Below are 115343 nucleotides of genomic sequence, written 5' to 3'. Positions count from 1 at the left end.
CCAGCCAGCGGCGCGCAGCTTGGGATACACCTCCTTGGTGTAGTCCCCGCCCTGACAGGTCAATACTACATCCAGCTCTTTAAGCGCCTCAATGTCGAAGGCGTTCTGCAGGGTGCCGGCGTCGGTGCCAAAGTCGGGGGCAGGCTGACCTGCTTGAGAAGTGGTGAAAAAGACCGGCTTAATGCGGGAGAAATCGCCTTCTTCTACCATACGGCTCATCAATACCGAGCCCACCATGCCGCGCCAACCGACCAGACCTACAGTTTTCATCATTAAATGTCCCTTCCCTTGGAAGTAAGTAAACCAAAATTCCCTGTTTACAATACTGATTGAGCGCTCAGGTGCAAGGAATAAAGGTGAATTGTACGTAAAACCGGCTGTTTTATCCCAGCGAGAGAAACCCGAGCATCAATACTGGCGCGGCCAGACTGAGGATAAAGCCGGATACAATGGCCACCGGAACCACGGCCACGCCGCCCGAGCGTTGCAACACCGGCAGGGTAAAGTCCATGGCGGTGGCTCCGCCGTAGCCTACGGCACAGGAGGGATGGCGGCGCATCAGTGCCGGAATCATCATGATGGCGACCAGCTCTCGAGCCAGATCGTTGATGAAGGCAGCACTGCCCAGTACCGGACCCAGTTGGTCACTGATCAGAATGCCCGACAGCGAATACCAGCCATAACCCGAAGAGAAAGCCAGTCCGTGGCTGAGCGGCATGTCCAGTATCCAGGCGCCGGCCAGGCCACCACCCCAGGAACTGACCAATACCACCAGGGCAATGGCCAGCCCCCAGGGGTTCAGCAATATCTGTTTCAGTCGCATGCCGGAGTTACGCAGCTGCACGCCGATTAACAGCAACAGCAGCATCAGGGCCCATTCGCTCAAGGTATCGACCGCAAACCACTCGGGATCCAGAAAGTAACCCAAGGCCACCCCGGCAAGAATAACCAGACACAGCCAGACCGAATCGAGCAACAGCGCCCATTTGCTGATGGCTGGCGCGCCACGCTCACCGCTTAGCCGGCCCCGTCGCACATCCAGCAACCAGAGACAGGCCAGATTAGCGACGGTGATACAAGCCAGAAAGACGAGGCTGACGGTAAAGATAGTGCCGAGGTGAGCCACCAGGTTATCAACAAAGGCCAGGCTGATCCCCATCAAAAACAGGATCAGATACACCATGCGTGCCACCGACACATTCAATAAATGCAAAATCGACTGCGAGCGACAGGGAATGCAATAACCCAACGCCAGGGGTAATAAAACGATAAGTAAGCCGGAGTACATAAGGTTTATCTTCCAAATTGGTCGCAGAGGCTGGTTTATTAACCGCCATATTCCATTAACAAACAGGATACGTGAGCTTATTTAGAAACAAAAGCCGAAAAATATGCGCTATCGAGCCGTCAGCTTTACCATAATGTCAGGTCTGCTCTTGGCCAGCAAAGGTATGACATTCAAGATACTCAGTAATCAAGTGAGAAATTATTCGCTATTTGTGCATAATATTATACTGTGAATGCATGGTTGTGTTGTACGAAAAACCATCTAATTGCAGTTTGTACAGGTGATTATGTTGTTATTACGATAAACTGATGGTAGTTTTCGAGGAGGTTAACAAGCTGTTAACCGTAAAGAACACTATGTCGTCTTGTCGACTGTGGAACAAGGATCTAATGGATGAGTAAAGCTGCCCTGGAAGTGTCGGGCCTGCATAAACACTACGGCTCTCTCGAAGTATTAAAAGGCATCGATTTAACGGCCTTGAATGGCGATGTCATTTCCATTATCGGCTCTTCCGGATCCGGTAAGTCTACCTTTCTGCGTTGTATCAATCTGCTGGAAACGCCCTCCGCCGGTGACGTGCGCCTGCATGGCGAACTTATCGAAATGCGTACCACCAAGGGCGGCGAACGTGAGCCGGTGAGCATGCGCCAGGTTGAACGCATTCGCTCCCGGCTGGCCATGGTGTTTCAGAGTTTCAATTTATGGTCCCACATGACTATATTAGAAAACATCATCGAAGTGCCGATACACGTATTGAAAGTGCCGAAAAGAGAGGCGATTGAAAAAGCCGAAGCGCTGCTGCACAAAGTGGGGCTGTACGAACGGCGGGAATATTACCCCAATCATTTGTCGGGCGGGCAGCAGCAACGCGCCGCCATCGCCCGGGCACTGGCGGTCGATCCGGAAGTCATGCTGTTTGATGAGCCGACCTCGGCGCTGGACCCCGAGCTGGTGGGGGAAGTGCTGGGTGTTATGCGCAGCCTGGCCGAAGAAGGCCGCACCATGCTGGTGGTAACCCACGAAATGAGCTTTGCCAAAGAAGTGTCCAACAAGCTGATGTTTCTGCATCAGGGCGTGGTTGAAGAGCAGGGGGATCCCAAACAGGTATTTGCCAACCCGAGCTCGGAACGATTCAAACAATTTATCTCGTCGGTTTATTAAATCTGCCGATGAATGGCGATAAACGGATATACACCCGGCGTAATACAAGGAGTAAGTTGATGAAAAAACTGTTGGTTGCTGGCGCTATCATGGCGGCCCTGACGGCTGGAGCCGTGCAGGCAAAGGAATGGAAAACAGTACGATTTGGCATAGAGGGAGCCTATCCTCCCTTTTCCTGGACCGATGAGAGCGGCGAGCTGCAAGGCTTCGACGTTGATATGGCCAATGCGCTGTGCGAGCAGATGGAAGTAAAATGCCAACTGGTTGCACAAGACTGGGATGGCATTATACCCGCCCTGCTGGCGCGTAAATACGACGCCATTATCGCTGCCATGTCGATTACCGAAGAGCGCAAACGCACCGTGGATTTCACCGGTAAATATGCCCTGGTACCCAACAAGTTCGTGGCCAAGAAAGGCACCGAGCTTGATTTAAGTGAAGCCGGGCTCAAGGGCAAGCGTGTGGGCGTGCAAATCGCCACTACGCATGACAAGTATCTGACCGACAACTTTGGCAAAGATGTGAATCTGGTCCGCTACGGCACTGCCGATGAGGCCTATCTGGATCTTAAGTCGGGCCGGGTTGATTATGTCTTTCTGGATGCCACCGCCATTGAAGAAGGCTTGCTGAATAAGGACGGCGGTGACCAGTTTGAATTCGTGGGACCTTCGGTGACCGATGAAAAATGGTTTGGCGAAGGCTTTGGCATTGCGGTGCGCAAGCAGGATCAGGACTTGAAAAACAAGTTGAACAAGGCCATCGAAGCCCTGCGTGACAACGGCAAGTATGAGGCGGTGAACAGCAAGTATTTTGAATACGACGTTTACGGCGGTTAATCTGCATAAGTCGGCTCGCTTGTATCAGGAGCCGACAAGATAGGAAGTCGTTATGCTGGATCTGCAAGGATACGAAAGCTCGTTGCTCGAAGGCGCCGGGCTGACCATACAAGTGGCGCTGTTTTCGCTGTTGCTGGCGGTCACGCTGGGCTTGCTGGGCGCACTTGCCAAACTTTCCTCATTCAAACCGGTTCGCTGGTTGGCCACCGGCTATACCACAGTGATCCGCGGCATTCCCGACCTGGTGCTGATGATGCTGATCTTCTTTGGCGGCCAGGTATTGCTGAATAACTCGCTTTATTCCCTCAATGAAAAACTCAATGACTGGCTGGGTGCCGGCAATCCCGATCACGAGTGGGTGAGTTATGTGCCCGACTACATAGAAATCAGTCCCTTTATTGCCGGCATTATCACCATAGGGTTTATCTTTGGTGCCTATATGACCGAAACCTTTCGTGGTGCGATTCTGGCCGTCGACAAGGGAGAGCTGGAGGCGGCTAGAGCCTATGGCATGAGCAACATGCAGGTGTTGCGCCGCATTCTGTTTCCGCAAATGATGCGCCATGCGCTGCCGGGCCTGGGTAACAACTGGCTGGTACTGCTTAAAACCACCGCCCTGGTGTCGATCATCGGGCTGGACGATATGGTACGTAAGGCCTCACTGGCTGCCGGTGCCACCCAGTTACCCTTTACGTTCTACATGGCGGTAGCGATTATCTTCTTACTGTTTACCACCATTTCGACCTCTCTTTTGAAGTGGGCCGAGCGTCATTACGCAATTGCGGCGAGATAAGCTATGGACTTTACAATAATCGCAAATGAATGGACTGTGTATTGGCAGGGTTTTTACACCACGCTGTGGCTGGTTGCCGTTTCGCTGTTCATCGGCTTGCTGATTGCCGTGCCACTGGGCATTTTCCGCAACAGCAGTAACTGGTTGCTCAAGGGGCCGGCCTGGGCCTACATCTACTTCTTTCGTGGTACGCCGTTACTGATACAGCTGTTTCTTATCTACTATGGTGCCGGACAGTGGAACTGGCTGCGCGAGTCTGCCGCCTGGGAGTTATTCAGTCAGGCGTGGTTTTGTGCCATTCTGGCCTTTACCCTGAATACCAGTGCCTACACCGCCGAAATTATTCGCGGTGCCATCAATGCCATGCCCGAAGGGCAGGTCGAAGCCGCCTATGCCTATGGCATGAGCCGATTAACGACGCTGCGGCGTATTATTCTCCCCAACTCTTTTCGCCGTGCCTTGCCCGCCTACAGCAACGAGGTGATCTTCATGCTGCACGGCTCTGCAGTTGCGGGGGTGATTACCATAGTGGATTTAACCGGTGCCGCCCGTATCGTCAACTCCCGGTATTATTCGCCCTTTGAGGCGTTTTTGGCCGCCGGCTTCCTGTATATGTGTCTGACCTTCTTGCTGGTCTGGGGCTTTCGGCGCCTGGAAAATCGCTGGTCCCGACACCTGCAAGCCAGAGCTTAAAGAGCCGCTGTAAGCGTTACGCCATACGCGGTAAGTTAAATAAAAAAACCAAGCCTCTACAGGCTTGGTTTTTGATTTTCGTACGGCGTGTAACGTATAGCGTTTAACGCTTAGTGTTCAGCTTTTTTCTTCTTGCGAATACTCAGGCCCAGCTCGCGGCCGCGCAGCTTGGCGTAATACATGTTGCCGATAAACATGGTGCTGGCCAGCAGTAGCTCGACTGCGGCCAACCAGCGCTCGCCTTCGTCTACCCAGAGCAGAACGCCCGCATGCAAAAAGTAGGGCATCAGCATATAAACCGCCCAGGCGTGGGTATAAGGGTTACCCTTGAGCATGCCCTTGATGGGGATCAGCAACCAGGGTAGCCACAGGATCAGCATAAAGGTGACGCTAAGGTGGGGGGAGGGCGAGATAAACCCATGCCATAAAATAACCCACAGCATCAACCCGAAATAGCCGGTCAGAGCCAGCATGCGTGCCAATTGTGTCGTCATTACAAGATATCCAGCACTTGCTCGGGCGGGCGACCCAGCGCGGCCTGATTGCCGTTAACCACAATTGGGCGTTCAATCAGTTTGGGATTTTCTACCATGGCGGCAATCAGCACCTGCTCGTCTTGTACTTCGTCCAGGCCCAGCTCTTTATATATGGCTTCTTTGGTGCGCATCAGCTGGCGGGCTGAGCTCATGCCCAGCAGAGTCAGCAAGGTGTTTAGCCGGGCCGCATCGGGTGGGGTGTCGAGATATTTTATAATCTCCGGGGTGAGCCCTTTCTCTTCGAGCAACGCAAGCGTCTCTCGGCTTTTGGAACAGCGGGGATTATGATAGATAGATAGGCTCATTCTAAACTCCTGTGGCGATATGGCCGGTATGGCACCAACGGCAGATGATAGCGCAGGTGATTGTATAAAAGTGAAGGCTGAGGGTACAGCATATGAGAAAGCTTGGACGTGGGTTTTTGATAATGAGTGCGCTGCTATTGCCCCTGACCGGTTGCGGCGACAAGGCCAGCCTGACGCTGGCAGACGGGCAGCAACAGCAATTAAGCGATTATCGAGGTCAGTGGCTGGTGGTCAACTACTTTGCCGAGTGGTGTGCTCCTTGCCTGCGAGAAATACCACTACTGAATGAGCTGCAGCAAAGTGATGGGCCCGCCGTGCTCGCAGTCAGCTTTGACCAGCTGTCTGAAACCGAGTTGCAAAGCCTGGCTGCGCGTTATGAAATGACAATGCCTGTCGTGATGAAGCTTGAAGGTGATTGGCCCTTCGATACCCCTAACGCCTTGCCAACCACCATGGTACTGGATCCCGACGGTAAGCTGGTAGACAGCCATCAGGGAGAGCTTAAACCGCAAGACGTCACCCGCTGGCAAACCGCATATTGGGATAAAACCAGCCAGCAGCCTTAAGCCATCAGCGGTCAGTAATCATCGGACTCATTGTTCGGTGATTTCGTTGGGCCGAATAAATTCAACCCTTCTATGATGATGTGTTGGCTGTGGTATTTTTAATACCAAGAGCGAGATACTGGGGAGAGCCCGGCAAGACGGCGTAGGGTGGTGTACTTTGTTGCATCGCCGAGATCCTGATGGCCATCAGGATCTCGTAGTTAGATTTTTTGTGTTTTTCTTACCGCCTACCGTTTTGTGTTCGCTAGTTCCTCAATGCTTCCCATTCTTTTTGCTGTTGGCGCAGCTGCTCAAGGCGGGCGCCGAGGCGAGCACGCTGCATGCTGTCTTTTGACAGATTGGCGGCAATTTCCATCTGGTCAACCGCCAGGTCGTAACGGCCTTTCAGGGCGGCAACCTCGGCTTGAGCCTGACGAAAGGCCGATTCATCACTGAGCGGTCGATAAGCCTGGGCGATCAGATCCCAGGCCAGCAGGTTTTCCGGATGACGACGCAGGTAATTATCGAGCAGGGTGGCCGCTTGCTGATGGCGACCGGCCTGCAACAGGCTGTCGGCCAGGTTGATCATCACCACCTGATTATCGGGTCTGTGTTGTTGGGCCGCCTGCAAACGAGCGATAGCGGCATCAAATCTGTCTTGTGCATTATCGAGATCGGTCAGAGCATCCAGAATAAAGATATTATTGGCATGCTTGCGGGCCAAACTGTCCAGTAATGGGCGAGCCTGTTTATAGTTATTGGTTTTCAATAGCGCAAGGGCCTGACCATAATGGGCCGCATCGGCTTGCCAGCCACTGCTTTGCGTCGCTTGCTGTGCAAAAAAGCCTTGCAGCTCGGTGGCGCTGCGTTGCTGAAAGCGCACCATGACTCTGGCCTTGGCCAGCTGAAAATCCAGGCTGTCGGGATAACGTTGTTTGGGATAATCCTGGGCCCGGCTGCGGGCCTCGGCAATGCGGCTGCTGGGCAAGGGGTGGGTCAGCAGCATGGGGGGCGGCGTGCTGGCAAATTGATATTTATCGGCCAGCTTTTGGAAGAAACCGGCCATGGACTCGGGATCAAACCCGGCATTATGCAGCAGACGCAAACCAATACGGTCTGCTTCAAACTCGTTATCCCGGGTGTAATTGATGGCCGACTGCATTTTCAGGCCCAGGGTGGTTTGCAAGGCCGCCATGCCCGCTTGCGGATTCACCACGGCCAGTGCCACCGATCCCACCAGACCGGCTATGGTCAGCGGGGTACTGCGCGATTGCGATTCCAGATAGCGGGCAATATGGCGTTGAGTCACGTGGGTGATTTCGTGGGCAATGACCGAGGCCAGCTCGCTTTCATTGTCTGCATATAAAAATAGCCCGGTATGCAGCTGCACCACGCCCCCCAGAAAGGCGCTGGCATTAATGCTGTCGTCGTTGATTAACAAAAATTGAAACGGAAAGCGCACCGAGTCGGCTTGAGACAGTAATTTCAGGCCCAGGTCGGTGACATACTCGTTGAGCACGGGATCATCTATTACCGGCTGGTTGGCGCGGGCGAAGCGGACAAATGCCTGACCAAAGCGGGCTTCTCGCTCTACCGACATGGCGGTAACACCGGCGGTGCCGATATCGGGCAGACCGTTTGCGGCCTCAACAAAGGGTGTCGTCATCAGCAAAGAAAACACCAGTGCCAACTTGGTGGCATTCAACTCCATTTTAATTACCTTGTCTTATGGTGCGCTTGTAGCAGAATACCTGCCCCTATTAGGGGTAACAAGCATTGTTTGGTGGCCATAACAAAGGGATAATGCTTTTCATTTTTGCGGAGGTGCAGTGCAAACACTGGATGCAAGCGCCTGGCGCTGTCCCTTGCCGTTGCTCAAGGTCAAGCTGTGGCTCAAAGCGGCGCAGGGCGGGCAGCAATTACAGTTATTGATTGCCGATGCGGGGTCTCGACAAGACATTCCCGCTTATCTGTTGCGCATGGGTCACTCGGTAACCCGGGTTAGCGAAGAGACCAATATGCTGACACTCATTATTACCAAGGCACCATAAGGAACTATTTGCATGCTGGATGTTATCAAGCACTGGTATCGGCAGCGGTTTACCGACCCCGGTGCCGTTGCACTGTTTTTAAGCCTGCTGTTCGGCTTTGTGGTGGTGTATTTTCTTGGCCACATACTGGCACCGTTTTTTGCCGCCGTGGTGATTGCCTATTTGCTGGACTGGCCGGTCAGCCGCCTGGAGCGGCTGGGCCTGGGCCGGGTACTGTCGGCGGCGGTGGTACAGCTGCTGTTTGCCATTCTGGTGATATTGTCTCTGATCAGCATAGTGCCGACCTTTTTGTCGCAAATGGCCAATCTGGCCCGAGAAATACCCGCCATGATCAGTCGCAGCCAGGAATTGCTGTTAACGCTGCCCGAGGAATATCCCGAGCTGGTCAACGTCACTCTGATACAAAGTGTGCTCGATGATCTGCGCAGTCGTTTACTGGGGTCGGCAGATGCGATTCTCAGCGTTTCGCTAAGCTCCTTGACCAATGCGGCCGTGTTGCTGGTGTATCTGATATTGGTGTCGGTGCTGGTGTTCTTTATGTTGAAGGACAAACGCCAGTTGCTGAACAGCAGCAGTCGCTTTTTACCGCGCAATCGCGAGCTGGTCTCTCGGGTATGGCGAGAAATGAACGTGCAAATTGCCAACTATGTGCGCGGCAAGGTGATTGAAATCCTGATCGTGGGCGGCGTGAGTTACCTCTCTTTTATGCTGCTGGACTTGCGCTATCCCCTGCTGCTGTCGGTGCTGGTGGGGTTCTCGGTACTTATCCCCTATATCGGGGCGGCGGCAGCCACGGTGCCGGTGGCCATGGTGGGGCTGTTTCAATGGGGGTTTGCGCCGCCGTTTTTCTACCTGATGGTGGTGTACGGCATTATTCAGGCGCTGGATGGCAACGTACTGGTCCCCATCCTGTTTTCGGAGGCGGTCAACCTGCATCCCATCGCCATTATCATGGCGGTGCTGGTGTTTGGCGGGTTATGGGGATTCTGGGGAGTCTTTTTTGCCATTCCGCTCGCCACCCTGGTCAAGGCGGTGGTGAACGCCTGGCCTGGCGATGACGACTCACTGGCTAAAACAGAGTAAGCAGTAACATACAATCAATACAAAAAAGAAGGACGCTACAGTGAGAGAACATTTCGGCTCGCGCTTCGGGTTTATTATGGCAGCCGCCGGTGCTGCCGTGGGGCTGGGCAATATCTGGGGTTTTCCTACTCAAGCGGCCAGTAACGGTGGCGGGGCCTTTCTGCTCGCCTATCTGGTATTGGTGATGCTGCTGGGCTTTCCCATGCTGGTGATGGAAGTGGCTATCGGTCGGTTTGGCCAGGCCAACCCGGTGGATTCGGTGCGCAAACTGGGCCGCCATCCGCTGCAAAAATTCATGGCGTCGCTGGTGGGCTATGCCGGCATGCTGGTGCCCAGTCTGGTGCTGTCTTTTTATGCCATAGTGGCCGGCTGGCTACTGGCCTTTCTGGCGGCGGCCATTACCCGCATACTGGGATGGGATCAGGCCACGGCCTGGTTGCAGGACTTTGGTCTGGCTCGCAACATAGTGTGGACGCTGGTGTTTTACCTGCTGACCATTCTGGTGGTGCAGGCGGGGGTGCGCAAGGGGATAGAGCGTTGGTCGGCAAGGCTGATGCCGGCGCTGTTTGTGCTGTTTCTGTTGTTGTTCTTCTATATTCTGACCCAGGACGGCGCCTTTGTCGGGCTCAAGCATTATCTGGTGCCCGACTTCAGCAAGGTATTCGAACCTGGGTTGCTGATCAGTGCCATGGGGCAGGCGTTTTTCTCGCTGACCATCGGCGGCTGCTCCATGCTGATGTATGGCTCTTATCTGAACAAGCAAGAGAATATTCCGCGCACCGCCCTGCAAATCACGCTGCTGGATACCGGGGTCGCCTTTCTGGCCGGGTTGGTTATTCTGCCGGCCATGTTTGTGGCCATGAAAAACGGCGTCACCATTTATGGCGAAGACGGTAGTCTGCTCAGCTCGGATACTCTGGTGTTTGTGGTGTTACCGGCCTTGTTCGATACCATGGGCCCCGTCGGCCTGGTGATGGCACTGGTGTTCTTCGTGTTGATGGGCATAGCAGCACTGACGTCGTCCATTTCGATGCTGGAAGTACCTGTGTCCTACAGTACCGAGCGCTTCAAGATGCCACGACCCTTGATGACCTGGCTGCTGGGCGGTGTGCTGGCGCTGGTGAGCGTGATTATCTGTCTGAACTTTGGCAGCCTGTTTGGCTTCGTCATTCGCCTGTCGACCCAGCAAATACAACCCTTGGTTGGTCTGGGGTTTGTACTGCTGGGGGGCTGGATGTGGGGCCGGGCCAAGCTGTTTGAAGAGCTGGTGCAGGGCTCGCCCGAGCTGGCGACCAGTCTCTTCTGGCGGATCTGGCCCTGGTACGTGCGCATTGTCTGCCCGCTGCTGGTTATTCTGGTGATCACCAGCAGTTGGTGAGTTATCAGCGTCGAGCACCCAGCTAAATAAAAAGCCCCGAACCTGCAGGTTCGGGGCTTTTCTTTGGCTGACAGCTTAAAGCTGATGGCTTACCGCTTTTTTAATACAGCATGCTGTACAGTTTGCGACGAAAGCGCGAGGCGACCGGGTCGGCGCCCATGGTGGTCAGCATATCCAGAAAGTGCTTTCTTGCTTCACCAAAGGCCAGATCTTTCTGCAATACCTCTATCAGTAGCTGCAGTGCTTCTTCCTGGCGGCCGGCTTGAAATAACTGTACCGCCAATTCTTCTTTCAATAGCAAAGACTCGGGGTCGGCGGCCAGTTTTTGCTCCAGTTCACGTAATTCCGGGCTATCGGCGGCTTCTTCAGCCAGCTCCAGGCGCGCCAGAATATGCTGGTACTGGCTGTCTTGATCCGCCATGCCGATGGTGGCCAACAGCTGCTTGGTTTCTTCCAGCTTGTTCAGCGCCAGAGCCGCTTCGGCCAGATAAAGCCGTATGGCGGCACTGTCTTCCAATGCGCGAGCCTGTTGCAGCAGACCATAGGCCGCCTGAGGGTCCATACCCAGCATCTGCTTGGCCTGTTCCAGCATCAGCTCGGCTTCGTTGGGCTGATAAGGCTGTAAAAACTGGCTAATGGCGGCCTCATCTTGTGGGCCTTCCAGCACATCCACCGGTTGACCGTCTTTAAAGGCCACCATGGCGGGCAGGGCACGCAGGCCCAGTTGCGAGGCCAGACTTTGGAGCTGAGGATCTTCTACATTGACCCGGGCTAAATCAATATGCTGATTTTCAGCACCAATCAAACGTTCTAAAATCGGCGCCATTACCTGGCATTCAGGCACCGCTTGCGCATGGAAGTAAATCACCACGGTTTTGCTCATGGATGTTTCAATCAGTGCCTGCTGAAAGTTCTGCACATTAATGTCAACGATCATAAAAGGAGTCTCGCTCAGGGGATGAATTGATGGCGTGGTTAAGCATTATTCATAGCATGCTTATCTAGATTGGGCTGGGGGCCGGTAATTTCAAGTTCGAAAGGTAAATCCCTCGGACTGAGGCAGGCGACCTTGCTGTTCAACGGGCTGTTGATGGCCAGCGTCAGCCGGCTGTGTTGATACTGATATTGATGCAAGCGGTAGCTGGCGCTGTCGAAGTGGGCCTCGTTATTATCAGGCTGCCAGCACACGGCGCTCAAGTTGTTGGCAATACCACCGCCGTGGGCTTTGAGTACCGCTTCTTTAATGGTCCAGAGCCGCAAGAAGGCGTCGGCACTGTTATGCCGGCTTAGCCAGTCCTGCTCGGCGGCAGAGAAATAGCGGCGCGCCAAGCGATGGATTTGGGTGCTGGATAACTGACGGCCTTCTACGTCTATGCCAACAGGTGCCTGATTACTTATTGCCAGGGCCAGTGTGCTGCCACTGTGGCTGATATTGAAGTGCCAGTCGGGTTGCAGTAATTGCGGTTTGCCTCGGGCATTTATCTTGATGGCGATACATTGCGGCGGCAGTGACAAGGTGTCGCCAAGCAGTTGGCGCAACAGGTATCGGCCCAGTAAAAACAGCTTGGCCTGTTGTGGGTGGCGGATATGCTGCAGCCGTTCCTGCTCCGTTATCGACAGTAAACCGGCTGCATCGGAGGGCAAAACGATATGCTGGCTGTCACAAATCAGCAATCGAGTAAAAATAACCTTGTTTTTACTCATATTATTTTTGCAAACTCCCCATGATCTGCTCTACTATCTGGCAGTTGATAGTCATTCCCACTAATAGCTGGTTGCCGTAATCTTATGAAAAAGGTAATTATTCTTAGCAGCTTATTGTTGATGGCTGGTTGCAGCAGCCCCCAACACGAGTCAGGAAAAAAACTGGCTGGCAAAAAGCCGGTTTCTTCCCTTACTTACAGTATCAGTACTGGTCCGATAAAGAAGCAGCCTGCGCAGAATGTTGTGCGTAGCTTACATCAGGCTTATCAACGTTGGCGAGGTGTGCCGTATCGCTTTGGCGGCGTTGATACCGAAGGGATAGACTGCTCGGCCTTCACTCGTAGCCTGTATCAAGAAGTGTATGATATGTCGTTGCCCAGAAGCACCTACGAGCAGATTGAACTGGGCCGAGAAATCACCAAAAACGAGCTACAACCCGGCGATCTGGTCTTTTTCCGCACCGGCCGTACGCAGCACAACGGCGTGTATGTGGGCGATGGCAAGTTTGCCCATGCCTCATCCAGCGTGGGGGTGACGATTTCTCGACTGGACAATGTCTATTGGCGTAGCCGCTACTGGCAAGCTCGCCGTTTACTGGACGAATAGTAATAACCAGGATTGGGGAGCCGAGATTCGACTCCCCAATCCCCAATCCCAGCTTTAATCATTCCCCCTGAAAGCGATTCAAGTCGCTCATGACCTGCAGCAATAATGATAGCTCGGGGCTGGCGTTGGCCTTGGTTCTGTAATCCTCAGCCCCCAACAGCTGCATGTCGCCCCGGCGATTGAACAGGGTAATGTCTTGCTGTTGATAAATGGCATATTCATCCTTGTCCGAGGCGAGTCGCCAGCGATTGGCATCTGCCTTGAACAGGGATTGCCCTGTGCTGTAGCTGCGCACCGGACTTTGCACGCCCAGGGCCTGGCGCATCAGCGTCGGGACCACATCCAGCTGGCTGGTGGGATGATCGAACTGCGCCGGTTGCGACTGAGCAGGCCAGCCGATCACCAGCGGTACTTTAAGCTGTGCCGGTGAGTAGGCATTGCCAAATCCCCAGATATTATTGTCATTGTCGTTAAACTCTATGCCGTGGCCGGAAGTCACTATGATAATGGTCTCTCGAACATTGCCATGACGATTGAAGGACAACAGATTGCCGAGCAGGCGGTCGGTATAAAAAACCGAGTTGCGATAACGGTTGAACAACGCCAGTTGCTGCTCGTTCTGGTAAGACTGGGCAGGGTTCAATTGTGCAAGCGAAGGCTGAAAAGGCCCTTCAACGTCATCGGGCAAGTCCAGAGAATTCAGTGCATCCAGGTAGACAAACGAAAACCAGGGGCGTTGCTCATTCTGCTGGGCCCGCCAGGCGTCAAACTCGGCGACCACCTGACGATCTCCCTTGGCGCCGCCGGTGGCGTTGCTAAAGTCGCGATGACGCAAGCTTGAAAAAATCGCCTTCTTGTACAGCGGCCTATCAAGTCCGCCGCTGGCAAACAAGCCAAAACGATAATCCTGGCGCTGTAATTCATCAATAAGCACAGGTGCCATATTTTCTTGCTCGGCGTCGCGCTGATATCGGCTTGGCAGGCTGTAAAACAGGCTGAACAAGGCCGATTCACTTTGATTACCGGCACTTAAATGATTGTTGAAGCGCAAGTAGCGATGGGCAAACCGGCTGAGGTTGGGCATGGTAATGGCATCGAGCTGATCGGCTCGCAGGCCATCGGCCACCACCAACAGAATGTTGGGTGCCAGTTCGGGAGCGGTGACCGTTAACGGACGCAGCGGATAATTCAGTTTACGCTTGGGCTGCTCGGCAACCTGTTTCGACAGCTGCTTGTATTGATCTTCGTCCAGCCAGCCCTGCTTGATTAAAAAGCTTTTGGCTGTCATCGGATAAGACAGCGGAAAGTTGGCCTTTTGCTCGGTAATGGGCGCATACACCAGTGCATCGGCCCAGATATGCACGCTATGAGTCAGAAAAAAGCACACCAGCAAGGGTAATGACAGGGGCAGGGTTAAAGAGCGTCGACGGCGCTGGCTCCAGCGCCACAACCAGGACGCCAGCCACAATTCAAACAAGAACAGCAGCGGAACCCAGATAAACAGCCAGCCCCAGCCCGAGGCTTCGTCGGTTTGAGCCTGGTCCAGCAGCAAGCGCCATACGGTGGGGTTGAGGTGAAACTTGAACAGGCTGAAAACCTGAGTGTCTACCAGCAACAGCGTTAATGCGCCGGTGGCAATGGCCGCCCCCAGCAGCTGCACGGCCCGCACCTTCGGAAATAAAAACGTCAGCGGAAACAGGGTAAGCAAATAGGTGAAGAAGGTAAGAAAGGCGAAATGACCTACCCAGCTGACCAGCATGTATCCGACACCCAGCAGAGTATCGGGCCAGCCCGTTATCAATAAATAACGGCTCGAGACCGCCATGGCGAGCAGCACATTCGCAAATACCAGCCAATGCCCCCAGCCGATGAGGCGGGACACATTGTCGCGATAGAGATTACCGGTTTCGAGCATAGTTCAGCATGATTCAACTATTTGGTTAACAGCCATACCGGCAACAGGCCAGGCTGGATGTTGATGGGTAAAAAGGCGCTTAGTGGGCCCCTTTTTGCGTGTCCACCGAGGCCGTCAGCACTTTGGCAAACTTGTCGGCAATAACCTGGCGCTGTCCCGGTGCAATTTGATGATTAATGACATGGGTCGCCAGGTTGCCCAGCACCATAAGGCGCAAATCGGCCGGCGCCATATGCTGGTCCATCACGGCTTCAAGCTCGCTCAGTAATTTATCAAACTCTTTTTCGTACTTGGAAATAACAGGCATGGGCGTTCAATCATGTATCTTGATAACAGGACGGCTATAATACCCCACCCCTTCTGGCAACTCTACGGCAATCTGTTATGAGCTTGGATATCGAACACATCATAGTACATTCTCTGTTTCTCGATGAGCAGGGCCAGACCCAGCTGGCCACGCGAGATCAGGAGTTGGCCACCGGACCCGCGGTAGGACACCTGATGAGCGAGCTGCATCATATCTACAACACCAAGGCCGGCAAGATTTTTGGTTACTTCAATGAAGAAGACACCGGCTTTCGCGACCTGGTACGCCGGGTAGAAGACGAAAACCTGAGCTTTACCGCATTTACCCAGCAGGCGTCACAACGACTGCTGGACGAGCTGAAGCGACTGGACATGAGTGAACAGGGCGTGCTGCTGTTTGTACGCTATCAGTGGCTGGGGGCTCACTATCTGTTGATTGCCCTGCTGGATAGTAAAGACAGCGTAACCGTCACCGAAAAACTGGAAGTCAGCCATGCCAGTTACCTGGATCTGGGCAAGATGCAGTTGGCGGCGCGCCTGGACTTGACCGAATTGCAGAGTCGCCCCGACTCCCATCGTTACTTTTCCTTTATCAAAGGCCGGGCCGGGCGCAAGGTGTCCGACTTTTTCCTGAATTTTCTTTCCTGTGTCGAAGGCATGGATCCCAAGGCGCAAAGTCAGGGGCTGCTAAAGGCGGTGGATGAGTTTTGTGAATCTCGTCAGCTGAGCAAAGAGGAAAAACAGGAAAGCAAGGCGCTGGTCAACAAGTACTGCCGCGAGCAGCTTAAAGAGGGCGAAGAGCTGGAGTTGCGCGAATTGTCTGCCGAGCTGGGGACCGATGACGATCTGGATTTTTACCAGTTTGTCAGCGAAGAATACCAACTGGAAGACAAATTTCCGGTTGACCGCTCCGCGCTGAAAGGCCTGACCAAATACGTCGGCTCCGGCGGCGGTCTGACCATCAGCTTCGATCAAAAACTGCTGGGCGAGCGTATTCAGTACGATCCCAGCACCGATACCCTGGTGATCAAGGGGGTACCACCCAACTTGAAATCCCAGCTGCAGGGCAGCTGAGCGCGGGGATTGGGGAATAGGGAACAGAGATTAGGTTTCTCCACCATTCCCCATTCCCGGTTTTACGAGCGAATCAGATGATCAAAAGCGCTTAGCGCGGCGGTGGCGCCGGCGCCCATGGCAATCACGATTTGCTTGTAGGGCACTGTGGTGGCATCGCCGGCGGCAAACACGCCGGGGAGTGAGGTAGCGCCTTTGGCATCGATGATCACTTCACCATGGCGGGTCAGCTCTACCGCCGAGCCCTGCAAGAACTCGGTATTGGGCACCAGACCGATTTGTACGAAGATCCCGGCAACGTCCAGATGGCGCTGCTCGCCACTGATACGGTCGATATAATGCATGCCACTGACTTTCTGGCCATCACCGACCACCTCTGTGGTTTGTGCGTTACTGATAATGTCGATATTCGGCGTCGAGCGTGCTTTACGCTGCAGCACTTCATCGGCGCGCAAGGTGTCGGCAAACTCGAGTACGGTCACATGTTCCACCAAACCGGCCAGGTCGATGGCGGCTTCAATACCCGAGTTACCACCGCCGACCACTGCCACGCGTTTACCTTTGAAGAAGGGGCCGTCACAGTGCGGGCAATAGGCCACGCCCTTGTTGCGATATTCGGTTTCTCCCGGTACGTTCAGCTCGCGCCAGCGGGCACCGGTGGCCAGAATAACCGCACGGCTTTTCAGTGTTGCGCCACTGGCTAACGGCACCTCCAGCAAGTTGTGCTGTGCCGTATCGTCCATGCTTTGCTGAATGCCGGCCGCGCGTTGTGCGCTAATGATATCAACACCATATTCCTTGACGTGCTGCTCCAGGCTGGCCGCCAGCTTGGGGCCTTCGGTATAGGGCACCGAAATAAAGTTTTCGATGCCGACCGTGTCCATCACCTGGCCACCAAAACGCTCGGCGAGCAGGCCGGTGCGAATACCCTTGCGTGCCGCATAAATGGCGGCGGCAGCTCCGGCTGGTCCTCCACCGACCACCAGTACATCGTAGGGGGCTTGTTCATTCAGGCTGGCGGCCTGGCGTTTGGCGGCGCCGGTATCCAGTTTGGTAACGATTTCTTCCAGGCTCATCCGCCCCTGGCCAAAGTGTTCGCCGTTCAAATACACCGCCGGTACCGCCATGATCTGGCGACGATCCACCTCTTCCTGAAACAGGGCTCCGTCAATCATCACGTGGGTGATGTTCGGGTTAAGGGTAGCCATCAGGTTAAGTGCCTGCACCACATCCGGGCAGTTCTGGCAAGACAGCGAAATATAGGTTTCAAAGTGATATTCGCCCTCAAGGTCGCGGATCTGCTGTTGCAGTTCGGCGCTGGCTTTAGAGGGATGGCCACCGGTTTGCAGCAGGGCCAGCACCAAAGAGGTAAATTCATGACCCAGCGGGATGCCGGCAAAGCTGATCCGTGGCGCCTGGCCTGCGGATGCAATACTCATGCTGGGCGTACGCTGTGCCACCGCTTCTTTAAGCGTGATCTGGCTGGAAAGCTGGCTGATTTCATTCGCCAACTCTTTTAATTCGGTTGATTTTGCTGTGTTGTCTGGATTGTGATTCAAGGACACGCCGATCTCTATGGGAGAGACGATGTTCTGCAAATAGGTGTCCAGTTGTTTCTTGAGGTTAGCATCTAACATGGTCGTGTCCTGTGCTTAAGGTGAGAAGTACCCGGCTGGTGGTCTAGGTCAGCCGGGCAAGCGCTAGGGTGTTGGTGGGCGGGTTAGATTTTGCCGACCAGGTCCAATGATGGTGCCAGTGTCGCTTCACCTTCCTGCCACTTGGCCGGGCACACTTCACCCGGATGAGCGGCAACGTACTGGGCCGCCTTCAACTTGCGCAGCAGGTCGGCTGCATTACGGCCAATACCCTCGGCCGTGACTTCTACTGCCTGGATGATGCCCTGTGGGTCGATGATAAAGGTAGCGCGGTCGGCCAGGCCCTGACCTTCACGCATCACGCCAAAGTTATTGGTAATGGTGCCGGTCTGGTCACCCACCATGTAGTACTGAATTTTACCTATGGTGTCTGAACTGTCGTGCCATGCCTTGTGGGTAAAGTGGGTGTCGGTAGACACAGAGAACACTTCTACGCCCATTTTTTGCAGCTCGGCATAATGATCCGCTATATCGCCCAGCTCGGTGGGGCAAACAAAGGTAAAGTCGGCCGGGTAGAAAAACACCACCGACCATTTGCCTTTAAGGTCGGCTTCGGTCACTTCAACAAAGTTACCCTGATGAAAGGCCTGAGCGGTGAAAGGTTTGATTTCGGTATTGATAGCAACAGTCATGTTAGCTCCTTGATATTTGATATGAGTGTCGTGCTGTGAACGATGCTCATACTAGGGGTTGCCATCGGTTAAGTTAATCTGTTGATTTCTATTAAACTGATAGTTTAAAACTATCGATTGATTTTGGCTGTGCGGTCGGCGACGGACCTGTTTGGCTGACATTGTCGGAAAGTGATAAAGCAACAACAATCTTCGTCTCTCTCGGTTTTTCAAGCAGTGTTTTATGCATTATTTTGCGATCGCAAAATAATGTTTTTCAAGGTGGGGTATTTTTCAGGATCTGCATGGTAGCGGTAGTTGAGACGGTTGCGTGGGGTAGGAGAGCTTAAAGTGCCACCATGGATTCAACTCCAACCTAATGTGATTTTACGTAACTTAATTACGAATTATTTTTACATTGCTGGTGTGTCGATATGAATGAATATCGGTTTTATTCAGGTTTTATAAGGGTTGCAGGCATTATGCTTTCGTTCTGGATATTGATTGTTATGTGACCTATGTTGTGATTTTGTGAAAATGTAACTTGATCTTCTATCGTTTATTACGCAGATTGATAGTCGTAACGCAACGCAGAATAAACGGAAACGTCACCTGATAAAGGCCAGATACCAGATGGTTGGCTCAATAAAAAACAGACATGGTTGCGGAGCAAAAAAAGGACCACTGCGCACAGCGGCGAACCAGACTCAGGGTTATCGTTGTGACAGGGAGATAAAGGGCCCAATGAAGGGCCTCAACCCGACAGCATAGAACAGGACGGATACCATGCCATACGCAAGCGAAATTGATGCATTGAACACCTTGATCAAGCAAAACCCGAGCTGGAACGCCATTAAACCGGAATACGTCGCCCGTATGCGCGCCCAGAACAAGTTCAAGACCGGGCTGGATATTGCAAAATACACGGCAAAAATCATGCGTGAAGACATGGCCAACTACGACCGTGACAGCTCGCAATATACTCAGTCACTCGGTTGCTGGCATGGTTTTATCGGCCAACAGAAAATGATTTCCATCAAGAAGCACTTCAACAGCACCAAGCGTCGTTATTTGTATCTTTCCGGCTGGATGGTGGCCGCGCTTCGCTCCGAGTTCGGGCCCTTGCCCGATCAGTCCATGCACGAAAAAACCGCAGTGTCGGGCCTGATTGAAGAACTATACACCTTCTTGCGCCAGGCCGACTCCTGGGAGCTTAATCATCTGTTCCGTGATCTCGAAGCTGCAGAAAAAGCCGGAGACCAGGCCAAGGCACAAGAGATAACGCAAAAAATTGATCAGCACGAAACCCATATAGTGCCGATAGTAGCCGACATAGACGCGGGTTTTGGTAATGCGGAAGCGACCTATTTGCTGGCGAAGAAAATGATTGAGGCCGGTGCCTGCTGTATTCAGCTGGAAAATCAGGTATCCGACGAAAAACAGTGTGGTCATCAGGACGGCAAGGTAACTGTGCCCCACGCCGAGTTTTTATCGAAAATCAACGCGGTGCGGTTGGCCTTTTTAGAACTGGGCGTTGACGACGGCGTGATAGTGGCGCGTACCGACTCTCTGGGGGCCGGTCTTACCAAGCAAATTGCCGTGACCAATGAGCCGGGCGACCTGGGTGATCAGTACAACAGCTTTATTGATGGCGACATTATCGACAGTGCCGACGACATCAATAACGGTGACGTGGTTATCAAGCAGAATGGCAAACTGGTCAAGCCAAAGCGCCTTGCCTCTGGTCTGTTCCAGTTTAAAGAAGGCTCCGGCGAAGATCGTGTGGTAATGGATTGTATTGCCAGTTTGCAACACGGTGCGGATTTGTTGTGGATTGAAACCGAAAAGCCTCATGTGGGGCAAATTGCCGGCATGGTGAATCGTATTCGCGAAGTGGTGCCCAATGCCAAGCTGGTGTACAACAACAGCCCCTCGTTCAACTGGACCCTCAACTTCCGCCAGCAGGTATACGATGCCTGGGCCGCCGAAGGTAAAAACCTGGCCGGCTATGATCGCGACAAGCTGATGAGCGCCGATTATGACCAGTCAGAGCTGGGTAAGCTGGCCGATGAATGGACGGCCAATTTCCAGCGCGACTCGGCCCGTGAAGCGGGTATTTTCCACCACCTGATCACGCTGCCCACCTATCATACCGCGGCTCTGTCGACCGACAACCTGGCCAAGGGATACTTTGGTGATGAAGGCATGCTGGCTTACGTGGCCGGGGTACAGCGTAAAGAAATTCGCGAAGGCATTGCCACCGTCAAGCACCAGGATATGGCCGGTTCCAACATTGGTGACGACCATAAAGAATTCTTTGCCGGTGAGGCGGCACTGAAAGCCGGTGGTAAAGACAACACCATGGGACAGTTTGAGAACGTGTGATGTGAAAATAACAAGATGATGAACACATCATCGGTGATTATCCCTTTTTAGGCAGCCCTGGGGCTGCCTTTTTTATGCTGATTCTTTAAGTTAACTTAGGTAAAGGATGAAGCGTGAAGAGTAAAGTTGGAATGGCCCGAGTGGCGCATTTCCGTCGGTTTATTCATCAGGTGTTATAATTGGCGGCAGAGCAGCGGCCATCAACAGACAAGCTTGGCCCCCGTTTCCTGACTCGCCCCGTCGGCGATGGGAGTGACGCCATGAACAATGCGACAAACAACCCGAGTAATACCACTACCAATATCGTGCATCAGGCAGAATTTACCGACACTCATGCCCTGAACATTCCCACCCTCAGCATCTTGCAGGAAGACGGCACCCTGTTTGCCGGTGCAGCTTCTCCCAGTCTGGATCGCGCCACGGCGCTGAAAATATACGACAGCATGGTGTTTATCCGAATTCTGGATGAACGCATGCTGGCGGCCCAGCGCCAGGGGCGAGTCAGCTTTTATATGCAATGCCTTGGGGAAGAAGCCACTACGGTAGCCAGTGCCGCCGCCCTCGACCCCAAAGACATGATCATGGCGCAATATCGGGAGCAGGGCGCCTTGCATTATCGCGGTTTCAGCCTGACCCAGTTTATGAATCAGTTGCTGTCCAATGATCAGGACCTGGGCAAGGGCCGACAAATGCCGGTGCATTACGGCAGTCACGACTTGCATTTCATGACCATATCATCACCTTTGGGTACGCAAATCCCTCAGGCCAGTGGTTATGCCTATGGGCAAAAACTGCGAGGCCTGCCCAATATTAGCCTCTGCTATTTTGGCGAAGGCGCCGCCTCGGAAGGGGACTTTCATGCCGGGCTGAACATGGCCGCCGTGCTGCGGGCGCCGGTGATTTTTTTCTGTCGTAATAACGGTTATGCCATTTCTACCCCCGCCAATGAGCAGTTTGTGGGCGATGGTATTGCCTGTCGCGGCGTGGGGTATGGCATGCAGGCCATACGAGTGGACGGTGCCGACGCGCTGGCGGTCTATGAAGCCACGCGCCTGGCACGAAAATTGGCGCTGGAGCAGCAAAAACCGGTATTGATAGAAGCTATCGCCTATCGGTTGGGGGCTCATTCTTCTTCTGACGATCCCAGTGGCTATCGTTCTCGTGAAGAGGAGGCGCGCTTTCGCCAGCAAGATCCCATTGCCCGTTATAAATGCTGGCTGAAACGAAAAGGCTGGCTGGATGAAGCGGCGGATCAAATTGCCTGTGATGCGCTGCGACAAGAAGTGCTGGATGCCCTTAAAGTCGCCGAAAAGCGCGCCAAACCTCATATTGATACCTTGATTGGCGATGTGTATGCCGAGCCCACGGCGGCGCTCAAGGCGCAGCTGGAGCAGCTGAAGTCACATATTCGTCAATATCCCGATGCCTATCCGCTCAGCGCGGGGAGGTTTGAATAATGGCAGAAATGAACATGTTGCAGGCCATCAACCAGGCGTTGGATCTGGCCATGGCGCAAGATGACAATGTGGTGTGCCTTGGTGAAGATGTCGGCCATTTTGGCGGCGTGTTTCGCGCCACCAGTCAGCTGCAGGAAAAGTACGGCCAGAATCGCTGCTTCAATACCCCGCTCACCGAGCAGGGGATTATCGGGTTTGCCAATGGTATGGCGGCGCTGGGCTTGAAGCCGGTAGCCGAAATTCAGTTTGCCGATTACATTTATCCCGCCTTCGACCAGATTGTTAATGAAACCGCCAAGTACCGATATCGCTCCGGTAACGAATTTAATGTGGGGGGCCTGGTGATCCGCACTCCCTATGGCGGCGGCATTGCCGGTGGGCATTATCACAGTCAGTCTCCCGAAGCCTATTTTGCCCATACCCCGGGTTTGAAAGTCGTAATACCGCGCAATCCGGCTCAGGCCAAGGGGCTCTTGCTGGGGGCCATTGCCTGCCCGGATCCGGTGTTGTTCATGGAGCCCAAGCGCTTGTATCGCGCCAGCGTCGGTGAAGTTGACGAGGCCTATTACGAGCTACCGCTTGGGGAAGCCGAGATAATTCAAGCGGGCACGGATGTGACTGTGCTGGCCTGGGGCGCGCAAATGGAAGTGGTGGCCAAGGCGGTGGCGCTGGCAGAGCAGGAGGGGGTTTCCTGCGAACTTATCGATTTGCGCAGCATCTTGCCCTGGGATCAAGCCACCGTGATTGACTCTGTACTCAAAACCGGCCGCCTGGTGGTCAGTCACGAGGCGCCGCTGACCGGCGGGTTTGCCGGTGAAATTGCCGCCACCGTTCAACAGCACTGCTTTTTGTATCTCGAAAGCCCTATTGCGCGGGTCTGTGGCCTGGATACGCCATATCCATTGGCGCTGGAAAAAGAATACATGGCCGATCACCTCAAGGTGTTCACTGCCATCGTGGATGCGTGCAACTTTTAGGGGGCTTCATGAAGCAGGACTTTTATCTGCCGGATATAGGCGAGGGAATAGTGGAATGCGAGCTGGTGGAGTGGCTGGTGGCAGAAGGCGACACAGTCGCGGAAGATCAGGCCATTTGCGATGTGATGACCGACAAGGCACTGGTACAGATCCCGGCCGTGCACAATGGCGTAATCAGCCACTTGTATGTGGCCAAGGGAGACATGGCCCGGGTTCATGCGCCACTGTTTGCCATGGAGCTGAGCGACTCCGTAGAACTGCCTGCGTCCACATCCTGCTCACGTTCAACCGAACCGGAAGCCAGGCTTGAGCCTGATTCAGACAAGGATAAGCCCGACACCGCTATTCATGCCTCCTCTGCCCCCCAGGCTGTCAAAGAAAAAGCCGACCCTGCTGATGAACGACCGGCCATCGATACCGAAAAAGCCGTGGCCAGCCCGGCAGTGCGGCGTCTGGCGCGGGAGCAAGACGTGAAATTGAGCGAAGTGCCGGGCTCCGGCGAGAAAGGGCGAGTCTACAAAGAAGACATCACCGCCTATCTGGCGCAGTTGAATCAATCCCAAAGCAAGCAATCCGGAATCAAGCAACCCCGAACCAAGCAACCAGAGTCACATACCGAGTCGTTAACGGGCATTGCCGCTGCCATGGCAAAACAGATGACGGCGTCATTGCAGGTGCCGCAGTTTACCCTGTGCGACGAGCTTGCCCTGGATGAGCTGCTCGGCATTAAACACCAGCTGGCCCCCTTGTTTGCCAAACAGGACATCAAGCTGACGCTGCTGCCATTTTTTATCAAGGCCTTGTCGCTGGCGCTGAGTGAATTTCCCAAGCTGAACAGTCAGCTCAGTGCCGATGGCACTCAAGTGACGTATCAGCCACATCATCATATTGGCGTGGCGGTGAATACCGACGCCGGCCTGCTGGTGCCGGTGCTGCGTCATTGTCAGCAACAATCGCTGCTGGACATAGCATTCGAGCTGGAGCGGCTGACCCAGGCGGCGCGAGCGGGGCAGCTGAAACCGAGCGAGCTGCAAGGGGCCACTATTACCCTGTCCAACATAGGCGCTCTGGGGGGGCTGGTGTCCAGCCCCATCGTCAGCCCGCCTCAGGTCGCCATTGCCGCTTTGGGGCGTTGGCAGACGCTGCCACGTTTCAACGAGCAGGGAGAGTTGCAGGCCAGTGCGCTGATGATGCTGTGCTGGTCTGCGGATCACCGGTTGATTGATGGTGCTACTCTGGCGCATTTCAACCGCTGCTGGTGCCAGTATCTTGAGCAACCGGCGCGCATGTTGGCCCATCTGAAATAAGGGGCGAGCCAACGATGGGCAAGCATCAGCTGCATAACTTCTATATTCCCGAACAGCAGTCCATTTATCTGCTGAATGCCAACGATGCCAAAAAACTCAAAGACTGGATTGCCTTGTGTATCGGCAAGCTGGAAGAGTTGGGCTATCGCAATATCCAGCTGGTGGGACAGGGGGCCTACGGCTTTACCTTTGCTGGTATTGCCGAGCCGGATGAGGAATATGCCTTCAAGTTTTCGCGCATTACCCTGCCGTTGCACATTCGCGAGCGACTGGCCGACGAGGCCTATATGCTGGCGCAGATTGATCACCCCAGAGTGCCTGCCTATATCACCTATCAGCGCATCAAGAAGCAGGGCATTCTGATGATGAGCCGTGCCAAAGGCGTGGATCTGGAGCAATACAGTTTACGTCAGGGGTCTTTGCCGCCCCGTCAGTTGATCGACATTGCCGCCCAGTTGGCCGATATTCTGCAAGCCTTGCGCCACCATCAAAAACTGGGGCAGCCCGCCGCTGTGGTGCATGGTGACATCAAGCCGTCCAATATTGTATTCGATGCCGATACCGGTCATATCAAGCTGGTGGACTGGGGCTCGTCGGTGTTTGCCCAAACCGACAGCAAGGGGCAGTTTATTGCCACCAATGTGATGCAGCTGATGGCGGCCGATTTGCAACACAGTAATGCCCGACTGGGGGACATTTATTTTATTGGCCCCGAGCAGCGAGACGGGGCGCTGTCCAGCCCCCGTTTTGACGAGCAGGGCGTGGCGGCCACCCTGTATGCGCTGGCGTCGGGTCAGAGTTGTCGCTTTGGCTGTGGTGTGATCCCCGCCAGCAGCCTGGGGCTGCCCAGAGAGTTTGCGCTGTTGCTGGACGGCTTGCTGTCGCCGGATGCCGAGACCCGTCGCCTGGCGGGCGATTATCTGATACCCACCATGGCGCGCCTGAAACGACTGGTGCTGCCCGAGCTGCCCTTGCTTGACACCCGCCCCAGATTACCGGTGTGGATCAGCCCGCAGCTTCATGCCATGGACACCGTGGTCTATTCGTCGCGTACCTCTTTTTTGCGCGAGCACAGCGAGCGGGCTAGCCTGTATGATATTAACGACGCTCAGCTTGAGCGTTATTATAAAAACTATCTGACCGGCATGGGGGATGGCGAAAAAGCCTTTGTGGCGGCGGTCAGTCGTCTGGGGCGCTATCCGGTGGTGGGCGGACTGGTGGTGCACTGGCAAGCCGATGGCATCTTTATCGATTCCAGCTTGAATCTATATGATGACTCGCTGGAATCAGCCTTTGTGCAGGCCGTGAATACGGTGGTGAAACTGGCCCAGGCCATCGGCAAGGTCGGCTTGTTCAAGGCCTGTTTGTTCAACGCGCGCAATACCATTCACCTGAGTCGTAGCGGATCTCTCGATCCCTTTTATCCGCTTGCGAATACCGAAATCCCCTATCGACTCGCCGACATCCCCAGTAGCCACGAAGCCAGTCGCCAGCATTCCTATTTTGAAGATGGCCGAGATCCGGACGAACAGTTGACCCTGCCGCCCAGCATCATGGCGGTGCTGGCGCGGCTGAACGATATTCACCACACCGGCTGCATTATCTTCGAGGTCACGCCGCGCCACATGAAGCTGCACAGCTATTATCGGCTGCTGGATGCGAGTGCCGAACAAGACTTTGCCGCCTTGTTACGGCAAATAGTGTCACTTATTCCCGAGATTACCGATCAGGGAGTAGGGGGCTTCATGAAGCTACCCCACAAAAATACCCGGGTGTTCGAGCATGTCGCACGCCAGCCCGACTGTTTTTATCCGGCCAACCCCAAGGCATGGGTAAAGAGCTAAAAAGCGGTGAGCCGATAGCTGCAGGTTACCGAGTATTTCAAACCCTAAAAGCCGAAAGTGGAAGAGCCTTTTTGCCACGGAATCCACAGAACCCGCGGAAAAATCAAGATAGGACCGAACCAGCACGAGGAGCGAGTTTTGATTTGATAAGACTTTTGACCCAAGGTCCTCCCTTTACTCTTCACCTGTTACAGCCCTTTTCGCTCTTCGTCCGTGGTTTCTGTGGATTCCGTGGCGATAAATATTTTTAATTTTTAACAGCAAACTCGACACACTAAGTATATTCGTTATGCGAGATTGCTTGGCGTTTGTTCACTTCAGCGATGGCAAAGGCCATCAAGTCGGGATAGAAATCCAGAAACGCCTGTTCCATGTCAGCATAGTGTTCCTGCAACAGCGGGGCGCAGTGCACCAAGGGAGTGGGGCGGCGAAAACGGTGGTCGATGCGGGCAATGGCCAGACTGACCCCCTCCAGAGTCCGATAGCTGGCCAGCAGCTGATAGTGCTGCATGCGATCGACCAAGGTTTTCATGGCAATGGGCCAGTGCTCGTCGGGGAGCAGTTGGGTGTGGGCGTAGCGAATAAAATCGTTCAGTGGCCAATCATGATAACGGGACCAGTGCTTCGCCAGAAAATGGTCGAACATCATGTCCATGATAATGCCGCCAAAGCGACGAAACGGGCTGGGCAAGGTGCGCACCGCCCCCGCATGCAGGGGGTGAGCGTCGGTAAAGCTGTCTATGCGCCTGTGCAACCAAACGCCCTCTTGCAGCCTGACGGGTAATCGCGGATCTATGGTGCCTCTAACATATTCACCCAGCAGTGCACCCGGCAGGCTGGTCTGGCTGAGTTGTGCCAGATGCAGGTGTGCCAGATAATTCATCGCGCCACAAGATCGTCGCTGTCGTCATGAGTGACTGCCAAATCGAGGTCGTCGGGATCCAGCTCGTCATCGGGCTGATCGGCCAGCTGGGCATCCAGCACTTCAAGCAGATGAATGGCCACGTTGACAAAGTCGCTGTCGGTTACTATGCCCACCAGCTTGCCCTTGTCGGTGACCGGCAGACAGCCGTATTTGTACTTTTGCAAATATCTCGCCGCTTCGCGAATACCGGCCCTGGGGCTGACGGTGGTGACATCCTGCACCATGATTTCGGATATTTGATGTTGCTGCAGAGCGTCACCGTTGTGTGCCTTATCCAGGCTCGACTCCTGAGCGGCCAAAATATCACGTTGGCTAACCAGTCCCACCAGAATACCTTCGGCCAGCACGGTGAGGTGGCGAATATGATGGCGCTGCATCAGGGTACGTGCTTCGTCAAGCGTCGCGGAGGGAGGTAGACTGATGACATCGCGAGTCATGATTTCAGAGACGATAGCTGGCATGGTATATTCCTCTCTTTTTATATCAAGATAGCTTAACAGCTGAGCCTTGCATGATGATGGCGGCCATAATTCCTCACACACCACATCAAACGTCTGTAACATCGACCTTACGCTATATCTTAATAATATGCATTATGCCGCCACCGTGGCGAATTGCCTTGATCCCGTCGGTCGGCCTCACTAGACTAGCGCCGGTTATTACAAGAGGTTGTGTATGCTGGTCCGCGATTTTTCCTTTGAACTTCCCGATGAACTGATAGCCCGCCATCCCATGCCGGAGCGCGGTGCCAGTCGCCTGTTACAGCTGGACGGTAACAGTGGCGACATCATTCATGGTCACTTCCATCAGGTGCTGGATCGGGTCAACCCCGGTGACTTGCTGGTCTTCAATAATACGCGGGTTATTCCGGCGCGGCTCTTTGGCCATAAAGCCTCCGGTGGCAAGTTGGAAGTGCTGGTGGAGCGGGTGCTGGACGACAAGCGCGTGCTGGCACACGTACGCGCCTCCAAGGCCCCCAAGCCCGGCACGGCCCTGATACTGGAGCCAGACGTGCAGGCAACCATGATTGCCCGTCACGACGCCTTGTTTGAAATTGAATTTCATGATGACAACCGAACCGTATTCGAGATCCTCGAAGCCGTCGGTCATATGCCACTGCCCCCCTATATCGACCGCCCCGATACCGAGGCCGATAAAGAGCGTTATCAAACCGTCTATAACGAAAAGCCCGGTGCCGTTGCCGCGCCCACGGCCGGTCTGCATTTCGATCAACCGTTGCTGGATGCGCTGGTCGCCAAAGGCGCCGAGCTGGCGTTTGTGACCTTGCACGTAGGGGCTGGCACCTTTCAGCCGGTGCGGGTCGATAACGTGCTTGAGCATAAAATGCACTCCGAATACATAGAAGTGCCGGCCGACGTCGTGGCTCAAATCGAGGCGACCAAGGCACGCGGCGGGCGAGTGATTGCCGTGGGCACCACTTCGGTGCGTTCGCTCGAAAGTGCGGCCAGAGCGGCCCTGGCCAACCATACTCCGCTGGCGCCGTTTTACGGCGATACCGATATTTTTATCTATCCCGGATACGACTTTCAGCTGGTGGACGCCATGATCACCAATTTCCACCTGCCAGAATCAACCCTGATCATGCTGGTGAGTGCCTTTGCCGGTTATGAGCATATTAAAGAGGCCTACCGCCAGGCGATCAGCGAGCGCTATCGCTTCTTTAGCTATGGCGATGCCATGTTTATTACTCGACAACAGGGATTGGGGAATAGGGACTAGGGACTGGCCTACAGACGCCTGTAGGCCCGAATTTATTCGGGCAATACTGTCAGCGGCTGACGCCTTTCCCCTACTCAAAGAGGGGTCTACAAATCCCGATTCCCTAATCCCCAGTCCCTAATCCCATCAAACAAGGTCGGACTGTTTCTCTGACCCAAGAGGTAACTGATGAAATTTGAACTCGATACAACCGATGGCCGGGCTCGCCGTGGCCGCATGATCTTTGACCGTGGCGTGGTAGAAACCCCGGCCTTTATGCCGGTGGGTACCTACGGCACCGTCAAGGGCATGACGCCGGAAGAAGTGGCCGACACAGGTGCGCATATTCTGCTGGGCAATACTTTCCACCTGTGGGTTCGCCCGGGGCAGGAAGTGATGAAACTGCACGGCGATCTGCATGACTTCATGAACTGGCAGGGACCGATACTGACCGACTCCGGCGGCTTTCAGGTATTCAGCCTCGGTGATATTCGTAAAATCACCGAAGAAGGCGTCTATTTCCGTAATCCGGTCAACGGCGACAAGATTTTTCTGTCACCGGAAGTGTCGATGGAAATCCAGTATGACCTGGGTTCCGACATCGTCATGATCATGGACGAGTGCACGCCGTATCCCGCGACCTGGGAAGAGGCGAAAAAGTCGATGGAAATGTCGCTGCGCTGGGCCAAGCGTTCACGCGATCATTTCGACAAGCAAGAGAATAAAAACGCCCTGTTTGGCATTATTCAAGGTAGCGTCTACGACGACTTGCGCGACGAGTCGCTGACCGGCCTGCTCGAGGTTGGCTTCGATGGCTATGCCGTTGGCGGACTGGCCGTGGGCGAGCCCAAGCACGAAATGCACAAGGTTCTGGAGCATATTTGCCCCAAAATTCCTGATGACAAGCCCCGCTATCTGATGGGCGTAGGCAAGCCGGAAGATTTGGTAGAAGGCGTGCGTCGCGGTATCGACATGTTCGACTGCGTCATGCCGACCCGTAACGCCCGTAACGGTCATTTGTTTACCACAGACGGCGTGGTCAAGATTCGTAATGCCAAGCATAAAACGGATACCGGCCCACTGGATGCCGAGTGCGATTGCTACACCTGCAAGAATTATTCACGTTCTTACCTGCATCATCTGGACAAGTGCAACGAGATTTTGGGTGCGCGTTTAAACACCATTCACAACCTGCGTTACTACCAGCGGGTAATGGAAGGTTTACGTACTGCCATAGAGCAGGGTAAATTAGACGCCTTTGTTGCCGATTTCTATGGCCGCATGGGCAAACCTGTTCCGCCATTAGGGCAGCAGGCAATAGAAAACGACCAATAAGAACGACAGAAAAGGGTTGGCGTTTCGCCCTCCCTTTTCTTTAAGCACGTGTTTATTAATCGCTTTAATCATCAATGAGGAACGAAAACCAATGAATTTTATCTCTAATGCTTATGCTCAAGGTGGCGGTGCCGCTGGTGGTGGTATGGAAATGATCATTATGCTGGCCGTGTTCGGCCTGATTTTCTACTTCATGATTTTCCGCCCTCAATCCAAGCGCGTTAAAGAGCACAAGAACCTGATGTCTTCTCTGAGCAAGGGCGACGAAGTGCTGACCAACGGTGGTTTGGTGGGCAAGATTGCCAAGATTGCGACTGACAGCGATTACGTGGTGCTGAGCCTGAGCGAACAAAGCCAGGTCACCATCAAAAAGGACTTCATTACTGCCGTCCTTCCCAAGGGTTCTATTCAGTCCCTTTAATTCCCTGTCGAGGAGCACAGCGTGTTAAATCGATATCCGCTGTGGAAATACTTGATGGTGATCGCCGTGATCACCATCAGTTTTCTGTATGCAGCACCCAATTTATTTGGTGAAGACCCTGCGTTGCAGGTATCTGGCTCTCGCGGTACTCAAGTTACCACCGCAGAATTGGCCAAAACACAGCAGCGCCTGACTGAAGCCGGCATAGAGATAAAAAGTGCCGTGCTGGAAGACAATCAATTACTGGTTCGTTTTCGTGATACCGACGATCAGCTCAAGGGTAAAGACCTCATTGCACAAGCCCTGGGCGATAACTACATTACAGCGCTGAATCTGGCACCGGCTACCCCGCATTGGCTGGAAGCCATTGGTGCTGGCCCACTGAAGCTGGGTCTCGACTTGCGAGGCGGCGTGCACTTTCTGATGGAAGTGGACATGGCCGAAGCCCTGAGTCGCGTTCAAGAACAGCAAATTCAGGATTTTCGTACCGACTTGCGTGAGCAGCGCCTGCGCTACTCGGGCGTACTGGCAAAAGATGATGGCACCCAGGTGGTATTCCGGGATGCCGACACCCGTGATCAGGCGCTCGGTTTTTTGCGTGGCCGTTATCCGGGGCTGGTTTTTTCCGAGCGTGACAGCGGCGATAATTTTGGTCTGTTTGCCGTGATGAGCGAGCAACGACTGAAAGAAGTCAAAGAATACGCCCTGCAGCAAAACATCACTATTATTCGTAATCGCGTCAACGAGCTTGGCGTAGCCGAACCCCTGGTACAGCGCCAGGGTGCCGAGCGCATCGTGGTGCAGTTGCCGGGTATTCAGGATACGGCCCGTGCCAAGGAAATTCTGGGCGCCACCGCGACCCTCGAGTTCCGTCTGGTGGATGACAAGGCCGATGTGTCCGCGGCGAATGCCGGGCGAGTCCCGCCCAACAGTGAATTGCTGCGTGACCGTGATGGCCGCCCCGTAGTGTTGCACAAGCGGGTGATCCTGACCGGTGAACATATTGTTGACGCCAGCGCCAGCATGGATGAGTTCAGCCGCCCTCAAGTGAATATCAGCCTGGATGCGCCAGGTGGCAGTCGCATGGCCGATTTTACCAAGGATAACGTGGGCCGCCCCATGGCGACCGTGTTTACCGAGTATAAAACCGGCGAAGAGAAAAACGAAGACGGTTCGCGTCAGTTCCTCAAGCAGCAGGAAGTGATCAACGTGGCGACCATTCAGTCTCGACTGGGTAGAAGCTTCCGTATTACCGGTATCGACTCCATGGCCGAAGCGCAGAACCTGTCGTTGCTGCTGCGTGCCGGCGCCTTGATTGCACCGATCCAGATTGTGGAAGAGCGCACCATAGGTCCAAGCCTGGGTAAGCAGAACATCGAAAACGGTATGCTGGCCATGCTGTACGGCATGCTGGCCGTGGTGGTGTTCATGCTGATTTATTATCGCAAGTTTGGCCTGGTCGCCAACGTGGCCTTGCTGGCCAACCTGGTGATCATCATAGGTGTCATGTCCATGGTACCCGGTGCCACCATGACGCTGCCGGGTATTGCCGGTATCGTGCTGACCATAGGGATGTCGGTGGATGCCAACGTGCTGATCTTCGAGCGTATTCGTGAAGAGTTGCGCGATGGTCGAGGGGTACAGCAGGCCATTCATATCGGGTACGACAAGGCGTTGGGTACCATTGCCGATGCCAACATCACCACCCTGATTACCGCCATCATCCTGTTTGCCGTGGGCACGGGTCCGATCAAGGGCTTTGCCGTTACCTTGATGATTGGTATTTTGGCTTCCATGTTTACCGCCATTGTGGGAACGCGAGCGCTGGTTAACCTGTTCTGGGGCGGCAAGCGTCTCAGTAAACTGTCGATATGAGGAAATAACATGTTTGAGATCCTCAAAACCCGAGCGCCCATTCGCTTTATGCACTATTCGAAAGCGGCTACCGCAGCCTCGCTGGTGTTGATTGCGCTGTGTTTTTTCAGTCTGTTTACCAAAGGGCTGAACTGGGGCCTGGACTTCACCGGCGGTACCGTGGTGGAAGTGGCATTCGAACAAGCGGTAGAGCTGGACGAGATACGTGACAACCTTGAACAGGTCGGTCTGAATGGCGCCACGGTACAAAACTTTGGTACCAGCCGCGATGTGCTGATCCGCCTGGCACCTCAAGCAGGTGTCGATGTACAGCAGCAGGGCGATTCGGTTCTGGCCGCCATGCAGCAAACCCAGAGCACCGTTGAAATGAAGCGGCTGGAGTTTGTGGGGCCGGCTATCGGTGCCGAGCTGGCCGAGCAGGGTGGCCTGGCCATTCTGGTGGCCTTACTTTGTATCCTGATCTATGTGGGCATACGTTTCGAGTGGCGTTTGGCGTCGGGTGCTGTCATGTCATTGGCACACGATGTCATTATTACACTGGGAGTATTCTCCTGGATTCAGATTGAAGTGGATCTGACCATAGTGGCGGCCTTGCTGACGGTAGTGGGTTACTCGCTTAACGACACCATAGTGGTGTTCGACCGGGTGCGGGAAAACTTCCGCCGGGTGCGCAATACCACGACCGCCGAGGTATTCAACGAGGCCATTACCGACACCCTGAGTCGTACCCTGATCACCTCGGCCACGACCCTGGTGGTGGTGGTTGCCCTGTTCCTCAAGGGCGGTGCCTTGATTCACGGTTTTGCCACCGCGCTGTTACTGGGCATTGGTTTTGGTACCTACTCTTCAATTTATATTGCCAGCGCATGGGCCATGATGCTGGGGGTACAGCGGGAACACATGCTGCCGCCACAGATAGAGAAAGAAGGGGCAGATCAAGAGCCGTTGGCTTGATAATGCCTATACTAAAGGGTCCCATAGGGGCCCTTTTTGTTATGGAATGCATTTGCAACATGACAAATGACGCAGAGCTGCATAACATGTGTTCATAATAAGACAAGTTCGGAGCCGTCTTGAACGAAAGATTAATGCTCGGCCCTTTGGTACTGCTTGGCTGCCTGCTGATTGGCTGCAGCTCCCCCGGGGTAGTTACGCCTACTCTGGTGTTGCCCGTACCTATGCAGGTGTCCTACGAAAGCGAGCTGGGAATTGCCCGATTGGGGCAAATGTTGAATTCTCCCGGGTTAACTCCCGAACAACGTGCGGAATTGTTTTTTCAGCGCGGTGTCATTTTCGATCGTGTTGGGCTGCGTGCCATGGCGCGGCTTGATTTCAATCGCGCCTTGCGCGAGAGGCCCGACTTTGCCGATGCCTATAACCTGAACGGTGTATACCTGACCCAGAATCAGGAGTTTGACGAAGCCTACGAGTCTTTCGACTCGGCGCTGGAGTTGGCCCCCGATTATGCCTATGCCAACCTTAATCGCGGCATTGCCCTGTATTATGGTGGGCGGCCACGGTTGGCAGCACAGGATCTCAAGGTATTTCTCGACCAGGAACCTGGTGATCCTTATCGGCTATTGCTCTGGTATCTGGCGTTGGAACGCATGGATCCCAAGGCGGCACGGGTGTCGTTGCAACAGCACCAACAGCAATACGGCAGTGACGAATGGGCCTGGGATATTGTGAATGTCTACCTGGGAACCGTGAGCGAAGAGCAGTTGCTGAATCGGATTGCAGAAGAAAGCGCCGATAACAAGGAGCTGGCCGAGCGATTATGTGAAGCCTATTTTTATCTGGCCAAGCGTGCCCAGCACAACGGTGATCCCGGGCAGGCTGAAGTCTATTTCAAACTGGCCCTGGCGACCAATATCTATGATTTTGTCGAACACCGTTATTCCTTGCTTGAACTGGATTTAATCGAGCAAGGTGGTGAGCCCAAGCGCTAACGGTTGAAGCAAAACAGCAAGCCAAAGCGTAAAACGGAAACATCCACACCGAGCCCGCAGGCTCGGTGTTTTTTTTGGGTCGCATCGCCTGACGCTGCTTTTTTATTGCTGATTGCCCCGGTTGACTTCTCACTGTGTTTATCATTCCCTTACAGCTGCCATTCACTGTGTTAGAATCTTGCGCCTTAAGCACTCTTGGACTCTCTGCATATGCTTGGGCAAATACGAATCGTGTTGGTTAATACCTCACATACCGGCAATATCGGCTCTGCCGCTCGCGCCATGAAAACCATGGGGCTGGGTGAATTATGGCTGGTTGATCCGGTGAATCCGGTAGATGAACAGGCCATTGCCCTGTCTGCCGGCGCCAGTGATATTCTGGCTCAGTCTAAAACCGTGGGCACCCTGGCCGAAGCCGTGGCAGACTGCGGGCTGGTTATTGGTACCAGTGCCCGCTCTCGTACCTGGTCCTGGCCCATGCTGGATGCACGAGAAGCGGGCGAAAAAGCCATGGCCGAAGCCCCTAAACACAAGGTGGCCCTGGTGTTTGGTCGTGAACGTACCGGCTTGAGTAATGACGAGTTACAGCAGTGCCACTTTCATGTGGCCATTCCGGCCAACCCGGAATACAGCTCCCTTAACCTGGCCATGGCGGTGCAGACCCTCAGCTATGAAACCCGCATGGCCTGGCTGGCAAAAGAGCAAGAGCCAACAGACGAAGCTGAGCTGGAGCAGGATTATCCGCTGTCACAGGATCTGGAGCGTTTCTATACGCACCTGGAAGAAACCCTGCTGGAAACCGGTTTCATCATCAAGCCCCATCCAGGCCAGATAATGACCAAGTTGCGCCGCCTGTTTAATCGGGCCCGTCCCGAAGCCTATGAGCTGAATATCTTGCGCGGCATACTGACGTCGGTACAAAAAAACGGCCGCCAGAAGGACGATAATAGCTGAGTGTTTCAGTCGGACTTATACTTGACTGAAACACTCGGGTATGACACCCTGATGCCATGTCTGGAAAGGGTTTAATTACATGAGACTGACATCAAAAGGGCGTTATGCCGTTACTGCCATGTTAGATGTAGCCTTGCACGGCGACACAGGCCCTGTGTCTCTGGCCCACATCTCTGAGCGGCAGGGTATTTCTCTGTCGTATCTTGAGCAGTTGTTTGCCCGATTACGCAAACACGGACTGGTAAGCAGCGTGCGTGGCCCCGGTGGTGGATATCGACTGGGTATGGAGCAATCCGCCATTTCTGTTGGCGCCATTATAGTGGCCGTCGACGAGTCGGTAGATGCGACCAAATGCCAGGGTAAAGGCGATTGCCAAAATGGTAACCAGTGCCTGACTCATTCGCTCTGGTGTTCGCTCAGTGATCGGATTAGTGACTTTCTCGAAGGTATTAGTTTGGCCGAGCTGGTCAGCCAGCAAGGCGTGCGGCGAATTGCCGAGCAACAAGACAGTAATGTAAGCCTGTTAACTCTGGAATAACCCGATTAGCAGCAAGTGAGTTTGAACCTATTTGTTTAATGTCGATGACAAGACTGCCGACCAGAGCAGCGTTGTAATGGAGAATATAATGAAACTGCCCATTTATCTCGACTATGCGGCTACCTGCCCGGTAGATCCTCGTGTTGCCGAAAAGATGATGCAATGTCTGACCCCAGACGGTGTTTTTGGTAACCCGGCTTCCCGTTCGCACCGCTTCGGCTGGCAGGCGGAAGAGCTGGTCGATATAGCCCGTAATCAGATTGCCGACTTGATCAATGCCGACCCGCGTGAAATCGTATTCACCTCGGGCGCCACCGAATCCGACAACCTTGCCATCAAGGGTATTGCCAATTTTTACGGCAAGAAAGGCAAGCACATCATTACCTCCAAAACCGAACATAAAGCCGTACTTGACCCTTGCCGTCAGCTAGAGCGCGAAGGCTTTGAGGTGACTTATCTCGAGCCCCAGCCCAACGGTCTGTTTACCCTGAGCCAAATTGAAAATGCGTTGCGCGAAGACACCATTCTGGTGAGCCTCATGCACGTGAATAACGAAACCGGCGTTATTCAGGACGTGAAAGCCATTGGCGAGCTGTGCCGCAGCCGCAAGGTGATGTTCCACGTCGATGCCGCGCAAAGTGCCGGAAAAATCGATATTGATGTGAAAGACATGAATATCGACCTGTTGTCTTTGTCTGCTCATAAAGCATACGGCCCCAAAGGCATGGGCGCACTTTACGTGTCTCGCAAGCCTCGAGTTCGTCTGGAAGCACAGATGCACGGCGGCGGTCACGAAAGAGGCATGCGTTCAGGTACCCTGGCTACCCACCAGATTGTGGGCATGGGCGAAGCCTTCCGTATTGCCAAAGAAGAAATGCACGCCGAAGGCGAGCGTATTCTGGCGCTGCGCCAACGTCTGTATAATGGCCTGAAAGACATCGAAGAAGTCTACGTTAACGGTGACCTGGAACAACGGGTTCCTGGCATTTTGAACATCAGCTTCGCTTATGTAGAAGGTGAGTCCCTGATTATGGCGTTGAAGGACCTGGCGGTCTCTTCCGGTTCGGCCTGTACGTCTGCCAGCCTGGAGCCTTCTTATGTGCTGCGCGCCCTGGGGTTGAACGACGAACTGGCGCATAGCTCCATTCGCTTCAGCATCGGACGCTTTACCACCGAAGAGCAGATTGACTACGCCGTACGTCTGGTTAACGACGCTATCGGCCGCCTGCGGGACATGTCGCCACTGTGGGAAATGTTCAAAGACGGAATAGATTTGGATCAAGTTGAATGGGCACACCATTAAGGTGTCTAAACCATTGAAGCATGGGTGAGGAATAAATCATGGCTTACAGCGAAAAAGTAATAGATCACTATGAAAACCCCCGTAACGTGGGCGGTTTCGACAAGAACGACCCTAGCATTGCGACTGGTATGGTCGGGGCTCCTGCCTGTGGCGACGTCATGAAACTGCAGCTGAAAATCAGCGAGGCAGGCATTATTGAAGACGCCAAGTTCAAGACTTACGGCTGTGGCTCTGCCATCGCGTCCAGCTCGCTGATTACCGAATGGGTAAAAGGCAAGAATCTGGAAGAAGCGGCCAGTATCAAGAACACCGATATTGCCGAAGAGCTGGCGTTGCCACCGGTAAAAATCCACTGCTCTATTCTGGCAGAGGATGCCATCAAGGCAGCGATTGATGATTACAAGAAGAAGAAAAACCTAGCGTAAACGGAGACACCATGGCGATCACCATTACCGATGCAGCTGCACAGCGCGTGCAGACTTTCCTGAATAACAGAGGCAAAGGCCTTGGCCTGCGTCTGGGAGTCAAAACCTCCGGTTGTTCCGGCATGGCTTATGTACTTGAATTTGTCGACGAACTGTCAGACGGCGATCAAGTGTTCGAGCATGGCGACGTTAAGGTGATCGTCGATAGCAAAAGTCTGGTGTATTTAGACGGTACCGAACTCGATTTTGCCAAAGAAGGCTTGAACGAAGGCTTCAAATTCAACAATCCCAACACCAGTGGGGAATGTGGTTGCGGCGAAAGCTTTAACGTTTAAGGACGCAGCATGAACTACTTCGAGCTGTTTGATTTACCGGCAGAGTTTACGCTGGATAACCAGACGCTGGCCGAGACTTATCGTGGGCTGCAAATGCAGTTTCATCCCGACAAGTTTGCCGCTCGCCCCGAGCGAGAGCGTCTTCAGGCGGTACAACGTGCCGCCCATATCAATGATGCCTTCACCACGCTGAAACACCCTCTCAGTCGCGCCGAATATCTGCTGTCTTTGCAGGGCGTAGAACTGCATGCCGAGCAGCAAACACTCAAAGATCCCGAATTTCTGATGCAACAGATGGAATGGCGCGAACAGCTGGCCGACATCAGCGATGCATCGGACGTGTTTGCTGCCATCATGGCCTTTGATCAAGAGCTGCAGCAGGCCACGGCCGACTACTATGCCGAGCTTGAACAGCAACTGGGCGCGGCCCGCTGGCAAGAGGCTGCCGATACGGTACGTAAACTTAAATTCATGACTAAGCTGCATACCGAACTCGAACGTTTGGAAGATGCGCAGCAGGAATTCTAACCCTAATGGCATTATTACAAATATCTGAGCCGGGCCAGAGCGCGGCTCCTCACGAGCACAAATGGGCCGTGGGTATCGATTTGGGCACCACCAACTCGCTGGTGGCCGTGGTACGCAGCGGTGTGCCCGAAACACTGGTTGATGATCAAGGCCGCGACTTGCTGCCTTCTGTGGTGCATTATACCCAGCACGGTTTGCGCGTGGGTCATGACGCCAAACGCGAAGCCGATCAGGATCCGCAACACACCATCGCTTCGGTCAAACGCATGATGGGCAAGGCGCTGGCCGACATCCCCCGTCATCGTCTGCCTTATCTTTTTCGCGACACCCACAACGGCATCATAGAGCTGGACACCCCTCAGGGGCCGGTGAATCCGGTGCAGGTGTCGTCCGAAATTCTGAAAACCCTGGCCACCCGCGCCGAAGAAAGCCTGGGCAATCCGATACAGGGTGCCGTGATCACGGTGCCGGCTTATTTTGATGATGCCCAACGCCAGGGCACCAAAGACGCGGCGCAACTGGCCGGTCTTGAGGTGTTGCGCTTATTGAACGAACCGACGGCCGCAGCCATTGCCTACGGACTGGACTCGGGGCAGGAAGGCGTTATTGCGGTATTTGATCTGGGCGGCGGCACCTTCGATATTTCCATCTTGCGGTTGCATCGTGGTGTGTTCGAGGTGCTGGCCACCGGTGGCGATTCGTCTCTGGGTGGCGATGACTTTGATCATGCACTGGCCGACTGGATTCAGCAGCAGGCAAATATTGGCGAGTTGAGCCCCACCCAACAGCGTAATCTGCTGGATGTGGCCTGTGCCGCCAAGCAGGCACTGACCGATAACGAGACGGTGGACGTCAGCTGGCAGGACTGGCAGGGAACCCTGACCCGTGCCGACTTTGAAGGGCTTATTCTGCCCTGGGTCAACAAGACCCTGATGGCGTGTCGCCGCGCCCTGAAAGACGCGGGCGTTACGGCCGCCGAGGTGCAGCAAGTGGTGATGGTAGGCGGCTCGACGCGCGTGCCGTTGGTGCGTCACCGGGTGGGAGAATTCTTTGCCACCGACCCCCTGACCAGTCTGGATCCGGATAAAGTGGTCGCTATCGGTGCTGCCATTCAGGCAGATGTACTGATTGGCAACAAACCCGACAGCGACATGCTGCTGCTGGACGTGATCCCGCTGTCACTGGGGCTTGAAACCATGGGGGGCCTGGTTGAAAAGGTGATCCCGCGTAACACCACCATACCGGTGGCGCGCGCGCAGGAGTTTACCACCTTTAAAGACGGCCAAACCGCCATGGCGATCCATGTGCTACAAGGTGAGCGAGAGCTGGTCGCCGACTGTCGCTCTCTGGCCCGCTTCAACCTGACCGATATTCCGCCTATGGCGGCCGGTGCTGCGCATATTCGTGTTACTTTTCAGGTAGATGCGGACGGTCTCTTGTCGGTCAGTGCCATGGAGAAATCGTCTGGGGTACAGGCAGACATAGAAGTGAAACCTTCTTACGGCCTCAATGAAAACGACATTGCCACCATGCTGAAAGCTTCGTTCGAGCATGCCAAGGAAGACATTGATGCGCGCATGCTGGCCGAGCAAAAAGTGGAAGCGGCACGCGTTATCGAAAATATCATCAGTGCACTGGCGGCGGATGGTGACGAGCTGCTTGATGATCAGGAACGAACCGAGATAATCGCGGCAGTTGAATCGCTGCAACACAGTGCCACCGGTGACGATGTGGCTGCCATCAAACTTGCCATAGAGCAAACAGACAAACAAACGGCTGACTTTGCTGCCCGACGCATGGATGCCTCCATTCGTCGCGCTTTGGCCGGACAACGAGTAGATAAGGTGTAACGATGCCGAAGATTGTTTTTTTGCCTCATCCCGAGCTGTGTCCTGAAGGAGCGCAGCTAGAAGCCAAACTGGGTGAAACCGTATTGGATGTCGCCTTGCGCAATGGCATCGACATTGAGCATGCCTGTGAAAAATCCTGTGCCTGTACTACCTGTCATGTGGTAGTGCGTGAAGGCTTCGACTCGCTGGAAGAAAGCTGCGAGCTGGAAGATGACATGCTGGACAAGGCATGGGGTCTGGAGCCCGAGTCGCGCCTTGGTTGTCAGGCCAGAATGAATGACGAAGATCTGGTGGTCGAAATTCCTAAATATACCGTGAACATGGTATCGGAAAGTCATTAAACAGGAGAGCGTATGAGTCTTAAGTGGACGGACAGTCAGGATATTGCACTGGATTTGCTGGAAGCCTATCCTGACACGGATCCTAAAACGGTGCGTTTTACCGATTTGCACCAGTGGATTTGTGCGCTGGAAGACTTTGATGATGACCCTGATGCGTCCAACGAGCGCATTCTGGAAGCCATTATCATGGTCTGGATGGATGAATACGAATAAGTTTTTCGCAATCTATAAGCATGCGCAGAGCTTGCTCCTGCGATTGTGTTACTTATAGCTTACAGCTAAAAGCTTATCGCTGTTTTTGAGCCACAGTTACCGCTGTGGCTTTTTCAGTTTTTCAGCTTTTCAGTTAACTAAAAGGAATCATGATGTCGGCAATAATGAATATCGTGCTCTGCACGGAAGCAGCATCCGCCCAGTGGGGCGAGAAAGCGCTGCTGAGCTTTAATGAACATGAAGCGCGGGTGCATGTACCCAATGGCAGTGAACAGGAACGCAAGGCACAGCAGGCCGGCCGCAAGCTCGATGCCATGGGTATCAAGCAGGTGCGTCTGAGTGGCGACGGTTGGCAGCTGGAAAGCCGCTGGGCCTTTGCCCAGGGCTTTTACAATGCCCGTGGCGGTCAGCAGCTGGAGTGGGGCGAGATGCCCGCCGACGAACTGAGCGAACTGGAGGCGCGTAACCGGGCGGCTCGCTGGGTGCGTGAAATGATCAATGGCACCCCGGAAGATATTTACCCGGCATCACTGGCCGCCGAAGCCGGCAAGTTTATCCAGGCGTTGGCACCCGATAGTGTGACCTATCGTACCTACAGCGGCGAGCAGCTAAAAGACATGGGCTATGTGGGCCTGTATGAAGTGGGGCGGGGCAGTGAGCGTAGTCCCATCATGCTTGAGCTGGACTTCAACCCGGGTGGCGAGGCCGATGCACCGGTTGCTGCCTGCCTGGTCGGCAAGGGCATTACCTTTGACTCGGGTGGCTACAGCATGAAGTCTTCCGACGGCATGTCGGTCATGAAATCGGACATGGGCGGTGCTGCCACCGTTACCGGAGCGCTGGCACTGGCCATTCAACGTGGCCTTGCGCAGCGCGTCAAACTGTTCCTGTGCTGTGCAGAAAATCTGGTTTCCGGTCACGCCTACAAGCTGGGGGACATTCTGACCTACAAGAACGGTATTACCGTCGAGATCCTCAATACCGATGCCGAAGGTCGGCTGGTGCTGGCCGATGGCCTCCTGGCAGCCAGTGCCACCGGCGCGCCCTTTATTCTGGACGCCGCCACCCTGACCGGTGCTGCCAAAATGGCACTGGGCCGAGACTACAATGCGGTGCTCAGCATGAACAACGAGCTGGCACAGGCCACAGTGGCTGCTGCCAGTGCGGAATATGAAAAAGCCTGGCAATTACCATTGGAGCCTTTTCATGTGGGACAGCTGACGTCATCGTTTGCCGATATGGCCAACGTGCACGGCGGCGAAGGCATGGCCGGTGCTTCTACGGCGGCCGCCTTTCTGTCTCGCTTTGTACCAGACAACGGCAGCCAGTGGGTGCACCTCGATCTGGCAGGTGCGTACCAGAAAGCCGCCAACGACTTGTGGGCTGCCGGCGGCAAGGGGCATGGCATACGTACCATAGCTGCCATCTTGGCTCAGATGTGTCGTTAAGCGCTTAAAAGAGGTTAAGAGTAGGGCGTAAAGAGTGAAGCGAACAAGCCTGCTGAGTCGACGTCTTTGTAGGGTGCCGCTTTAGCTGGCACTCCCGTCTCAGCGGGGCTCCATTAAAAACACCCTGCTAACGCAGAACCTGCAGCTCCTGCAGTTAAAGTGCAGAGCTACAAAGATCGTGTTTTGAACTAAAGAGTCTGTAGCTTCCAGCAGTGTTTTGTCTATTCTACCGTCTAAGCGACTACTTTGTGGCCAAACAGTCAAACTCAGTTGGTTTTCACATAAAAAACGGTTGACGATTTTTGGCCTGGTGCGCATAATGCGCCCCGTTCGGTAACGCAGCACCGGCTACCAAAGGTGTGCTGATAACAGGATTTTTCTTGTTATGTCAGGTGGTATCGACGCAGTGGCTATGTAGCTCAGTTGGTTAGAGCACATCACTCATAATGATGGGGTCGCAGGTTCGAATCCCGCCATAGCCACCATTTCTGCGGGAGTGGCGAAATTGGTAGACGCACTAGATTTAGGTTCTAGCGCCGCAAGGTGTGCGAGTTCAAGTCTCGCCTCCCGCACCATATTGAAGTTAAGAAAAATTGGGGTATCGCCAAGCGGTAAGGCAGCGGGTTTTGATCTCGCCATTCCCAGGTTCGAATCCTGGTACCCCAGCCATATTAGAGAAATCGGCTTACACAGCGGGTTTTGATATCGGCCTTAGTGCCCCGGTTCGAGTCATAGCACTCCAGCCATATTAAAGAAGTAACTTGTAAAAATCTGGCTATATGCTATAAATATCAGCCATAAAAATTGGGGTATCGCCAAGCGGTAAGGCAGCGGGTTTTGATCTCGCCATTCCCAGGTTCGAATCCTGGTACCCCAGCCATATTAAGTATTTTGAGCAGCCTCTTGGTGCTTGAAATGAAAGTTTAAAGCAAGACAATTGCAGTGTAGACCTGAGCTAAGCAGTCTGGTTTACAATTGTGGCTATGTAGCTCAGTTGGTTAGAGCACATCACTCATAATGATGGGGTCGCAGGTTCGAATCCCGCCATAGCCACCACTTTCAGCGGGAGTGGCGAAATTGGTAGACGCACTAGATTTAGGTTCTAGCGCCGCAAGGTGTGCGAGTTCAAGTCTCGCCTCCCGCACCATATTGAAGTTAAGAAAAATTGGGGTATCGCCAAGCGGTAAGGCAGCGGGTTTTGATCTCGCCATTCCCAGGTTCGAATCCTGGTACCCCAGCCATATTAGAGAAATCGGCTTACACAGCGGGTTTTGATATCGGCCTTAGTGCCCCGGTTCGAGTCATAGCACTCCAGCCATATTAAAGAAGTAACTTGTAAAAATCTGGCTATATGCTATAAATATCAGCCATAAAAATTGGGGTATCGCCAAGCGGTAAGGCAGCGGGTTTTGATCTCGCCATTCCCAGGTTCGAATCCTGGTACCCCAGCCATATTAAGTATTTTGAGCAGCCTCTTGGTGCTTGAAATGAAAGTTTAAAGCAAGACAATTGCAGTGTAGACCTGAGCTAAGCAGTCTGGTTTACAATTGTGGCTATGTAGCTCAGTTGGTTAGAGCACATCACTCATAATGATGGGGTCGCAGGTTCGAATCCCGCCATAGCCACCACTTTCAGCGGGAGTGGCGAAATTGGTAGACGCACTAGATTTAGGTTCTAGCGCCGCAAGGTGTGCGAGTTCAAGTCTCGCCTCCCGCACCATATAAAAGTAACCACTTTTGAAGAAAAAAATTGGGGTATCGCCAAGCGGTAAGGCAGCGGGTTTTGATCTCGCCATTCCCAGGTTCGAATCCTGGTACCCCAGCCATATTAAGTATTTTGAGCAGCCTCTTGGTGCTTGAAATGAAAGTTTAAAGCAAGACAATTGCAGTGTAGACCTGAGCTAAGCAGTCTGGTTTACAATTGTGGCTATGTAGCTCAGTTGGTTAGAGCACATCACTCATAATGATGGGGTCGCAGGTTCGAATCCCGCCATAGCCACCACTTTCAGCGGGAGTGGCGAAATTGGTAGACGCACTAGATTTAGGTTCTAGCGCCGCAAGGTGTGCGAGTTCAAGTCTCGCCTCCCGCACCATATAAAAGTAACCACTTTTGAAGTAAAAAATTGGGGTATCGCCAAGCGGTAAGGCAGCGGGTTTTGATCTCGCCATTCCCAGGTTCGAATCCTGGTACCCCAGCCATATTCAGGAAACCAGCCGAAAGGCTGGTTTTTTTTGATCTCGGCCTCAGTGCCCAGGTTCGAATCCTGGTACCCAGCCATGTTCAGGAAACCAGCCGAAAGGCTGGTTTTTTTGATCTCGACCCAGCGATTTAAAAAGCCGATCTGATGGTTGGCTTTTTGCTTTGTGCGATCCCTGTTTTTCAATGAGATGTTGTCTTTTGTAGGGGCGAATTTATTCGCACAAAAACAAGAACACGGCCTAAAAGCAGCTTCTCTCTTTACATACCCAAAGTGCTTATACAAAATTGGATCTATTTGGTTGCTTTACAAAAGTAGAACAAAGGGTCCGCTCCGCCGACTCGCCGTGTACCCATCCTTGGGGGCTCAGCCGCACCATCCGTGGTGCGGATGGTCGGCTGAGCAGATCCCTTTGTTCTCCTTGATGCACCGGCGCTGGCTGTTAGCGCCGTCTACAGACAACTCTATGCTCGAGAAGTGGCAACAGAGATCGATTCCCACGACCGTGAAATGACAGGGACGTCATTTTCCGAGCCCCTATGGATGGGCTTATTGCGTGTCGTGGGAGGCGACGGTGTTGCCTCTGAGCTCGGGTTTAAAAATGATCCCACCTTTATTCAAATTGGTATTACTGTAATTGGTGTAAGTTATTAAATTTCACCCAATAAAAAAGGAGCCGAAGCTCCTTTTTATCAACAACAACAGTGTTTAAACGTTATCCCTTAGCGGGTACGTGGGCACACTTCTTCGTCGCTGAAGAAATACGCGATTTCGCGAGCAGCAGAAGCGGCAGCGTCGGAACCGTGTACGGCATTTTCGTCGATGCTGTCGGCGTAGTCGGCGCGCAGAGTACCGGCCAGGGCGTCAGCTGGGTTGGTTGCACCCATGATTTCGCGGTGACGCAGAACGGCGTTTTCGCCTTCCAGAACTTGGACCATAACAGGACCAGAAGTCATGAAATCAACCAGCGCTTTAAAGAAAGGACGCTCGCTGTGCTCGGCGTAGAAGCCTTCAGCCTTGGCTTGATCCAAATGTACCATTTTAGCGGCTACAACTTTCAGGCCTGCAGTTTCAAAACGATTGTAGATGGCACCAATCAGGTTCTTTGCTACGGCATCAGGCTTGATGATGGAAAAAGTACGTTCGATAGCCATGTTGATTCCTTAATATATCAATCAATAAGATCAGGGGTGAAAACCGCGCGATTATACGTAAAAGCGGCCAAAATTAACACCGTTACCCTACAATTTAATTCAGAGCGGGATGAGACACACATAAAAACACCGAGCCTGCAGCAGACCCGGTGTTTCGTTGCTGGCCCGACACTCAGGCCAGATGCGATCGCTGTTAAACGTTGAACAGGAAGTTCAATACATCGCCATCTTTCACGACATAGTCTTTACCTTCGGCGCGCTGCTTGCCGGCTTCCTTGGCGCCTTGTTCACCTTTAAAGGTAATAAAGTCGTCATAGGCGATGGTTTGCGCACGAATAAAGCCTTTTTCGAAGTCGGTGTGGATCTTGCCCGCCGCCTGTGGCGCAGTGGCACCCACAGGAATAGTCCAGGCACGTACTTCTTTTACACCGGCCGTGAAATAGGTTTGCAGGTTAAGCAGTTCGTAACCGGCGCGGATCACCCGGTTCAATCCTGGCTCTTCAATACCCAGATCAGCCATGAACTCGGCCGCTTCTTCTGCATCCAGCTCGGCAATTTCCGACTCCATCGCCGCACATACAGGTACCACTATGGCGTTTTCGGCGGCGGCAATTTCCATCACCTGATCCAGGTAAGGGTTGTTTTCAAAGCCGTCGTCGTTAACGTTGGCAATGTACATGGTGGGCTTGATGGTCAGGAAGTTCAGGTAGTCGATGGCCGCCTTTTCTTCTTTGGTCAGCTCAACGCTGCGCAGTACCTTGGCTTCTTCCAGTGCCGGCAACAGTTTTTCCAGCACGCTGACTTCAAACTTGGCATCTTTGTCGCCGCCTTTGGCCTTTTTGGCGTTACGGTGAATCGCGCGCTCACAGGTATCCAGATCCGCCAGAGACAGCTCTATGTTGATCACGTCGATATCGTCTTTAGGTGATACGCGGCCCGAAACATGAATGATGTTATCGTTCTCGAAACAACGAACTACATGACCAATGGCATCGGTTTCACGAATGTTGGCCAAAAACTTGTTGCCCAGACCTTCGCCTTTGGAAGCACCGGCAACCAGGCCGGCAATATCGACAAATTCCATTGAGGTGGTCAAAATACGCTGTGGATTGACGATTTCTGCCAGGGCATCCAGACGCTTGTCTGGCACAGGTACCACGCCGGTATTGGGCTCTATGGTGCAAAATGGAAAGTTGGCGGCTTCTATGCCAGCTTTGGTGAGTGCGTTGAACAGAGTGGATTTGCCTACGTTAGGCAGACCCACGATACCGCATTTAAAACCCATGATATGTGTCCTGAAAGTGATGACTGAAAGTAGTTACTTGGTGGAGTCGGCATTAAAGGCATGCAGGCGATTCATTGCCTTGTTGATGCCTTCGTTAAATAAAATATCGGTGCAGCGCGCGGCTTCATCAACGGCGGCTTCCAGCAATATGTGCTCGGCGGCAGGCGCCTTGGTCAGCACAAAACCGGCTACCTGAGACTTGTGACCCGGGTGGCCAATGCCAATACGTAGTCGATAAAAATCTTTGTTGTTGCCCAGGCAGCTAATGGCATCGCGCAGGCCATTATGGCCGCCGTGGCCGCCGCCTTGTTTGAAGCGAACCGTGCCGGGGGCCAGGTCCAGCTCATCGTGTGCGATTAAAATAGACTCGGGTGCAATCTGGTAAAAGTTTGCCATGGCCGCAATTGCCTTGCCCGAACGATTCATGAATGTCGCGGGAATCAACAGGCGAACATCTCGCCCTTGAATGCGTACTCGGCTGGTCCAACCAAAGAATTTAGCTTCTTCTTTCAATGGGCTGCCGTGCATGCGGGCAAGTTCAGCCACATACCAGGCGCCTGCGTTATGGCGGGTATTGGCGTATTCCGGGCCCGGATTACCGAGCCCGACAATCAGTTCGATAGGGTTCATATGCTGAGTCGGCCATTAAAAATAACGCCATATTCTAATTAAGAGCGGCAATAATGGCCACCTTACTCTAGCCAAACCGGCATAATAGCGCAAAATGAGTGGTTCTGCGCCGTACGCCGCAAGGCGTGAAGCATAAGGCGTAAATTAATAAAAGGTATTGGATGATTGAGTTATTAGGGTGGTCTTTATTAGCCGGGATAGTAAACGCTCTGGCGGGTGGCGGTCTGTTTTTTACCTTGCCCGCGCTGCTTGCGCTGGGCATTCCCAGTACTTCGGCGGTGGCTACCGCCAGTGTCGCTTCGTGGCCGGGTTACCTGAGTGCATTCTGGGGGATCAGAAAACACCTGCGCGCCGGGCCCTTGCTGGGCTTGACCGTCATCGGGCTGCTGGGTGGCGGTTTGGGGGCCCTGGCTCTGGTACAGTTTGATGCCAGCAATTTCAACTATCTGGTGCCCTGGTTGTTGCTGGCGGTCAGTCTGCTATACGGCCGCCAGTTATTAAGCAAGGCTGGATCTGAAGGGCCTCTGGTTCTCGAGCGCCGCGGCTGGCCATTGTTGCTCGGTGGCAGCTTTTATGGTGGTTTCTTTGGCGGTGGTCTGGGCGTATTGCTGATGGCGCTAACCGGTCAGTTACGCATGGGCTCCAACTTGCAACAGCATGCCATCAAGCTCTACCTGTCCATGCTGGCCAGTGGTGCCACCATAGTGGTGTATTCGCTGTCTGGTCTGGTGTATTGGCAGGGCGGTGTGCTGTTGGCGGTAGGGTACCTGGTGGGCGGCAAGTTGGGAGCCCGACTCCTTACCTGGATCAAGCCCAAGCTGCTGGCCTGGGGCATAGTCGCCTTTGGTATCGGCCTGAGTGGCTATTATTTCGTACGATTTTACGGATAAAAACGGGGATTGGGGAGTTGGGAGCTGGGACTGGTAAAGAGCCTGAAGATCCTGGTTTAGTCCGAACTAATACCAATTTGAATAAAGATCTGATCATTTTTAAACCTGAGCTCAGAGGCAACACAGTCGCCTTCCACGACACGCCATGGGCTAAGGCCATCTACGCTTGGCGATGGCTGCAAACATTCACTGGATGTTTGGTCCATCACCAAACTTGATGCAGGCAGCAAGCTGCCCCCTGAGGGCTCGGAAAATGCCGTCCATGGCATTTCACGGTCGTGGTAGTCGATCTCTGTTGCCTCTTCTCGAGCATCGAGTTGTCTGTAGACGACGCTAACAGTCAACGCCGATGCATCAAGAAGGACAAAGGGATCTGCTCAGCCGACCATCCGCGCCACGGATGGCGCGGCTGAGCCTCCAGGGAGGGATCCACGGCGAGTCGGGGGAGCGGGCACTTTGTCCGACCTTTGTAGAACAACCAAATAGATCAGTTATTTAATCTGTTTGGTATAATCAAGTTGCCTGTAGTATTGCAGTCCCGCTAAAACGGAGCATGATGTCCCAGTCCCCAGTCCCCAGTCCCCAGTCCCCAGTCCCCAGTCCCCAGTCCCCGGTTTTAAATTCCGCCCACAAAAAAGCCCGCGAACTCGCGGGCTTTTTGACTTTCAGCTTAACGCTGTCAGTGCTTACAAATCGAACATGGCCGAGATGGACTCTTCGTTGCTGATGCGGCGAATGGCTTCTGCCAGCATGGGCGACAGCGACAGTTGCTTCACCTTGCTCAAGGATTTCATTTCTTCGCTCAAAGGCACAGAGTCGGTGATGATCACTTCATCAATCACGGAGTCTTTGATGTTCTGATAAGCATTGCCAGAGAACACGGCGTGAGTCGCATAGGCGAATACACGCTTGGCGCCACGCTCTTTCAGTGCTTCTGCGGCTTTGCACAGCGTACCGCCGGTGTCGATCATGTCATCAACAATCACGCAGTCACGGCCTTCAACTTCACCGATCAGGTTCATTACCTGAGACACGTTGGCGCGAGGGCGACGCTTGTCGATAATGGCAATTTCGGTTTCATCCAGCAGCTTGGCCACGGCACGAGCGCGCACTACACCACCGATATCCGGAGATACGACAACCGCATCCTGCAGATTCTTGGCCAGCATGTCTTCGAGCAGTACAGGCGTGCCAAATACATTGTCTACCGGTACATCAAAGAAGCCCTGAATTTGCTCGGCATGCAAATCGACGGTCAGCACACGGTCTACACCGACGCTGGACAGAAAATCAGCCACTACCTTGGCGGTAATCGGCACCCGGGAAGAACGTACACGACGATCCTGGCGAGCGTAACCGAAGTAGGGGATGACGGCGGTGATACGACCGGCAGAAGCTCGGCGCAACGCGTCCACCATCACGATCAATTCCATCAGGTTATCGTTGGTTGGTGCACAGGTAGACTGGATGATGAACACATCGCCGCCCCGTACATTTTCGTTGATTTGTACGCTGATCTCACCGTCACTGAAACGGCCTACATCGGCAGCACTCAGTTTGATGAACAGACGATCGGCGATACGTTGGGCGAGTTCCGGCGTAGCATTACCAGCAAACAGCTTCATGTCGGGCACGGTTGAAAACCTCGGGGTTGTTTCATGGGTGGCGAGACTGGACGGGGCCGTGAACCCGTTATCACGAAAACACATTCGCTATCCAGCCCGTTTTGGAAATCAAATTAGAGTATAACAGTGCATCAGACCGGGTGTTGAATCGGAAGACTCAAGCGGCAAGATGGCGTTACGCCTTATCAGCCAGTCTGTACACTTGGCAGCCAATTAACTCTTGGAACAAGAGCGAGAACGGGCCCACCCCCATTCTCTGAAATGACTGTCTCAAATTGCCGTGTTTGATGACGAGTCAATAGTATCCAGCTGCGCTAGTGCGCTGAATAAAGGCGATTGATTGCAGCCTTTGGCTACAAAACCCAATACGCCTTGCGGGGCCTTCGCCAGTACTTTTTCTGCCGCTTCCCGGCTATTGAAACTGGCGAATATACAGGCACCCGTGCCCGTCATTCTTGACGGCGCGTATTCTAACAACCAGCCAAGGAGCTTGGCAACCTCGGGGTATCGCTTTTTAACCAGCGCCTCGCAATCGTTGTGCCAGGGAGTGTTCAGCCATTGTTGCAGGCTTAAAGTCTTGCTGTTACGGGGCAGATCCGGATCGTTAAAAATAGCTGCCGTGGCTACCTCAAGTGCAGGGCACAGTACCAGATACCAGGGCTCGGCAGGTGAGGCTGGGGTGAATATGTCGCCCACGCCTTCGGCAAAGGCGGCCTGGCCGCGTACAAATACTGGCACATCGGCGCCCAGTGCAATGCCAAGCTCGGCCAGTTGATCCGTGGAAAGCCCCAGCTTCCATAATCGATTCAGCGCTACCAGAGTGGTTGCTGCATCGCTGGAGCCACCGCCCAAACCGCCGCCCATGGGCAAGCGCTTGGTCAGGTGAATGTGCGCGCCCTGGTTGCTGCCAGTCTTGCTCTGTAGCAAGCGCGCCGCTTTTATAATCAAATTTTGCTCGCATGGCACGCCAGCCAGCGCCGGCGTGAGCAACAGCTCGCCATCGGCGGCAGGAGCAAAACTCAGCGAGTCCCCATAATCCACAAACTGAAACAGGGTTTGCAGGCTATGGTAGCCATCGTCACGCCGACCGGTAATCGATAAAAACAGGTTCAGCTTGGCCGGAGCCGGAAGCACCATCATTAGTTGAGTTCCCATTGATTAATGGCCAGTCGTAATTTGGTATCCTGATGGCTGAGATCCAGCCGACTGGGTAACCAGAGGCCTTCAATCTGGGTGTAGCCTAAATAGCGCAATTCCCAGCCGTGCGCCTTGATGGTGCTGGGGCGACCATGCTCGTCATAGGTCACCTGATCCGTGGCCCCGGGCAAGCCCTTGATCCAGTAGGACAATTGCTCCACGGGCAAATCCCAGCCGGTTAATCGTTGCACCAGCTCGCGGGCATCGGCCGCCTGATGCTGCTGGCCATCGCTGTCGGTTAACTGCACGCTGCGGCCCTGACGGCTGAGATCGAATACCCGTTTGCCGACCACATTGGTCAGGTTCATGCGATAGTCGTTGCGATTTTGTCGCCAGAACAGACTCAGGCTGCCACGCTCATCGCTGGTAATTATGCCCAGCCTGGCCGACAGCTGCCATTGCTGTAATTGCGCAAGCGCGTTTTTTTGTGCCAACCAGCTGCCGGCGGGCGCTTTTTCGGCCTTGTAGGCACAGCCAGATAGCCATAACAGGGTGAAAACAACCAGTATAATCCGCACGCATTATTCCCCTTGAAATTTATTGTCAGTATAAGGGGAAGCTTGGTGCCTTTTAAAGCCTTACTCTTTCTCGTACAATGTACGGCTACTTGAAAGACGTAACGAGCCGCGCAAAACCCTCATGAGCCTGCTGGTACTGGGAATTAATCATAAGACAGCTTCCGTCGCCCTGCGCGAGCGGGTAGCATTTGGACCTGAAGTTGCCCCAAGGGCACTGCAGGAGCTGATGCGTACCCCAGGCGTGGGGGAAGCGGTGATCCTGTCTACCTGCAACCGTACCGAGCTCTATTGTCATCTGGAGCCCGAAGGCGACAGCCACCTGGTACGATTATGGCTGCAGGATTTTCATCAGTTGGATGAAAACGATCTCAACAGCTGCCTCTATCAATATCATGGCGAAGAAGCGGTGCGTCACCTTATGCGCGTGGCCTGTGGCCTGGACTCCCTGGTACTGGGTGAACCGCAGATTCTGGGGCAAATCAAGCTGGCCTATAACCAGTCGCAAAAGGTAGGCAGCCTGAAAGGCACCCTGGACCGTCTGTTTCAAAAAACCTTTTCCGTGGCCAAGCGGGTGCGCACCGAAACCGACATCGGTGCCAGTGCCGTGTCGGTGGCTTTTGCCGCGGTCAGCCTGGCCAAGCGCATTTTTTCTGATTTAAGCCGTACCCGCGTGCTCTTGGTGGGGGCAGGCGAAACCATAGAGCTGGTGGCGCGCCATCTTAAAGATCAGTCCGTTACCCAGATGATGGTGGCCAACCGTACACTGGAGCGCGCGCAGAATCTGGCGCAGGAATTTAATGCCGAAGTGATGACGCTGGAGCAAATCCCCGATTACCTGCCCAAGGCCGACATCGTCATCAGCTCCACCGCCAGCCCCTTGCCCATTATTGGCAAAGGCCTGGTCGAGCGTGCGCTGAAAGCCCGGCGTCAGCAGCCTATTCTGCTGGTCGACATTGCGGTGCCGCGAGACATAGAGCCGGAAGTCGACGAGCTGAACGACGCCTATCTTTATACGGTGGATGATCTGCAGGGCATTATCGAACAGAACATGGCGAATCGGCAGCAGGCGGCAGGTCAGGCCGAGCTCATTATTGTCGAGGAACGTGATCATTTCATGGCCTGGTACCGCTCGCTGGAGTCGGTCAAGCTGATCCAGGACTACCGCAGTCAGGCCGAGCAGCTGCAACAACAAGAGCTGGCACTGGCATTACAGGCGCTGGCTCAGGGCAAAGACAGTGCGCAAATCATACAGCGACTGGCCCGGCGCCTTACCAATAAACTGATCCATACTCCTACTCAGGCGCTGAACCAGGCAGGCAAAAACGGTGATCAGGACATTCTGACCGTATTAGCCCATAACCTAAAACTGGGCCAGCGCTGATTGAGCCACAGCGGCGAGACATCATGAACATATCCATATTAAAGAAACTGGAAGGTCTGCAGGAGCGCTATGAAGAAATTCAGGCGCTACTGGGTGAAGCATCCGTCATCAATAACCAGGATCAATACCGGGCCCTGACCAAAGAATATGCCCAGCTGGAAGACGTGGTGGGCTGCTATGGTCGCTACTGCCAGGCCGAAGCCGATCTGGCATCAGCCCAGGAAATGCTGGCCGAAGACGATGCCGACATGAAGGCCATGGCACAAGAAGAAATTGACGCCGCCAAAGAAACCATCACAGCCCTCGGCGTCGAGCTGCAAATTCTGCTGCTACCCAAAGACCCCAACGACGATAACAACTGCTTTCTGGAAATCAGGGCCGGCGCCGGTGGCGATGAAGCCGCTATTTTTGCCGGTGACCTGTTTCGCATGTACAGCCGTTATGCCGAGCAACAGCGTTGGCAAATAGAAATCATCAACGTCAACGAAGGTGAGCACGGCGGCTATAAAGAGCTGATTGCCCGCATCGAAGGCAAGGGCGTCTACGGCAAGCTCAAGTTCGAGTCGGGCGGGCACCGCGTACAGCGGGTACCGGAAACCGAATCCCAGGGGCGCATTCACACCTCGGCATGCACCGTGGCCGTGATGCCGGAAATTCCCGAAGCCGAAGCTATTGCCATCAATCCGGCCGACCTTAAAGTAGATACCTTTCGTGCCTCGGGCGCCGGTGGCCAGCACGTCAACAAGACCGACTCGGCCATTCGTATTACTCACTTGCCCAGTGGCGTGGTGGTGGAATGTCAGGACGAACGCTCGCAGCATAAAAACCGGGCCAAGGCGATGGCCGTCCTGAATTCACGTCTGGCACAAATCGAGCATGACAAGCGCCATGCCGAAGAGCAGGACACGCGCCGTAACCTGCTGGGGACAGGGGATAGATCCGACCGAATTCGTACCTATAACTACCCCCAGGGACGAGTGTCGGATCACCGCATCAACCTGACACTTTATCGCCTGAATGAAGTACTGGAAGGCGAGCTCGACATGTTGACCCAGCCTATCTTGCAAGAACATCAGGCCGACTTGCTGGCCGCACTGGCGGATCATTGATGACCCTGGCACAGTGGCGACAATGGATGCGTGAACAGCTGGCAGACTCGGAATCCGTGGCGCTGGATGTCGACGTATTGCTGTGCCATGTGCTGGACAAGCCTCGCAGCTTTCTGCTGTCCTGGCCGGAATATCTTCCCACCGAGGCCGATCAGGCCCGGTTAACGGCCCTGACGGCTCGCCGCCGAACCGGAGAGCCGGTGGCGCATCTTACCGGCGAACGGGAGTTCTGGTCTTTGATGCTGGCGGTATCACCGGATACCCTGATCCCCCGGCCTGACACCGAATTGATGATTGAAGCCGCACTGGCTCGTTTGCCGTTATCGGCAGCCACCCTGGCCGATCTGGGGACCGGCACCGGTGCCATCGCGTTATCGATGAAAAGTGAACGCCCGCAAGATACCGTGATAGCCGTTGAATTCAATGCCAATGCGGCGGCCCTGGCGCGTCATAACAGCGAACGCTTGCAGCTCGACATAGATATTCGTCAGGGCAGCTGGTTCGAGCCCCTGGCCGGCCAGTGTTTCAACATGATTTTATCCAACCCGCCCTATATCGACGCCGCCGATCCCCATTTACACTCCGGTGATGTACGCTTCGAGCCTGCTTCAGCCCTGGTTGCCGACGCTGGCGGCATGGCCGATTTGCAGCACATCATTACCCAGGCACCTTCTCACCTGCTGGCCAATGGTTGGCTACTGCTCGAACATGGCTGGCAGCAGGGCGCCCTGGTACGCGATTATTTTACCGGGCAGGGTTATCAACAAGTCAGCACGCTGCGTGATTATGGCGGGCAAGAACGTATTACGCTGGCACAGTGGCCCGGGAGGCACAATGCTGAAAACAAACATCAGTGATCGCTGGCTGAGTGATGAACCTCTCAGCTTGATGACGCTGGCACTGGACGTGGTCGAAAGCCTCTATGGGCTGGAAATCCGCGATCAGGCCGAAGTCAGTCTGTTTGCCCTGGAGCAGGAACTGGCGGAGCACCTTGGCGAGCAGCTGGCGTCGGGGCCGGTTTCCGGCAGTGATGTGCTGGCAGCCTTGTACGGCCCTCTGGGTCTGGCTGGAGACTGGGAGCGTTTTTTCGCCATCGAAAACTGCCTGATGGACAAGGTGCTGATTCGTCTCCGGGGTATTCCGGTAACCCTGGCGATTGTGGTGCTTCACCTGTGCGAGCGGTTCGGTGTTCGCGCTGAAGGCATCGGTTTTCCCGGTCACTTTTTATTGCGCCTGTTTAACGATCAGGCCACTGACCAGAAACAGGACCAGAGTACATCCGCAAGCCAGGATATTATCGACCCTTTCACCGGAAAAGTGCTGACTCGCCACGAAATCGAGCAATTGTTGCGTGGCGCCAGAGGAAACCTGGCCAAACTCAAGCCCAAGCATTTGCAGCCGGCCGAGCCGCTCGAGGTGTTGACGCGACTGCTGAATGTTACCAAGGCCTCCTTTATTCATCATCAGCAGTTTGATCAGGCATTGATCTGCAGCCAGCTGTTGCTTGTACTCAAGCCGGAATGTCCTTTTGAACGGCGTGATCGCGGCTTTTTGTATGAACAGCTCGATTGCAACCAGCTGGCCGCCGACGATTTTGAATTTTTTATTGAGCAATGCCCGGAAGATCCCGTATCCGACGTGCTTAAAGCCCAAGTTCTGGCCCTGGATCTGGTCCCCCAAACCCTCCACTAGGAGTAGCGATGAAAACCGTTCATATCAATCATATTCCCGTTGCCAACGACAAGCCTTTCGTGTTGTTTGGCGGTATCAACGTGCTGGAGTCGCGCGATCTGGCCATGCGTGCCTGCGAGCATTACGTCAAGGTGACCGAGAAACTCGGCATCCCCTATGTGTTCAAGGCCAGCTGGGACAAAGCCAATCGCTCGTCCATCCACTCTTATCGTGGCCCTGGGTTGGAAGAGGGCATGAAGCTGCTGCAGGAAGTGAAAGACACCTTCAAGGTGCCCGTCATCACCGACTTGCACGAGCCGCACCAGGCCGCGCCCGTAGCCGAAGTGGCGGATGTGATCCAGTTGCCGGCCTTTCTGGCACGGCAAACCGATCTGGTCGAAGCCATGGCCAAGACAGGTCGGGTGATCAACATCAAAAAGCCGCAGTTTTTAAGCCCGGGGCAAATGAAAAACATCGTCGACAAGTTCATCGAATGTGGCAACGATCAATTGCTGCTGTGCGAGCGCGGGGCCAACTTCGGTTACGACAACCTGGTGGTCGACATGCTGGGCTTTGGTGTGATGAAAAAAGCCACCGCTGGGGCGCCGATTATTTTTGATGTGACCCATGCGCTGCAGTGTCGCGATCCGCTGGGCGAAGCCTCGGGTGGTCGCCGCGAGCAAATTGTCGATCTGGCCCGTGCCGGTCTGGCCACCGGTCTGGGCGGCATTTTTCTGGAAGCCCACCCGGATCCGGCCAACGCCAAGTGCGACGGCCCCAGCGCCTTGCCGCTGACCAAGCTGGAGTCGTTTCTGGCCCAGCTGAAAGCACTGGACGATCTGGTGAAAAGCTTTGCCGTACTGGATACCTCGAACTAAGTAGCGCCGAGCCTTCAGCGCCAGGCGCCCAGCTAAAACAACACCCCGAGCCTGCATTCAGGCTCGGGGTGTTGTTTTTTCTTCTTCCTGCTTTCAACCTGTCTCTTAGTCATAAGTCGCTAGCCAGTGAATTAATGCCCAGAGGCAACTGGGTACCCTCCTCCGACACGCTTTAGTAAGGACACTCATCATTTCAGCCCACTGCGAACATTCACTGGATGTTCGGTCAGGCTGAAATAATTCGTCTCGGCGAGGCGAGCTCGCCCCCTGCACGCTCAGCACATGACGTCCGACCGCCAAGGATGGCGGGAGTGTCAGCATTGCAGGAGCCTTTGCTGACCTGTCATGTGATGGTCGGCTGAGGCTATCCCAGCCGCCTCTTTTTAGACACCGAGTCGTCTGTGAGCATCACTGACCGACGGCACCGGTGTCAATGGGAAGGCAGAGGGTGTCTGCTCCGCCGACCATCCGCGCCAGGGATGGCGCGGTTTGAGCCCCCAAGGATGGGTTTACGGCGAGTCGGAGGAGTAGTACCCTCTGCCTGACAATCCACACTATATCAACAAATAGTTGTGACTAAGTGACAGGCTTACTGCTTCCGGTTTTCTTCGCCGGCAGGTCCATTGGATCGAAGTCATCCACGTTGATGGTACGTAGGCGACTGACTTCTGCCTGCTCCAGAATGCTGACTTCCTCTTTGTTGATAATGTCGGCACTCAGGGCTTCTCTGGCCAGAGCGTCCAGGCCGGTGAAGGGACGACGCCCCAATATTTCAACAATCTTGTTGAAGATGGGCTCAGCCTGTTGGATATCGGCAAAGGCCTGCTCCAGCATGCCCAGCGGATTGCCTTCTTCGGCGGTTAAATACAGCCCTTCGGCCAGCGCATCCCGTGCCGGGCCGGGGGTTTGCAGCGCCTGTGCCACTTTATGATCCAGCCTGTCCGAAGGGCGAGTCAGCGAGGCACCCCAGGGCATTACCAGGGCGTGCAACAGCTTGCCCAGCATGGGGGAGGGGAAGTTTTCCAGCAGCTCAATCACCGCAGTTTGTGCCTGATACAAGCCGTCCTGACAGGCCCAGTGCACTAAGGGCAATAGCTCGGCGGGGCGGCCGTCGTCGTTAAAGCGCTTCAAGGTGGCCGACACCAGATACAGCTGGCTGAGCACATCGCCCAGTCGTGCCGACAAGCGCTCTTTACGCTTCAGCTCGCCACCCAGGGTGGCCATGGCCACATCGGACAGCAGACTCAGATTGGCACTCAGGCGATTCATCTGACGATAGTAGGGCGCGGTGGCGTCACTCACTGGTGTGCTACTGAAGCGGGCATGGGTTAGGCCCAACCAGAAGCTGCGCACCGTATTACTGATGGCAAAACCGATATGGCCAAACACGGCATTATCAAACTGTCCCAGTGCCTTTTGCGCATCCGGCTCCTGTACCGACAGCATTTCACTCAGCACATAAGGGTGGCAGCGAATGGCGCCCTGACCATAAATGATCATGCAGCGAGTGAGTATGTTGGCGCCTTCTACCGTAATGGCGATGGGGGCACCCTGATAACCCCGCGCCAGATAATTGTTGGGCCCCATGCAAATGCCTTTGCCACCGTGAATATCCATGGCGTCGATCAGGCTGTGCTGGCTGCGGTGAGTGAGATGATATTTGACGATGGCGGAAATCACCGAGGGTTTCTCGCCCAAATCGATGCCGGTTACGGTCAACATGCTGGCCGCATCGGATAGATAGGCATTGCCGCCCAGTCGTGCCAGTGGTTCTTCAATGCCTTCCATCTTGCCAATCGGGATGCGGAACTGCCGGCGAATACGGCTGTAGGCGCCCGAGGCCAGTGCGGAAACACGAGTGCCTGCGGTACCGGTCGAGGGCAGGGTAATGCCGCGCCCCACCGACAGGCACTCGGTCAGCATGCGCCAGCCCTGGCCGGCCATGGCAGGGCCACCAATAATAAAGTCGATAGGCACAAACACGTCTTTGCCCTGGGTCGGCCCGTTTTGAAACGGCACGTTCAGCGGAAAGTGACGCCGGCCTATGGTGACGCCCGGCATGTCGGTAGGGATCAAGGCACAGGTAATGCCGAGGTTGGGTTGGTCGCCCAGTAAAGCATCCGGGTCTTGCAGTTTAAACGCCAGGCCCAGCACGGTGGCGATGGGCGCCAGGGTGATATAGCGTTTGTTCCAGGTCAGGCGCATACCCAGTACCTGCTTGCCTTGCCAGTCGCCCATGCAGACGATGCCCAGATCGGGAATGGCGCCGGCATCGGATCCGGCTTCGGGTCCGGTCAGGGCAAAGCAGGGGATCTCGTCGCCGGCGGCTAGGCGGGGCAGGTAATGATCTTTCTGTTCTTCAGTGCCGTAATGCTGCAGCAGTTCCCCCGGGCCCAGCGAGTTGGGCACACCCACGGTGGAGGCCAGCACCGCACTGGTGCTGCACAGTTTTTGCAATACCCGCGACTGGGCGAAGGCCGAGAACTCCAGACCGCCATACTGCTTTTTGATGATCATGGCAAAAAATTTGTGCTGTTTAAGGTAGTCCCACACCTCGGGCGACAGGTCGGCCCGCTCGTGGGTCACTTCCCAATCGTTGGTCATGCGACACACTTCGGCCACCGGACCCTCCATAAAGGCCTGCTCTTCGGCACTCAGCTGTGGTTTGGGATACTGATGCAGCGTTTGCCAGTTGGGCTTGCCGCCAAACAGCTCGGCTTCCCACCAGGTAGTACCGGCTTCGATGGCTTCGCGCTCGGTGGACGACATCTCCGGCATCAACCCTTTATACACCTTGAACATGGGAGCACTCAGCAGCTGGGTACGCAGCGGCGCAAGATTCAACACGGCCGCCAGCACCGCAAATACCAGCCAGCAGAGGGGGCCAACCTCTCCGAAGAGGGTACCCAACACCAGCACCGCGGTGGTTGCCAGGGTAAAGCTGCGCAGCGATGTGCGGCGATACGCCAGCACTCCCCAGGCAAGCACGAGTAGCAGAATGGTCATCATCAAGAACTCCTTGTCGGCATCAGCGGGTATAAACAGAAATCTGAGGTCAGACCTGTTGATGGCCTAGTTGTAATTGATGCAAATGTTTAAATCAAGTGATCAAGAAGTAAAATAAGCGCCCATCACCAAGCGCCCGGCGCCCAGCTAAATAAAAAACGGTGTCTGTCTTGAGCTTGGTGCTTGGCGCCGGGCGCTAGGCGCTTGATACAATCTATGCCAAAATGTCGGTTTATCGTGAGTGAGAGGCAATTTCATGTATCAGGATCTGATCCGTAGCGAACTGACAGAAGCCGCCGACGTGCTTAATCGCTTCCTGGCCGACGACGCCAATATTCAGGCCATCGAACAAGCGGCCAAATTACTGGCCGAGCGCTTCAAGGCGGGTGGCAAGGTGTTGTCTTGTGGTAATGGCGGTTCTCATTGCGATGCCATGCATTTTGCCGAAGAACTCACCGGTCGTTATCGGGAAAATCGTCCCGGCTATCCGGCCATTGCCATTTCCGATCCCAGCCATTTGTCTTGCGTGGCCAACGACTTTGGCTTTGAATTTGTGTTTTCCCGCTATCTGGAGGCGGTAGGGCAGCCCGGTGATGTGTTGTTTGGACTGTCAACCAGTGGTAACTCGGGCAATATTATCAAGGCCATTGAAGCGGCCAAGGCCAAAGGCATCAAGGTGATTGCCCTGACCGGTAAAGATGGCGGAAAAATGGCCGGCCTGGCCGATGTAGAAATTCGCGTCCCCCACTTTGGCTATGCAGATCGAATTCAGGAAGTGCATATCAAGATCATCCATATTCTGATCCAGCTGGTCGAAAAAGAAATGGAGCAAGAGTAAGCGATATGTGTGAATTGCTAGGGATGAGCGCCAATGTACCCACGGATATCTGTTTCAGCTTTACCGGGCTGATGCAGCGCGGAGGCCGTACCGGCCCTCATAAAGACGGCTGGGGTATCGTATTTTACGAAGGCAAGGGACTGCGCACCTTCAAGGATCCGCAGCCTTCCAGTCAGTCGCGCATTGCCAAACTGGTGCAGGAATATCCCATTAAAAGCTGCTCGGTGATTAGTCATATTCGCCAGGCCAATCGTGGCGGTATTGCGCTGGAAAATACCCACCCTTTTACCCGGGAGCTATGGGGCCGTTACTGGACCTTTGCCCACAATGGCCAGCTGAGCGGGTACGACCATCTGAAAACCGGGCGTCATAATCCGGTGGGCGAAACCGACAGCGAGCTGGCGTTTTGCTGGATTCTGGATGCCATGGAGCGTCAGTTTCCCACCAAACCCGATGACATGTCGGCCATGTTTCGCTATGTCGCCAGCCTGTGCGATCAGCTACGCGCTCTGGGGGTATTCAATATGCTGCTCACCGATGGCGAATATCTGATGACCTATTGCACCAACAATCTGCACTGGATCACCCGCCGTGCGCCCTTTGGGCCGGCAAGACTGATCGATGAAGAAGTGGAGATCGATTTTCAGAAAGAAACCACGCCCAACGATATCGTTACCGTCATTGCTACCCAGCCGCTCACCAACAACGAGCAATGGCACAAGATGCAACCCGGCGAGTTCAACCTCTTTCTTCTGGGTGAACGGATTGCCGCCACCGATCTGTGATGGCATGCGTTACCGTTCAACAACAACGGCGCTGCCAGGCAGCGCCGTTTCAGGTTAACAAGCCTCAGGCACCGGCTGTTTCCTGGTGATTTGCACGTAACTGAGCAGCCACATCATCAAGCCACCGCTAAATAACACTGCAGCCACATAGCCGGTTTGATGGGGCGCAGCCCCCTGTGCAATCGCGATGCCACCGACCCAGGGGCCAATGGCATTGGCAATATTAAAGGCACATTGCACCAGGGCGCCAATCATGGCGTGGCCATCGGGCGATACATCCATCAGCAATGTCTGGATCAGGGTGGCCAAACCGATACTGCAGCCGATAAAAAAGATCACCCCATACAAAAGCCAGATATGATGACTCGCCGTAACATAGGCCAGTGAAAATATAATGGCCCCCACCAGTACCAGGCCGGTGGTTTTAATGGCCGACTTATCGGCAGCTTTACCCAGCACATAATTGCCCAGCGTCGAGCCGATGCCAAACATCACCATGGCAATGGAAATGGTGTAGGCCGGGGTTTTGGTGGTGACCAGAATGGTGTCGGCAATGTAGGTATAAAGGCAGAATACCCCACCAAAACCGATAATGACGATCCCGAGAATGGACCAGATCAGCTTGTTTTTCAGCACGCCGAACTCATTGAGTAAATTCGATGGCTGGGCATTTTTAACGCTGGGAACGGTGTTATAAACGCAGATAAAGGCAATGAAGGCCAAGGCACCGGCTCCAGCCAGACAATAACGCCAGCTAAGGTATTGCCCGACCAGCGTCACTATGGGCACGCCAACAATGGTGGCAATGGTTAACCCCATAAAGACCTTCGACATAAAGCTGGCGCGTTTTCCGGCAGGCGCGATATCGGAAGCCAGTAAAATCGCCGCCCCAAAATAAGCACCGTGGGGCAGGCCGCTTAAAAACCGGAATAGCACCAGTTGTTCCAGTGACGTTGCGAAGGCACTTAAACTGTTTGCAATGCACATCATGCTTAAAAAGATCAGCAGCGCGGTGCGTTTTTTAATGTTTGCGGTGGCCAGCATTAAAATCGGGGCACCGACGACCACACCTATGGCATAGGCGCTAATGGCATATCCACTTTGTGACGGTGTGGTATTAAAGGTGTCGCTGATCAGCGGGAGCATCGGCATCATTGAAAATTCGGCCAGCCCCAGAATAAAGGTACCGAGAGCCAACACCACCAGAATGGCGACTCTGTTAACCTGACTGAATGCCGAGGTTATATCTGTTGTCATAACAATCCTTATAGGCTCCGCTTGTATTTACGCAACAAAAAACGCGCTTATGTCGCCATAAGCGCGTTTTTCACTGGCAAAAGAAGGTTACTCTTCGGCGTGGCCCTGGGCGGGCAGCAAGGCGCCGTCCAGATAGACCTGGCCCTGTTGCATCACCAAACGGCCATCGCAAAACCAGCGTACCGTTAACGGGTAAATGGCATGTTCCTGCACCTGTACTCGTTCGGCCACCGTTGAAGCGTCATCATCGGCAAAAATCGGCACTCGCGCCTGTAGCACGACCGGTCCGCCGTCCAGCTCTTCGGTGACAAAGTGCACGCTGCAGCCATGCTCTTTATCACCTGCATCAATGGCTTTCTGATGGGTATGCAGGCCCTGGTAACGGGGCAGCAAGGATGGATGAATATTCAGCATGCGACCCTGATAATGGCGTACAAACTCCGGCGTTAAAATACGCATGAATCCGGCCAGCACCACCAGGCTGGGCTGATAGCGATCAATGACCTGCATCAGGGCGGCATCAAAACCGGCGCGATCGCTATAATCCTGGTTCGATACCACCTGGGTGGCAATGCCCGCATCGCGGGCACGCTGCAAACCATAGGCATCGGCTTTGTTGCTGATCACCGCAGCTATCTGGCCGCCCAGCTGTCCAGCTTCAGACTGATCCAGCAAGGCCTGCAAATTGCTGCCATTGCCGGAAATCAGCACCACGATGCGGGTCATTTAATTTCAACCTGCTCTTCGTCGCCAACGGCATTATCAATGTTGCCAATCACCCAGCATTGCTCGCCGGCGTCTTGCATGAACTTGACGGCCGCATCGGCCTGGTCGGCAGGCAGGGCGATAACCATACCAACACCACAGTTGAAGGTGCGATACATTTCTGTGGTGTCCACGTTGCCGGCAGTTTGCAGCCAGTTGAATACTTGCGGCCACTGCCAGCTGGCGCCGTCAATCACGGCTTTGGCGCCCTTGGGCAGCACGCGGGGAATATTTTCCCAGAAACCGCCGCCGGTAATGTGGCTCAGGGCATGAATGTCAAACTGCTTGATCAGCTCCAGCACAGGTTTTACATAAATGCGGGTCGGTTCCATCAGCGCATCGGCCAGGGTAGTATCACCCAGCGGCTGCTGCAGGTCGGCGTTGCTGACTTCCAGGATCTTGCGTATCAGCGAGTAGCCGTTAGAGTGCGGGCCGCTTGACCCCAGGGCGATCAAGGCATCACCGGCGCCGACTTTGCTGCCGTCAATAATGCCGCTTTTCTCTACTACGCCAACACAAAATCCTGCCAGGTCGTAGTCACCGGCTTCATACATGCCGGGCATTTCGGCGGTTTCGCCGCCAATCAGGGCGCAGCCGCTAAGCTCACAACCCGCACCTATGCCGGTAACCACATCGGCAGCCGTGTCCACGTCCAGCTTGCCGGTGGCGTAATAATCGAGGAAGAACAGTGGCTCGCCGCCCTGAACAATCAGGTCGTTTACGCACATGGCGACCAGATCGATACCTACGCCCTGGTGGCGTTTAAGGTCGATGGCCAGACGCAGCTTGGTACCCACACCATCGGTGCCGGCGACCAGTACCGGTTCTTTATAGCCAGTGGGTAGCTGGCACAATGCGCCAAAGCCCCCGAGTCCGCCCATTACTTCTGGGCGTTGTGTGCGACGGCTAACGCCTTTTATGCGTTCAACCAGGGCATTACCAGCATCAATATCAACACCGGCGTCTTTGTAGCTCAGGGGATTTTTCTGCGTCACGAGTGGTTACCTTGTCATTGTTTTAGGAGCGGGTTAAGCACCAAACAGTCTCATTTAGCGCTAAGCTTGAAGAGGCATGCGGGCTGTTCCGTCTGTTAGTCACTGTTTCGTCCGCTATTCTAATTTAATGCGCAAGGCAGTGCCACCAACGTTGGCTCATGGTCTATGTTCTTGTGACATAAAAAACAGATACAGCAGGAGTAACATGACATATTTTGCAAAAAATCCCCCTGAAAGTCTGCCGTGGTACGCTATTTTATGCTAAAGTTCCGCGGTTTTTTTGTGCATCGCCTGAATCGGGAGAATACGTGAATGAAAGTCGTTGAGGTTAAACACCCTTTGGTGAAACACAAGCTGGGTCTAATGCGCGAAGCCGACATTAGTACCAAACGCTTTCGTGAGCTGGCAAAAGAAGTGGGCAGCTTGCTGACGTATGAAGCCACTGCCGATTTTGACACCGAAAAAACGACCATCCAGGGCTGGAATGGTCCTACCGAGGTTGACCAGCTTAAAGGCAAGAAGGTGACCGTAGTGCCTATCCTGCGTGCCGGTCTTGGCATGATGGATGGCGTGCTTGAGCACATGCCCAGCGCCCGCGTCAGTGTGGTAGGGGTATATAGAGATGAAGAAACCCTGCAGCCGGTGCATTACTTCAACAAGTTGGTCAGCCACATAGACGAGCGCCTGGCGCTGATAGTCGACCCCATGCTGGCTACCGGTGGCTCCATGATCGCCACCATCGATCTGTTAAAGGAAAAAGGCTGCCAGCACTTCAAGGTGATTGTGTTGGTGGCGGCACCAGAAGGTCTCAAGGCGCTGGAAGCGGCGCACCCTGATGTTGAGTTGTACTGTGCATCTGTTGATGAGCGGCTTGACGACAACGGCTACATCATTCCTGGCCTCGGTGATGCCGGGGACAAGATTTTTGGTACCAAATAAACAATAGGTAAATTAAAACCGGCACAGGCCGGTTTTTTTCTGTTCGAACAAGGTAAAGAAAAGATGAGTTCAGTAGAACAAAACGAGAGTCTGGCTGCCCCTGCCAGTGCCGCCAATACGCCACTGCGCCGAGCCCTGGCCGGGTCGCAAATGCTGTTTGTCGCCTTTGGTGCCCTGGTACTGATGCCGCTGATCACGGGGCTGGACCCTAATGTGGCCCTATTTACCGCAGGCTTTGGTACCCTGATTTTTCAGCTGTGTACCAAGCGTCAGGTGCCCATTTTTCTGGCTTCGTCTTTTGCCTTTATCGCCCCCATTTTATATGGCGTACAAACCTGGGGTATTCCTGCCACCATGAGTGGCCTGATGGCGGCGGGCCTCATGTATGTGCTGCTCAGTCAGCTGGTGCGCTGGCGCGGCACGGCCTTGTTGACCCGACTACTGCCACCGGTCGTGGTGGGCCCGGTGATCATGGTGATTGGCCTGGGGCTGGCGCCCATGGCGGTGAACATGGCCATCGGCAAGGCGGGCGATGGCTCAGCCGAACTGATACCGCAGAATATTGCCCTCTGGCTGTCACTGCCGGCTCTGATGACGACCTTGCTGGTGTCGACCATGGCCAAAGGCGTGTTTCGTCTGGTGCCCATTACCGCGGGTATTGCCGTGGGGTATGGCATGGCGTTGTGGTTTGGGGTGGTGGATTTCTCTTCGGTGCAAAATGCGGCCTGGCTCTCCATGCCACATTTTGTGGCCCCGGAATGGCACTGGCAGGCGGTGCTGTTCATGCTGCCGGTAGCCATTGCCCCTGCCATCGAGCACATTGGTGATATTCTGGCCATCAGCTCGGTCACCGGTAAAGACTATCTTAAAAAGCCGGGGTTGCATCGTACCCTGCTGGGTGATGGGCTGGCCACCATGGGCGCGTCCTGTTTTGGTGGTCCACCCAACACCACCTATTCTGAAGTGACCGGCGCCGTGATGCTGACTAAAAACTTCAACCCGGTGATCATGACCTGGGCGGCGGGCTTTGCCATTGTGCTGGCATTTGTTGGCAAATTTGGCGCCCTGATGCTGAGCATTCCTACCCCTGTGATGGGCGGCATCATGATTTTGTTGTTCGGCTCAATTGCTACCGTGGGGCTGAACAGCCTGATTAAACATCAGGTTGATTTATCCCAGGCCCGAAATCTGTGCATAGTGGCGGTGATCCTGATCTTTGGTATTGGTGGCATGGCGTTCGGCATCGGCGGTTTTAGCCTGCAGGGCATCAGCTTGTGCGGTATTGTGGGTATTCTTTTGAATCTTGTTTTACCCAAAACCCAAGCGCATTGAGTCTGGTTTGAACGGGGCTCTGTGGTTATCATGGGAACAGACTTTTTAATGATGGCAAAGAAATGGTAAAGAATCTGCTACTGGCTGCGCTGTGGGTATTTTCTGCGCTTGCCACAGCGCAATCGGTATTTGACGTGACCCTGAACCCGGCTCCCTACAGCCGGGACGAGGCCCGTCTGCAAGCACTGGACATAGTGCTGGCTCGTCTGTCTGGTGAGCAGGCCCGTCATTCCTGGGCGCAGGAAGAGGCCCGCAGCGAGATAAGTCGCTACCTGCAAAGCGAGTCGTCAGGCCCGGGTTACCAGGCTCGGTTTAACGGCCAGGAATTAGCGGCGCTGCTGAGCAGTGCCGGGTTGCCGTTTGCGACAGCGGCCAAGCCGAGCTTGTTGGTCTGGCTGCGGCAAAACGGTCAGGTGCGAAACGAAGCCAGTCGCGACTGGAAAAACGCCGCTGCCCGCTACCAGCAGCCATTGCTATGGCCATTATGGGACCTGGAAGATCACATGACATTGAACGGCTCCCAGGCTTTTGATGACAAGGCGTTGCGCCAGGCCAGCGAGCGCTATGATGCCGATTACTGGCTGGCCATAGAGCGCAATGATGAGACTCAAACTGCTGCAGCCGGTCGCTGGCAGCTGTTTACAGCGGCTCAAACTGCTCCCTTGTTGCAAGGCCGGCTGAGTGGCAATACCGATGCCGTCAGCGGCCTGATGGCCAAGTTGAATGACTATTGGGCTCGGCAAGCATCACCCTCGTCGTCGGTACTGGCATTGCGTGCAGAAAATACCGCCCCGCCGCAAGCGCTGGTGACGACGGAAGACGCGGCCGGTGAGCTGACCATAGTCGTGTCCGGGTTGCGGCAGTTTTCCGACTCTGTGTTGCTGGAACGTCAGTTGCGCGCGCTTGAGGGGGTTGAGTCTGTGTATGTGGTGGACAGCGTGGGAAATCAGGGACGATATCGTTTAAGCGTGCCCGGCTCGCGCGCCGCCATCCTGCACGCACTGAGTGGCGTGAGCGGATTAACCCCCCAGGGTGAACGCGCATTCAGCTGGTCGGGGAGCTAGGGTGACAAACGACGACGCAGAAAACCAGCCGGCTCAGCTGGCATTGGCCGTACAACTGCCGGATGACGAAACCTTCGGCAGTTTTTATCCTGGCGATAATGCACAGCTGATCACGGCCCTTAAAAATGCCGCCATTGGTCAGGGAGACGAACTGCTTTATATCTGGGGCCAGCAGGGCAGCGGCCGTTCTCATTTGCTGCACGCTGCCTGTGCCGAACTGGATGGTGAAGGGGAAACCGCGGCCTATATCTCGCTGGATACCCATCACAATATGTCCCCTCGAATACTGGATGGTATGGAGCAGCTGGCGCTGGTGTGCCTGGACAATCTGGATGCCATCGCCGGCATAGAGCCCTGGGAGCGGGCGGTATTCAACTTTTTCAATCGTCGCCGAGAAAAGGTCATGGGCTCTTTGGTGATAAGCGCAGTGAATGCGCCGCGTAATCTGGGACTGAGCCTGCCTGATCTGGCCTCGCGGCTGGACTGGGGGGTTGCCTATCAGCTAAAACCGCTGGATGACGAAGGCAAGCTCAGTGCCCTGCAATTACGCTCCGAGCTGCGTGGCTTCAAGCTCCCCACCGATGTGGGGCGTTTTTTGCTCAACCGGCTGTCCCGAGACATGAGCACTTTGCTGGCCGCCCTGGACTTGCTTGATAACGCCTCGTTTCAGGCCAAGCGCAAATTGAGCATTCCCTTCGCAAAAGAGATTCTGGGTTTTTAAGCGCTCTGGTGGCAGTGGACTTAGCTGGTGCGCTTTAACCTGGGTTCAACCACTAAAAAATCACACACTTCTTCCAGCCTCGCCTGAGTATCCTGATAACCCAGCTCAATCAGCTCGCGGCAATACCCCTGTTCAAACAGCAAAAAGCTGGCCAGTCCGGTGGCGTCACCGGCATTGACGCCAAACAGCCTCAACAACGCGCGAATATTAGACGGCAACTTGTGAAAGTGCTTGTGGGTGAGATCGTCCAGATTCTGGCTGGGCTTGAGCACCAGATTGTCGATATGGCGCAGCGACAATTGCTCGCGTTTGCGCTCGGGCACCAGCCTGATGGTGTTGTTAATACGCTGCAGCCGCTCTATATCCGAGGTAAGAGCATCGGTAAACACCGTATCCAGCAAGTGGCCGGCAATGTCCGAGCTGCTGGGGTCACTGGGCAGGGTGTCGGCATCACTTTCATCCGGTGCCAGGCTGATGATTAAAATTCGCTGAGCCCCCAGGTGAATGGCCGGGCTGAGCGGATTCAGCTGATGAATGGAGCCGTCACCATAGTGGTGGTTCTGCAGCAGGCAGGGTTTAAAAATAAAGGGCAGGGCGCTGGTGGCCATTAAATGCGGCGGAGCAATAATGGCGGAGCGGCCCGAACGACCGGCTCTTGCCCAGGGTTGATGATAAGGCCGCCCCTGATAAAAAGTGGTGGAGTCGCCGGTATTGTAGTTGGAGGCGGTTACCGCCAGCACCTCCAGGGCTCCATATAACAGGTTGTTATCAATACGCTGAAAGTCGATGACCTTTTCCAGCAATCGCTCCAGCGGGCTGTTATCGAACAGGGGCAGTGCAATCTGGCTCGGTTTGCCCAGCAGGCCACACAACAGGCTCTTAAGAGAGTGCTGAATGACTTTGCCCGCCTGCAGGCGCAGCACATCTTCGGTGTTCAGGTGCCGCCACACATATTCCAGTTTACGCACCCCAAGGTGAAAACAAGAGGCATAGCATGCCAGCGCAGTGGCATTGATGGCACCGGCGGAGGTGCCACATAGAATGGGAAAAGGAATGGGCTGACCACGGGGATAACACTCGGAAATAGCCTTCAGTACCCCTACCTGATAGGCGGCTCGTGCGCCCCCACCGGTCAATACCAGGGCGCAGGGATTACTCGCTTCTAGTTCCATTAATGACACTCCCTTTTCACCCAGTATAAGGGGTGGATTCTCTGTCAGTGAAACAATAACAGCGGGAAGTGTGAAGCGTAACCCGTCACACTCATGCCTGGCATCAAACACCTGGCCAAAAAAATCCCGAACCAAGGGGCTCGGGATTTTTTTTGTTTTTCTCTATAGCCGATAGCGTACGGCCTGGAGCGGCTCGACAGCCAGGTTTATGCTCCGGCTTTAATGGCCTCGATCAATTGCGCAGCCATATCAGCAGTCGCAATTTCAACCTTGTTACCTTCGCGGCGAGTCTTGTATTCCACCACGCCTTTCTCAAGGCTACGGTCGCCAATTACCACGGTATGGGGCACACCCAGCAGCTCCATGTCGGCAAACATCACGCCGGGGCGCTCTTTGCGGTCATCGAAGATCACTTCAATACCGGCGGCGGTCAGCTCGTCATACAGCTTGCTGGCCACGCTTTGAACGGCTTCGGACTTGTGCATGTTCATGGGGATAATCGCCACCTGGAAGGGAGCAATCGCCTCGGGCCAGATAATGCCGCGATCGTCGTGATTCTGCTCTATGGCGGCGGCCACAATGCGGGACACGCCGATGCCGTAGCAGCCCATTTCCAGCACGGTAGACTTGCCTTCTTCGTTCAGCACGGTGGCATTCATCTTGCTGGAATAGTTGTTGCCCAGCTGGAAAATGTGGCCCACTTCAATGCCGCGTTTGATTTGCAGCACGCCCTTGCCGCAAGGGCTGGGATCGCCTTCTTTCACATTGCGCAAATCGGCAACCGCAGGCAGTGCCACATCGCGGCCCCAGTTAATGCCAAAATAGTGCTTGTCTTCAATATTGGCACCGGCGCCAAAGTCGCTCATGACGGCCACTGAGCGATCCACAATCACCGGCAACGGCATATTGACCGGACCCAGAGAGCCCGGGCCGGCACCCACCAGCTCGCGAATCTCTTCTTCGGTGGCAAAGGTCAGCGGGCTGGCAACTTCGGGCAGTTTTTCGGCCTTGATTTCGTTCAGCTCGTGATCGCCACGCACCATCAGGGCTATCAGGGTAGACTCTTGCCCTTCGGCGGCTTTTACCAGCAGGGTTTTAACCGTCTGTTCAATGTTTAAATCAAACTGCTCTACCAGCTCGGCAATGGTCTTGGCATCAGGCGTATCCACCAGCGTCATGTCCTGGCTGGGCGCATCGGCCTGGGCCTTGGGCGCCACGGCCTCGGCCATTTCGATGTTGGCGGCATAATCCGACTCGGTCGAAAAGGCGATGTCATCTTCACCGCTGTCGGCCAGTACATGGAACTCGTGGGAGGCACTGCCACCAATGGCGCCGGTGTCGGCCAATACGGCTCTGAAGTCCAGACCCATGCGCTCGAACACACGGCTGTAGGCCTGGTACATGTCTTCGTAGGTTTGCTCAAGACTTTGCAGGCTGGTATGAAAAGAGTAGGCATCTTTCATGATGAACTCGCGTGAGCGCATCACACCAAACCGCGGGCGTACTTCGTCACGAAACTTGGTCTGAATCTGATACAGGTTCAGTGGCAGCTGTTTGTAAGAAGACACTTCGTTACGCACTACCGAGGTAATCACTTCTTCGTGGGTTGGGCCCAGTACAAAACCACGGTCGTGACGGTCTTTAATACGCAGTAACTCGGGGCCAAACTTGTCCCAGCGACCGGTTTCATGCCACAGCTCGGACGGCTGTACCACCGGCATCAGCATTTCTACCGCACCGGCGCGGTTCATTTCTTCCCGCACAATGGCGGCCACTTTATTCAATACCCGCAGGCCACTGGGTAGCCAGGTGTACAGGCCAGACGCCAATCGGCGGATCATGCCTGCGCGCAGCATAAGCTGATGGCTGATCACCTCGGCATCGCTTGGGGTTTCTTTAAGAGTGGAAAGCAAGTATTGAGTGGTACGCATGCGCTTGAACCTTGTTGAGCTTAAAAACCATGGGAAGGGGCCAATTGTAGCAGGGGGGCCGGTCTGGCAGAAGGGCAAAATACCGCCGGCCCAACTTGTACATCGGGGTTATTCGTCGGGCTCTATGCTGAGTACCCGGGTCAGGTGACCAAAAACTTCAAAACGCACGTTGTAATGATAAAGCCGCACCCCGTATTGCTGCCATTCCTGCAGCTGGCGTTTATAGGCGGGGCGGGGGTCCTGAACCAGCACCTCGGTAATAAACTGCTGCAGGTCGGCAATGCTCGAGCGGGCACAGGCCAACTCTGCCGCCGGCGAAAACAGCACTTCCATGCTCAGGTCGGGTGCTGCAGGTGCAAAGCCGCCGTGGGCATCGGGCACGCTGTCTACCCAGGGCAGGTACGGTTTTATATCCACAATCGGCGTGCCGTCTACCAGATCCACGCCACCCAGCTCCAGCCACACCTTGTTGCCATCTTTGCACATGTCGAGCAGGCGAACCACGGACAGCCCCAGCGGGTTGGGCCTGAAGGTAGAGCGGGTGGCAAATACGCCCACTCGCTCGTTTCCGCCCAGCCTGGGTGGGCGAACCGTGGGGTTCCAGCCTTTATCCTGGGTTTGATGAAACACGAACATCAGCCATAAATGACTGAATTCCGCCAGTCCCCGAAAGGCGCTGGGCTCATTGTAGGGGGCCAGCATTTCCAGGCGCGCAGTGGCGCTGGATACCAAACCTGGCTGGCGCGGCACCGCAAATTTTTCTTTGTAGGGCGAGCGAATGACCCCTATGGTGTCCAGCACCGTTTGCGGCGCCGGGGTTGAACCTGTGTCCGGCATTACCTGGCCACCTTGATGGCCTGGCCACTGCACAGCACCTGTTCCATGCAGCCGGGCATTTCATCAAAACGAATACAGCGATCCAGTAACAAGCCGTTGGCACCCATGTCGGCGGCGCGGCGACGAATACTGGCTCGCGCGTCGGCTTCTTTCGGTGGAGCGTCTTTTGTTTCTATCTGGCAGGCTTCACCTTCTATCGAGCCTAAAGTCACGTAATTGACCCCATCCAGCTCGGCCTTGGTATAAAGTGCGACGTCATCGCCTTTGTAATAATCCTTGATACCTTCTGGCGACACATTGCTATCAAAGCCCCAATTGGCACAACCCGATAGTGCAACGGCCAGCAAACCCACACCAACAAGACGCAGCTGCATAAGATAAGTCCTTATATTTATAAAAGAAGCTAACCCTATTCTGCACCAAGAAAGCGCGGCAGGTCGAATGAATTTGCACAAAGGCGGATGTTGACCACCCGGGTCGGTATCGGGCCTCGCCTCTCGTTGGACCTGCGCCAGTAATCCCCGCTCGACATGCTCTGGGTATTTTTTATTTTATCAGGCCAGAGCTGGCGTTATTATCTAAAATGGGACAATAAAAAAGCGCCCGAGGGCGCTTGAATTTATATCCGTGCTTTCTTTCAACTTTACAGGTCAAGTTCGGCTGCCAGTTCTTCAATATCCAGTGTGCAGTCGAATTGCTGAAGTTCTTCTTGTAAGCGTTTTTGATCCTGTATTGCTTCTATTTCCCGCCACTTGCTTTTTTTGGCAGACCCACGTGATTTGGCCCGTGGGGATTCTGTAACTACAAGTTCCTGATTGAAGCTGCTCCTTTCCATGGGGGCTCCCTCCTGTTTGGTTAATCAGTTGCAGTCGCAATTGGATATAGCATGGAGAGTTATAGAATAGAAGTTTTATATTACTTTTTGATTACAAAAAGAGGCCGGTGTCAAATAACACCGGCCTCTTTTATGCATGGCTGACTTGCAGTTATCTTTTTATTCTAAAAATAAAATATATTCAGATAATGACGGCCGTTATTTGTTCAGCATGGCTGTCAGCATGGTTTCCAGTTTATTCTGGTCGATGGCGAAGTTGCGAATACCTTCGGCCAGCTTTTCGGTGGCCATGGCATCCTGATTATGTTCCCAGCGAAATTGCTCTTCGGTCATGGGAGCAGGGCGCGGCTGTGTGGCTCCCTTGTCTTGCAGTTTAACCACGACATCGCCGGTTGCCTGGCTCAGTTCTTCCAGCAGGTTAGGGCCTATGGTAAGACGATCGCAGCCCGCCAGCTCCAGAATTTCTCCGGTGTTACGGAAGCTGGCACCCATGACGACCGTGTTGTAACCGTGGGTCTTGTAGTAGTCGTAAATCTGCGTCACCGACACCACACCCGGATCCTGCTCGGCGGTGTATTCTTTTTGCTCGGTGTTTTGCTTGTACCAGTCGAGAATACGACCCACAAAAGGCGAAATAAGATAAGCGCCAGCTTCGGCACAGGCGCGAGCCTGGGCAAAGCTGAATAGCAAGGTCAGGTTGCAGTTGATACCTTCCTTTTCGAGCACTTCTGCGGCACGAATACCTTCCCAGGTGGAGGCCAGCTTGATCAGAATGCGCTCGCGACTCACGCCGGCGTCCTGATACAAGGCCACCAGATGACGAGCCTTGCTGATGCTGGCCTGGGTGTCAAACGACAGGCGAGCATCCACTTCGGTAGAAATACGACCGGGAATCAACTTCAGAATTTCGCAACCAATCGTCACGGCCAGCTTGTCGGAAGCATCCATCAATTGCTGGTCGGCATCCTGGCTCTGGCTTTTTGCCCAGGCTACAGACTGGGTCAGCAGAGGCTGGTACTCGGGAATTTGTGCCGCTTTCAAGATCAAAGACGGGTTGGTGGTGGCGTCTTGAGGCTGATACTTGCGAATGGCTTCAATGTCGCCGGTGTCGGCCACTACCGTGGTCAGGGCTCTTAGCTGGGTGAGTTTATCGGTCATGATTCAGGATCCTTGGCTTGGGTCTGCATAAAAACGGGACACAGTATCTCTCATTCGGGCCATTAAAATAAAGCCGTGCTTCGGACCGGGGTCGCGTTTTGACCAACCGGATCGTAAAGAGTGGACTGGTCGCCGTTTTTCTTGCCGATGATGGTTTAGTATCAGGGTTTTTCTGATTGCTCCAAATTTGTTACATTAGCGCGCCTTTGTTGGCGCCGCCCGAGTGGCATAGGTTCAATCAAAGCAAAACCATTACTCATCTAAGCAGGACTCAATTCATGGATACAACGATTGCCTTTATCAACAACCTGCTCTGGGGAAGCGTGCTCATCTACCTGCTTCTGGGCGCAGGCGCTTTTTTCACCATACGGCTTGGTTTTATCCAGTTTCGTCACTTTGGGCATATGTTCTCTGTGCTCAAACACAGTCGCCGCTCCGATGCAGCCGGTATTTCTTCGTTTCAGGCCTTGTGTACCAGTCTGGCGGCCCGGGTAGGCACCGGTAACCTGGCTGGCGTGGCCGTGGCGCTGTATCTGGGCGGCCCTGGCGCCATATTCTGGATGTGGCTGATTGCGCTGATCGGCATGTCTACCGCGTTCGCCGAAAGTGCACTGGCGCAGCTGTACAAGGTAAAAGACGAACAAGGCAATTATCGTGGTGGCCCGGCCTACTATATGGAGAAAGGCCTGGGGATGCGCTGGATGGGCATGCTGTTTGCCGTGTTTTTGATCATCGCCTTTGGCCTGGTCTTTAATGCCGTTCAGGCCAATTCCATCAGTGCAGCCATGGATGTCGCCTTTGGTGTGCCTGCGTGGGCATCTGGCGTCGCCATGGTGGTTGCTGCAGGGCTGATTATTTTCGGTGGTCTGCGTACCATAGCCCGCTTTGCCGAGCTGGTGGTGCCGGTGATGGCGCTGGCCTATTTGCTGATTGCACTGGTCGTGGTTGCCATGAATGTAACCGAGCTGCCCAGTGTGTTCATGCTGATCATCAAATCGGCGTTCGGGCTAGAGCAGGCAGGGGGCGGTGCCATTGGTTATGCCATTTCCCAGGCCATGATGAACGGTATTAAACGGGGTTTGTTTTCCAACGAAGCCGGTATGGGTTCGGCGCCCAACGCGGCGGCGTCTGCTTCGCCTTATCCGCCGCACCCGGCTTCACAGGGATATGTGCAAATGCTGGGGGTGTTTACCGATACCCTGGTTATTTGTACCTGTACCGCTTCCATTATCCTGTTGTCCGGTCAATTTGAACCCGGTTCCGGCATTACGGGTATCGAGCTTACCCAGCGAGCCCTGTCTCATGAAGTGGGCGAGTGGGGCAGTATTTTTATTGCCGTTGCTATTTTGTTTTTTGCCTTCACCAGCATAGTGGCCAACTATGCCTATGCAGAAAACAATCTGGTGTTTTTAGAGCACGACAGCAAAGCCGGATTGTTCACGTTCAGGGTGTTTGTGCTGGGTATGGTGATGTTTGGCTCTATTGGCGAGTTGCCTACCATCTGGGCCATGGCCGATGTGTCCATGGGCATGATGGCGCTGACCAACCTGGTGGCTATTCTGCTGCTGTCGGGAGTGGCGGTAAAACTGGCCAGGGACTACAACGATCAGCGCAAACTGGGCAAGTTGCCTACCTTTGATGCCGCCAAGTACCCCGAGCTTAAGAGCCAGCTGGAAGAAGGCATCTGGGATAACAAGAAGTAAGCTTGGGGATTAGAGATTAGGATTGGGGATTGGGGATTGGGGATTGGGGATTGGGGATTAGGGATTAGGCAATGCTGCCATTCCCCATTCCCCATTCCCCATTCCCCGCCTTTAAGGTTGCTCGCCGCGCAAGAATTGCTTGCTGATGGTTTTAAACTGTTCGGTACCGGCCTGATGCATCAACTCGAAAATGACCATTTCCCGGCTGACAATCTGTGCACCGGCGTCGCGCATCCGCTCCAGACCCAACTGGCGGTTCTGCTCGGTGCGGCTGCCCACGGCATCGGCGACCACAAACACCTCTTTACCGGCTTTCACCAGCTCCAGCACGGTTTGCAGTACACAGACATGGGTTTCCATGCCACATACGATGATCTGGGGGTAGCCTTGCCAGTGTTCGGGCAGGCAGTTGGCGGCCACCACCGAAAAGTGCATTTTTTCTACCACCTGCGGCTGCTCGACCAGCGCCGTAAGGGCCGGCACAGTATGGCCCAGGCCTCTGGGATACTGCTCGGTAAATAATATCGGGGTATTCAAGGTCCGGCAGGCCGAAATAAGCCATTGAATACGGGCATTCAACTGCTCGCTGTCATTGATGGCCGGCAGCAGTTTTTCCTGCACATCCACAACCATAAGCGCCGCTTTACCTGACTCCATTAACATATTGTTCTCCTGATGGTGACTGCATATTGTGATGCCGAGGTCTGGTCATCAGTATGCCGTGTTTGCGTGCGAAAGAAAAAGGCGCCCGTGAGTGGACGCCTTTGAGGGTGAGCTGGTTTTAACGCGAGATCACACTTTGAACTCTCCCAACAATTTGTTCTGTTGTTGCATTTGTTCCAGCATGGCCTGACAGTATTTTACCTGAGCCACGGCACCGGTCGCCACATCCTGGCTGATGTCGCGGATGTTGGTGGTGTTCTGGTTTATCTCCTCGCTGGTGGCGCTTTGCTCTTCCGCTGCCGTGGCGATTTGCAGATTCATGTCGTTGATACGAGTAATGGCATCACGAATGCGGGTCAGTACATCGTTGGCCTCGGTGGCATCCACCGACGTCTGTGCTGCCAGCTGCTGACTCTGCTTCATTTTGCTTTCCGCTACCTTCACGCCGCTTTGCAGCTTTTCTATCATGCCGCCTATTTCCTGGGTGGAGCGCTGAGTGCGAGAGGCCAGCGATCGCACCTCATCGGCTACCACGGCAAAACCACGGCCTGATTCTCCTGCCCGGGCGGCTTCAATGGCGGCATTCAGTGCCAGCAGGTTGGTTTGTTCGGCAATACCCGTGATGACCGACAGAATGGACTCTATGTTATGACTCAGCTGTGCCAATTCATTTACCGAGACCATGGTGTCTTCCATATCTGCGGCCAATCGCTCAATTGCCTGGGTTGAACGGGACACTACCTGGGCGCCCTGTTCGGTTTCCAGACTGGCTGCGTTGGCGGCTTCGGCTGCGTGTTGGGCGTGCTGGGCCACTTCGTTGGCGGTAGCGGCCATTTCATGCATGGCGGTTGCCAGCTGGTCGAGTTCCTGCAGTTGCACCTGCAGTTGATTCTCGGCTTGTTCCGATTGCCCGGACGTATCATTGATGCTGGTTTTCAGCTTGTGAGAACTCTCCATCACCTCACCAATCAGTTTTTGCAAGTGCTCCAGAAAACCGTTGAATTCATTGGCAACCAGGCCAAATTCATCTTCACGCAGAATGGGCAGTCGTTTGGTCAAATCCCCCTGGCCGCCATTGATGTTGATCAATGATTGATGCAATCCACCAAGCGGTTTGAGCAGATTACTCATCAGTAACACCAGCAAGACCAGGCTAACCAGTACCCCGAACACGGAAATAAGCAGAGTTTGCCATTGCAGGCTATCTGCCTTTGCCATTACCACGGCTTCATTCAAGATCACGCCTATATACCAGTTTTCGCCTGGCAGCTGGGTCAGTGGGGTGAACGAAACCCAGTGCGGCTGGCCTGCCAACGAATAGCTGGTAATCGAGGGCGTCAGTTCAGGTTTTACGCCCTCAAACAGGGTATTCAGCGACTGGCCGTTCAGTTCGGCGTTGGGGTGAGAAATAATATTACCGTTTTCGGCAACCAGAAAGGCATAGCCGGCACCGTTGAAATCGATATGGTTAATGGCATCGGTGACCGTTTGCAGACTGAGGTCACCACCAAATGCACCCTGAAACTGTCCGTTGGTACGAATGGCGGAAACCACAGAAATCAGAATGTCGCCGGTGACGGAATCGGCATAGGGTTCGGTCAGTACGGCTCTGTTGGCCTGCTTGGCCACCGGATACCAGGGGCGCTGGCGTGCATCCCAGCCGGGAGGATTCCAGCCTGGATCATTGCCGATGCTGCGGCCGTTCTGGCTTTCCAGTCCACCGAACACAAGTAAAAATTCATCTTTCAACAGCGGGGTGTCAAACACGCGTTGTACCTGTTCGGGGCTGTAATCACGATTGATGCTCTGAGCCATCATGTCGACCAGCTTGAGCTTGCTGTTAAGCCAGTTTTCTATCTGGCTGGCCAGAGTAGAGCTGGTTTCGGTGATGGCCGCGGTAGTCTGGCTGCGCAGGGCATCCTTTACCTGCGAGAGCTGCATCCACGACAAGATGCTGACGGTCAGCAACAGCACGGTGGCGGCGGCAAGGCCAACCTTATGGGTTATTTTCATACAACTAATCCTTTAGTAATGGCGTGTTCGATAACGACTCCTAATCTAGTCGTTTCTTTCAGAGCAACCTACTGATTAAATGTGTTTATTCTTATGTTTTGCGTTGGGACACATTTTCTGTCTTGATTGCCAGTATGTAAAGGTAATGTTGATCTGGTGTTATTTCTATCGGCGCCTAGGGTAAATACTTGACGAATTTGTATATTCAAGACGGGTGAAAGGCTGTGAGCAACAGAGCTTTATAGTAGCTAAATATCAGTTTTTATTGGTGTTTATGGTTTTTTACGGTAGGTTGGAACATAAAACTGAGGAGTCGGTATATGGAAGTGCTTTCGCTATTGGAACAAAGAATTATTGGCTGTTTGATCGAGAAACAGGTGTCTACCCCAGAAGTGTATCCACTGACCCTGAAATCATTGCTCAATGCCTGCAATCAGAAAAGTAATCGCCAGCCGGTGATGAGCCTGACCGAAGCCGAGCTGCAAGTCGCGCTGGATTCGCTCTCGGCACGACATCTGGTTAATAACTGTGCCGACTTCAACTCCCGCACCGCCAAATATCAGCATCGCTTTTGTAATACCGAGTTTGGTGATCTGCAGTTCAGTAGCGCCGAGCTGGCCATTGTTTGCGAACTCCTGCTGCGTGGCCCGCAAACGCCGGGTGAGCTGCGCAGTCGCACCTCGCGCCTGCATCAGTTCAGTGAGGTTGCTGGTGTAGAAGAGGGCTTGCAAAGTCTGATTGAAAAGGGGCCGTATGTCATCAAGCTGGCCAGGTTGCCGGGCAAGCGAGATGCCCGTTACGGCCACCTGTTTGGTGACACCGATTACGAGCATTACGCCGACACCGGCAACGACAAGGACAACCAGGCACTACTGCAGCAAGTCACCGACCTGCAGGCCGAAATAGCCCGCCTGCAAGCCCGCATACAAGAGCTGGAAGAATAAAAAACGAGCCGCTTACAAAAGACGAGTCTGTTTGTAGTCTGCCGCTTTAGCTGGCAGTCCCGTCCTGGCGGGATGTTAAAACGATCCTGCCAACGCAGGCCCGGCAGCTGAAGCGCCGGACTACAGGATGTAGTGTGTTTTGTAGTCTGCCGCTTCAGCTGGCAGTCCCGTCTCGGCGGGATGTTTAAAACCATCCTGCTAACGCAGGCCCGGCAGCTGAAGCGCCGGCTACAAAATGCCGGGTTTGTCTTTAACTGATGGCGTATCGCGTAAGGCTTCCAGCTTTGTCTGAGGCCAAACCTTGTTAATCAGGGCTTCTGGTCCGCCGGGCAAACCTACTTGCTGAAACTGTAATCGCCCCTGTTCGTCCAGCACGCTGATGGCATTGGAGTGGGCAATGTCACCGTCGGCCAACCCCATATACTGAATACTCAGTGCCATGGCCAGGGTGCGTACGTCTGCATCGTGGCCGCTAAGCAGGCTCCAATGCTGGTTCAGGCCTCTTTTTTTGGCGAAGTGACGCATGATTTTGGGGGTATCCCGGGCGGGCGTTAACGACACCAACACAAAGCCCACTTGCTGCTGTTGCACCGGAGTGAGTGCCTTTTGTATGGCTTTCATGTCCGATACAATAACCGGGCAGGCGGTAATACAGTCGGTATAGATCAACGCTACTATCTGCTTTTTTCCGGCCAGCTCGGCAAGGTTAACGGGGTTGTCATAACGGTTTTGCCACTGGCTGGTCAGCTGATAAACCGAATCCCCCGGCAGGGCGGCGTGCACATTAAATACGACCAGTAACATCAACATCTGCAATATCTTCATGGGGTCTCTCCTGGTGATTCGGGTGGCGCCAGATCCTGTGCACACCTGAATCCCAGGTTTTGCAGGGTATAAGGCGCCTTCAGGCTGGAGCGAAAACCAAAGCGCATAAAAGCGGCATAATCGGACGGGTCGGCACTGCCTGCGGCCGCCGAGCCACAAAACAACCCCTGATCAAGCGAGCTGTCTCCTCGCGACTCGCCGGTCACCAGGGCTGAGTTGAAGTCTTGCGTCCATTCCCATACCAAACCGTGCAGATCCTGTATTTGCCAGTAGTTGGCCGGGCTGTGCCCCACATCAGGCAGGGTGGCGGTGGCCGGGCGGGCATACCAGGACAAAATACGCCGAGTGTAACCAGGCTCTGTACTGCCGTTGGCAGCCAGCTCCGAAGCCTGAGCCACATATTCCCATTCCGACACTGTTGGCAGACGTTTTCCCTGGGCCTGGCAATAGGCACTGGCGGCAAACCAGGAAACATAAGTGACGGGTTGCTCTTGTTGTTCTGTGGTTGGGCCTTGTTCGGCCCAGTGACGTAAATACTGTGCTTCGGCAAACAGAGCAGGAATTTGTTGGGGCTGCCAGCCTGAATGCCGTCGCACAAAATCGGCAAACTGGCGGTTGGTCACCGGGGTGGTATCCAGCCAAAATGGTGCCACTTGAGTAAGCGGGCTGTCTTTGGTCAGGTAAAGCGGTCGAACCTCCCCGCGGGGAAGTTCGACCATACCTGGCACCGATGCCTGCAATGCCGTCATGCCAAGCAGCAGTGCCATCATCATTAGTGAGCGCTCCCTTCCATAATGATGGCTTTGCCTTCATTGCGGCGTTTTTCCACCTGTTCCGGGCTAATGGCGGTACCGTTATTCCCCCAACTATTCAGCACATAGGTCAGGGCGTTGGCGGTATCCTCGTCGGTGAGGCTCATGGCGGGCATAATGCTGTCGAAGGCCTGACCATTCACCTTGATAGGGCCTTTCAGGCCATGGATCACCACGTCAATCGCCCGGGTGGTATCGGCATTCAGGAAGTCTGAATTGGCCAGCGGAGGAAAGGCGCCGGGGATGCCCTTGCCGTCGGCCTGGTGACAGGCCTGACAGTTGGCCTCATACACCCGCTTGCCGTACAGCAACTGGTCGTCCTTGTTGTTGGCGACCAGTTTGGGATGACCGTTGGGAATGCTCTGTATCGCCGAGCCTTCGGGCAGGTAGACGTTTTCGGCCACCTTGCCGGAATAGACGATTTTATCTTCGGGGCCGTCTACCGTCATCATGCCGAGTGCCCCCTTGTTGAAGGCCCGAAAGATGGAGTGATCCACCAGAATGAAGTTGCCGGGCACCTCCAGCTTGAACTCGGCCACGGCGGCGCCACCGGCGGGCACCAGGGTGGTTTGCACGTTTTCGTTCTGCAGATTGCCACCCTCTACGTTGACTTTGTCGAAAATCTCGCCGATGACATGGAAAGACGACACCAGGTTAGGCCCGCCGTTGCCCACAAAAAGCCGCACGGTTTCGCCTACGTTGGCGGTCAGTGCCTTTTCGCCATTCAGCGCGCCTACGGCACCGTTGAACACTACATAGTCCGGCTGTTCCTTGATGGCCTTGTCCATATCGAACGACTGCAGTCCCTGTTCGCCATAGGCGCCCTTGGTATAGAAGTCGCCCTGCATCACGTAATATTCCTTGTCTACCGGCGGCAAGCCTGCTTCTGGCTCGACCAGGATCAAGCCATACATACCGTTGGCAATGTGCATGCCCACCGGCGCCGTGGCACAGTGATACACATACAACCCGGGGTTAAGCGCCTTGAAATTGAATACCGAGGTGTGGCCCGGCGCAGTAAAGGAAGCGGCCGCACCACCACCTGGGCCGGTGACCGCGTGCAAGTCGATGTTGTGGGGCATCTTGGAGCTGGGGTGATTGGAGAGATGGAACTCAACCTCATCGCCCTCGCGCACCCGCAGAAACTGACCGGGTACAGATCCGCCAAAGGTCCAGAACATGTATTCCACGCCATCGGCAATTTCCATCACCTTTTCTACGGTTTCCATTTTCACCACCACCTTGGCGGCGTGATCCCGGGTGATGGGCGGCGGCACCATGGGAGGAGAAGTCAATACGGCGTCTATTACCGGCAGGCTGGCGGCCTGGGCGGAAAGGGCGAAGGTAAAGCTCAGTGCTGCAACCAGTTTGTTGAGTTTCATATACGGCTCCCTGCATACGGCATTGTCAGCGACTTGGTATTATTATATGTATCTGCAATGCCAGTTTGTATGAAAGAGAGTCAAGTTGAGCTGATGTGGATCAATAAACAAGCTTGTTTATTCGAGTCGTTCCGGCAGTCAGCAGACAAAGACAGCGCCGAAGAGGCGGCTCAGCCTGCAGAGGAGGGCGGTAATAGCGTTTCCAGAAAGGTGTCTAGCACCAGATTGGCTCGGCGGCTGCGGGCGGTAATGGCGCAAAAACGGGTGGTAAAGCCGGTTTTTTCCGGCTGCAAGGCTTTCAAGCGGCCGCGTTCCACCCAAGGACGGGCATAATGGTCGGGCAGGTAGCCGAGATAACAGCCGGTAAGCAGTAAAAACATGATGCCTTCCCGATCGTTGGCCTTCGCGCCCAGCGGATGACGGCGATACAGTGCTTGCGCCTCGGCGGGCAGGGCGAAGCTGGGCACCACCACCTCGTAGTCGGTCAGAGATTGACAGGCCTCGTCGTCCGCAGAAAACAGCGGGTGGCCAACGGCGCAATAGAGGCTGGAGCTTTCTTCGTAGAGCGGCAGGTAATCCAGCCCTGGCAGCTCGCGCACCCGGGGCACCACGCCCACATTGAGCCGGCCGTCGAGCACGCCGATTTCTATATCGTTCGACGGTTGCATGTGAATATTGATCTTCACCTCCGGCCCCCGGGCCTTGAGCGCGGCCAGACCGTGGGTGATCTTCATGCCTGGGTGGCTGACCAGGTTGTCGGTAATGCCGATGGCCAGGGTGCCGCGCAGGTGCTGGTGCAGATCGTTGATTTCGGCCTTGAAGTGGTCGATGGCCCCCACCAGCCGATCGCTGGCCTCCAGCACTCGTCGTCCTTCGTCGGTGAGGGCAAAACCGGCCCGGCCGCGCTGGCAGAGTTTGAATCCCAATCGGCTTTCCAGATCCGCCATCTGCATGCTGATCGCCGCCCGGCTGATACCCAAGCTCACTTCCGCCGCCGAAAAGCCGCCACAGGCCGCCACGGTGCGGAACACCTTCAACAGCTTCAATTCGAAATCGCTGACCTGATTCAATACCGGCTGTTTTCCTTCCGCCATTATGTACTCCTTTATTCAACCGACTCTGGTATTTCCGTCTCGGCGGGATGTTATTAAGACCACCCTGCTCCGCAGTCCCGACAACTGAAGCGCCGGCTACAAAAGACGGTGTTTATCTTTAACTGACCGCTTCCAGCTTGCGGCTTTGTTGCCTCCCATTTTATAACGCCAGGGTAAAGTTAAGTAAACAGTGAACTGAAGTTCATAAAGTTTACATTTAACATTTATGTAACGTGCAGCATGCTTCAGTCATCTAGTGACGCCGGTGAGGCGACTGAACATGACAAGGAGTTGTGATGAACACCATGATTGACACGCAACGAACCGCAGAGGCCAAAGCCCAGCAGTTGAATCTGGACGCCTTCTGGATGCCATTTTCCGGTAACAGGGCCTTTAAGGCGGCTCCCCGGCTGATTGCCGAGGCCGAGGGAGCCTGGTTTACCGATACCCGGGGCAACAAGCTGTTCGATAGTCTCTCTGGCCTTTGGTGTACGGGGCTGGGGCACAAACACCCTAAAATCAACGAGGCCATTACGCATCAATTGAATATCCTGGATTTTGCTCCTGGTTTTCAAATGGGGCATCCGTTGGCTTTCGAGCTGGCCGAGCGGCTGGCCAGGTTGGCGCCGGCAGATCTGAACCGGGTGTTTTTCACCAACTCCGGCTCCGAGTGTACCGACACCTCGCTGAAAATGGCGCGAGCCTTTTGGCGCGCCAAAGGCAAGCCGGAAAAGACCAAACTGATCGGTCGGGCCCGAGGCTACCACGGGGTGAACATGGGGGGCACCAGCCTGGGGGGCATTGGCGGCAACCGCAAGCACTACGGCCAGCTTCTGGATGCGGACCATCTGCCCCATACCCTGCTGGCAGAAAATGCCTTCAGCAAGGGACAACCCGAGTACGGTGTCGAGCTGGCGGATCATTTGTTGCAGATGATTGAGCTGCACGACGCCTCCAACATTGCCGCCGTGATCGTCGAGCCCATGGCGGGGTCGGCCGGGGTCATAGTACCGCCGTTGGGCTACCTGCAGCGGCTGCGCGAATTGTGCGATCAGCACGATATTCTGCTGATTTTCGACGAGGTGATCACCGGCCTGGGACGGATGGGCGCCATGTTTGGTGCCGAGGCCTTTGGCGTGGTGCCCGACATCATGAACCTGGCCAAGCAGCTGACCAACGGCGTGATCCCCATGGGGGCGGTGATCGCGAAGGATCATATCTATCAGGCCTTTATGGATCAGCCCGGTCCGGATTACATGGTGGAGTTTCCCCATGGCTATACCTATTCCGGCCATCCGGTGGCCTGTGCCGCGGCCATGGCATCCCTCGATGTGCTGGTTGATGAAGATATGCCGGGTCAGGTACGCACATTAATGCCGGTGTTTGAGGAGCAAATTCACCGTCTGAAGGGACTGCCTCATGTGGTGGACATCCGCAACTGTGGTCTGGCCGGAGCGGTGCAGCTGGCGCCGTATCCCGGAGAGCCGGCTCGCCGTCCGATGGAGCTGGCCCTCAGCCTGTGGCAGCAGGGGTACTACGTGCGCTTTGGCGGCGATACCCTGCAGTTTGGACCGCCTTTTATTTCGACACCGGACGAGCTGGAGCAGCTGTTCAATGCGGTGCACCGTACCCTGAAGGCCCAGTCATAGCGGTAAGTGTCGGAGTCACCGGAAACTATTCGAGCTTGAGACCAAATACTTTTCAAGATTAACAAACACAAGGATCACTAAATGAACATTATTCCACACCTGATCAATGGCGAGCGCCACCACAGCACCACCACCCTGGACGTCTATAACCCGTCTACCGGCCAGGTGTGCAGTCAGCTATCCATGGGCGACGAAAGCCAGGTTACCGAGGCGGTCGCCGTTGCCAGGGCGGCGTTTCCGGCCTGGCGTGACACGCCACCGGCTAAACGTGCGCGGGTGATGTTCCGCTTCAAGCAGTTGCTGGAAGACCGAGCCGATGATATCTGCGCGTTGATCAGCGAAGAGCACGGCAAGACGCTGGAAGATGCCCGAGGTGAGCTGCAACGGGGTATCGAAAACGTGGAATACGCCTGTGGCGTGCCCGAGCTGCTGAAAGGTGACTACACCCGAAACGTGGGCCCCAATATCGATGCCTGGTCCGATTTTCAGCCGCTGGGCGTGGTGGCCGGCATCACACCGTTCAACTTTCCGGCCATGGTGCCGCTCTGGATGCTGCCCATGGCTATCGCCTGTGGTAACTGCTTTATTCTCAAGCCGTCGGAAAAAGATCCCGGCTCTTCGTTATTGATCGCCCAATTGCTGGAAGAGGCCGGCCTGCCAAAGGGAGTGATTGGCGTTGTGCACGGCAACAAGACGGTGGTCGATGCCTTGCTGACCCACAAAGACGTCAAGGCCATCAGCTTCGTTGGCTCTACCCCGGTGGCGGAATATATCTACGCCCAGGGCACCGCCAACGGCAAGCGGGTTCAGGCACTGGGAGGCGCCAAAAACCATGCGGTGCTGATGCCGGATGCGGATCTTGATAGTGCCGCCAATGCCCTGATGGGCGCCGCCTATGGCTCTTGCGGCGAGCGTTGTATGGCCATATCGGTGGCGGTGTGCGTAGGGGATGCGGTGGCCGATGCGTTGATCGCCAGGCTGGAGCCGCAGATCCGCGCCCTTAAAATCGGCCCCGGTACCCAAAGTGGCCAGGACATGGGCCCCGTTATCAGCAAAGAGCACCTGGCCAAAATTGAAGGCTACATCAGTGCCGGGGTAGAGCAGGGTGCGGCGCTTACCGTGGACGGCCGCGGTCTGACAGTGCCCGGCCATGAAGGAGGCTACTTTCTCGGTGGCTGCCTGTTCGACCGGGTGACTCCCGAGATGAGCATCTACCAGGAAGAGATTTTTGGCCCCGTGCTGTGCGTTGTACGGGTCGACAGCCTGGAAGCCGCTATCGAGCTTATCAATGCCCACGAATACGGCAACGGTACCTGCATTTTCACCCGCGACGGCGAAGCCTCCCGGATGTTTGGCGACGAAATAGAAGTGGGCATGGTCGGCATCAATGTGCCGCTGCCTGTGCCCGTGTCTTACCACAGCTTTGGCGGCTGGAAACGCTCGCTGTTTGGTGACCTGGCGGCCTATGGCCCCGACTCGGTGCGTTTCTATACCCGGCGCAAGACCATCACCCAGCGCTGGCCGGAACGCGCCAGCCACCAGGCTTCGGATTTTGCCTTTCCGAGTATGTAACCCATTTTTAGGTCGCCCTTGCAGGCGGCCTTTATTTTTTCTGATGAAGTATCTGTGCGTCAGGTGGCGCACTCTTTGTTTGTGCGAGCGTTTAGACGAAAGGATATTCGGCATAATAACTGAGTAATAAACAGGAGGTTTTTTATGACGTTAGGCTTACCAACCGCCACCGCACTAATGGTCTTTGGCATTCCTCTATTTTGGGTACTTTATACCCTGGGCTTTATGTGGGTCAGCCGCCATTGGAAAGATGAGCAACAAGAAAAGGGGAGAAATGATCATGAGTAGCACCATTGTCTTTTTGTTGTTGTATTTTTCATCAATGCTGATGATCGGTCTCTGGGCCATGCGCCGAGGAGCTGGTAGCAACCTGGAGGAGTATATGCTGGGTGGGCGTCAGGTCGGTCCTTTGGTGACCGCACTGACGTTGCAGTCTACTTCCATGAGCGGCTACATGTTTCTCGGGGCCGGCTCTCTTAGTTATACCCAGGGATATTGGAGCTACTGGTTTGCAGCCGGGGATATTGGCGGTGGAGTACTTAACTTGTCCGTGATTGGGCGACGCATGCGCAAGCTGTCCCAGTTGCTGGGGGCGCTAACCTCAATCGAATACTTGGAAAAACGTTATCCCTCCCGCTGGGTTCGCATGATAGGAGCCAGCCTGTCGGTGTTCCTGTTGTTTTTCTACGTACTGGCGCAGTTTATTGCCGGTGGCAAGGGGCTGGAAATGGTCACCGGTCTCCCTTATGCCTGGTCACTATTGATCGCGGTGGCGGTGATTATCATGTACACCTTCATGGGTGGCTATGCGGCGGTTGCCTATACGGATCTGGTACAGGCCCTGATCATGGTGGTGGGCGTTATGTGGGTGCTGTTCGCCGCACTGGATCATGTCGGTGGACCTGTGGCGGCTCACGCAGCTCTGGCTGAACTGGATCCGACCTTGCTATCCATCTGGGGAAGGGGCCTAGAAAACGAAGGCCAGTGGGGTATTGTTGTGGGTGCCTTCTTTGTGTTTTCCATTGGCTATATGGGCTGGCCTCATGTGGTGACTCGGCACATGGCGATGAGCAGCCCGCTGACCGCTCGCAAGGCTGGCGTCTATTCCACGATCTGGAATCTTATGTTTGTGACCGCGCCTTACTTTATTGGCTTGCTGGCCATTCTTATCGTGCCTAATATCGCCGATCCTGAAATGGCAATCTTTGCGACCGCTGAAGCGCTGCTGCCCCCGGCTGTGGTGGGGATTGTGATGGCGGCCATCATGGCAGCCATTATGTCCACCGCCGACTCGCTGCTGCTGCAGACCGGATCCATTGCCTCCCGAGACATCTATCAGCGGTTCATCAACCCGGATATGAGTGAACGACAAATGGTGTGGGTATCGCGCCTCATCGTGCTGGTTATGGGAACCTGTGGTTATGCTATTGCTCTGCTCCAACCCCCTGGAATCTTCACCATAGTGATCTTCACTACCACAGTATTGGGCAGTGCCTTTTTGCCGGCTTATGTGGCGGCAGTCTGGTGGAAAAAAGCCAACACCCCGGGTGCCATTGCCTCCATGCTGATGGGGGCGGGAAGCTCCTTCCTGTGGGAGCTACTGGATATGAGCGCCAGTACTGGTCTGCATCCGATGCTGGTAGGTGTGGTCTGCTCCTGCGTCAGCATGGTATCGGTCAGTCTGCTGACCCAGCAGCGCTACCCGGTGCCGGATTACATTCTGGAAGCCATGGATGAAAGTGCGAGCCTGCGGGCATTGCCGGCTCATCTGTTGAATAAGCAGGACTTCTCTCTGTCTGGCGAAGCCAAGCAGCTGCGTCCGGCCTGACTACAGAGTAAAGCTAGGGGCGGATGATATCCGCCTTTTCTACGAGGTAGAATATGCAGACAATACAGACAATTAGCCGGCGTCTTTCCAGGGAAGATGCCACAGCTCTGGTAGAGCAATGGCCTGGTGATTTTAGAGTGAACCGGTGTGATCCGGTCTGGTTTCCCTATGCGTGGTTTCAGGTGGATTGCAGCTTGCGCACTTTGTGGCGTCAGCAGCAAATCAAGTTACAGTGTCTGGTTAATCTTTGCGATGGCGTGGCCGCCACCTGCGATCCACTGAGAATCGAACGTTTGGCGGTAGAAGACAAGGTAGTGGAAAGTGCTATGGCCATGTCGGCTGCAGCCCTTCGAGCCTTGCGTTACAGTGCCCATGCGGTGGTGCATAAAAAACGTACTTTGCAATATGTGAAACCCGTCATTACCGAGCAGAACCGTGTATTCAAGCCGCTGTGGGTAGTGGCCGGTACTTATGGCAAGGAGGATATTGAACTGGAAGTACTGGTGGACGGTATTACCGGAGGTTATCACCTGCTGACCGCTTGATAACAAAGTACATGGTGTCGCTTTGTGTTGTATTCATTGTTCATGGCACCTGGTACTGGTCACCTTCGCGAAGGTGAGCTATGCGCTCTGCGGCGTACCTTCTGTATTCGGGTAATAGTCTATCTGCACTGGACTCCTGCCTTCGCATCAATCGCCAGCTGCAAGGCCTTTTCTTGCCCGGCGCAAGCTGGCACAATGTGCGCTTCTTGGGGGAGTAATCGTTCGGCGCCAGCCGAAACCATCGTCAACAATCTCTAAGCCACAAGCTTATGGTGATGGTGTCCTGTTGGATTGATGAGACCTGAGCCAACCTTATTCGCCGGGCGGGGAATAGGGCGGCTCTGGTATAAAGGTCCCGCCCTTAAGAGTCATTATGCTGTCCACTGCTATTTTATTTAAAAAAATCAATAAATTAACTCCTGACTCTCCGGCAAGTACAGGAGGTTTTGTATGCTGATGTCTATTGCGGCCATCGTGCTCGGCCTGGCGGTACTGGTATGGAGTGCCGATCGTTTTGTGGATGGTGCTTCGGCCACCGCCCGTTATGCCGGCATGCCCCCTTTGCTGATTGGTATGGTGATTGTGGGTTTTGGTACCTCGGCGCCCGAAATTGTGGTGTCGGTCATTTCCGCCATGGAGGGAAACCCGGGGCTGGCGCTGGGTAATGGCTATGGCTCTAACATTGCTAATATCGGGTTGATATTGGGGATAACGGCGCTGATCAGCCCCATTTCCGTACACTCTCAGGTGCTGCGTAAAGAGCTGCCCATTTTACTGGTGATCACCTTGCTGTCGTTGGCATTGCTGTGGAACGGCATGCTGGCGCGTACCGATGCCATCGTGCTGCTGGTGGTGTTTGTGCTGTTAATGGCCTGGAGCATCAAACAGGGCATGAACGACGGCAAAGACAGCATGACCGGCGAAGAGGTGAAAGAGCTGGACGAAAACCTGATGACCCTCAAACAGGCGATCTTCTGGCTGGTATTCGGTTTGCTGCTGTTGGTGGTCAGTTCCCGGATACTGGTATGGGGCGCGGTGAATATTGCCCATGCCTTTGGCGTCAGTGATCTGATTATCGGCCTGACCATAGTCGCCATCGGTACCTCGCTGCCCGAGCTGGCTTCCTCCATTGCCGCGATTCGTAAAAATCAGCACGACCTGGCCATCGGTAACGTGATTGGCTCCAACCTGTTCAACACCCTGGCGGTGGTCGGTCTGGCAGGTGTCATTCATCCTCTGGACGTGGCCAGCGAAGTGATCAGCCGTGACTTTGTGGTGATGATAGGGCTGACCCTGTCGTTGTTTGTGCTGGGGTACGGCTTCAGGGGGCGGCCGGCGCGCATCAACCGCATTGAAGGGGGCTTGCTGCTCGCCATTTACCTGGCCTACACCGGCTGGCTGGCACAAGGCGTACTCAGCGCGGTATAACCGTCGAGACCCTTGTTATCAAACGCATCCGCCCATAATGGGCGGATGCGTTTTTTTATGCGCCGAATCATGAGGTAAGCTGCTCATAGGTCTCAAACCATTGGTCTTGATAAGTCGCCATATAGCGTCTGGAAGTAACTACACTGAATCGATATGGTTTGTTTATTCGCTAAACAGGAGCCCTCATGAGCGAGTTTATTGATCTGCACGGCACGCGTTTTGGCACATTCTCATCCTATCGGACGTTTTTTTGTGGCCTGCTGTGCAGCCTGCCCCTGCTCACCTCGGGTGGTCTGGCTCAGGCCGCAGAGACCTCGGCACCGACAGCGACGCCACTGTCGGCCCAAGACAGTGATCCCAATAACATGGGTTGGATGCAGGGTTTTCCGCCCGCGCCCGACAAACGGCTGAAAGCGGCCGATGGCTCGTTTTTTGAATTTCCGGCGCTGCGTTACAGCGTTACTCACATGCGCCAGTTCTTGCCCACGGTAGCCGTATCACGCGGCCTGGCGGCTCCACAGCCGCTGGCATACCGGCTGGATCCGCTGATCGACAGCCTGCAATTTTTACCCTGGAACAGCAAGCAGCCGATGAGCTTTGCAGACTCGCTGTGGCATAACTACACCGACGGCATGCTTATTCTGCACCAGGGTGAAGTGGTCTATGAGCGCTACTTTGGCTCCCTGAAAGAAGATAACAAGCACGCCGCCATGTCGGTGACCAAATCCTTTACCGGTACCCTGGCGGCGATGCTGGTGGCCGAAGGCGCGCTGGATCCAAGCAAAGCAGTCGTGGAATACGTGCCCGAACTGAAAGACTCGGCCTTTGGCGATGCCACCGTGCGCCAGGTGATGGACATGACCACCGGGCTGCAATACAGCGAAGATTATGCCGATCCCAAGGCCGAGGTGTGGGAATACTCGGCTGCCGGCAATCCTTTGCCCAAGCCCGCCGATTACACCGGCCCAGTGGGGTATTTCGAGTATTTAACCCGGGTGAACAAGCAGGGCGAACATGGTCAGGCTTTTGGTTATAAAACCATTAACAGCGACGCCCTGGGCTGGATTATTTCGCGTGCAACCGGACAGTCGGTGGCCGAACTGCTGTCGGAAAAAATCTGGCGGCGCATCGGTATGGAGCAGGACGCCTATTATCAGGTGGATGAGCTGGGCATTCCGTTTGCCGGTGGCGGCCTGAGTGCCGGGTTGCGCGACATGGCGCGTTTTGGCGAGTTGATCCGCAACCGGGGGCAGTGGCTGGGTGAGCAGATAGTACCGGCCACCGCCATCGACGATATTCGCAAGGGCGGCAGCAAAGACGCCTTTGCCAAAGCCGGATACGACAAACTGAAAGGCTGGTCTTATCGCAACATGTGGTGGGTGACCCATAATGCCAATGGCGCCTTTGCCGCCCGCGGCGTGCATGGCCAGACCATTTATATCGACCCCGCCGCCGAGATGGTGCTGGTGCGCTTTGCCTCGCATCCGGTGGCGGCCAATGGTGCCAACGACCCCACGTCTCTGCCGGCCTACCAGGCCGTGGCCGATCATCTGATGGCAAAGCCCGTCGCGCAGCCGTAAGCGTTCAGTAACCGAAAGGCAAGGCCAGATGAAGAGCGAAAGATACACCGCAGCATCATAAATCGTAGGGTCGAATTCATTCGACCGGTTTCAGGTTTGGTGTTACCCATCACTCTGATGCTTGCTTTTCGTGGCAGCAATTTTTTTAAAATCGAGAGGACTACATCATGAATCCAGCAAGCTTGTTCGATCTCAACGGTAAAGTGGCCATTATCACCGGCGGTGCCAAGGGCATTGGCAAGGGCTGCAGTGAGATGCTGGCCGCTCATGGTGCCAGCATAGTGGTGGCCGACTTTAACCTGGAAGCCGCCGAAGCCACCGCCGAGCAGATCCGTAAAGACGGCGGCCAGGCCAGGGCCGTGGCCTGCGATGTCACCAAAGATGAAGACCTGACCGGCCTGGTCGATGCCACCCTGGCCGAGTTTGGCCAGATCAATATTCTGGTGAACAACGTGGGTGGCGGCGGTGCAGGTCGTGAAAGCCCCGCCACGCTGACGGTAGAGCAGTTTGCCCATACATTTGAGCTCAACGTGTTCAGCAACTGGCGCCTGGCCCAGCTGTGCGCGCCGCACATGGAGAATGCCGGTTACGGCTCCATCATCAATATGTCGTCGATGAGCTCGATCAACAAAAGCCCGGCCATCAGCGCCTATGCCTCGTCCAAGGCGGCCATCAACCACATGACCGCCAACCTGGCCTTCGACTATGGCCCCGCCGGCATTCGGGTGAACGCCGTGGGCCCGGGGGCGGTAAGAACCGATGCCCTGGCCTCGGTACTCACACCGGAAATTGAAGCCACCATGCTCTCCCACACCCCAATCAAGCGCCTGGGCGAGCCGGAAGACATCGCCGGTGCCGTACTGTACTTTGCCGCCCCCATCTCCAAGTGGGTGAGTGGGCAGGTACTGTTCGTCAACGGTGGCGGCGTACAAACCCTGGATTAAACAACTCTTCGGTTAATCAGCCCCGAACAACCAAAAACGGCGTGCCAGAGAGCACGGCGTTTTTATTTAAATGGTCACCGGCGGGGTCGGCGACGGTAAGGTCGAATTTATTCGACCGCTACGAACGGGCAGATTCGTGGTTTGCTTCAGTTGCCGCTATTCAAGCTGTCATCAAACAACAGCGAGTAGGGCCTGTCCAGCGCGGCCTTTATATCAGCCAACGAAAACACCTTGAAAAACTCGGTAAAGCGACTGCCCTCAAACCAGATTTGCACTACCGGCAGCGCCATAATGCGCTGCTGGGCACACAAGGCGCTGCCCCTTGTCTGGCAGTCGACATAACAGGCCTGCATGTAGGGGAACTGCTCCGCCAGCAGCCGTTGCAGTTGCGGCTTTAGCGCCTGACACACGCCGCAAGCCTGGCCGCCATACAACACCAGCACCGCCGAATGCTCGGCCAACAAACTGTCCAACTGCGCCTGATCAGTCACAATCAGCATATAAAACTCCTCTTGAAGGTGAGGGGGATGGCTAAAACAAAGCGTTAAGCTGTCAGCTGTACTTTATAAGTTAACTATAAGTCCCCGAACCCGTGATCTTTGTAGCCTGCCGCTTTAGCTGGCAGTCCCGCCTCAGCGGGATGTTAAACACCTTTCGCAGTGAAAGAGCGCAGAGCCCACGGAAAAACAGAGAGCAGACCTTAAAGCGGTTCAAGGAATCGGGCTCTGCAAATCCTGAATCCAACCCCGCCATCCTGATGTCCGTCAGCATGACGGCGTAACGACTAAACATCAGATCTGCCATGGAATTCACTGAGTCCATTGAAAAATTTTATTCTTCCGTGTTTTTCCGTGTATTCGGTGGCAAGAAGTGCCTTAAGATCTTTTTCCATTCCCCATTCCCCAATGAATCTGTTTAGCTCGGCGCAGGGCGCCATGTTTTCCCTTTCACGGATTTCAGATCAACACTGTGCTCTCCAATCTGGCATACGCTATATGCATCAATTGAACTCGAGAGCCTGCCTATGTCATACCAGCCACAACGATTGGTGCTGCTGTTCGACGGCACCTGGAACGACCCGCAAAACAATACCAACGTCATCAAGCTGGCGCGCAGCATAGCGCCCTTTGATGGCGAACGTCGCCAGCGTTTTTTTTACAGCCCGGGCGTGGGCACCACGGATGCCACTCGCCTGTTGGGCGGCATGTTTGGCGTGGGCTTAAGCCAAAACCTGTGCCTGGGCTACGACTGGCTGGCACGGCATTATCAGCCAGGCGACGAGGTGTGGGTGTTCGGCTTCAGTCGCGGTGCCTATACCGCACGCAGCATGGTGGGCATGATCCGTAAATGCGGTTTGCTGCGCATTATTACGCCCATTCAGCTGGCGGCCGCCGAACGATTATACCGCAATAAAAGCGCCGCCCCCGATGATGCGCTCTGCCGCCAGTTTCGAGACCTTTACAGCCGAGAAATCAAGATACACCTGCTGGGCGTGTGGGACACAGTAGGGGCCCTGGGCATTCCCGGTACCCTGATTTCGGAGCGGGGAACCTACTCCTGGCACGATACCAAATTGTCAAAAATCGTGGAGCGGGCCTACCAGGCCATTGCCCTGGACGAGCACAGAGCCGTGTACAACACCGTGCCCTGGATAAGCCCCAACGGCCAAAAGAAGCCCGAGCAACTAGCGGTGGAGCAACGCTGGTTTATTGGTGCCCACGCCAATGTGGGCGGCGGCTACCATAATGATCCGCTGGCCGATTTACCTTTGGCCTGGATGCAGCAAAAAGCCATGGCCGCCGGCCTGGTGCTTACGCCTGTGATCCCGGCAGAATATGCCTGGCTGAGTGCGCCACACGACTCGTTCAGCGAGTTTTTGGCGGGCTTTTATAGGCGTTACCGGCGCTGGTTTCATCAGGGCGATGGCCGTTATTATCGAGACATTTTTCGCGATAACGCCGGCAACCTGGCGGTGGGCGTGAGCATAGACCCGTCGGTATGGGCGCGCTGGCAACGCGTAGACAACTACCGGCCTCGCTCCCTGAGCAACGCCGAGCTGCTTCCCCCGACCCCAACGCCAACATAAGCCCGGCGTGCCCGGCCACTCAGCCTGGCCAGTATGAAATGAGCTACCCGCAACACGCCCATGAGTAGCGGGCCAAACAGCCAGAGCAGCCAACTGCCTAGGTAAAGCAGCGGAATCAACAGCAACAGCCACCCGGCAAACTGCACCGCCAGCACGGGATAGCCGAGCACCTTGGCGACCCCGGCCAGCACATCACTGATCAGGCTGGGGTGGGTCATTACCAGATAACCGGCACCGATAAACAGCGGCCATTTTGCATATCGGGCACTGCTCAGCACCATACGCCCACCCTGGCTTACCCGAGCCGCCAGGGCCGCCGAGCGGGTGGCCCGGCTGGCACTCTGGGTGGTCACCGCGGCGGCACGGCCCATATTCAATACCTTGACTGCGCTCGTTAACACCAGCACATCGACCGATGCCCAGCCAAAATCACCGGCGGTAACTTCTTCACCAGCGCGGTATTTGGTTTCCAGGCTGCGAATGCCGCTGGTAAAAAACTGGTTCAGTCCTTCCAGCATGCGTTCGGTCATTACCCACTGGGTTTCACCCTGGTCGTCCACCACAAACTGGCCAAGAAAGTCATGGCCTTCTTGCTTGATGAAGTTAACGGCAAACCAGCCCCGCTGTTGTGAAGAAAGCGCCTGATACTGGCTCGAAGGGGCCTCTGGAGCATCGGCACTTTTTGCCGCACCGGTAAAAAACTGCTTGAGCGCCTGATAGCCCTGGTCCGCCTTATTGATCAGCTCAATGCTGTAAATGGGGCGGGTCATAAAATGATGAATAGGCGGCAGCACGGTTTCACCATAGCGGCGCAGAATATCCTGAAATTCAGGCTCTGCACCGTAGAGTGAAAACACACCGCGGGCCATGTTCGGATAACGTATAAACGCCGCCTGCGCCTTTACCCGCAGCAGCGGGTCATCGGCCAGATCCAGCAGTATGGCCTGAACCCTGAGTGGTTCTTCTTCAATGCCGGGAAATTCTTTCAGCCTGTCGCCGGCCTGGATCTGTATCAGTTTCTGCTCGATGGGCACCGGGCGCACGGCCACACTGAATACAGCGGCCAATAACAGCGCCACACCACAAATGATAACGAGCTTTTTCACAGATTCATCCATCAATATCAAACAACACACAGGGGTATATCCGTTTTGTAGCAAGCCTACAACCGTTAATGGCAAAGCCCGCTAATCCAATACGTGGATACTGACGTCGCATAAATCATTATCGGCCCAAAGCGCGACTAAATACCGAGCCTGTTCAAAACGGGCATGGGTATACTGTGCCTGACCTCACATTCCACTAAGGTCGGATGTGACTTGTCAATTCAGTCTGTTAAGGTCTCGCGCATTACGGATGCTACAACAGCATCTTCTATCGAAATTGGTCAGTGCCGTTCAGCTGGCAGGCTACTTAATGGATTATTAGACGATCATGTGGAACATATTGAAAATAGCCAGTGCATTTATTGGCATTATCGTGGGGGCCGGCTTTGCGTCTGGCCAGGAAGTGTTGCAGTACTTTACCAGCTTTGGATACATGGGCACCGCCGCCGCCGTGGTAGCCACCGCGCTGTTTGCCTATCTGGGCATGATGCTGACCTGGCTTGGCAGCCGTACCGGCACCCGTTCGCACAAAACCGTGATTTACCAAATCAGCGGCCGCTATATTGGCGTGATCGTCGATTACGTGATCATCTTTACCCTGTTTGGCGTGGGCGTAGTGATGATCGCCGGTGCCGGCTCTATTCTCAATCAGCAGTTTGGTTTGCCTTCTTATATTGGCAGCGTTGTGATGACCTTGCTGATGGGCGCCACCCTGATGCTGCAGGTAAACCGCGTAGTGGGCCTTATCGGCAGCATAACGCCGTTTCTGGTGCTGGCACTGGCGCTTATCTGCGGCTACAGCCTGCTGACCATGGATCGCACCTTTGCCGAACTGGCACCCATTGCCGAAAGCATAGAGTCCACCTTGCCACACTGGCTGGTGTCGGCCGTTAACTATGTGTCATTCAATATTGCCGTGGGCGCGGCCATGTCGCTGGTCATGGGCGGTGCCGAGAAAAATGAAAATGTTGCCAAGTGGGGCGGCCTGCTGGGCGGTGCCGGCATTGGCGTGCTGATCATGATCAGCCACCTGGCCATGTTCTCGCAAATCGACAATATCGCCGGTTATCCACTGCCGTTGCTTAAAATCATCGACGGCATTTCGCCCTGGCTGGCCACCGCCATGTCGTTTGTGTTGTTCGGCATGATCTTCAGCACCGGTGCCAGCATGTTCTACGCCTTTGTGGCCCGCTTTGTAGACATGCGCACCCCGGCCGGCAACCGCTTCAGCATTGCCACCCTGGTAATCGGTTTTGTGGCCAGCTTTGCCGGCTTCACCAAGCTGGTGGCTTTCTTCTACCCGCTGATTGGCTATCTGGGATTGTTTTTGGTATTCGCGCTTATTTTTGCCCCTTTCAAACTCAAGCGAGACGCCCGTTTAAAGCTGGCACAAGCCCAATAACACTCTCACCAGATGAAAATAAAAAACACCGCATCCACGGATGCGGTGTTTTTTTATGCGCATTTCCATGCTTTATGTGGCAATACCGTTTGGCCGCTTTGTAACTGCACTGGTTCATGCCTGTACGTTATCCTTACTGGTTGTTGAACTAACTCCGGATGCGATATCTTTCAAGATACTGTGTGTTGAAAATCAGCAGGAGTGAGTGAAATGGCTGAGGCAATCGAAGCTGGAGCGATAGCGCATAAAACCCTGGCTGAGCTACGGGCCATGCACACCGGCACCTTGATGAATCGCCGCCAGGCCTTGCTCAAGTGCCCGGAAACCTCCACGCTCACCGCCCGGGATAAAGCCTCGCTGTTGCTTCCTATCCGCTTTAAAGATACGGCGGTGTGGCAAAATGCCTATCGAGATCTGAAAAGTGTGCTCGACACCAGAGAGCACCAGCCCACCAAGCAGCAACGTAAAGCCCTGCGCCAGGCGCGGGCCAAAAAACGATAGCGCGCCGTGGGCAATTTTCTGCAGCAAATAATCCGGTTTGCTGGAGGTAGAAACCCTGGACGAAACCGAGTTGCGCGAACGGGCCCAGGGCCTGCGGCCGGCAGTAGAGATAGAGCAGACATCCAGCGAGACTGAGCAAGAATGACATTCGAGTTATTTTGCTGCCCTGTAAAGGCCGAACGAAGAGTCTCCTCCACCGACACGCTGCGAGCACATCCATGTGGCGCTCAAACACATGACCTCCTTGTCATGTGATTGTCGGTGGAGAAGATCCCTTCATCCGGGCCTATGCTATGGAGTTGCTTGTTGGTAAGACCTGCGGGCAACTACTGTATGGATAGAGTACCTGGAGGAAGCTAATCTATGCGCCAAGCACGAGCGTAAAAGAAGTAAACCCTTAAAAAAAGTCAATTTGATTATGCTAGACAGTTATGAGGAAAATTCATGGAGTAATAGATATTACCTTAGGTGCTTGTATTAAAAGTTGTTAAAGTAGATGGATTGTATTTTAATTTAAATAGGTGTGAGGTTTGACATGGATTGGTTGTCACCAATTTATTACTTAGGTTTGGCTTTTATTTTTTTATTTTTACCTATGTTTGTTTTGTTGAGTGTGTTGACATATGTAAGGAAAAAAGAGGCTGGCCGCAGAGTTAATCCACTAACGGAAGACCTTTTCCGTACTCCAGGGTTTTCTTTACAGCAAAGAATAGATAGTATGCAATGGAATTTGATGGAGTCTATGATGATGATTCCTGTGCTAACAGCTATCGTACCTGCCCTATTTTTTATACAGGTAAAAATAGAAGAGCGGAGTGTTTCTTTTGCTAGCTGGGTTCCTATTGTAATTTTGATGATTATTGGCCTTACATACTATGTGCGAAAATTCTTTAAGCAAATAAAAAAAATAGAGAATCTTAGGTTAGGATATGCGTGTGAAATGGCTGTAGGGCAACAGCTAGAACAGATAGTTCGTCCCGATAATCGACCTTATCGTGTGTATCATGATATCCCCTTTGACGGATTTAATATAGATCACTTAGTCGTCGGTCCGAAGGGTGTATTTGTTATTGAAACTAAAGGAAGATCAAAACCACTTCACAATGGCAATAAGCTCTTTAAGGTGAGTGTAAAAGGTGATGCGCTCCATTTTCCTAAACATATCGAGCATGAGCCCATTCTACAGGTTAAGCGTAATGTACAAGCCGTGCGAAAGTGGCTGAGTGACGCAACAGGGTTTGATGTTCCAGTCGAAGGAGTCCTGACCATACCCGGATGGTATGTTACATCAGAGGAAAAAAGAAAGTCACTTTATGTAATGAATCCTAAGCAGCTTCCCTACTTATTTCCTGATGTGCAAAACGGTAAGCTAGACCTTGATAAAATACAGGCAATATCTTATCAAATAAGTCATCGAGTAAAAGATGTAGATCGTGAGCGAGTAGACCGCGTAGCATCGCGGCCACTCAAAAACTATTAATATGACAGCTAGTCTTATCCCAGCACACTAAACTCTTTGAATAACCTTACTGGTAGCTGATGTTTAAGCTGCCAGGTGATATTCATCGGCTTGCTGCCGTGATAATGCATAAATTTCACCGGGCCGCAGGCGCGATAGGGTGAGTTTTTGTCGATGCGCACAAATAGCTGAAACTGCCAGCCATTAGCTTCGCTTTCAATGTAGCGGCTGCCACTTGGAGTGCTGGGGCCAGCACTGTTTTGAGACTGCCAGTGGAACTGAGACTGACTGATGGCGTAGTCGTTATAGGCCACACCTTCGTGTAGGGCCGTACTCTTATCTAACGTCACGAACAGTAACTCGGTTTTTCTCTCTTTGAGCGTCAGTACACCCGCCTGAAACGGCGTACGCTTTTCTGCGCTAAGAAAACCTACGGCGGTAAGGATTTCCCGGCTTTGGTAAGCCGCATGTAATCGCAGCGGCGTGTTTTCTAGCCCAGGTAAGGGTGAGTATTGATGCTGTGTTCTTGCGTCTAGGTAGTTGCTGAGCTGAGCAAGCTCATTACATACGACTGGAACTTTAGATAGACGAGTGAGGAAGTCATGCGCCGACCCGGTTTGGCTTTGTTGGCCGTCTATTTGATATGCCAGCATTTGTAGCCGCTGCCGTTGTTGCTCATTTTCGATCGCGTAATGGGCATTATTCTCGGCGACGTGATTTATCAGTTGTAACTGTGCAGCATCATCCAGATGTAACAAACTACCCAGTCGACGGCTGAAATATCGTTCCTCGGCTGAAGCTTCACCCGGTAAGATCCCGGCATCTCGTTGCAGATTGGTCCAACCGCTGTTTTGGCCTGCGCGATAAATATCTTCCAGCTCCAACTGCTGCTCGTTGAGAAAATCATCAAGAGCCACTTGGTGATTGCCAGTCAGGCTCACATAAGCGTGCAACTCCTGTTGCAGGCGTCGCCAGTTCTGATTAAGAGCCTGTTTCAGGCTGCTAAGAATATGTTCTCTGGCTTGCTTTTGTAGTTGGATATAGCAACCGCTAGGTAGTCGGCCAAAGCCTTTATCTATGCTTTCGATCACTTCTCGGCGAGATAGGCCAGTAATGGCGCTGTAGAGCATATCGAAGCGGAATCCTTCTTTATGCTGGCCAACAAAATCAAGGATCAGGCAGCTTTCCTTGCCCTCGAACAGTCGTAGACCGCGGCCTATTTGCTGTTGAAACAGAGTGGCACTTTGGGTAGGACGAAGTAACAGCAAGGTATCGACAAAGGGCAGATCGATCCCTTCGTTATAGAGATCTACGGTCACGATGGCATGTATCTCGCCACGCTCCAGTTGTTTGGGCAGATCACGACGCTCTTGAACGGAGCTTTTACCAGTAATTACGCGAGCGATGATGCCGACCTTTTCAAACTGAGAGGCCATAAACTCGGCATGAGCAATGCTCACGCAGAACACCAAGCTTTTGCCGCGCCGGGGATCGTCTACTAATTGCTGCCAAGCGCGGACAACTGCCGCCGCTCGAACATGGTTCCCAGTAAGCAGGTTATCTAGGGCTTTGAGTTCGTTAGCTTGTTTCCAGGGGATCTCCCGGTAGTCGGTATCATCGTCACAGGCATAATATTCGAAGGGGGCCAACAGTTGCAGATCTAGCGCCTGCCACAGACGTAGTTGTGCTGCCGGTGAGCCGTCTGGGCGGTTATCGAAATGGCGCAGAATATTCTTGCCATCTGCTCGTTCCGGTGTCGCAGTTAAGCCCAGTAAATAAGCCGGAGAGATACTTGAGAGCAGTGTTTCGAAGCTGTTGGCTTCAATATGATGACATTCATCAATGATTACCATGTGCCAGTAATCTGTAGCTCGTTGAGAGACTAGCTTGCGGGCATTCAGGCTTTGAATGGTGGCAAATAGGTGCTGATCTTGCTCTGGTTGGTGCTCACCGGTAAATAGATCACCGAACTCGGCCTCGCGCAATACCAGCCTAAAGGTGCGCATGGCCTGTATCAGCAATTCCTTACGGTGGGCGACAAATAGTAGCCGTGGCAAGCCTCCTTGCTTGCGGGCTAGGCGACGGTAATCGAAAGCCGCCATCACGGTTTTACCGGTTCCGGTAGCCGCAACCAGCAGGTTGCGCATTCGGCCATGGGCTCTTTCATTATCCAGTTGTTCCAAGATATCTAACTGAAAGGGCTTGGGCTCGATATCGAAAAAGGTGGGGATTGCAATCAAATCTCGGCCAGACTCGCGTTTAAGTGCCTTGGCTAGCTCATTACGATGTGTTTGATCTTCTGGGTTATAAGATAAGAACTCGCCATCTTGCCACAGGGTTTCAAAATGTGCCTGTGCCCGTTGATAGAGTTTGTTCTGGCCCTTTTCTGTAAATTTAACCGTCCATTCTAGCCCGCCCATTAAAGCGGCTCCAGACAGATTGGCGCTGCCCACATAGGCGGAGCCAAAGCCGGTATTACGTTCAAATATCCAAGCCTTGGCATGTAAGCGGGTACGACGCCCGTCGAGTGATACCTTAACTTCACAATTAGGCAATCGGGCCAGTGTATCCAGCGCTTTTTGTTCTGTAGCACCCACATAGGTGGTGGTTAGCACTCGTACCTTGGCTTGGCTTTGCCCCTTGGCATCGGTGCTGGTGATCTGCTTGAGCACCTCTATGATCTTTCGGACTCCAGATACGGTGATAAAACTCACCAGAATATCGACGCTGTTACATGATGCCAGTTCGGCTGTGAGCTCATGCAACAGGGCGGGAGAATCTTTACCGGCGGTAAACAGCCAGGGTTGTGCTAAACCGATGGCTGGAAGCTCAGGCTTTTGCTGAGCGGGGTACAAGGATCGCAGTACTTGAGGCGGAGTGCATAACAGATCGGATACATCATCTTGGTTCACTCGCTGACGAGAGTATCGCAGTATGTCGTTGATAAGCTCGGCTTGTGCCTTCACCTTGACCTGTTTATCACCACTGACCCCAGCTAAAAGCTGGGACAGCTGCTCGGCCAACGCATCAGCCAAACGTTCGTGACTGAAGGCCGGATTTAGTTCTTCGGGGTGGGCGCTGAGCCCGCTTTCTGATACTGCCTGTTCTACTCCCTGAGTGGTGAGCAGATCGTAGAGTCCCTGTGCCAATGGTGCTTTCATCTTATCCCTTGTTATTGTTTTTTATTGTCATTGAGCAGGTTCTTAAATCACGCCTTTCAGTCGTGCAAACGGCTTCATGTCGTCGGTGGCAGTGATGTCGTCGTAATCCGGGTTGCTGGCGTGGAGGTGGTAGCTGCCGTCCGGGGTTTTCTTCACGATTCGCAGCAGATACTGGTTATCGCCGGTGGTGTCTTGTTGTTCGATGGCGAGGGTTTGATTGCTGATGGATCCGGCACTATCCGAGCTGATCAATTCCAGCAGTAGCAGATCTCCATCCTGTATGGGATGTTTGCCGCCGTTCATGGAATTGCCTCTGGCGTGAGCCAGAAAGTGCCGTTTGCTGTCGAGAGGGCCGTATTGATCGGCAATGGTCATGAGCTTGGCATCGTCGCTGCGGCCGGTTTTAAAATGGCCACAGGCAATTTTAAGACTGGGGAAGTAGGGCAGTTCGATAACGTTTGCTTGGGTAACACTTGCAGTTGCTTTGGTTTTAGCCAAAGCATCGGCTTTGCGACGGCGGTATTCGGCCAGGCGCAAGTCGACCAGTTCCTGCATCATCAGGTGCAGGGTTGCCAGTTCATTATCGGGCAAGCTGAAACGGGGCGTGAAGTGCTCGTTGATGACGTCAAACCAGTAATCGGCCCGAGAGTCGGGGTTACCGCCGGTGCTGAATTTAACGGGGTTGTTTTTCCAGTAGGTCAGCCAGGTTGTCGAGTTGGCAGTCATGGCCTGCTGTGCGGCAGGCAAGTCTAGTTGTAACAAGTCTGGGTGGCGTTCCAGCACATGGCGCGATTGCTCGGCCAGGGCGCTCAGGGTCGTCGGGTGGCGCAGGCCGTCGAGATCCAGCAGCGCCTGCAGCAGGATGATCTTGAAGCTTTTGGTCAACGAGGTGGTTTCTATGCCGGTCAGTAAAAAGTCTCTGAGCTTGTCCAGCACGATCACGGCAGAAGGCGTGAGATCACCTTCGCTTTGCGTCAGTTCAAACCAGCTGCCGTGTTGTTGGCGTAATTTGCCAAAGTTGAGCCCCGCCTGAAAAGCCTGTACGGCCGTTGGTCGGTGGCCCTGTTCGTCTTTCAAGCGGCGATAATCGTCCACGACTTTAACCCGGCCACCATAGCGCAGTTTCTCCATCAAGGGGATCAGCTGGGGATCCAGGTTGATGAAGCAGCCTTCGGGCAGGGCCGGCGTGGTTTGGCTGCCGCTTATTCTTTCAGTACCGGTGACGGTCTGTAACAGCTCTGGCTTGAACAGACAGGCGTTATGATTGCCCACCAGATCGATCACCATCAGGTGCGTTTTGCCGGCACATAGGCGCAGGCCCCGGCCCAGCTGCTGCAAAAATACAATGCGTGATTCGGTGGGGCGCAGCATCAGCAGGGTGTCGATGGCCGGCAGATCCGTGCCTTCGTTGAACAAGTCGACCGAGAAAATAACCTGCAATTTTCCTTCCGCCAATTCGCTCAGTGCCTGGTTACGGGGCATGGCCGAACCGGCATACACGGCGGCGGCTTTGATGTTGGCTGCGTTGAAGGTGCGCGCCATAAAGTCGGCATGGCGAGTAGAGATACAAAATGCCAGAGTGCGACTCTGGCTAAACTCGCGCCATTTTTCCAGTGCGTGTCTGGCTCGTTTCTGGCTGGCAAAGGCGGCGTCTAAAGCATCGGGATCGAAGCGGCCGTTGCGCCACGGGATCTCGTCGTAGTTGATAAACTCGTCAAATACGCCCTGGTAGATAAAGGGCACCAGATGTTTATCGACGATGGCGTCGCGCAGGCCGCGCTCGAACACCAGGTTATCGTCGCACAGGGCGAGTATGTCGGCCTGATCGGTGCGGTCGGGCGTGGCGGTCAGGCCAAGCAGAAAACGGGGCCGAAAATGATCCAGCAAGCGGCGATAGGTCGGGGCCGTGGCATGATGAAATTCATCGACAATGATGTAATCAAAGTGATGCTGATCGAATTGCTGTAAATGTTCGGCGCGGCCCAGGGTTTGCACCGAAGCAAACAGCCAGTCTGCCTGTTGTTGCTGTTGGCCGTTATACAGGCCGGTGTGGGCCTTGGGATTCATGCGAATGAAGGTGGCCTGAGCCTGACGGATAATCTCGTCGCGGTGTGCCACAAACAGCAGTTTTCCGGCCTTCAGCTGGCGAGCATCAAAGGCAGCCAGCCAGGTTTTGCCCAAGCCGGTGGCCATGACCACCAGGCCGCGCTTGAAGCCTTGCTGGCGAGTGTGATGCAAGGCGGCCAGTGCTTCTTCCTGTACCGCATTGGGCAGGGGTGTGTCGCGCAGCGTCTCATCGTCGCTGGCGGTATCGCCGGTGATCAGACGAAGCTGGGGTAATGAACTTTGCTGGTAACGTTCAAGATAAGCATGGATCCAGTGATGAGTCAGTGGCTTCAGGCGAGGGTCTTGTGCCAATTGCTCTATCCGGCTTTGCAGCGCCAGCAAGCTGGCTGCGGCAGGGCTGTTAATGTCGTCGTCGACCCTTAGCTGCCAATTCCATTCCAGTGATTCGGTGAGTGCCGCGCGCGAGATATTGCTGGAGCCCACCAGGCCCAGTCCGGTCAGATGCTGGCGGGTGTGTTGCTGAATAAACAAATACGACTTGAGGTGAAAACCCGCATTGCCTGCGCTTTCATAGATGTGCACCCGGGCACCGCGCTCGGCCAGCAGCATCATTTCTCGCAGGGCGACCGGTTCGGTCACATCCAGATAGTCGGAGGTGATGATGCGCAGGGTTACACCGCGATCAAGGGCCTCAAACAGGGCGGTATGCAACAGGCGCCAGCCGCTGTAACGAATGAAAGACACGGCAATGTCGATCTGGCTGTGGGCACAGGTCTGGTTGATGGCGTTAAGCAGAGGTTCGAGCAGCGGCTGATTAAAGCCCGGATCCTGAGGGCTGCCACCGGTCAGCAGTTGTGGCGAGCTCATCAGACGGTATCCTTTCTTAACACCGCATTCAGCCAGCGCTCCTGTTCCCGGCCGGGGCGCAGATCGCCGGTTTGCCAGTGTTCAACCAGATTCAGCGACAGGCCCTGTAGCAACTGCTCTAGTCCGGTTTCATCCAGGTTGGTGAAGTGGCGTCCTTCACGAGTCACTTCGCCATGGCCGTATTTGAAGGAGCAGTAAAACACGCCGCCGGGTTTCAATTGCTCGGTCAGGTGCGCCATCACGGCGGTTAGTTCGGCTAACGGTACATGCAGCAGAGAGGCACAGGCCCAAATGGCGTCTGCCGGTGTGGGGGGCGTGAACTCTTCGAAGCGGCACAGGCTGATTGGCAGGCCGGTGTGCTGGCGGGCCAGTTCGACCAGTGCCGGGCTGGCATCGAAGGCGCTGACGCTAAAGCCCGAGCTGGCAAAATAAAGGCTGTCTCGGCCCGAGCCACAGCCGGCGTCCACAATGTGGCCGCCCTTGGCAACATAAGGCAGAAACCGCTGGTACAGGGGCGTCATGTCCACGGATTTGGTGTTGTGATGGAAAAGCTCGGCTTGCTGCTGATAGTAATCGAGTGACATTTTTCTGCTGTAAAAGTGGGTGCCTTTCGGTACTGTATCAGACTCAACAAAGACTTGTCTGACTCGGTCGGGCAAGGTTGTGATTTTGTAGTGCCGAATCCGGTCAGCTAGAGTGGGTAACAAATCATTTTTGCTGAATCTACCGCAAACAGGGGGATAAGATGGCATTGAACGAGCAGGATTTACGACATCTGCGCCGGTGTGTGGCATTGGCGGAAGAGTCACTGAACAGCGGGGACCAGCCGTTTGGTTCTGTGCTGGTGTCGGCCAATGGCGCCGTGTTGGCCGAAGATCACAACCAGATCCATACCAATGCCACCTGGCATCCCGAGCTGGCCCTGGCGCAGTGGGCGGCTGAGCATTTAAGCGAAACCGAACGGGCGCAAACCACCCTGTATACCTCGGGTGAGCATTGCCCCATGTGCGCGGCGGCTCATGCCTGGGCGGGGCTGGGGCGAGTGGTGTATATCTGCTCCGCGGCGCAGTTTGCTGCCTGGTGCGACGAATGGGGCCTGCCGGCCGCGCCGGTCAAGGCGCTGGCCATCAACGAGGTGGCGCCCGAGATCACCGTAGTGGGCCCGGTGCCGGAGTTGATGGACGAAGTCCGCGAGCTGCACAAGCGCTATTTCGGGATAAAGGACAGTTTTAAGCCGTAAGCTGTCAGCGGTAAGTTAAACCAACTGGGCGGTAGGGTTGGTATTGTGCCTGATGACTGGGCATGGCCTGTTCCGGCAGCTGAAGCGCCGGGCTGCAGGGGGCAGTGTGTTTTGTATCTTCAGAATACAAAACAAGATACCGGGGTAAGCCTGTTAATACGGCATAGGGCGGTTTATTGTAGGTGCCGCTTTGAGCGCGCACTCCCGTCTCGGCGGGATTTTAAAAAACCTTCTGCTAACGCAGAGCTGGCAGCTGAAGCGCCAGACTACAGGGGGTATCTTTTAGTTGGAAGCGGCTGTTAACCGTTTGGCTCGTTTTTCTAGCCCTGAGAAGATAGCCTCGCTAACTTCGTCCGGAAAGTTTGCCGGTAACGATTCTCTGACTGCTTTTATGGCTGTGGGGACGCGATTGCCAACGTCATCCAGTATTGCCTGCATCGTTGTTTCATCAAACCCGGCCGCCTGAGCTGTTGCTATAAAATGGCGAGGAAAAAGGTTATACCATTTGTAATGTCGGCCAGATTTCCCCTGTAGTCCCATGGCCATTTTTATTTTGCGTTCAGATAACCCCAAACCTCCCATCACTGGGTAGACCGACAAAATGTCATAGAGGGGCGTTAGTCTGAAAGCTCCACTCGGCAGTAGAAAAACCGAAAAGTTTTTGGCGTGGCCGTCCGTTGCTGCCAGCAGCCAGAATACCACTTGAGCTCGCATGAACGTCGCTCTGTCTTGCTCTGGCCGAGCAGAACCCAGCAGATAAGTCATTATGTCGATAATTCCCGGGCCGCCGTCACTTTCGTATTTGAGGCCGGGAGATACCCCCAGCACCTGACAAAAATCCTCTTGCGGTAAACGCATTATCCACTGGTTGTCAGAAGAATGGCGGCGGTCAAAACGGGTTACCGATAGCGCTCGGAAAGCCTTAACTTCAAGAATATCTGCTTCTGCTACTTCTAGGCCTAAAGCTTGGGCCAAGCGTAAGCAAACCAACTCGTTCTCGACACTGGTACTTAAATCAATCGTATGAGAATGACTTTGAATTGCACCTATTGGCAACTTGATAATATGCGTTGTTGGCGTGCTCCCCAGTGGCAGATACCAGCTTCCATTTTGTTTGAGTAGTGCAGTCTTTTCCTGTGCGCCGGCAATCGAAATTCGAAAGTCTTCTTCTCCGGCAATCATCCCCAATGGCGCATTGGATTGGTAACCTTGCAATATATTTAGTAATGACAACTCATTCAAAGACTTGCAGTGGATTGCTCGAATATCTTCCGGATGGCAGCCGGCTGGATAGATCTGCAGAGCCCCAACGCTATCCATCCCTATTTTGGCTAACAGGTCGAAGGGTTGGCTCGAAGCTGCCTGATGGCGCGCGACAATACGCTGTCGGATTTGCATATTATCCGGCAGTAAATTATCGAAGAAGTTATATACCACTTCACCTTTGAAGGGTTGCTGCCTTAGTGGTAATGACAGTGAAATAGGGCGGGCTCCCGGCATATTGAGCCAGTCCTGGTTATACCAGAACTCATGGGCACCAGATGGTGATCGATATAAAGTCCCTACTTGGTAGCCATTCATGGCAATGGTTAGATTGGCCATTACCATTCTTCCTTCCATTGCTCTGCGGCATTAGGAGTGCTGCCGCGGGGTTTGACTTCCAGCTCGAGATCCAACGCCGAAAGTAATTTGAACAGGGTATCGAGTCGAGTGCCTTCTGGGGTGTTCTCGAATTTGGATACAGTATCTTGGCGCAGCCCTACTTTACGAGCAATGACGGTTTGCGATTGCCCTTGTTGTTTACGCTGATCCTGCAATATATAGCTGAGCTGGCGAGCAGATGTTACTTTCAAGGGTTTCCCTTACACGCTATAGCCGATAAAAATAACTTTACACGCTTTAGCGTATAAAAACAAAAATACACGGTATAGCGGGTAAAACCAGGAGGTGGTAAAGAGTGCAAGGTAACGCCTGGCGACACACTGGACCGGCAGCTAAAGCGCCGAGCTACAGGGAGCGGTGTGTTCTGTAGTCTGCCGCTTTAGCTGGCAGTCCCGTCTCAGCGGGGTGTTAAAATTATCCTGCTAACGCAGGGGCGAGCCTGCCTCGCCGTGACGAATCATTTCAGCTTAATCGAATATCCAGTGAATATTCGCAGTGGGCTAAAATGATGAGTATCCACTTAGCTGAAGCGCCGGACTACAGGGGATTGTAGCGTTGGTTATTCGTCTGTGCTTCTCGTAGTAAAGAGTCGTGGCAAAATGTCTTTAAATCCAGCTACGCTGGCCTGCCGACTAAAGTGGCAGCTACAAAAGATGCAAAGCTCCGGGTATGACGGCTAAACACATGACAGCGCGATAAAAAACACCGAGCCTGGGGCTCGGTGTTTGGGGTTAACTTTTCGCTTCCAGCTTACCGCTTTCGGCTATGTTACTTGTGCGTTGCCGCTTTCATGTCTTTCACGAAGGCGGTGAGGGCGTCGGTCATGGCCTGGTGGTCATGCTGGTGCTGTTCGATAATCTTGACCACGGCGGAGCCGGAGATGGCGCCGGCGGCACCGGCACTGATGGCGTCGCGTACCTGCTGCGGGGTAGAAATACCAAAGCCGAGCAGTGAAGGCGGCGCATTAAACTGCTTGAGCGTGGCCAGCAGGGTGTCTACCGGTTTGCCGGCCTTGGTTTCGGTGCCGGTTACGCCGGCGCGGCTCAGCAGATAGGTGTAGCCCGAGCCCGCTTCGGCAATGGCTTTCAGGGTGGCTTCGTCGCCGTTGGGCGGGGCGATAAAAATGGTTTCTATGCCCGCCTTGTCGGCGGCGGCTTTAAAGGGCGCCGACATTTCCAGTGGCGCATCGGCTACCAGTACCGAGTCTACGCCTGCGGCCGCGGCACGGCGGTAAAAGTTGTCCAGGCCGGGGGCAAACACCAGGTTGGCGTATACCAGCAGACCCATGGGAATGTCGGGGTATTTTTCCCGTACCTGGGCCAGCATGTCGAAGCAGGTCTGGGTGCGAGTGCCGGCATTCAGGGCGCGCAGGGTGGCGGCCTGAATGGTGGGGCCGTCGGCCACCGGATCGGAAAACGGAATGCCCAGCTCCAGGGCATCGGCACCCCCGGCAATCAGGGCGTCAATCACCTTGAGTGATTGCTCGGGCGTAGGATCGCCCAGAGTGACGAAGGGCACAAAGGCCCCCTGGTTGGCAGCCGTTAAACGGTCAAACAAGCGATTGTAACGGCTCATTATATTTCTCCCTTCTGCTCTAGAATGTCGGCCACGGTAAAGATGTCCTTGTCTCCACGGCCGGACAGGTTAACCACCAGCACCTGCTCTTTTTCAGGCTCGGCGTCGGCCATTTTAAGGGCGTAAGCCAGCGCGTGAGAGGATTCCAGGGCCGGAATAATACCTTCGTTACGGGCCAGAGCCTGAAAGGCGTCCAGGGCTTCATCGTCGGTGACCGATACATATTCGGCGCGGCCGGTGGTGGCAAGAAACGCATGCTGAGGGCCCACAGAAGGGAAGTCGAGACCGGCAGACACAGAGTAAGACTCGGATACCTGACCGTCTTCGTTATGCATCATCAAAGACAACATGCCAAAGAAGATGCCCTGGGTACCTTCGCCCAGAGTCGCGCCGTGCTCGCCGGTGGCAATGCCCTTGCCGGCGGGCTCTACGCCAATCAGCTTGACGTTTTCTTCTTCAATAAAGTCGGCAAAAATACCGATGGCGTTGGAGCCACCGCCCACGCAGGCAATTACGGCGTCGGGCAGGCGGGCTTCGTGCTCCACAATCTGCACCTTGGCTTCTTCACCAATCATGCGCTGAAATTCACGCACTATGGTGGGGAAAGGGTGCGGACCGGCGGCGGTACCCAGCATGTAGTGGGCGGTTTCGTAGTTGGCGGCCCAGTCGCGCATGGCTTCGCTACAGGCGTCTTTCAGGGTGGCCGAGCCGGCGTGCACCGGTATGACTTCGGCGCCCATCAGTTTCATGCGAAAGACGTTGGGCTTTTGGCGTTCACAGTCTTTGGCACCCATGTACACGCGGCACTTCAGGCCCATAAGTGCACAGGCCAGGGCGGTGGGTCTTCCCGCTTCAGGTAAATGCGGGTTTTGGTGTGGGAGGCCAGGTTACGCACCCGGGTCAGTGGCGTGGGGCGACCGGCATACTCGCTGAGCAGTTCGCGAAATTCGCGATCAAACTCGGGGTCTTGTTGTGAATCAACGAAGGCCTGCTCCAGTTGCAGTAAGGCTGGCATAAGGATTTGCGGCACATACATGCCACCAAAATCACCGAAAAAAGGATTAAGTAAGCTCATTATTTGGTTGTCCTGCGTCCTGAATGGGGGGTTCCGCGATTTGCTCTGCGGCCATAGCTGCGAAGAGAAGTGAAAGCGGCCTGCAGTTTCTGGGCATCTTTTTGCCCCGGGGCGCTTTCTACGCCGGAGTTGAAGTCCAGCCCCAGACAGCCAAGGGCTGCGGCCTGGTGGGCGTTTTCCGGGGTGAGGCCGCCGGCCAGCATGGCCTGGCTGTTGTCTATGTTGTTCAGTAAAGACCAGTCAAAGGCCTGGCCGGTACCGCCACTCTGGCCACCGGCCTGGGTATCAAACAACAGGCGGTCGGCGCCTTCTGGCAAGGCGGGCAGGGCGTCGGTGACCGGCACCGCTTTCCAGACCGCCACTGTGTCGGGCAGCTGCTGCTTGAGGGCGCTGATGTAGGCGTCGTCTTCGCTGCCGTGCAGCTGCACCGCGTGCAGCCCCAGCTCGCGTGCGGTACTGCTTACCTCGGTCAGATCGTGATTTTGAAACACGCCCACATAGTGCAGGGGCGCGGCGGCCATAATGGTGCGGGCCTGCTCTGTGCTCACGCAGCGTGGGCTTTTGCCCACAAAAATCAGGCCACCGTGCACGGCGCCGGCGCTATAGGCGGCGGCGGCATCCTGTGGCCGAGTCAGGCCACATACCTTGTTACTGCCCAGAATCAGCTTGCGTACCGCCAGCTCGACATCGTGCTGGGCCATCAGCGAGCTGCCCACCAGAAAGCCATCGGCATAAGCCGATAATGCCTGCACCTGGGCATGATCATGAATGCCTGATTCGGAGATCACGATGCGATCGACCGGAATAAGCGCAGACAACACCTTGGTACGATCAAGATCGATACTCAGGTCGCGCAAATCGCGGTTGTTGATGCCAATCACTTTGGCGTTAAGGGCAATGGCGCGCTCTACTTCTTCTGCGCTTATGACTTCGGTCAACACCCCCATGTTCAGGGATTCGGCCACCGCGTTCAGCTCGCGATACTGTTCGTCGTCGAGTACCGACAGCATCAGCAGGATGGCATCGGCCTGGTGCAAACGGGCCAGCTTGATTTGATAGGGATCGATAATAAAGTCTTTGCAGATCACCGGCTGACTCACCTGGCCACGCACCCGGGTCACAAAGTCGAACTGACCCTGAAAATACTTTTCGTCGGTCAGTACCGAAATGGCCGAGGCATGGCGGCCATATACCTGGGCGATGGCATCCAGATCGAAATCTTCACGGATCAGCCCCTTGGACGGCGACGCCTTTTTGCATTCCAGAATAAAGGCCGGGCTGCTGGCCTGCAGGGCTGCCACAAAGGGGCGGTCGCTGGGGGTTAAGGTAGCTTCGAAGCTGCTTAACGGCTGGCTTTGCTTGCGCTCGGCGACCCAGATTTTTTTGTCGGCAACAATTTTGCCCAAAACGGTACTTAACATTGGCTCAACTCCGCCAGTTTATTGGCAACTTCCATGGCTTTGCCCGATTTTAACACAGCCAGCACCTGGGCAACCGCTTCTTTTAAGGTATCGGTCTGGCCGCTCATCACCAGCAATGGCGCCACGTTCATGGCAATCACACCTTGCTGGGCGGGGGTACCACGGCCCTGCAGCAGTTCAAGGGTTATGGCCTTGTTTTCACTGGGCTCGCCGCCGGCAACCGCGCTAATGGGATAACGCTCCAGCCCCAGCTCTTCGGGAGTGATGCTATATTCGCTGATCACGCCATTGGTAATGTCTGCTACCGTGGTGGGGCCGTGAATGGCCACTTCATCCAGGCCGCTGCCATGTACCACCATGCCGCGCTTGAGGCCCATGGCCACCAGGGTGTCGGCAATGGGGCGCACCAGCTCTTCACAATACACGCCCAGCAGCATGAAGTCGGGGCGGGCGGGGTTAACCAGCGGCCCCAGCACGTTGAAGATGGTGCGGGTTTTCAGGGCCTGACGCACCGGCATGGCATTGCGCATGCCGCCATGGTAGTTGGGAGCAAACAGGAAGCAGGCATTCACTTCGTCCATGCAGTGGCGGGCGCGCTCCGGGCTCATGTTCAGATCAATGCCCAGCTGCTCAAGCAGGTCGGACGAGCCGGACTTGGACGACACGCCGCGGTTGCCGTGCTTGGCCACTTTAAGGCCACAGGCGGCCGCCACCAGTGCCGAGGTAGTGGACACGTTGAAGATGTTCATGCCATCTCCACCTGTGCCCACTATGTCGCAAAACGGGTAGTCAGGACGAGGGAAGGGCGAGGCGGCCTCCAGCAGGGCTTGCGCGGCACCGGCGATTTCATCCGGGGTTTCGCCCTTCATTTTCAGTACCGTCAGCAAAGAGGCCATGGTCATTTGATCCATGTCGCCCTTGATCAGCTCACCAAACAGGGCCTGGGACTGACTGCGGCTGATGTGTTCGCCACGATACAGCTGATCCATGGCCTTGGTTTCCGGCGCACTTAAAAAGGCCAGGCTTTGGGCCAGCAGTTGCGCGCCCTCCGTGGTCATGATGGACTCGGGATGAAACTGAAAACCCAATACCCGCTTGGCGGTATCCTGCACCGCCATGGTCATGCCGTGGTAATCGGCAATCACCGGCAGGGTACTGGGGATCTTGCTGCCCACCAGCGAGTGATAACGGGCCACCGGCAGCGGGTTGGACAGGTTGGCAAACACCCCCTGGCCGTTGTGGCTGATCAGTGAGGTCTTGCCGTGCTTGATTTCACCGGCGCTGCCGACCACGCCGCCGTAGTGCTCCACCAGAGCCTGATGGCCCAGGCAAATGCCCAGAATAGGGAAGCGACCGATGCAGGTCGTGATCAGCGCCGGCATGTTGCCGGCTTCGCTGGGGGTGCCGGGGCCTGGCGACAGCACCAGAATAGGCCGATCTCCCTGTTGCTGGCTTTGCTCCATGGCAGCCATCAGTTGGGGTACCGGCACCGTATTGCGATACACCTTGACGGTGGCGCCCAGGGTACGGAATTGATCCACCAGGTTGTAGGTAAAAGAGTCGTAGTTATCGAGCAGGAAAATAGTGTTAGTCATGGCTCACCTCCGCCAGTGTGGTGCCGTGGGCCAGGGCGATGGCGTTAAGTACCGCCGCCGCCTTGTTGCGGGTTTCGTCGGCTTCCGACTGCGGATCCGAGTCATACACCACGCCGGCACCGGCCTGCACGTGGGCCACGCCATCACTGACAAAGGCCGAGCGGATCACGATGCAGGTGTCCATGTCGCCCTGGCCGTTAATGTAACCCACGGCACCGCCGTAGCTGCCGCGACGTTCCTGTTCCACTTCCCGAATAAGGGCGCTTGCGCGAATTTTGGGCGCGCCGGTCAGGGTGCCCATGTTC

At 54.6% G+C, this 115343-nt stretch carries 104 protein-coding genes, 14 tRNA genes and 2 pseudogenes (2 of these 120 cut by a window edge); 72 read left to right on the top strand and 48 right to left on the bottom strand.

The window, feature by feature from the left end:
* Together asd and IEW52_RS00910 are read right to left on the bottom strand one after the other, a co-directional pair.
* Positions 1-270 carry the start of an aspartate-semialdehyde dehydrogenase gene (asd, locus tag IEW52_RS00915; protein ID WP_188628271.1) on the bottom strand. 834 nt of this gene lie to the left of the window's left edge, so only the first 270 of its 1104 coding nucleotides appear in the window; it begins with the start codon at positions 268-270; its stop codon lies beyond the left edge, outside the window.
* A 112-nt stretch (positions 271-382) separates the two neighbouring features.
* A complete protein-coding gene (locus IEW52_RS00910; RefSeq protein ID WP_188628187.1) occupies positions 383-1288 on the bottom strand; it encodes a LysO family transporter in 906 nt (301 codons plus the stop codon).
* Positions 1289-1681: 393 nt separating this feature from the next.
* Here IEW52_RS00910 and IEW52_RS00905 point away from each other — a divergent pair, with 393 nt between their 5' ends.
* The 4 genes from IEW52_RS00905 to IEW52_RS00890 are packed head-to-tail and all read left to right on the top strand — an operon-like array spanning position 1682 to position 4771.
* Positions 1682-2449, top strand: a complete 768-nt coding sequence (locus tag IEW52_RS00905) for an ABC transporter ATP-binding protein (protein WP_188628186.1) — start codon at positions 1682-1684, stop codon at positions 2447-2449.
* A 59-nt stretch (positions 2450-2508) separates the two neighbouring features.
* A complete protein-coding gene (aotJ, locus tag IEW52_RS00900; RefSeq protein WP_188628185.1) occupies positions 2509-3285 on the top strand; it encodes an L-arginine-binding protein AotJ in 777 nt (258 codons plus the stop codon).
* A 52-nt stretch (positions 3286-3337) separates the two neighbouring features.
* Complete coding sequence (locus IEW52_RS00895) at positions 3338-4078, top strand: ABC transporter permease (RefSeq protein ID WP_188628184.1); 741 nt, start codon at positions 3338-3340, stop codon at positions 4076-4078.
* Between the two features lie 3 nt (positions 4079-4081).
* Positions 4082-4771: an ABC transporter permease gene (locus tag IEW52_RS00890; protein WP_188628183.1), complete on the top strand. Its 690-nt coding sequence runs from the start codon at positions 4082-4084 to the stop codon at positions 4769-4771.
* A 110-nt stretch (positions 4772-4881) separates the two neighbouring features.
* On the opposite strand, the gene IEW52_RS00885 is transcribed toward IEW52_RS00890, so the two are convergent.
* Together IEW52_RS00885 and arsC are read right to left on the bottom strand one after the other, a co-directional pair.
* Positions 4882-5265 (bottom strand): DUF2069 domain-containing protein, encoded by a 384-nt coding sequence (locus IEW52_RS00885; protein ID WP_188628182.1) that lies wholly within the window; start codon positions 5263-5265, stop codon positions 4882-4884.
* Positions 5265-5612: an arsenate reductase (glutaredoxin) gene (gene arsC / locus IEW52_RS00880; RefSeq protein WP_188628181.1), complete on the bottom strand. Its 348-nt coding sequence runs from the start codon at positions 5610-5612 to the stop codon at positions 5265-5267. Before arsC ends, IEW52_RS00885 begins: the two co-directional genes overlap by 1 nt.
* A 122-nt stretch (positions 5613-5734) precedes the next feature.
* On the opposite strand from arsC, the gene IEW52_RS00875 reads away from it, so the two are divergent.
* Positions 5735-6178: a TlpA disulfide reductase family protein gene (locus tag IEW52_RS00875; protein ID WP_229667726.1), complete on the top strand. Its 444-nt coding sequence runs from the start codon at positions 5735-5737 to the stop codon at positions 6176-6178.
* 244 nt (positions 6179-6422) lie between these two features.
* Here IEW52_RS00875 and bepA read toward each other — a convergent pair whose 3' ends face one another.
* Positions 6423-7868 carry a beta-barrel assembly-enhancing protease gene (gene bepA / locus IEW52_RS00870; RefSeq protein WP_188628179.1) on the bottom strand — a complete coding sequence of 482 codons (1446 nt, stop codon included), beginning with the start codon at positions 7866-7868 and terminating at the stop codon, positions 6423-6425.
* Between the two features lie 118 nt (positions 7869-7986).
* Here bepA and IEW52_RS00865 point away from each other — a divergent pair, with 118 nt between their 5' ends.
* Genes IEW52_RS00865 through IEW52_RS00855 form a run of 3 tightly spaced genes read left to right on the top strand, consistent with a single transcriptional unit; the run spans position 7987 to position 10669 of the window.
* Entirely contained in the window at positions 7987-8208 is a 222-nt protein-coding gene (locus IEW52_RS00865; protein WP_188628178.1) for a sulfurtransferase TusA family protein, read from the top strand.
* A gap of 12 nt (positions 8209-8220) precedes the next feature.
* Entirely contained in the window at positions 8221-9291 is a 1071-nt protein-coding gene (locus IEW52_RS00860) for an AI-2E family transporter (protein WP_188628177.1), read from the top strand.
* A 40-nt stretch (positions 9292-9331) separates the two neighbouring features.
* Entirely contained in the window at positions 9332-10669 is a 1338-nt protein-coding gene (locus IEW52_RS00855) for a sodium-dependent transporter (RefSeq protein WP_188628176.1), read from the top strand.
* A 100-nt stretch (positions 10670-10769) separates the two neighbouring features.
* Here the strand turns inward: IEW52_RS00855 and IEW52_RS00850 are convergent, their stop codons facing one another.
* Complete coding sequence (locus IEW52_RS00850) at positions 10770-11606, bottom strand: tetratricopeptide repeat protein (protein ID WP_188628175.1); 837 nt, start codon at positions 11604-11606, stop codon at positions 10770-10772.
* Between the two features lie 38 nt (positions 11607-11644).
* Positions 11645-12373 (bottom strand): 4'-phosphopantetheinyl transferase family protein, encoded by a 729-nt coding sequence (locus IEW52_RS00845; protein ID WP_188628174.1) that lies wholly within the window; start codon positions 12371-12373, stop codon positions 11645-11647.
* A gap of 162 nt (positions 12374-12535) precedes the next feature.
* Between IEW52_RS00845 and IEW52_RS00840 the strand changes: the two genes are divergently transcribed.
* Positions 12536-12979, top strand: coding sequence for an NlpC/P60 family protein (locus tag IEW52_RS00840; protein WP_308424514.1), 444 nt, complete (start codon positions 12536-12538; stop codon positions 12977-12979).
* 58 nt (positions 12980-13037) lie between these two features.
* On the opposite strand, the gene IEW52_RS00835 is transcribed toward IEW52_RS00840, so the two are convergent.
* Positions 13038-14894: a DUF3413 domain-containing protein gene (locus IEW52_RS00835; protein WP_188628172.1), complete on the bottom strand. Its 1857-nt coding sequence runs from the start codon at positions 14892-14894 to the stop codon at positions 13038-13040.
* Positions 14895-14973: 79 nt separating this feature from the next.
* Positions 14974-15201, bottom strand: a complete 228-nt coding sequence (locus IEW52_RS00830) for a YejL family protein (protein WP_188628171.1) — start codon at positions 15199-15201, stop codon at positions 14974-14976.
* 77 nt (positions 15202-15278) lie between these two features.
* Between IEW52_RS00830 and yejK the strand changes: the two genes are divergently transcribed.
* Positions 15279-16274 carry a nucleoid-associated protein YejK gene (gene yejK / locus IEW52_RS00825; protein ID WP_188628170.1) on the top strand — a complete coding sequence of 332 codons (996 nt, stop codon included), beginning with the start codon at positions 15279-15281 and terminating at the stop codon, positions 16272-16274.
* Between the two features lie 62 nt (positions 16275-16336).
* On the opposite strand, the gene ahpF is transcribed toward yejK, so the two are convergent.
* A complete protein-coding gene (gene ahpF / locus IEW52_RS00820) occupies positions 16337-17911 on the bottom strand; it encodes an alkyl hydroperoxide reductase subunit F (RefSeq protein WP_188628169.1) in 1575 nt (524 codons plus the stop codon).
* Between the two features lie 83 nt (positions 17912-17994).
* Positions 17995-18561 (bottom strand): alkyl hydroperoxide reductase subunit C, encoded by a 567-nt coding sequence (gene ahpC / locus IEW52_RS00815; protein ID WP_188628168.1) that lies wholly within the window; start codon positions 18559-18561, stop codon positions 17995-17997.
* Positions 18562-19326: 765 nt separating this feature from the next.
* Here ahpC and IEW52_RS00810 point away from each other — a divergent pair.
* The 5 genes from IEW52_RS00810 (at position 19327) to IEW52_RS00790 (ending at position 26510) form a co-directional block, all read left to right on the top strand.
* Positions 19327-20925 (top strand): isocitrate lyase, encoded by a 1599-nt coding sequence (locus IEW52_RS00810; protein WP_188628167.1) that lies wholly within the window; start codon positions 19327-19329, stop codon positions 20923-20925.
* 260 nt (positions 20926-21185) lie between these two features.
* A complete protein-coding gene (locus IEW52_RS00805; RefSeq protein WP_188628166.1) occupies positions 21186-22382 on the top strand; it encodes a thiamine pyrophosphate-dependent dehydrogenase E1 component subunit alpha in 1197 nt (398 codons plus the stop codon).
* Complete coding sequence (locus IEW52_RS00800) at positions 22382-23359, top strand: alpha-ketoacid dehydrogenase subunit beta (RefSeq protein ID WP_188628165.1); 978 nt, start codon at positions 22382-22384, stop codon at positions 23357-23359. Before IEW52_RS00805 ends, IEW52_RS00800 begins: the two co-directional genes overlap by 1 nt.
* Positions 23360-23367: 8 nt before the next feature.
* The gene (locus tag IEW52_RS00795) at positions 23368-24666 is read left to right on the top strand and encodes a 2-oxo acid dehydrogenase subunit E2 (protein ID WP_188628164.1); all 1299 of its coding nucleotides are present in this window, start codon (positions 23368-23370) and stop codon (positions 24664-24666) included.
* 14 nt (positions 24667-24680) lie between these two features.
* On the top strand, positions 24681-26510 hold the full coding sequence (locus IEW52_RS00790; RefSeq protein WP_188628163.1) for a protein kinase domain-containing protein: 1830 nt from the start codon (positions 24681-24683) through the stop codon (positions 26508-26510).
* 274 nt (positions 26511-26784) lie between these two features.
* Here IEW52_RS00790 and IEW52_RS00785 read toward each other — a convergent pair whose 3' ends face one another.
* Together IEW52_RS00785 and IEW52_RS00780 are read right to left on the bottom strand one after the other, a co-directional pair.
* A complete protein-coding gene (locus tag IEW52_RS00785) occupies positions 26785-27393 on the bottom strand; it encodes an acyl carrier protein phosphodiesterase (RefSeq protein ID WP_188628162.1) in 609 nt (202 codons plus the stop codon).
* Complete coding sequence (locus IEW52_RS00780) at positions 27390-27896, bottom strand: CBS domain-containing protein (protein WP_188628161.1); 507 nt, start codon at positions 27894-27896, stop codon at positions 27390-27392. Before IEW52_RS00780 ends, IEW52_RS00785 begins: the two co-directional genes overlap by 4 nt.
* Before the next feature lie 214 nt (positions 27897-28110).
* On the opposite strand from IEW52_RS00780, the gene queA reads away from it, so the two are divergent.
* From queA to IEW52_RS00630, 30 genes are all read left to right on the top strand, one after another.
* Positions 28111-29175 (top strand): tRNA preQ1(34) S-adenosylmethionine ribosyltransferase-isomerase QueA, encoded by a 1065-nt coding sequence (gene queA, locus IEW52_RS00775; RefSeq protein WP_188628160.1) that lies wholly within the window; start codon positions 28111-28113, stop codon positions 29173-29175.
* Positions 29176-29343: 168 nt separating this feature from the next.
* Positions 29344-30489 (top strand): tRNA guanosine(34) transglycosylase Tgt, encoded by a 1146-nt coding sequence (gene tgt, locus IEW52_RS00770; protein ID WP_188628159.1) that lies wholly within the window; start codon positions 29344-29346, stop codon positions 30487-30489.
* Between the two features lie 91 nt (positions 30490-30580).
* Complete coding sequence (yajC, locus tag IEW52_RS00765) at positions 30581-30910, top strand: preprotein translocase subunit YajC (protein ID WP_188628158.1); 330 nt, start codon at positions 30581-30583, stop codon at positions 30908-30910.
* A gap of 21 nt (positions 30911-30931) precedes the next feature.
* Complete coding sequence (secD, locus tag IEW52_RS00760) at positions 30932-32785, top strand: protein translocase subunit SecD (protein ID WP_188628157.1); 1854 nt, start codon at positions 30932-30934, stop codon at positions 32783-32785.
* Positions 32786-32794: 9 nt separating this feature from the next.
* The gene (secF, locus tag IEW52_RS00755) at positions 32795-33739 is read left to right on the top strand and encodes a protein translocase subunit SecF (protein ID WP_188628156.1); all 945 of its coding nucleotides are present in this window, start codon (positions 32795-32797) and stop codon (positions 33737-33739) included.
* A gap of 119 nt (positions 33740-33858) precedes the next feature.
* A complete protein-coding gene (nlpI, locus tag IEW52_RS00750; RefSeq protein WP_308424511.1) occupies positions 33859-34734 on the top strand; it encodes a lipoprotein NlpI in 876 nt (291 codons plus the stop codon).
* A 210-nt stretch (positions 34735-34944) separates the two neighbouring features.
* Positions 34945-35688: a tRNA (cytosine(32)/uridine(32)-2'-O)-methyltransferase TrmJ gene (gene trmJ, locus IEW52_RS00745; RefSeq protein ID WP_188628155.1), complete on the top strand. Its 744-nt coding sequence runs from the start codon at positions 34945-34947 to the stop codon at positions 35686-35688.
* 79 nt (positions 35689-35767) lie between these two features.
* The gene (iscR, locus tag IEW52_RS00740; RefSeq protein WP_188628154.1) at positions 35768-36226 is read left to right on the top strand and encodes a Fe-S cluster assembly transcriptional regulator IscR; all 459 of its coding nucleotides are present in this window, start codon (positions 35768-35770) and stop codon (positions 36224-36226) included.
* 88 nt (positions 36227-36314) lie between these two features.
* Positions 36315-37529, top strand: a complete 1215-nt coding sequence (locus tag IEW52_RS00735) for an IscS subfamily cysteine desulfurase (protein ID WP_188628153.1) — start codon at positions 36315-36317, stop codon at positions 37527-37529.
* Between the two features lie 38 nt (positions 37530-37567).
* Positions 37568-37954 carry a Fe-S cluster assembly scaffold IscU gene (gene iscU, locus IEW52_RS00730; RefSeq protein ID WP_188628152.1) on the top strand — a complete coding sequence of 129 codons (387 nt, stop codon included), beginning with the start codon at positions 37568-37570 and terminating at the stop codon, positions 37952-37954.
* Between the two features lie 11 nt (positions 37955-37965).
* A complete protein-coding gene (gene iscA, locus IEW52_RS00725) occupies positions 37966-38289 on the top strand; it encodes an iron-sulfur cluster assembly protein IscA (RefSeq protein WP_188628151.1) in 324 nt (107 codons plus the stop codon).
* Between the two features lie 9 nt (positions 38290-38298).
* Entirely contained in the window at positions 38299-38817 is a 519-nt protein-coding gene (gene hscB / locus IEW52_RS00720; RefSeq protein ID WP_188628150.1) for a co-chaperone HscB, read from the top strand.
* A 5-nt stretch (positions 38818-38822) separates the two neighbouring features.
* Complete coding sequence (hscA, locus tag IEW52_RS00715) at positions 38823-40667, top strand: Fe-S protein assembly chaperone HscA (RefSeq protein WP_188628149.1); 1845 nt, start codon at positions 38823-38825, stop codon at positions 40665-40667.
* A 2-nt stretch (positions 40668-40669) separates the two neighbouring features.
* A complete protein-coding gene (fdx, locus tag IEW52_RS00710; RefSeq protein ID WP_188628148.1) occupies positions 40670-41008 on the top strand; it encodes an ISC system 2Fe-2S type ferredoxin in 339 nt (112 codons plus the stop codon).
* Between the two features lie 12 nt (positions 41009-41020).
* Complete coding sequence (gene iscX, locus IEW52_RS00705; protein ID WP_188628147.1) at positions 41021-41221, top strand: Fe-S cluster assembly protein IscX; 201 nt, start codon at positions 41021-41023, stop codon at positions 41219-41221.
* Between the two features lie 152 nt (positions 41222-41373).
* On the top strand, positions 41374-42669 hold the full coding sequence (pepB, locus tag IEW52_RS00700; protein ID WP_188628269.1) for an aminopeptidase PepB: 1296 nt from the start codon (positions 41374-41376) through the stop codon (positions 42667-42669).
* A 408-nt stretch (positions 42670-43077) separates the two neighbouring features.
* Positions 43078-43154: transfer RNA gene (locus IEW52_RS00695), tRNA-Met, on the top strand.
* Between the two features lie 5 nt (positions 43155-43159).
* Positions 43160-43244 (top strand) — tRNA-Leu (locus tag IEW52_RS00690).
* Positions 43245-43263: 19 nt separating this feature from the next.
* Positions 43264-43338: transfer RNA gene (locus IEW52_RS00685), tRNA-Gln, on the top strand.
* Positions 43339-43474: 136 nt separating this feature from the next.
* Positions 43475-43549: transfer RNA gene (locus IEW52_RS00680), tRNA-Gln, on the top strand.
* Positions 43550-43648: 99 nt separating this feature from the next.
* Positions 43649-43725, top strand: a tRNA-Met gene (locus IEW52_RS00675).
* 6 nt (positions 43726-43731) lie between these two features.
* A tRNA-Leu gene (locus tag IEW52_RS00670) sits at positions 43732-43816 on the top strand.
* Positions 43817-43835: 19 nt separating this feature from the next.
* Positions 43836-43910: transfer RNA gene (locus tag IEW52_RS00665), tRNA-Gln, on the top strand.
* Between the two features lie 136 nt (positions 43911-44046).
* Positions 44047-44121, top strand: a tRNA-Gln gene (locus tag IEW52_RS00660).
* Between the two features lie 99 nt (positions 44122-44220).
* Positions 44221-44297, top strand: a tRNA-Met gene (locus IEW52_RS00655).
* A gap of 6 nt (positions 44298-44303) precedes the next feature.
* Positions 44304-44388 (top strand) — tRNA-Leu (locus IEW52_RS00650).
* Positions 44389-44419: 31 nt separating this feature from the next.
* A tRNA-Gln gene (locus IEW52_RS00645) sits at positions 44420-44494 on the top strand.
* Positions 44495-44593: 99 nt separating this feature from the next.
* A tRNA-Met gene (locus IEW52_RS00640) sits at positions 44594-44670 on the top strand.
* Positions 44671-44676: 6 nt separating this feature from the next.
* Positions 44677-44761: transfer RNA gene (locus tag IEW52_RS00635), tRNA-Leu, on the top strand.
* A gap of 31 nt (positions 44762-44792) precedes the next feature.
* Positions 44793-44867: transfer RNA gene (locus tag IEW52_RS00630), tRNA-Gln, on the top strand.
* A 721-nt stretch (positions 44868-45588) separates the two neighbouring features.
* On the opposite strand, the gene ndk is transcribed toward IEW52_RS00630, so the two are convergent.
* From ndk to pth, 3 genes are all read right to left on the bottom strand, one after another.
* Entirely contained in the window at positions 45589-46020 is a 432-nt protein-coding gene (gene ndk, locus IEW52_RS00625) for a nucleoside-diphosphate kinase (RefSeq protein ID WP_188628146.1), read from the bottom strand.
* Positions 46021-46213: 193 nt separating this feature from the next.
* Positions 46214-47305 carry a redox-regulated ATPase YchF gene (gene ychF, locus IEW52_RS00620; protein WP_188628145.1) on the bottom strand — a complete coding sequence of 364 codons (1092 nt, stop codon included), beginning with the start codon at positions 47303-47305 and terminating at the stop codon, positions 46214-46216.
* A 33-nt stretch (positions 47306-47338) separates the two neighbouring features.
* A complete protein-coding gene (gene pth, locus IEW52_RS00615) occupies positions 47339-47935 on the bottom strand; it encodes an aminoacyl-tRNA hydrolase (protein ID WP_188628144.1) in 597 nt (198 codons plus the stop codon).
* A gap of 161 nt (positions 47936-48096) precedes the next feature.
* On the opposite strand from pth, the gene IEW52_RS00610 reads away from it, so the two are divergent.
* Positions 48097-48825 (top strand): sulfite exporter TauE/SafE family protein, encoded by a 729-nt coding sequence (locus tag IEW52_RS00610; RefSeq protein ID WP_188628143.1) that lies wholly within the window; start codon positions 48097-48099, stop codon positions 48823-48825.
* Positions 48826-49511: 686 nt separating this feature from the next.
* Here the strand turns inward: IEW52_RS00610 and IEW52_RS00605 are convergent.
* The 3 genes from IEW52_RS00605 to lolB form a co-directional block, all read right to left on the bottom strand.
* Positions 49512-50459: a ribose-phosphate pyrophosphokinase gene (locus IEW52_RS00605; RefSeq protein ID WP_188628142.1), complete on the bottom strand. Its 948-nt coding sequence runs from the start codon at positions 50457-50459 to the stop codon at positions 49512-49514.
* 261 nt (positions 50460-50720) lie between these two features.
* Positions 50721-51590: a 4-(cytidine 5'-diphospho)-2-C-methyl-D-erythritol kinase gene (ispE, locus tag IEW52_RS00600; RefSeq protein WP_229667725.1), complete on the bottom strand. Its 870-nt coding sequence runs from the start codon at positions 51588-51590 to the stop codon at positions 50721-50723.
* Positions 51590-52165, bottom strand: coding sequence for a lipoprotein insertase outer membrane protein LolB (gene lolB / locus IEW52_RS00595; protein WP_188628141.1), 576 nt, complete (start codon positions 52163-52165; stop codon positions 51590-51592). The genes ispE and lolB overlap by 1 nt, the downstream gene beginning before the upstream one ends.
* A gap of 121 nt (positions 52166-52286) precedes the next feature.
* Here lolB and hemA point away from each other — a divergent pair, with 121 nt between their 5' ends.
* Genes hemA through kdsA form a run of 5 tightly spaced genes read left to right on the top strand, consistent with a single transcriptional unit; the run spans position 52287 to position 57204 of the window.
* Complete coding sequence (hemA, locus tag IEW52_RS00590; protein ID WP_188628140.1) at positions 52287-53546, top strand: glutamyl-tRNA reductase; 1260 nt, start codon at positions 52287-52289, stop codon at positions 53544-53546.
* Positions 53547-53569: 23 nt separating this feature from the next.
* The gene (gene prfA, locus IEW52_RS00585; protein ID WP_188628139.1) at positions 53570-54655 is read left to right on the top strand and encodes a peptide chain release factor 1; all 1086 of its coding nucleotides are present in this window, start codon (positions 53570-53572) and stop codon (positions 54653-54655) included.
* Entirely contained in the window at positions 54655-55512 is an 858-nt protein-coding gene (gene prmC / locus IEW52_RS00580; RefSeq protein WP_188628138.1) for a peptide chain release factor N(5)-glutamine methyltransferase, read from the top strand. Before prfA ends, prmC begins: the two co-directional genes overlap by 1 nt.
* A complete protein-coding gene (locus IEW52_RS00575) occupies positions 55490-56347 on the top strand; it encodes a SirB1 family protein (RefSeq protein ID WP_188628137.1) in 858 nt (285 codons plus the stop codon). The genes prmC and IEW52_RS00575 overlap by 23 nt, the downstream gene beginning before the upstream one ends.
* A gap of 8 nt (positions 56348-56355) precedes the next feature.
* The gene (gene kdsA / locus IEW52_RS00570) at positions 56356-57204 is read left to right on the top strand and encodes a 3-deoxy-8-phosphooctulonate synthase (protein WP_188628136.1); all 849 of its coding nucleotides are present in this window, start codon (positions 56356-56358) and stop codon (positions 57202-57204) included.
* A 576-nt stretch (positions 57205-57780) separates the two neighbouring features.
* Here the strand turns inward: kdsA and fadE are convergent.
* Positions 57781-60213, bottom strand: coding sequence for an acyl-CoA dehydrogenase FadE (fadE, locus tag IEW52_RS00565; RefSeq protein WP_188628135.1), 2433 nt, complete (start codon positions 60211-60213; stop codon positions 57781-57783).
* 253 nt (positions 60214-60466) lie between these two features.
* Here fadE and lpcA point away from each other — a divergent pair, with 253 nt between their 5' ends.
* Both lpcA and IEW52_RS00555 read left to right on the top strand, forming a co-directional pair.
* Entirely contained in the window at positions 60467-61048 is a 582-nt protein-coding gene (gene lpcA / locus IEW52_RS00560; protein WP_188628134.1) for a D-sedoheptulose 7-phosphate isomerase, read from the top strand.
* A 5-nt stretch (positions 61049-61053) separates the two neighbouring features.
* Positions 61054-61833: a class II glutamine amidotransferase gene (locus tag IEW52_RS00555; RefSeq protein WP_188628133.1), complete on the top strand. Its 780-nt coding sequence runs from the start codon at positions 61054-61056 to the stop codon at positions 61831-61833.
* Positions 61834-61887: 54 nt separating this feature from the next.
* Here IEW52_RS00555 and IEW52_RS00550 read toward each other — a convergent pair whose 3' ends face one another.
* The 3 genes from IEW52_RS00550 to purM all read right to left on the bottom strand — a co-directional run bounded on the left by IEW52_RS00550 (position 61888) and on the right by purM (position 64850).
* A complete protein-coding gene (locus IEW52_RS00550) occupies positions 61888-63090 on the bottom strand; it encodes an MFS transporter (protein WP_188628132.1) in 1203 nt (400 codons plus the stop codon).
* Positions 63091-63177: 87 nt separating this feature from the next.
* The gene (gene purN, locus IEW52_RS00545) at positions 63178-63816 is read right to left on the bottom strand and encodes a phosphoribosylglycinamide formyltransferase (protein WP_188628131.1); all 639 of its coding nucleotides are present in this window, start codon (positions 63814-63816) and stop codon (positions 63178-63180) included.
* The gene (purM, locus tag IEW52_RS00540) at positions 63813-64850 is read right to left on the bottom strand and encodes a phosphoribosylformylglycinamidine cyclo-ligase (protein WP_188628130.1); all 1038 of its coding nucleotides are present in this window, start codon (positions 64848-64850) and stop codon (positions 63813-63815) included. Before purM ends, purN begins: the two co-directional genes overlap by 4 nt.
* Before the next feature lie 312 nt (positions 64851-65162).
* On the opposite strand from purM, the gene upp reads away from it, so the two are divergent.
* The 4 genes from upp (at position 65163) to hda (ending at position 68906) form a co-directional block, all read left to right on the top strand.
* The gene (gene upp, locus IEW52_RS00535; protein ID WP_188628129.1) at positions 65163-65789 is read left to right on the top strand and encodes a uracil phosphoribosyltransferase; all 627 of its coding nucleotides are present in this window, start codon (positions 65163-65165) and stop codon (positions 65787-65789) included.
* Positions 65790-65852: 63 nt separating this feature from the next.
* Positions 65853-67121, top strand: a complete 1269-nt coding sequence (locus IEW52_RS00530) for a uracil-xanthine permease family protein (protein WP_188628128.1) — start codon at positions 65853-65855, stop codon at positions 67119-67121.
* Positions 67122-67183: 62 nt separating this feature from the next.
* On the top strand, positions 67184-68185 hold the full coding sequence (locus IEW52_RS00525; RefSeq protein ID WP_188628127.1) for a DUF2066 domain-containing protein: 1002 nt from the start codon (positions 67184-67186) through the stop codon (positions 68183-68185).
* A gap of 1 nt (position 68186) precedes the next feature.
* Positions 68187-68906, top strand: coding sequence for a DnaA inactivator Hda (hda, locus tag IEW52_RS00520; protein WP_188628126.1), 720 nt, complete (start codon positions 68187-68189; stop codon positions 68904-68906).
* A 20-nt stretch (positions 68907-68926) separates the two neighbouring features.
* Here hda and IEW52_RS00515 read toward each other — a convergent pair whose 3' ends face one another.
* From IEW52_RS00515 to tal, 6 genes are all read right to left on the bottom strand, one after another.
* A complete protein-coding gene (locus IEW52_RS00515) occupies positions 68927-70078 on the bottom strand; it encodes a patatin-like phospholipase family protein (protein WP_188628125.1) in 1152 nt (383 codons plus the stop codon).
* A 206-nt stretch (positions 70079-70284) separates the two neighbouring features.
* Positions 70285-72009, bottom strand: coding sequence for a proline--tRNA ligase (locus IEW52_RS00510; protein ID WP_188628124.1), 1725 nt, complete (start codon positions 72007-72009; stop codon positions 70285-70287).
* 108 nt (positions 72010-72117) lie between these two features.
* Positions 72118-72846: a tRNA (N6-threonylcarbamoyladenosine(37)-N6)-methyltransferase TrmO gene (gene tsaA, locus IEW52_RS00505; RefSeq protein ID WP_188628123.1), complete on the bottom strand. Its 729-nt coding sequence runs from the start codon at positions 72844-72846 to the stop codon at positions 72118-72120.
* Positions 72846-73220 (bottom strand): Rcs stress response system protein RcsF, encoded by a 375-nt coding sequence (rcsF, locus tag IEW52_RS00500; protein ID WP_229667724.1) that lies wholly within the window; start codon positions 73218-73220, stop codon positions 72846-72848. Before rcsF ends, tsaA begins: the two co-directional genes overlap by 1 nt.
* A gap of 269 nt (positions 73221-73489) precedes the next feature.
* Positions 73490-73681, bottom strand: coding sequence for a DUF3545 family protein (locus IEW52_RS00495; protein WP_188628122.1), 192 nt, complete (start codon positions 73679-73681; stop codon positions 73490-73492).
* Between the two features lie 198 nt (positions 73682-73879).
* Entirely contained in the window at positions 73880-74839 is a 960-nt protein-coding gene (gene tal / locus IEW52_RS00490; RefSeq protein ID WP_188628121.1) for a transaldolase, read from the bottom strand.
* Positions 74840-75117: 278 nt separating this feature from the next.
* Between tal and IEW52_RS00485 the strand changes: the two genes are divergently transcribed.
* Entirely contained in the window at positions 75118-76542 is a 1425-nt protein-coding gene (locus tag IEW52_RS00485; protein WP_188628120.1) for an alanine/glycine:cation symporter family protein, read from the top strand.
* A 111-nt stretch (positions 76543-76653) separates the two neighbouring features.
* On the opposite strand, the gene IEW52_RS00480 is transcribed toward IEW52_RS00485, so the two are convergent.
* Together IEW52_RS00480 and IEW52_RS00475 are read right to left on the bottom strand one after the other, a co-directional pair.
* Positions 76654-77205 carry a hydrolase gene (locus IEW52_RS00480; RefSeq protein WP_188628119.1) on the bottom strand — a complete coding sequence of 184 codons (552 nt, stop codon included), beginning with the start codon at positions 77203-77205 and terminating at the stop codon, positions 76654-76656.
* Between the two features lie 129 nt (positions 77206-77334).
* Entirely contained in the window at positions 77335-79218 is a 1884-nt protein-coding gene (locus IEW52_RS00475; protein ID WP_188628118.1) for a methyl-accepting chemotaxis protein, read from the bottom strand.
* Positions 79219-79538: 320 nt separating this feature from the next.
* Between IEW52_RS00475 and IEW52_RS00470 the strand changes: the two genes are divergently transcribed.
* Complete coding sequence (locus tag IEW52_RS00470; protein ID WP_188628117.1) at positions 79539-80162, top strand: YceH family protein; 624 nt, start codon at positions 79539-79541, stop codon at positions 80160-80162.
* Between the two features lie 228 nt (positions 80163-80390).
* Here IEW52_RS00470 and IEW52_RS00465 read toward each other — a convergent pair whose 3' ends face one another.
* From IEW52_RS00465 to IEW52_RS00450, 4 genes are all read right to left on the bottom strand, one after another.
* A complete protein-coding gene (locus tag IEW52_RS00465; RefSeq protein ID WP_188628116.1) occupies positions 80391-80987 on the bottom strand; it encodes an SCO family protein in 597 nt (198 codons plus the stop codon).
* Positions 80984-81760, bottom strand: a complete 777-nt coding sequence (locus tag IEW52_RS00460; protein ID WP_188628115.1) for a formylglycine-generating enzyme family protein — start codon at positions 81758-81760, stop codon at positions 80984-80986. The genes IEW52_RS00465 and IEW52_RS00460 overlap by 4 nt, the downstream gene beginning before the upstream one ends.
* Positions 81760-83181, bottom strand: coding sequence for a copper-containing nitrite reductase (gene nirK, locus IEW52_RS00455; RefSeq protein WP_188628114.1), 1422 nt, complete (start codon positions 83179-83181; stop codon positions 81760-81762). Before nirK ends, IEW52_RS00460 begins: the two co-directional genes overlap by 1 nt.
* 170 nt (positions 83182-83351) lie before the next feature.
* Positions 83352-84275, bottom strand: a complete 924-nt coding sequence (locus tag IEW52_RS00450; protein WP_188628113.1) for a LysR family transcriptional regulator — start codon at positions 84273-84275, stop codon at positions 83352-83354.
* A 296-nt stretch (positions 84276-84571) separates the two neighbouring features.
* Between IEW52_RS00450 and aptA the strand changes: the two genes are divergently transcribed.
* The 8 genes from aptA (at position 84572) to IEW52_RS00410 (ending at position 93821) form a co-directional block, all read left to right on the top strand.
* On the top strand, positions 84572-85924 hold the full coding sequence (aptA, locus tag IEW52_RS00445) for an omega-aminotransferase AptA (RefSeq protein ID WP_308424510.1): 1353 nt from the start codon (positions 84572-84574) through the stop codon (positions 85922-85924).
* Between the two features lie 81 nt (positions 85925-86005).
* On the top strand, positions 86006-87496 hold the full coding sequence (locus IEW52_RS00440; protein ID WP_188628112.1) for a CoA-acylating methylmalonate-semialdehyde dehydrogenase: 1491 nt from the start codon (positions 86006-86008) through the stop codon (positions 87494-87496).
* Between the two features lie 144 nt (positions 87497-87640).
* Entirely contained in the window at positions 87641-87784 is a 144-nt protein-coding gene (locus IEW52_RS00435) for a hypothetical protein (RefSeq protein WP_188628111.1), read from the top strand.
* Positions 87777-89324: a sodium/proline symporter gene (locus tag IEW52_RS00430; protein WP_188628110.1), complete on the top strand. Its 1548-nt coding sequence runs from the start codon at positions 87777-87779 to the stop codon at positions 89322-89324. The genes IEW52_RS00435 and IEW52_RS00430 overlap by 8 nt, the downstream gene beginning before the upstream one ends.
* Before the next feature lie 53 nt (positions 89325-89377).
* The gene (locus IEW52_RS00425; protein ID WP_188628109.1) at positions 89378-89869 is read left to right on the top strand and encodes a hypothetical protein; all 492 of its coding nucleotides are present in this window, start codon (positions 89378-89380) and stop codon (positions 89867-89869) included.
* 450 nt (positions 89870-90319) lie between these two features.
* The gene (locus tag IEW52_RS00420) at positions 90320-91297 is read left to right on the top strand and encodes a calcium/sodium antiporter (RefSeq protein ID WP_188628108.1); all 978 of its coding nucleotides are present in this window, start codon (positions 90320-90322) and stop codon (positions 91295-91297) included.
* A 185-nt stretch (positions 91298-91482) separates the two neighbouring features.
* Positions 91483-92877: a serine hydrolase domain-containing protein gene (locus IEW52_RS00415; RefSeq protein ID WP_188628107.1), complete on the top strand. Its 1395-nt coding sequence runs from the start codon at positions 91483-91485 to the stop codon at positions 92875-92877.
* A gap of 167 nt (positions 92878-93044) precedes the next feature.
* Entirely contained in the window at positions 93045-93821 is a 777-nt protein-coding gene (locus IEW52_RS00410) for a glucose 1-dehydrogenase (RefSeq protein ID WP_188628106.1), read from the top strand.
* Between the two features lie 146 nt (positions 93822-93967).
* Here IEW52_RS00410 and IEW52_RS00405 read toward each other — a convergent pair whose 3' ends face one another.
* A complete protein-coding gene (locus IEW52_RS00405; protein WP_188628105.1) occupies positions 93968-94321 on the bottom strand; it encodes a thioredoxin domain-containing protein in 354 nt (117 codons plus the stop codon).
* Positions 94322-94845: 524 nt separating this feature from the next.
* Here IEW52_RS00405 and IEW52_RS00400 point away from each other — a divergent pair.
* Complete coding sequence (locus IEW52_RS00400; RefSeq protein ID WP_188628104.1) at positions 94846-95907, top strand: T6SS phospholipase effector Tle1-like catalytic domain-containing protein; 1062 nt, start codon at positions 94846-94848, stop codon at positions 95905-95907.
* Here the strand turns inward: IEW52_RS00400 and IEW52_RS00395 are convergent.
* Positions 95847-97013, bottom strand: coding sequence for a hypothetical protein (locus IEW52_RS00395; RefSeq protein WP_188628103.1), 1167 nt, complete (start codon positions 97011-97013; stop codon positions 95847-95849). The genes IEW52_RS00400 and IEW52_RS00395 overlap by 61 nt on opposite strands.
* Positions 97014-97341: 328 nt before the next feature.
* Here IEW52_RS00395 and IEW52_RS00390 point away from each other — a divergent pair, with 328 nt between their 5' ends.
* From IEW52_RS00390 to IEW52_RS00380, 3 genes are all read left to right on the top strand, one after another.
* The gene (locus tag IEW52_RS00390) at positions 97342-98415 is read left to right on the top strand and encodes a YkvI family membrane protein (protein ID WP_188628102.1); all 1074 of its coding nucleotides are present in this window, start codon (positions 97342-97344) and stop codon (positions 98413-98415) included.
* 210 nt (positions 98416-98625) lie between these two features.
* Positions 98626-98916: a hypothetical protein gene (locus IEW52_RS00385; protein ID WP_188628101.1), complete on the top strand. Its 291-nt coding sequence runs from the start codon at positions 98626-98628 to the stop codon at positions 98914-98916.
* Between the two features lie 535 nt (positions 98917-99451).
* Positions 99452-100396: a nuclease-related domain-containing protein gene (locus IEW52_RS00380; protein ID WP_188628100.1), complete on the top strand. Its 945-nt coding sequence runs from the start codon at positions 99452-99454 to the stop codon at positions 100394-100396.
* Positions 100397-100410: 14 nt separating this feature from the next.
* Here the strand turns inward: IEW52_RS00380 and IEW52_RS00375 are convergent, their stop codons facing one another.
* From IEW52_RS00375 to IEW52_RS00365, 3 genes are read right to left on the bottom strand one after another with little or no spacing between them, the layout of a single operon-like run.
* Complete coding sequence (locus IEW52_RS00375; RefSeq protein WP_188628099.1) at positions 100411-103536, bottom strand: DEAD/DEAH box helicase; 3126 nt, start codon at positions 103534-103536, stop codon at positions 100411-100413.
* A 42-nt stretch (positions 103537-103578) separates the two neighbouring features.
* The gene (locus IEW52_RS00370) at positions 103579-106470 is read right to left on the bottom strand and encodes a DEAD/DEAH box helicase family protein (RefSeq protein ID WP_188628098.1); all 2892 of its coding nucleotides are present in this window, start codon (positions 106468-106470) and stop codon (positions 103579-103581) included.
* Positions 106470-107054 carry a class I SAM-dependent methyltransferase gene (locus IEW52_RS00365; protein WP_188628097.1) on the bottom strand — a complete coding sequence of 195 codons (585 nt, stop codon included), beginning with the start codon at positions 107052-107054 and terminating at the stop codon, positions 106470-106472. The genes IEW52_RS00370 and IEW52_RS00365 overlap by 1 nt, the downstream gene beginning before the upstream one ends.
* A 161-nt stretch (positions 107055-107215) precedes the next feature.
* Between IEW52_RS00365 and IEW52_RS00360 the strand changes: the two genes are divergently transcribed.
* Positions 107216-107710, top strand: a complete 495-nt coding sequence (locus IEW52_RS00360; RefSeq protein WP_188628096.1) for a nucleoside deaminase — start codon at positions 107216-107218, stop codon at positions 107708-107710.
* A gap of 282 nt (positions 107711-107992) precedes the next feature.
* Here IEW52_RS00360 and IEW52_RS00355 read toward each other — a convergent pair whose 3' ends face one another.
* The 8 genes and pseudogenes from IEW52_RS00355 to IEW52_RS00325 form a co-directional block, all read right to left on the bottom strand.
* Entirely contained in the window at positions 107993-109312 is a 1320-nt protein-coding gene (locus IEW52_RS00355) for a type II toxin-antitoxin system HipA family toxin (RefSeq protein WP_188628095.1), read from the bottom strand.
* On the bottom strand, positions 109312-109563 hold the full coding sequence (locus IEW52_RS00350; protein WP_188628094.1) for a helix-turn-helix domain-containing protein: 252 nt from the start codon (positions 109561-109563) through the stop codon (positions 109312-109314). The genes IEW52_RS00355 and IEW52_RS00350 overlap by 1 nt, the downstream gene beginning before the upstream one ends.
* 577 nt (positions 109564-110140) lie before the next feature.
* Entirely contained in the window at positions 110141-110947 is an 807-nt protein-coding gene (trpA, locus tag IEW52_RS00345) for a tryptophan synthase subunit alpha (protein WP_188628093.1), read from the bottom strand.
* A pseudogene (gene trpB, locus IEW52_RS00340) lies at positions 110947-112022 on the bottom strand (tryptophan synthase subunit beta). The gene trpA and the pseudogene trpB overlap by 1 nt, the downstream one beginning before the upstream one ends.
* Complete coding sequence (gene trpCF / locus IEW52_RS00335) at positions 112022-113443, bottom strand: bifunctional indole-3-glycerol-phosphate synthase TrpC/phosphoribosylanthranilate isomerase TrpF (RefSeq protein ID WP_188628092.1); 1422 nt, start codon at positions 113441-113443, stop codon at positions 112022-112024. The pseudogene trpB and the gene trpCF overlap by 1 nt, the downstream one beginning before the upstream one ends.
* The gene (trpD, locus tag IEW52_RS15650) at positions 113437-114432 is read right to left on the bottom strand and encodes an anthranilate phosphoribosyltransferase (protein ID WP_229667737.1); all 996 of its coding nucleotides are present in this window, start codon (positions 114430-114432) and stop codon (positions 113437-113439) included. Before trpD ends, trpCF begins: the two co-directional genes overlap by 7 nt.
* A gap of 9 nt (positions 114433-114441) precedes the next feature.
* Positions 114442-115038, bottom strand: a pseudogene (locus IEW52_RS15645) (aminodeoxychorismate/anthranilate synthase component II); the annotation flags it as partial.
* Positions 115031-115343, bottom strand: the 3' portion of a protein-coding gene (locus IEW52_RS00325; protein WP_188628090.1) for an anthranilate synthase component 1. It continues 1238 nt past the right edge of the window; only the last 313 of its 1551 coding nucleotides appear in the window; its start codon lies beyond the right edge, outside the window — the gene reads right to left on this strand; its stop codon occupies positions 115031-115033. The gene IEW52_RS00325 and the pseudogene IEW52_RS15645, both read right to left, overlap by 8 nt.

The sequence above is a fragment of the Oceanisphaera marina genome (genome assembly GCF_014643915.1).
Taxonomy (GTDB): Bacteria; Pseudomonadota; Gammaproteobacteria; order Enterobacterales; family Aeromonadaceae; genus Oceanimonas; species Oceanimonas marina.
Note: the sequence above shows the minus strand (reverse complement) of the source record. Positions and strands in the feature narration are given on the sequence as shown.

Bases quoted from the DNA above. Each gene is read 5' to 3' on its own strand.
- IEW52_RS00910 (WP_188628187.1), bottom strand. From the start codon at position 1,288: ATGTACTCCGGCTTACTTATCGTTTTATTACCCCTGGCGTTGGGTTAT.
- IEW52_RS00905 (WP_188628186.1), top strand. From the start codon at position 1,682: ATGAGTAAAGCTGCCCTGGAAGTGTCGGGCCTGCATAAACACTACGGC.
- aotJ (WP_188628185.1), top strand. From the start codon at position 2,509: ATGAAAAAACTGTTGGTTGCTGGCGCTATCATGGCGGCCCTGACGGCT.
- IEW52_RS00895 (WP_188628184.1), top strand. From the start codon at position 3,338: ATGCTGGATCTGCAAGGATACGAAAGCTCGTTGCTCGAAGGCGCCGGG.
- IEW52_RS00890 (WP_188628183.1), top strand. From the start codon at position 4,082: ATGGACTTTACAATAATCGCAAATGAATGGACTGTGTATTGGCAGGGT.
- IEW52_RS00885 (WP_188628182.1), bottom strand. From the start codon at position 5,265: ATGACGACACAATTGGCACGCATGCTGGCTCTGACCGGCTATTTCGGG.
- arsC (WP_188628181.1), bottom strand. From the start codon at position 5,612: ATGAGCCTATCTATCTATCATAATCCCCGCTGTTCCAAAAGCCGAGAG.
- IEW52_RS00875 (WP_229667726.1), top strand. From the start codon at position 5,735: ATGAGTGCGCTGCTATTGCCCCTGACCGGTTGCGGCGACAAGGCCAGC.
- bepA (WP_188628179.1), bottom strand. From the start codon at position 7,868: ATGGAGTTGAATGCCACCAAGTTGGCACTGGTGTTTTCTTTGCTGATG.
- IEW52_RS00860 (WP_188628177.1), top strand. From the start codon at position 8,221: ATGCTGGATGTTATCAAGCACTGGTATCGGCAGCGGTTTACCGACCCC.
- IEW52_RS00850 (WP_188628175.1), bottom strand. From the start codon at position 11,606: ATGATCGTTGACATTAATGTGCAGAACTTTCAGCAGGCACTGATTGAA.
- IEW52_RS00845 (WP_188628174.1), bottom strand. From the start codon at position 12,373: ATGAGTAAAAACAAGGTTATTTTTACTCGATTGCTGATTTGTGACAGC.
- IEW52_RS00835 (WP_188628172.1), bottom strand. From the start codon at position 14,894: ATGCTCGAAACCGGTAATCTCTATCGCGACAATGTGTCCCGCCTCATC.
- IEW52_RS00830 (WP_188628171.1), bottom strand. From the start codon at position 15,201: ATGCCTGTTATTTCCAAGTACGAAAAAGAGTTTGATAAATTACTGAGC.
- yejK (WP_188628170.1), top strand. From the start codon at position 15,279: ATGAGCTTGGATATCGAACACATCATAGTACATTCTCTGTTTCTCGAT.
- ahpF (WP_188628169.1), bottom strand. From the start codon at position 17,911: ATGTTAGATGCTAACCTCAAGAAACAACTGGACACCTATTTGCAGAAC.
- ahpC (WP_188628168.1), bottom strand. From the start codon at position 18,561: ATGACTGTTGCTATCAATACCGAAATCAAACCTTTCACCGCTCAGGCC.
- IEW52_RS00810 (WP_188628167.1), top strand. From the start codon at position 19,327: ATGCCATACGCAAGCGAAATTGATGCATTGAACACCTTGATCAAGCAA.
- IEW52_RS00805 (WP_188628166.1), top strand. From the start codon at position 21,186: ATGAACAATGCGACAAACAACCCGAGTAATACCACTACCAATATCGTG.
- IEW52_RS00800 (WP_188628165.1), top strand. From the start codon at position 22,382: ATGGCAGAAATGAACATGTTGCAGGCCATCAACCAGGCGTTGGATCTG.
- IEW52_RS00795 (WP_188628164.1), top strand. From the start codon at position 23,368: ATGAAGCAGGACTTTTATCTGCCGGATATAGGCGAGGGAATAGTGGAA.
- IEW52_RS00790 (WP_188628163.1), top strand. From the start codon at position 24,681: ATGGGCAAGCATCAGCTGCATAACTTCTATATTCCCGAACAGCAGTCC.
- IEW52_RS00785 (WP_188628162.1), bottom strand. From the start codon at position 27,393: ATGAATTATCTGGCACACCTGCATCTGGCACAACTCAGCCAGACCAGC.
- IEW52_RS00780 (WP_188628161.1), bottom strand. From the start codon at position 27,896: ATGCCAGCTATCGTCTCTGAAATCATGACTCGCGATGTCATCAGTCTA.
- queA (WP_188628160.1), top strand. From the start codon at position 28,111: ATGCTGGTCCGCGATTTTTCCTTTGAACTTCCCGATGAACTGATAGCC.
- tgt (WP_188628159.1), top strand. From the start codon at position 29,344: ATGAAATTTGAACTCGATACAACCGATGGCCGGGCTCGCCGTGGCCGC.
- yajC (WP_188628158.1), top strand. From the start codon at position 30,581: ATGAATTTTATCTCTAATGCTTATGCTCAAGGTGGCGGTGCCGCTGGT.
- secF (WP_188628156.1), top strand. From the start codon at position 32,795: ATGTTTGAGATCCTCAAAACCCGAGCGCCCATTCGCTTTATGCACTAT.
- trmJ (WP_188628155.1), top strand. From the start codon at position 34,945: ATGCTTGGGCAAATACGAATCGTGTTGGTTAATACCTCACATACCGGC.
- iscR (WP_188628154.1), top strand. From the start codon at position 35,768: ATGAGACTGACATCAAAAGGGCGTTATGCCGTTACTGCCATGTTAGAT.
- IEW52_RS00735 (WP_188628153.1), top strand. From the start codon at position 36,315: ATGAAACTGCCCATTTATCTCGACTATGCGGCTACCTGCCCGGTAGAT.
- iscU (WP_188628152.1), top strand. From the start codon at position 37,568: ATGGCTTACAGCGAAAAAGTAATAGATCACTATGAAAACCCCCGTAAC.
- iscA (WP_188628151.1), top strand. From the start codon at position 37,966: ATGGCGATCACCATTACCGATGCAGCTGCACAGCGCGTGCAGACTTTC.
- hscB (WP_188628150.1), top strand. From the start codon at position 38,299: ATGAACTACTTCGAGCTGTTTGATTTACCGGCAGAGTTTACGCTGGAT.
- hscA (WP_188628149.1), top strand. From the start codon at position 38,823: ATGGCATTATTACAAATATCTGAGCCGGGCCAGAGCGCGGCTCCTCAC.
- fdx (WP_188628148.1), top strand. From the start codon at position 40,670: ATGCCGAAGATTGTTTTTTTGCCTCATCCCGAGCTGTGTCCTGAAGGA.
- iscX (WP_188628147.1), top strand. From the start codon at position 41,021: ATGAGTCTTAAGTGGACGGACAGTCAGGATATTGCACTGGATTTGCTG.
- pepB (WP_188628269.1), top strand. From the start codon at position 41,374: ATGTCGGCAATAATGAATATCGTGCTCTGCACGGAAGCAGCATCCGCC.
- ndk (WP_188628146.1), bottom strand. From the start codon at position 46,020: ATGGCTATCGAACGTACTTTTTCCATCATCAAGCCTGATGCCGTAGCA.
- ychF (WP_188628145.1), bottom strand. From the start codon at position 47,305: ATGGGTTTTAAATGCGGTATCGTGGGTCTGCCTAACGTAGGCAAATCC.
- pth (WP_188628144.1), bottom strand. From the start codon at position 47,935: ATGAACCCTATCGAACTGATTGTCGGGCTCGGTAATCCGGGCCCGGAA.
- IEW52_RS00610 (WP_188628143.1), top strand. From the start codon at position 48,097: ATGATTGAGTTATTAGGGTGGTCTTTATTAGCCGGGATAGTAAACGCT.
- ispE (WP_229667725.1), bottom strand. From the start codon at position 51,590: ATGATGGTGCTTCCGGCTCCGGCCAAGCTGAACCTGTTTTTATCGATT.
- hemA (WP_188628140.1), top strand. From the start codon at position 52,287: ATGAGCCTGCTGGTACTGGGAATTAATCATAAGACAGCTTCCGTCGCC.
- prfA (WP_188628139.1), top strand. From the start codon at position 53,570: ATGAACATATCCATATTAAAGAAACTGGAAGGTCTGCAGGAGCGCTAT.
- prmC (WP_188628138.1), top strand. From the start codon at position 54,655: ATGACCCTGGCACAGTGGCGACAATGGATGCGTGAACAGCTGGCAGAC.
- IEW52_RS00575 (WP_188628137.1), top strand. From the start codon at position 55,490: ATGCTGAAAACAAACATCAGTGATCGCTGGCTGAGTGATGAACCTCTC.
- kdsA (WP_188628136.1), top strand. From the start codon at position 56,356: ATGAAAACCGTTCATATCAATCATATTCCCGTTGCCAACGACAAGCCT.
- fadE (WP_188628135.1), bottom strand. From the start codon at position 60,213: ATGATGACCATTCTGCTACTCGTGCTTGCCTGGGGAGTGCTGGCGTAT.
- lpcA (WP_188628134.1), top strand. From the start codon at position 60,467: ATGTATCAGGATCTGATCCGTAGCGAACTGACAGAAGCCGCCGACGTG.
- IEW52_RS00555 (WP_188628133.1), top strand. From the start codon at position 61,054: ATGTGTGAATTGCTAGGGATGAGCGCCAATGTACCCACGGATATCTGT.
- IEW52_RS00550 (WP_188628132.1), bottom strand. From the start codon at position 63,090: ATGACAACAGATATAACCTCGGCATTCAGTCAGGTTAACAGAGTCGCC.
- purN (WP_188628131.1), bottom strand. From the start codon at position 63,816: ATGACCCGCATCGTGGTGCTGATTTCCGGCAATGGCAGCAATTTGCAG.
- upp (WP_188628129.1), top strand. From the start codon at position 65,163: ATGAAAGTCGTTGAGGTTAAACACCCTTTGGTGAAACACAAGCTGGGT.
- IEW52_RS00530 (WP_188628128.1), top strand. From the start codon at position 65,853: ATGAGTTCAGTAGAACAAAACGAGAGTCTGGCTGCCCCTGCCAGTGCC.
- IEW52_RS00525 (WP_188628127.1), top strand. From the start codon at position 67,184: ATGGTAAAGAATCTGCTACTGGCTGCGCTGTGGGTATTTTCTGCGCTT.
- IEW52_RS00515 (WP_188628125.1), bottom strand. From the start codon at position 70,078: ATGGAACTAGAAGCGAGTAATCCCTGCGCCCTGGTATTGACCGGTGGG.
- IEW52_RS00510 (WP_188628124.1), bottom strand. From the start codon at position 72,009: ATGCGTACCACTCAATACTTGCTTTCCACTCTTAAAGAAACCCCAAGC.
- tsaA (WP_188628123.1), bottom strand. From the start codon at position 72,846: ATGCCGGACACAGGTTCAACCCCGGCGCCGCAAACGGTGCTGGACACC.
- rcsF (WP_229667724.1), bottom strand. From the start codon at position 73,220: ATGCAGCTGCGTCTTGTTGGTGTGGGTTTGCTGGCCGTTGCACTATCG.
- IEW52_RS00495 (WP_188628122.1), bottom strand. From the start codon at position 73,681: ATGGAAAGGAGCAGCTTCAATCAGGAACTTGTAGTTACAGAATCCCCA.
- tal (WP_188628121.1), bottom strand. From the start codon at position 74,839: ATGACCGATAAACTCACCCAGCTAAGAGCCCTGACCACGGTAGTGGCC.
- IEW52_RS00485 (WP_188628120.1), top strand. From the start codon at position 75,118: ATGGATACAACGATTGCCTTTATCAACAACCTGCTCTGGGGAAGCGTG.
- IEW52_RS00480 (WP_188628119.1), bottom strand. From the start codon at position 77,205: ATGTTAATGGAGTCAGGTAAAGCGGCGCTTATGGTTGTGGATGTGCAG.
- IEW52_RS00475 (WP_188628118.1), bottom strand. From the start codon at position 79,218: ATGAAAATAACCCATAAGGTTGGCCTTGCCGCCGCCACCGTGCTGTTG.
- IEW52_RS00470 (WP_188628117.1), top strand. From the start codon at position 79,539: ATGGAAGTGCTTTCGCTATTGGAACAAAGAATTATTGGCTGTTTGATC.
- IEW52_RS00465 (WP_188628116.1), bottom strand. From the start codon at position 80,987: ATGAAGATATTGCAGATGTTGATGTTACTGGTCGTATTTAATGTGCAC.
- IEW52_RS00460 (WP_188628115.1), bottom strand. From the start codon at position 81,760: ATGATGATGGCACTGCTGCTTGGCATGACGGCATTGCAGGCATCGGTG.
- nirK (WP_188628114.1), bottom strand. From the start codon at position 83,181: ATGAAACTCAACAAACTGGTTGCAGCACTGAGCTTTACCTTCGCCCTT.
- IEW52_RS00450 (WP_188628113.1), bottom strand. From the start codon at position 84,275: ATGGCGGAAGGAAAACAGCCGGTATTGAATCAGGTCAGCGATTTCGAA.
- aptA (WP_308424510.1), top strand. From the start codon at position 84,572: ATGAACACCATGATTGACACGCAACGAACCGCAGAGGCCAAAGCCCAG.
- IEW52_RS00440 (WP_188628112.1), top strand. From the start codon at position 86,006: ATGAACATTATTCCACACCTGATCAATGGCGAGCGCCACCACAGCACC.
- IEW52_RS00435 (WP_188628111.1), top strand. From the start codon at position 87,641: ATGACGTTAGGCTTACCAACCGCCACCGCACTAATGGTCTTTGGCATT.
- IEW52_RS00430 (WP_188628110.1), top strand. From the start codon at position 87,777: ATGAGTAGCACCATTGTCTTTTTGTTGTTGTATTTTTCATCAATGCTG.
- IEW52_RS00425 (WP_188628109.1), top strand. From the start codon at position 89,378: ATGCAGACAATACAGACAATTAGCCGGCGTCTTTCCAGGGAAGATGCC.
- IEW52_RS00420 (WP_188628108.1), top strand. From the start codon at position 90,320: ATGCTGATGTCTATTGCGGCCATCGTGCTCGGCCTGGCGGTACTGGTA.
- IEW52_RS00415 (WP_188628107.1), top strand. From the start codon at position 91,483: ATGAGCGAGTTTATTGATCTGCACGGCACGCGTTTTGGCACATTCTCA.
- IEW52_RS00410 (WP_188628106.1), top strand. From the start codon at position 93,045: ATGAATCCAGCAAGCTTGTTCGATCTCAACGGTAAAGTGGCCATTATC.
- IEW52_RS00405 (WP_188628105.1), bottom strand. From the start codon at position 94,321: ATGCTGATTGTGACTGATCAGGCGCAGTTGGACAGTTTGTTGGCCGAG.
- IEW52_RS00400 (WP_188628104.1), top strand. From the start codon at position 94,846: ATGTCATACCAGCCACAACGATTGGTGCTGCTGTTCGACGGCACCTGG.
- IEW52_RS00390 (WP_188628102.1), top strand. From the start codon at position 97,342: ATGTGGAACATATTGAAAATAGCCAGTGCATTTATTGGCATTATCGTG.
- IEW52_RS00385 (WP_188628101.1), top strand. From the start codon at position 98,626: ATGGCTGAGGCAATCGAAGCTGGAGCGATAGCGCATAAAACCCTGGCT.
- IEW52_RS00380 (WP_188628100.1), top strand. From the start codon at position 99,452: ATGGATTGGTTGTCACCAATTTATTACTTAGGTTTGGCTTTTATTTTT.
- IEW52_RS00375 (WP_188628099.1), bottom strand. From the start codon at position 103,536: ATGAAAGCACCATTGGCACAGGGACTCTACGATCTGCTCACCACTCAG.
- IEW52_RS00370 (WP_188628098.1), bottom strand. From the start codon at position 106,470: ATGAGCTCGCCACAACTGCTGACCGGTGGCAGCCCTCAGGATCCGGGC.
- IEW52_RS00365 (WP_188628097.1), bottom strand. From the start codon at position 107,054: ATGTCACTCGATTACTATCAGCAGCAAGCCGAGCTTTTCCATCACAAC.
- IEW52_RS00360 (WP_188628096.1), top strand. From the start codon at position 107,216: ATGGCATTGAACGAGCAGGATTTACGACATCTGCGCCGGTGTGTGGCA.
- IEW52_RS00355 (WP_188628095.1), bottom strand. From the start codon at position 109,312: ATGGCCAATCTAACCATTGCCATGAATGGCTACCAAGTAGGGACTTTA.
- trpA (WP_188628093.1), bottom strand. From the start codon at position 110,947: ATGAGCCGTTACAATCGCTTGTTTGACCGTTTAACGGCTGCCAACCAG.
- trpCF (WP_188628092.1), bottom strand. From the start codon at position 113,443: ATGTTAAGTACCGTTTTGGGCAAAATTGTTGCCGACAAAAAAATCTGG.
- trpD (WP_229667737.1), bottom strand. From the start codon at position 114,432: ATGGATCAGCTGTATCGTGGCGAACACATCAGCCGCAGTCAGTCCCAG.